Annotated in this window: 97 protein-coding genes, 7 tRNA genes, 3 rRNA genes and 1 riboswitch (2 of these 108 only partly in view); of the genes, 58 read left to right on the forward strand and 49 right to left on the reverse strand. The window is 61.9% G+C overall.

Annotated features, from left to right (window positions below; all coding sequences use genetic code 11):
- The 7 genes from fabG to GYH29_RS05605 form a co-directional block, all read left to right on the forward strand.
- Window positions 1-497, forward strand: the 3' portion of a protein-coding gene (gene fabG, locus GYH29_RS05575; protein ID WP_019103321.1) for a 3-oxoacyl-ACP reductase FabG. Its footprint begins 241 nt before the window's first position; 497 of the gene's 738 nt are visible here — the last part of the coding sequence; its start codon lies off the left edge, out of view; the stop codon is at window positions 495-497.
- A gap of 106 nt (window positions 498-603) precedes the next feature.
- Window positions 604-843 carry an acyl carrier protein gene (acpP, locus tag GYH29_RS05580; RefSeq protein ID WP_019103041.1) on the forward strand — a complete coding sequence of 80 codons (240 nt, stop codon included), beginning with the start codon at window positions 604-606 and terminating at the stop codon, window positions 841-843.
- A 177-nt stretch (window positions 844-1,020) separates the two neighbouring features.
- Window positions 1,021-2,262, forward strand: coding sequence for a beta-ketoacyl-ACP synthase II (fabF, locus tag GYH29_RS05585; RefSeq protein ID WP_039756356.1), 1,242 nt, complete (start codon window positions 1,021-1,023; stop codon window positions 2,260-2,262).
- Between the two features lie 127 nt (window positions 2,263-2,389).
- Window positions 2,390-3,682 (forward strand): aminodeoxychorismate synthase component I, encoded by a 1,293-nt coding sequence (locus GYH29_RS05590; protein WP_161523336.1) that lies wholly within the window; start codon window positions 2,390-2,392, stop codon window positions 3,680-3,682.
- Window positions 3,682-4,494, forward strand: a complete 813-nt coding sequence (gene pabC, locus GYH29_RS05595) for an aminodeoxychorismate lyase (protein ID WP_161523337.1) — start codon at window positions 3,682-3,684, stop codon at window positions 4,492-4,494. The genes GYH29_RS05590 and pabC overlap by 1 nt, the downstream gene beginning before the upstream one ends.
- A 199-nt stretch (window positions 4,495-4,693) precedes the next feature.
- Window positions 4,694-5,878 (forward strand): dicarboxylate/amino acid:cation symporter, encoded by a 1,185-nt coding sequence (locus GYH29_RS05600; protein ID WP_161523338.1) that lies wholly within the window; start codon window positions 4,694-4,696, stop codon window positions 5,876-5,878.
- 259 nt (window positions 5,879-6,137) lie between these two features.
- Window positions 6,138-7,010 (forward strand): EAL domain-containing protein, encoded by an 873-nt coding sequence (locus tag GYH29_RS05605; RefSeq protein WP_161523339.1) that lies wholly within the window; start codon window positions 6,138-6,140, stop codon window positions 7,008-7,010.
- A 270-nt stretch (window positions 7,011-7,280) separates the two neighbouring features.
- On the opposite strand, the gene GYH29_RS05610 is transcribed toward GYH29_RS05605, so the two are convergent.
- Window positions 7,281-7,550, reverse strand: a complete 270-nt coding sequence (locus GYH29_RS05610) for a DUF4936 family protein (protein WP_019103882.1) — start codon at window positions 7,548-7,550, stop codon at window positions 7,281-7,283.
- A 70-nt stretch (window positions 7,551-7,620) separates the two neighbouring features.
- On the opposite strand from GYH29_RS05610, the gene GYH29_RS05615 reads away from it, so the two are divergent.
- Together GYH29_RS05615 and GYH29_RS05620 are read left to right on the forward strand one after the other, a co-directional pair.
- Window positions 7,621-8,550, forward strand: a complete 930-nt coding sequence (locus GYH29_RS05615) for a prephenate dehydrogenase (RefSeq protein ID WP_231138232.1) — start codon at window positions 7,621-7,623, stop codon at window positions 8,548-8,550.
- Window positions 8,551-8,552: 2 nt separating this feature from the next.
- Entirely contained in the window at window positions 8,553-9,302 is a 750-nt protein-coding gene (locus GYH29_RS05620) for an SDR family oxidoreductase (RefSeq protein WP_161523340.1), read from the forward strand.
- On the opposite strand, the gene GYH29_RS05625 is transcribed toward GYH29_RS05620, so the two are convergent.
- Complete coding sequence (locus GYH29_RS05625) at window positions 9,286-10,188, reverse strand: LysR family transcriptional regulator (RefSeq protein ID WP_019103885.1); 903 nt, start codon at window positions 10,186-10,188, stop codon at window positions 9,286-9,288. The genes GYH29_RS05620 and GYH29_RS05625 overlap by 17 nt on opposite strands.
- Window positions 10,189-10,409: 221 nt before the next feature.
- On the opposite strand from GYH29_RS05625, the gene GYH29_RS05630 reads away from it, so the two are divergent.
- Window positions 10,410-11,552 (forward strand): MFS transporter, encoded by a 1,143-nt coding sequence (locus GYH29_RS05630; protein ID WP_232060520.1) that lies wholly within the window; start codon window positions 10,410-10,412, stop codon window positions 11,550-11,552.
- 64 nt (window positions 11,553-11,616) lie between these two features.
- On the opposite strand, the gene mnmA is transcribed toward GYH29_RS05630, so the two are convergent.
- The 3 genes from mnmA to GYH29_RS05645 are packed head-to-tail and all read right to left on the reverse strand — an operon-like array spanning window position 11,617 to window position 13,722.
- Complete coding sequence (gene mnmA, locus GYH29_RS05635) at window positions 11,617-12,693, reverse strand: tRNA 2-thiouridine(34) synthase MnmA (protein WP_043591825.1); 1,077 nt, start codon at window positions 12,691-12,693, stop codon at window positions 11,617-11,619.
- A complete protein-coding gene (locus tag GYH29_RS05640; protein ID WP_232060522.1) occupies window positions 12,690-13,238 on the reverse strand; it encodes a hypothetical protein in 549 nt (182 codons plus the stop codon). Before GYH29_RS05640 ends, mnmA begins: the two co-directional genes overlap by 4 nt.
- Before the next feature lie 31 nt (window positions 13,239-13,269).
- The gene (locus GYH29_RS05645) at window positions 13,270-13,722 is read right to left on the reverse strand and encodes an NUDIX hydrolase (RefSeq protein WP_161523341.1); all 453 of its coding nucleotides are present in this window, start codon (window positions 13,720-13,722) and stop codon (window positions 13,270-13,272) included.
- A 107-nt stretch (window positions 13,723-13,829) separates the two neighbouring features.
- Between GYH29_RS05645 and GYH29_RS25130 the strand changes: the two genes are divergently transcribed.
- The gene (locus tag GYH29_RS25130) at window positions 13,830-14,030 is read left to right on the forward strand and encodes a bacterioferritin-associated ferredoxin (protein ID WP_019103980.1); all 201 of its coding nucleotides are present in this window, start codon (window positions 13,830-13,832) and stop codon (window positions 14,028-14,030) included.
- Window positions 14,031-14,194: 164 nt separating this feature from the next.
- Complete coding sequence (gene bfr / locus GYH29_RS05655; protein ID WP_019103979.1) at window positions 14,195-14,668, forward strand: bacterioferritin; 474 nt, start codon at window positions 14,195-14,197, stop codon at window positions 14,666-14,668.
- An 80-nt stretch (window positions 14,669-14,748) separates the two neighbouring features.
- Here bfr and GYH29_RS05660 read toward each other — a convergent pair whose 3' ends face one another.
- Window positions 14,749-16,353, reverse strand: a complete 1,605-nt coding sequence (locus GYH29_RS05660; protein WP_161523342.1) for a YdgA family protein — start codon at window positions 16,351-16,353, stop codon at window positions 14,749-14,751.
- 222 nt (window positions 16,354-16,575) lie between these two features.
- Here GYH29_RS05660 and GYH29_RS05665 point away from each other — a divergent pair, with 222 nt between their 5' ends.
- The 6 genes from GYH29_RS05665 to GYH29_RS05690 all read left to right on the forward strand — a co-directional run bounded on the left by GYH29_RS05665 (window position 16,576) and on the right by GYH29_RS05690 (window position 23,400).
- Window positions 16,576-17,757, forward strand: coding sequence for a DesA family fatty acid desaturase (locus GYH29_RS05665; RefSeq protein WP_019103977.1), 1,182 nt, complete (start codon window positions 16,576-16,578; stop codon window positions 17,755-17,757).
- A 186-nt stretch (window positions 17,758-17,943) separates the two neighbouring features.
- Window positions 17,944-18,780, forward strand: coding sequence for a class I SAM-dependent methyltransferase (locus GYH29_RS05670; RefSeq protein ID WP_043592034.1), 837 nt, complete (start codon window positions 17,944-17,946; stop codon window positions 18,778-18,780).
- Between the two features lie 80 nt (window positions 18,781-18,860).
- Window positions 18,861-20,237: a pyridoxal-phosphate dependent enzyme gene (locus GYH29_RS05675; protein WP_043591822.1), complete on the forward strand. Its 1,377-nt coding sequence runs from the start codon at window positions 18,861-18,863 to the stop codon at window positions 20,235-20,237.
- A 56-nt stretch (window positions 20,238-20,293) separates the two neighbouring features.
- The gene (locus GYH29_RS05680; RefSeq protein WP_161523343.1) at window positions 20,294-21,439 is read left to right on the forward strand and encodes a trans-sulfuration enzyme family protein; all 1,146 of its coding nucleotides are present in this window, start codon (window positions 20,294-20,296) and stop codon (window positions 21,437-21,439) included.
- A 57-nt stretch (window positions 21,440-21,496) separates the two neighbouring features.
- Window positions 21,497-21,844 (forward strand): RidA family protein, encoded by a 348-nt coding sequence (locus tag GYH29_RS05685; RefSeq protein ID WP_161523344.1) that lies wholly within the window; start codon window positions 21,497-21,499, stop codon window positions 21,842-21,844.
- Window positions 21,845-22,185: 341 nt separating this feature from the next.
- The gene (locus GYH29_RS05690) at window positions 22,186-23,400 is read left to right on the forward strand and encodes a M23 family metallopeptidase (protein WP_161523345.1); all 1,215 of its coding nucleotides are present in this window, start codon (window positions 22,186-22,188) and stop codon (window positions 23,398-23,400) included.
- Window positions 23,401-23,404: 4 nt separating this feature from the next.
- Here GYH29_RS05690 and miaA read toward each other — a convergent pair whose 3' ends face one another.
- The 4 genes from miaA to GYH29_RS05710 all read right to left on the reverse strand — a co-directional run bounded on the left by miaA (window position 23,405) and on the right by GYH29_RS05710 (window position 28,057).
- Window positions 23,405-24,382, reverse strand: coding sequence for a tRNA (adenosine(37)-N6)-dimethylallyltransferase MiaA (miaA, locus tag GYH29_RS05695; protein ID WP_161523346.1), 978 nt, complete (start codon window positions 24,380-24,382; stop codon window positions 23,405-23,407).
- 168 nt (window positions 24,383-24,550) lie between these two features.
- Entirely contained in the window at window positions 24,551-24,811 is a 261-nt protein-coding gene (locus tag GYH29_RS05700; RefSeq protein WP_019103463.1) for a CBU_0592 family membrane protein, read from the reverse strand.
- 22 nt (window positions 24,812-24,833) lie between these two features.
- The gene (betA, locus tag GYH29_RS05705) at window positions 24,834-26,537 is read right to left on the reverse strand and encodes a choline dehydrogenase (protein WP_161523347.1); all 1,704 of its coding nucleotides are present in this window, start codon (window positions 26,535-26,537) and stop codon (window positions 24,834-24,836) included.
- A 50-nt stretch (window positions 26,538-26,587) separates the two neighbouring features.
- Window positions 26,588-28,057, reverse strand: a complete 1,470-nt coding sequence (locus GYH29_RS05710; protein WP_161523348.1) for an aldehyde dehydrogenase family protein — start codon at window positions 28,055-28,057, stop codon at window positions 26,588-26,590.
- A gap of 326 nt (window positions 28,058-28,383) precedes the next feature.
- Here GYH29_RS05710 and GYH29_RS05715 point away from each other — a divergent pair, with 326 nt between their 5' ends.
- The 3 genes from GYH29_RS05715 (at window position 28,384) to GYH29_RS05725 (ending at window position 31,747) form a co-directional block, all read left to right on the forward strand.
- Window positions 28,384-30,192 (forward strand): PAS domain-containing protein, encoded by a 1,809-nt coding sequence (locus GYH29_RS05715; protein WP_161523349.1) that lies wholly within the window; start codon window positions 28,384-28,386, stop codon window positions 30,190-30,192.
- A 239-nt stretch (window positions 30,193-30,431) separates the two neighbouring features.
- Window positions 30,432-31,475: a DMT family transporter gene (locus GYH29_RS05720; RefSeq protein WP_161523350.1), complete on the forward strand. Its 1,044-nt coding sequence runs from the start codon at window positions 30,432-30,434 to the stop codon at window positions 31,473-31,475.
- A complete protein-coding gene (locus GYH29_RS05725) occupies window positions 31,472-31,747 on the forward strand; it encodes a hypothetical protein (protein WP_161523351.1) in 276 nt (91 codons plus the stop codon). The genes GYH29_RS05720 and GYH29_RS05725 overlap by 4 nt, the downstream gene beginning before the upstream one ends.
- Before the next feature lie 547 nt (window positions 31,748-32,294).
- On the opposite strand, the gene sbcB is transcribed toward GYH29_RS05725, so the two are convergent.
- The 3 genes from sbcB to GYH29_RS05740 form a co-directional block, all read right to left on the reverse strand.
- Window positions 32,295-33,710: an exodeoxyribonuclease I gene (sbcB, locus tag GYH29_RS05730; RefSeq protein ID WP_114153017.1), complete on the reverse strand. Its 1,416-nt coding sequence runs from the start codon at window positions 33,708-33,710 to the stop codon at window positions 32,295-32,297.
- Between the two features lie 88 nt (window positions 33,711-33,798).
- Window positions 33,799-34,587, reverse strand: coding sequence for an enoyl-CoA hydratase-related protein (locus GYH29_RS05735; RefSeq protein ID WP_161523352.1), 789 nt, complete (start codon window positions 34,585-34,587; stop codon window positions 33,799-33,801).
- A 30-nt stretch (window positions 34,588-34,617) separates the two neighbouring features.
- Window positions 34,618-35,406 (reverse strand): alpha/beta fold hydrolase, encoded by a 789-nt coding sequence (locus GYH29_RS05740; RefSeq protein WP_043635791.1) that lies wholly within the window; start codon window positions 35,404-35,406, stop codon window positions 34,618-34,620.
- Window positions 35,407-36,065: 659 nt separating this feature from the next.
- Between GYH29_RS05740 and GYH29_RS05745 the strand changes: the two genes are divergently transcribed.
- Window positions 36,066-37,244 (forward strand): ABC transporter ATP-binding protein, encoded by a 1,179-nt coding sequence (locus GYH29_RS05745; RefSeq protein WP_161523353.1) that lies wholly within the window; start codon window positions 36,066-36,068, stop codon window positions 37,242-37,244.
- A 133-nt stretch (window positions 37,245-37,377) separates the two neighbouring features.
- A complete protein-coding gene (locus GYH29_RS05750) occupies window positions 37,378-38,667 on the forward strand; it encodes an NAD(P)/FAD-dependent oxidoreductase (RefSeq protein ID WP_019104138.1) in 1,290 nt (429 codons plus the stop codon).
- A gap of 55 nt (window positions 38,668-38,722) precedes the next feature.
- Here the strand turns inward: GYH29_RS05750 and GYH29_RS05755 are convergent, their stop codons facing one another.
- Window positions 38,723-38,974 carry a hypothetical protein gene (locus GYH29_RS05755; protein ID WP_019104139.1) on the reverse strand — a complete coding sequence of 84 codons (252 nt, stop codon included), beginning with the start codon at window positions 38,972-38,974 and terminating at the stop codon, window positions 38,723-38,725.
- 94 nt (window positions 38,975-39,068) lie between these two features.
- Between GYH29_RS05755 and GYH29_RS05760 the strand changes: the two genes are divergently transcribed.
- From GYH29_RS05760 to GYH29_RS05770, 3 genes are all read left to right on the forward strand, one after another.
- The gene (locus GYH29_RS05760; RefSeq protein ID WP_198001642.1) at window positions 39,069-39,461 is read left to right on the forward strand and encodes a DUF1289 domain-containing protein; all 393 of its coding nucleotides are present in this window, start codon (window positions 39,069-39,071) and stop codon (window positions 39,459-39,461) included.
- 8 nt (window positions 39,462-39,469) lie between these two features.
- Window positions 39,470-40,069 carry a methyltransferase domain-containing protein gene (locus GYH29_RS05765; protein ID WP_161523355.1) on the forward strand — a complete coding sequence of 200 codons (600 nt, stop codon included), beginning with the start codon at window positions 39,470-39,472 and terminating at the stop codon, window positions 40,067-40,069.
- 199 nt (window positions 40,070-40,268) lie between these two features.
- A complete protein-coding gene (locus GYH29_RS05770) occupies window positions 40,269-42,089 on the forward strand; it encodes a methyl-accepting chemotaxis protein (protein ID WP_118266741.1) in 1,821 nt (606 codons plus the stop codon).
- A 65-nt stretch (window positions 42,090-42,154) separates the two neighbouring features.
- On the opposite strand, the gene GYH29_RS05775 is transcribed toward GYH29_RS05770, so the two are convergent.
- From GYH29_RS05775 to GYH29_RS05800, 6 genes are all read right to left on the reverse strand, one after another.
- The gene (locus GYH29_RS05775; protein WP_019104143.1) at window positions 42,155-42,724 is read right to left on the reverse strand and encodes a TMEM165/GDT1 family protein; all 570 of its coding nucleotides are present in this window, start codon (window positions 42,722-42,724) and stop codon (window positions 42,155-42,157) included.
- Window position 42,725: 1 nt separating this feature from the next.
- A riboswitch (yybP-ykoY riboswitch) is annotated at window positions 42,726-42,908 on the reverse strand.
- 98 nt (window positions 42,909-43,006) lie between these two features.
- Window positions 43,007-43,465: a large conductance mechanosensitive channel protein MscL gene (mscL, locus tag GYH29_RS05780; RefSeq protein WP_019104144.1), complete on the reverse strand. Its 459-nt coding sequence runs from the start codon at window positions 43,463-43,465 to the stop codon at window positions 43,007-43,009.
- A 73-nt stretch (window positions 43,466-43,538) separates the two neighbouring features.
- Window positions 43,539-44,387: a DMT family transporter gene (locus tag GYH29_RS05785; RefSeq protein WP_019104145.1), complete on the reverse strand. Its 849-nt coding sequence runs from the start codon at window positions 44,385-44,387 to the stop codon at window positions 43,539-43,541.
- Window positions 44,388-44,476: 89 nt separating this feature from the next.
- Window positions 44,477-44,552 (reverse strand) — tRNA-Asn (locus GYH29_RS05790).
- A gap of 27 nt (window positions 44,553-44,579) precedes the next feature.
- Window positions 44,580-44,655, reverse strand: a tRNA-Asn gene (locus GYH29_RS05795).
- A gap of 34 nt (window positions 44,656-44,689) precedes the next feature.
- Window positions 44,690-44,765 (reverse strand) — tRNA-Asn (locus GYH29_RS05800).
- A 195-nt stretch (window positions 44,766-44,960) separates the two neighbouring features.
- On the opposite strand from GYH29_RS05800, the gene ygfZ reads away from it, so the two are divergent.
- From ygfZ to rrf, 6 genes are all read left to right on the forward strand, one after another.
- Window positions 44,961-45,998 carry a CAF17-like 4Fe-4S cluster assembly/insertion protein YgfZ gene (ygfZ, locus tag GYH29_RS05805; RefSeq protein ID WP_019103434.1) on the forward strand — a complete coding sequence of 346 codons (1,038 nt, stop codon included), beginning with the start codon at window positions 44,961-44,963 and terminating at the stop codon, window positions 45,996-45,998.
- Between the two features lie 102 nt (window positions 45,999-46,100).
- A complete protein-coding gene (locus GYH29_RS05810) occupies window positions 46,101-46,406 on the forward strand; it encodes an H-NS histone family protein (protein WP_019103433.1) in 306 nt (101 codons plus the stop codon).
- A 166-nt stretch (window positions 46,407-46,572) separates the two neighbouring features.
- The gene (locus GYH29_RS05815; RefSeq protein WP_043591801.1) at window positions 46,573-48,279 is read left to right on the forward strand and encodes a hypothetical protein; all 1,707 of its coding nucleotides are present in this window, start codon (window positions 46,573-46,575) and stop codon (window positions 48,277-48,279) included.
- Between the two features lie 385 nt (window positions 48,280-48,664).
- Window positions 48,665-50,200: ribosomal RNA gene (locus tag GYH29_RS05820) — 16S ribosomal RNA — on the forward strand.
- Between the two features lie 302 nt (window positions 50,201-50,502).
- Window positions 50,503-53,391, forward strand: a 23S ribosomal RNA gene (locus GYH29_RS05825).
- 126 nt (window positions 53,392-53,517) lie between these two features.
- Window positions 53,518-53,632, forward strand: a 5S ribosomal RNA gene (gene rrf / locus GYH29_RS05830).
- The 16S, 23S and 5S rRNA genes sit together here, the layout of an rRNA operon.
- Window positions 53,633-53,782: 150 nt before the next feature.
- On the opposite strand, the gene GYH29_RS05835 is transcribed toward rrf, so the two are convergent.
- Window positions 53,783-54,100 carry a hypothetical protein gene (locus GYH29_RS05835; protein WP_019103283.1) on the reverse strand — a complete coding sequence of 106 codons (318 nt, stop codon included), beginning with the start codon at window positions 54,098-54,100 and terminating at the stop codon, window positions 53,783-53,785.
- Window positions 54,101-54,367: 267 nt separating this feature from the next.
- On the opposite strand from GYH29_RS05835, the gene GYH29_RS05840 reads away from it, so the two are divergent.
- Window positions 54,368-55,621 (forward strand): MFS transporter, encoded by a 1,254-nt coding sequence (locus GYH29_RS05840; protein ID WP_161523356.1) that lies wholly within the window; start codon window positions 54,368-54,370, stop codon window positions 55,619-55,621.
- A gap of 98 nt (window positions 55,622-55,719) precedes the next feature.
- Complete coding sequence (locus GYH29_RS05845) at window positions 55,720-57,117, forward strand: NarK family nitrate/nitrite MFS transporter (protein ID WP_019103281.1); 1,398 nt, start codon at window positions 55,720-55,722, stop codon at window positions 57,115-57,117.
- A gap of 131 nt (window positions 57,118-57,248) precedes the next feature.
- Here GYH29_RS05845 and GYH29_RS05850 read toward each other — a convergent pair whose 3' ends face one another.
- Window positions 57,249-58,181, reverse strand: coding sequence for a PAS domain-containing protein (locus GYH29_RS05850; RefSeq protein ID WP_019103280.1), 933 nt, complete (start codon window positions 58,179-58,181; stop codon window positions 57,249-57,251).
- A gap of 604 nt (window positions 58,182-58,785) precedes the next feature.
- Here GYH29_RS05850 and GYH29_RS05855 point away from each other — a divergent pair.
- Both GYH29_RS05855 and GYH29_RS05860 read left to right on the forward strand, forming a co-directional pair.
- The gene (locus GYH29_RS05855) at window positions 58,786-60,114 is read left to right on the forward strand and encodes a sodium-dependent transporter (protein WP_019103279.1); all 1,329 of its coding nucleotides are present in this window, start codon (window positions 58,786-58,788) and stop codon (window positions 60,112-60,114) included.
- Window positions 60,115-60,301: 187 nt separating this feature from the next.
- A complete protein-coding gene (locus tag GYH29_RS05860; protein ID WP_019103278.1) occupies window positions 60,302-62,146 on the forward strand; it encodes a methyl-accepting chemotaxis protein in 1,845 nt (614 codons plus the stop codon).
- Here the strand turns inward: GYH29_RS05860 and GYH29_RS05865 are convergent.
- The 4 genes from GYH29_RS05865 to GYH29_RS05880 form a co-directional block, all read right to left on the reverse strand.
- Window positions 62,143-63,147 carry an ABC transporter ATP-binding protein gene (locus GYH29_RS05865; RefSeq protein WP_019103277.1) on the reverse strand — a complete coding sequence of 335 codons (1,005 nt, stop codon included), beginning with the start codon at window positions 63,145-63,147 and terminating at the stop codon, window positions 62,143-62,145. The two genes, GYH29_RS05860 and GYH29_RS05865, sit on opposite strands and share 4 nt — an antisense overlap.
- Before the next feature lie 14 nt (window positions 63,148-63,161).
- The gene (locus tag GYH29_RS05870; protein WP_043594608.1) at window positions 63,162-63,980 is read right to left on the reverse strand and encodes an ABC transporter permease; all 819 of its coding nucleotides are present in this window, start codon (window positions 63,978-63,980) and stop codon (window positions 63,162-63,164) included.
- A complete protein-coding gene (locus tag GYH29_RS05875) occupies window positions 63,977-64,888 on the reverse strand; it encodes an ABC transporter permease (protein WP_043594606.1) in 912 nt (303 codons plus the stop codon). Before GYH29_RS05875 ends, GYH29_RS05870 begins: the two co-directional genes overlap by 4 nt.
- A 67-nt stretch (window positions 64,889-64,955) precedes the next feature.
- Window positions 64,956-66,050, reverse strand: a complete 1,095-nt coding sequence (locus GYH29_RS05880) for an ABC transporter substrate-binding protein (RefSeq protein WP_043594616.1) — start codon at window positions 66,048-66,050, stop codon at window positions 64,956-64,958.
- Between the two features lie 209 nt (window positions 66,051-66,259).
- Between GYH29_RS05880 and GYH29_RS05885 the strand changes: the two genes are divergently transcribed.
- Window positions 66,260-66,994: a UTRA domain-containing protein gene (locus GYH29_RS05885; RefSeq protein ID WP_043594604.1), complete on the forward strand. Its 735-nt coding sequence runs from the start codon at window positions 66,260-66,262 to the stop codon at window positions 66,992-66,994.
- A gap of 40 nt (window positions 66,995-67,034) precedes the next feature.
- The gene (locus tag GYH29_RS05890) at window positions 67,035-68,033 is read left to right on the forward strand and encodes an asparaginase (protein ID WP_118268161.1); all 999 of its coding nucleotides are present in this window, start codon (window positions 67,035-67,037) and stop codon (window positions 68,031-68,033) included.
- A 206-nt stretch (window positions 68,034-68,239) separates the two neighbouring features.
- Here GYH29_RS05890 and GYH29_RS24545 read toward each other — a convergent pair whose 3' ends face one another.
- The gene (locus GYH29_RS24545; protein ID WP_162533437.1) at window positions 68,240-68,632 is read right to left on the reverse strand and encodes a hypothetical protein; all 393 of its coding nucleotides are present in this window, start codon (window positions 68,630-68,632) and stop codon (window positions 68,240-68,242) included.
- On the opposite strand from GYH29_RS24545, the gene GYH29_RS05895 reads away from it, so the two are divergent.
- From GYH29_RS05895 to GYH29_RS05930, 8 genes are all read left to right on the forward strand, one after another.
- A complete protein-coding gene (locus GYH29_RS05895) occupies window positions 68,523-69,086 on the forward strand; it encodes an AAA family ATPase (protein ID WP_019101810.1) in 564 nt (187 codons plus the stop codon). The two genes, GYH29_RS24545 and GYH29_RS05895, sit on opposite strands and share 110 nt — an antisense overlap.
- 200 nt (window positions 69,087-69,286) lie before the next feature.
- Window positions 69,287-69,502, forward strand: a complete 216-nt coding sequence (locus tag GYH29_RS05900) for an RNA-binding S4 domain-containing protein (protein WP_043594600.1) — start codon at window positions 69,287-69,289, stop codon at window positions 69,500-69,502.
- Window positions 69,499-69,687 carry an oxidoreductase-like domain-containing protein gene (locus GYH29_RS05905; RefSeq protein WP_019101808.1) on the forward strand — a complete coding sequence of 63 codons (189 nt, stop codon included), beginning with the start codon at window positions 69,499-69,501 and terminating at the stop codon, window positions 69,685-69,687. Before GYH29_RS05900 ends, GYH29_RS05905 begins: the two co-directional genes overlap by 4 nt.
- Window positions 69,688-69,689: 2 nt before the next feature.
- Complete coding sequence (locus GYH29_RS05910) at window positions 69,690-70,553, forward strand: 3',5'-nucleoside bisphosphate phosphatase (RefSeq protein WP_043594597.1); 864 nt, start codon at window positions 69,690-69,692, stop codon at window positions 70,551-70,553.
- Complete coding sequence (locus GYH29_RS05915) at window positions 70,550-71,116, forward strand: dihydrofolate reductase family protein (RefSeq protein WP_043594594.1); 567 nt, start codon at window positions 70,550-70,552, stop codon at window positions 71,114-71,116. Before GYH29_RS05910 ends, GYH29_RS05915 begins: the two co-directional genes overlap by 4 nt.
- 12 nt (window positions 71,117-71,128) lie before the next feature.
- Complete coding sequence (locus GYH29_RS05920) at window positions 71,129-71,749, forward strand: L-threonylcarbamoyladenylate synthase (protein ID WP_019101806.1); 621 nt, start codon at window positions 71,129-71,131, stop codon at window positions 71,747-71,749.
- A 47-nt stretch (window positions 71,750-71,796) separates the two neighbouring features.
- Complete coding sequence (locus GYH29_RS05925) at window positions 71,797-72,435, forward strand: site-2 protease family protein (RefSeq protein WP_019101805.1); 639 nt, start codon at window positions 71,797-71,799, stop codon at window positions 72,433-72,435.
- Window positions 72,436-72,517: 82 nt separating this feature from the next.
- Window positions 72,518-73,714 carry a tryptophan--tRNA ligase gene (locus GYH29_RS05930; RefSeq protein ID WP_043594592.1) on the forward strand — a complete coding sequence of 399 codons (1,197 nt, stop codon included), beginning with the start codon at window positions 72,518-72,520 and terminating at the stop codon, window positions 73,712-73,714.
- A gap of 668 nt (window positions 73,715-74,382) precedes the next feature.
- On the opposite strand, the gene GYH29_RS05935 is transcribed toward GYH29_RS05930, so the two are convergent.
- From GYH29_RS05935 to GYH29_RS05945, 3 genes are all read right to left on the reverse strand, one after another.
- Window positions 74,383-74,850, reverse strand: coding sequence for a YbaK/EbsC family protein (locus GYH29_RS05935; RefSeq protein WP_043594590.1), 468 nt, complete (start codon window positions 74,848-74,850; stop codon window positions 74,383-74,385).
- A gap of 72 nt (window positions 74,851-74,922) precedes the next feature.
- Window positions 74,923-76,050: a methyl-accepting chemotaxis protein gene (locus GYH29_RS05940; protein ID WP_161523357.1), complete on the reverse strand. Its 1,128-nt coding sequence runs from the start codon at window positions 76,048-76,050 to the stop codon at window positions 74,923-74,925.
- A gap of 268 nt (window positions 76,051-76,318) precedes the next feature.
- Window positions 76,319-76,807 (reverse strand): winged helix-turn-helix transcriptional regulator, encoded by a 489-nt coding sequence (locus GYH29_RS05945; protein ID WP_019100787.1) that lies wholly within the window; start codon window positions 76,805-76,807, stop codon window positions 76,319-76,321.
- Window positions 76,808-76,943: 136 nt separating this feature from the next.
- Here GYH29_RS05945 and GYH29_RS05950 point away from each other — a divergent pair, with 136 nt between their 5' ends.
- The 4 genes from GYH29_RS05950 (at window position 76,944) to GYH29_RS05965 (ending at window position 86,436) form a co-directional block, all read left to right on the forward strand.
- Window positions 76,944-78,251, forward strand: coding sequence for a D-amino acid dehydrogenase (locus tag GYH29_RS05950; RefSeq protein WP_043641071.1), 1,308 nt, complete (start codon window positions 76,944-76,946; stop codon window positions 78,249-78,251).
- A 2-nt stretch (window positions 78,252-78,253) separates the two neighbouring features.
- Window positions 78,254-79,321 (forward strand): alanine racemase, encoded by a 1,068-nt coding sequence (alr, locus tag GYH29_RS05955; protein WP_114155213.1) that lies wholly within the window; start codon window positions 78,254-78,256, stop codon window positions 79,319-79,321.
- Window positions 79,322-79,613: 292 nt separating this feature from the next.
- The gene (locus GYH29_RS05960) at window positions 79,614-81,254 is read left to right on the forward strand and encodes a ShlB/FhaC/HecB family hemolysin secretion/activation protein (RefSeq protein ID WP_019101775.1); all 1,641 of its coding nucleotides are present in this window, start codon (window positions 79,614-79,616) and stop codon (window positions 81,252-81,254) included.
- 244 nt (window positions 81,255-81,498) lie between these two features.
- Window positions 81,499-86,436 (forward strand): hemagglutinin repeat-containing protein, encoded by a 4,938-nt coding sequence (locus GYH29_RS05965; protein WP_161523358.1) that lies wholly within the window; start codon window positions 81,499-81,501, stop codon window positions 86,434-86,436.
- A 200-nt stretch (window positions 86,437-86,636) separates the two neighbouring features.
- On the opposite strand, the gene GYH29_RS05970 is transcribed toward GYH29_RS05965, so the two are convergent.
- The 7 genes from GYH29_RS05970 to GYH29_RS06000 all read right to left on the reverse strand — a co-directional run bounded on the left by GYH29_RS05970 (window position 86,637) and on the right by GYH29_RS06000 (window position 89,931).
- Complete coding sequence (locus tag GYH29_RS05970) at window positions 86,637-87,497, reverse strand: pirin family protein (RefSeq protein ID WP_019101777.1); 861 nt, start codon at window positions 87,495-87,497, stop codon at window positions 86,637-86,639.
- 212 nt (window positions 87,498-87,709) lie between these two features.
- Window positions 87,710-88,558 carry a pirin family protein gene (locus GYH29_RS05975; protein WP_143330297.1) on the reverse strand — a complete coding sequence of 283 codons (849 nt, stop codon included), beginning with the start codon at window positions 88,556-88,558 and terminating at the stop codon, window positions 87,710-87,712.
- Window positions 88,559-88,692: 134 nt separating this feature from the next.
- Window positions 88,693-89,376, reverse strand: a complete 684-nt coding sequence (locus GYH29_RS05980) for a GntR family transcriptional regulator (RefSeq protein ID WP_019100232.1) — start codon at window positions 89,374-89,376, stop codon at window positions 88,693-88,695.
- A 144-nt stretch (window positions 89,377-89,520) separates the two neighbouring features.
- Window positions 89,521-89,596: transfer RNA gene (locus GYH29_RS05985), tRNA-His, on the reverse strand.
- 48 nt (window positions 89,597-89,644) lie between these two features.
- Window positions 89,645-89,720 (reverse strand) — tRNA-His (locus GYH29_RS05990).
- A gap of 35 nt (window positions 89,721-89,755) precedes the next feature.
- Window positions 89,756-89,832 (reverse strand) — tRNA-Arg (locus GYH29_RS05995).
- Between the two features lie 22 nt (window positions 89,833-89,854).
- Window positions 89,855-89,931: transfer RNA gene (locus GYH29_RS06000), tRNA-Pro, on the reverse strand.
- Window positions 89,932-90,159: 228 nt separating this feature from the next.
- Between GYH29_RS06000 and folD the strand changes: the two genes are divergently transcribed.
- The 3 genes from folD (at window position 90,160) to GYH29_RS06015 (ending at window position 92,629) form a co-directional block, all read left to right on the forward strand.
- Window positions 90,160-91,011 carry a bifunctional methylenetetrahydrofolate dehydrogenase/methenyltetrahydrofolate cyclohydrolase FolD gene (gene folD / locus GYH29_RS06005; RefSeq protein WP_081576171.1) on the forward strand — a complete coding sequence of 284 codons (852 nt, stop codon included), beginning with the start codon at window positions 90,160-90,162 and terminating at the stop codon, window positions 91,009-91,011.
- Window positions 91,012-91,175: 164 nt separating this feature from the next.
- On the forward strand, window positions 91,176-92,039 hold the full coding sequence (purU, locus tag GYH29_RS06010) for a formyltetrahydrofolate deformylase (RefSeq protein ID WP_019100234.1): 864 nt from the start codon (window positions 91,176-91,178) through the stop codon (window positions 92,037-92,039).
- 8 nt (window positions 92,040-92,047) lie between these two features.
- The gene (locus tag GYH29_RS06015) at window positions 92,048-92,629 is read left to right on the forward strand and encodes a hypothetical protein (RefSeq protein WP_019100235.1); all 582 of its coding nucleotides are present in this window, start codon (window positions 92,048-92,050) and stop codon (window positions 92,627-92,629) included.
- Window positions 92,630-92,714: 85 nt separating this feature from the next.
- On the opposite strand, the gene GYH29_RS06020 is transcribed toward GYH29_RS06015, so the two are convergent.
- The 3 genes from GYH29_RS06020 to GYH29_RS06030 all read right to left on the reverse strand — a co-directional run bounded on the left by GYH29_RS06020 (window position 92,715) and on the right by GYH29_RS06030 (window position 94,976).
- Window positions 92,715-93,185 carry an NUDIX hydrolase gene (locus GYH29_RS06020; RefSeq protein WP_048410464.1) on the reverse strand — a complete coding sequence of 157 codons (471 nt, stop codon included), beginning with the start codon at window positions 93,183-93,185 and terminating at the stop codon, window positions 92,715-92,717.
- A gap of 273 nt (window positions 93,186-93,458) precedes the next feature.
- Window positions 93,459-94,280 carry an undecaprenyl-diphosphate phosphatase gene (locus GYH29_RS06025; RefSeq protein ID WP_019100237.1) on the reverse strand — a complete coding sequence of 274 codons (822 nt, stop codon included), beginning with the start codon at window positions 94,278-94,280 and terminating at the stop codon, window positions 93,459-93,461.
- A 78-nt stretch (window positions 94,281-94,358) separates the two neighbouring features.
- Complete coding sequence (locus GYH29_RS06030) at window positions 94,359-94,976, reverse strand: UPF0149 family protein (RefSeq protein ID WP_019100238.1); 618 nt, start codon at window positions 94,974-94,976, stop codon at window positions 94,359-94,361.
- A gap of 152 nt (window positions 94,977-95,128) precedes the next feature.
- Between GYH29_RS06030 and cysS the strand changes: the two genes are divergently transcribed.
- The 4 genes from cysS to GYH29_RS06050 all read left to right on the forward strand — a co-directional run bounded on the left by cysS (window position 95,129) and on the right by GYH29_RS06050 (window position 99,718).
- Complete coding sequence (gene cysS / locus GYH29_RS06035; protein WP_161523359.1) at window positions 95,129-96,502, forward strand: cysteine--tRNA ligase; 1,374 nt, start codon at window positions 95,129-95,131, stop codon at window positions 96,500-96,502.
- Between the two features lie 122 nt (window positions 96,503-96,624).
- On the forward strand, window positions 96,625-96,840 hold the full coding sequence (gene rpmE, locus GYH29_RS06040) for a 50S ribosomal protein L31 (RefSeq protein WP_043593861.1): 216 nt from the start codon (window positions 96,625-96,627) through the stop codon (window positions 96,838-96,840).
- A gap of 282 nt (window positions 96,841-97,122) precedes the next feature.
- Window positions 97,123-98,049, forward strand: a complete 927-nt coding sequence (locus tag GYH29_RS06045; RefSeq protein WP_161523360.1) for a hypothetical protein — start codon at window positions 97,123-97,125, stop codon at window positions 98,047-98,049.
- Between the two features lie 19 nt (window positions 98,050-98,068).
- Entirely contained in the window at window positions 98,069-99,718 is a 1,650-nt protein-coding gene (locus tag GYH29_RS06050) for an ArnT family glycosyltransferase (RefSeq protein ID WP_019100486.1), read from the forward strand.
- Window positions 99,719-99,778: 60 nt separating this feature from the next.
- Here the strand turns inward: GYH29_RS06050 and GYH29_RS06055 are convergent, their stop codons facing one another.
- From GYH29_RS06055 to GYH29_RS06085, 7 genes are all read right to left on the reverse strand, one after another.
- Window positions 99,779-101,737, reverse strand: a complete 1,959-nt coding sequence (locus GYH29_RS06055) for an acetoacetate--CoA ligase (RefSeq protein WP_161523361.1) — start codon at window positions 101,735-101,737, stop codon at window positions 99,779-99,781.
- Between the two features lie 53 nt (window positions 101,738-101,790).
- Window positions 101,791-102,693: a hydroxymethylglutaryl-CoA lyase gene (locus tag GYH29_RS06060; RefSeq protein WP_019100484.1), complete on the reverse strand. Its 903-nt coding sequence runs from the start codon at window positions 102,691-102,693 to the stop codon at window positions 101,791-101,793.
- A gap of 21 nt (window positions 102,694-102,714) precedes the next feature.
- A complete protein-coding gene (locus GYH29_RS06065) occupies window positions 102,715-103,227 on the reverse strand; it encodes a GyrI-like domain-containing protein (protein ID WP_019100483.1) in 513 nt (170 codons plus the stop codon).
- A 5-nt stretch (window positions 103,228-103,232) separates the two neighbouring features.
- Window positions 103,233-105,200: an acetyl/propionyl/methylcrotonyl-CoA carboxylase subunit alpha gene (locus GYH29_RS06070; RefSeq protein WP_161523362.1), complete on the reverse strand. Its 1,968-nt coding sequence runs from the start codon at window positions 105,198-105,200 to the stop codon at window positions 103,233-103,235.
- A gap of 26 nt (window positions 105,201-105,226) precedes the next feature.
- Complete coding sequence (locus GYH29_RS06075; protein WP_161523363.1) at window positions 105,227-106,012, reverse strand: enoyl-CoA hydratase/isomerase family protein; 786 nt, start codon at window positions 106,010-106,012, stop codon at window positions 105,227-105,229.
- 18 nt (window positions 106,013-106,030) lie between these two features.
- Window positions 106,031-107,629 carry a carboxyl transferase domain-containing protein gene (locus tag GYH29_RS06080; protein WP_043593844.1) on the reverse strand — a complete coding sequence of 533 codons (1,599 nt, stop codon included), beginning with the start codon at window positions 107,627-107,629 and terminating at the stop codon, window positions 106,031-106,033.
- Between the two features lie 132 nt (window positions 107,630-107,761).
- Window positions 107,762-108,931, reverse strand: a complete 1,170-nt coding sequence (locus tag GYH29_RS06085) for an isovaleryl-CoA dehydrogenase (protein WP_107731916.1) — start codon at window positions 108,929-108,931, stop codon at window positions 107,762-107,764.
- Window positions 108,932-109,072: 141 nt separating this feature from the next.
- On the opposite strand from GYH29_RS06085, the gene GYH29_RS06090 reads away from it, so the two are divergent.
- Window positions 109,073-109,522 (forward strand): YaiI/YqxD family protein, encoded by a 450-nt coding sequence (locus GYH29_RS06090; RefSeq protein WP_043593836.1) that lies wholly within the window; start codon window positions 109,073-109,075, stop codon window positions 109,520-109,522.
- Window positions 109,523-110,082: 560 nt separating this feature from the next.
- On the opposite strand, the gene GYH29_RS06095 is transcribed toward GYH29_RS06090, so the two are convergent.
- Together GYH29_RS06095 and GYH29_RS06100 are read right to left on the reverse strand one after the other, a co-directional pair.
- The gene (locus GYH29_RS06095) at window positions 110,083-110,559 is read right to left on the reverse strand and encodes a hypothetical protein (protein ID WP_161523364.1); all 477 of its coding nucleotides are present in this window, start codon (window positions 110,557-110,559) and stop codon (window positions 110,083-110,085) included.
- Between the two features lie 954 nt (window positions 110,560-111,513).
- Window positions 111,514-112,401: the 3' portion of an L-lactate MFS transporter gene (locus GYH29_RS06100; RefSeq protein WP_019103479.1), read on the reverse strand. It continues 330 nt past the right edge of the window; only the last 888 of its 1,218 coding nucleotides appear in the window; the start codon falls outside the window, past its right edge; it ends in the stop codon at window positions 111,514-111,516.

A 112,401-nucleotide genomic window follows, 5' to 3' on the forward strand; every position in this document is an offset into this window, starting at 1 on the left:
TCGCGATCCTGGTCAATAATGCCGGCATCACTCGCGACGGCTTGCTGATGCGGATGAAGGACGAGGACTGGGACGACATCATGGACACCAATTTGAAATCGGTGTTCAAGGCGTCCAAGGCTGTGCTGCGGGGCATGATGAAGGCGCGCTTCGGCCGCATCATCAATATCGCCTCGGTAGTGGGCGTGTCCGGCAATCCGGGCCAGACCAACTATTCGGCGGCCAAGGCCGGCATCATCGGCTTCACCAAGTCGATGGCGCGCGAAGTGGGCAGCCGCAACATCACCGTCAATTGCGTGGCGCCCGGCTTCATTGATACCGACATGACTCGCGCGCTGCCGGAAGCGCAACGCGCGGCGCTGGTCGAGCAGATTGCCCTGGGCCGCCTGGGCGACGCCAAGGATATCGCCGACGCCACCGCGTTTTTGGCGTCGGATCGCGCTGGCTATATCACCGGCCAGACGCTGCATGTCAACGGCGGCATGTTGATGCCGTGAACGAGCTTGCGGCCCACCTGGAGATTTAGGTAGGCTGCTCTAATTTTTTTTTGTAGAATACCGGGGTTTTGTTATCCCGAATCAGAAAGGTCAAGGGTTTAAACAAATGGAAAACATCGAAGCGCGCGTTAAGAAGATCGTTGCCGAGCAACTGGGCGTGAACGAAGCCGAAGTGAAAATCGAATCTTCGTTCGTGGACGATCTGGGCGCCGACTCCCTCGACACCGTTGAGCTGGTAATGGCTCTGGAAGAAGAGTTCGAGTGCGAAATTCCGGATGAAGAGGCCGAGAAGATCACCACCGTTCAGCAAGCCGTCGACTACGTCACTGCTCACTTGAACAAGTAATTCCTTCCCTTTCGAGGGGTATTAGGACCTCTGCCCGGAGCCTTCTGGTCTCTTCGCAGAGGTCTTTTGCCAAGAGGATGCCAAACGCGCGTTTGATCCCTGCCAAACCGTAGGGCATCGTAATGCGTGGACGGTCTCGTCGGGAGACTGCCCTCCCATCTCTCACGGAGATTCTTCGTGTCAAAACGCAGAGTTGTAGTAACCGGCCTGGGCCATGTGTCCCCGGTCGGCAACGACGTCGCCACCGGTTGGGCCAATTTGCTGGCCGGCCACAGCGGCATCGCCAAGATTACCCGTTTCGACGCCAGCGACATGGCTTGCCAGATCGCGGGCGAAGTGAAGGGCTTTGAGATCAGCGACTATATCTCGCCGAAGGAAGCCCGCCGCAACGACCTGTTCATCCATTACGGCATCGCCGCGGCCTTGCAGGCGGTGGCGGACGCTGGGCTGGATGATATTCCGGGCCTGGACAAGACCCGGGTCGGGGTCAACATCGGCTCCGGCATCGGCGGCTTGCCGCTGATCGAGGAAACCGGCGTGGCCTTGCAGGAAGGCGGCCCGCGCAAGATCGGCCCGTTCTTCATTCCGGGCTCGCTGATCAATTTGATCGCCGGCCAGGTATCCATCCTGAAAGGCTATCAGGGTCCGACCTACGGCATCGTGTCCGCTTGCACCACCGGCGCGCATTGCATCGGCGACGCGGCGCGGATGATCCAGTACGGTGACGCAGACGTCATGGTGGCCGGCGGCGCCGAAGGCGCGGTTTCCCGCCTGGGCATCGGCGGTTTCGCCGCGATGAAGGCCTTGTCCACGCGCAACGACGACCCGGCCACGGCTTCCCGTCCCTGGGACAAGGGCCGGGACGGCTTCGTCATGGGCGAGGGCGCCGGCGTGCTGGTGCTGGAAGACTATGAGCACGCGGTCAAACGCGGCGCCAAGATCTACGCCGAGTTGATCGGCTTCGGCATGAGTTCGGACGCCCACCACATCACGGCGCCCAGCGCCGAGGGGCCCGCGCGCGGCATAAGCAACGCGCTGCGCGACGCCGGCATCAACGCCGACCAAGTGCAGTACGTGAACGCTCACGGCACGTCCACGCCTTTGGGCGACGCCAATGAAACCACGGCGCTCAAACTGGCCTTTGGCGACCACGCCAAGAAGCTGGTGGTCAACTCCACCAAGTCGATGACCGGCCACTTGCTGGGCGGCGCTGGCGGCGTGGAGGCGATCTACACCATTTTGGCGGTGCACAACCAGGTTTCGCCGCCCACCATCAACCTGCACGATCAGGATGTGGAGGCCGGCTGCGATCTGGACTACGTGGCCAATACCGCTCGCGAGATGAAGATCGACATCGGCATCTCCAACTCCTTCGGTTTTGGCGGCACCAACGGCACGCTGGTGTTCAAGCGCGTCTGATCGTAGTCTTGTCGATTGACAGCCCGAACCGCTGCGCTACACTCGCAGCGGTTTTTCTTTGTTTTCACGCCGTCCGGGTCAAAGCGGGCGGCAAGCTGCGCCGGGCTGCCGGCCCGGGACTTTCTCGATGTTCACTCAGAAACTGGATTTTGCGCCGGACCTGCTGGCGATGCATGCGGCGGATCCGCAAACCTTTCCCTACTTGATGATGTCCTCCGGTGACACCGGCTGGGATCTTTTGTTGCTGGAAGACGGGCGCGAGCTGTTTTACGCGGGCGAAGGCGGCGATTTCCTGCGCCGCTTGGCGGAGTTCAAGCCGCAAGAGGTCGATAACCGCCACCAACTGCCTTTTGTCGGCGGGCATTTTCTTTACCTGGGCTACGATCTGCTGTCCGAGTTCGAGCCCAGCGTGCCCGAAGCGTTGCCGGACAGCTTCCCGCTGGCGGCGTTGGCGCGCACCCCGGCCGCGGTGCTGGTGGATCGCCGCGAGGGCTGCGGCTGGATCGTGGCGGAAAGCGCCGAACTGTGGCAGCGGGCGTTGAGCCTGGCCCAAGCTGCGCCGGTGTTCGCGCCGCGTCCGGTGGCCCTGCGGGGTTTGGAGGAAGATCCGCCGCAGTGGTACACCGACGCGGTCGTCCGTCTCAAGCGCTACATCTACGAAGGCGATGTGTTCCAGGTGAATATTTCGCGCGGCTGGCGCGCCGAGCTGGAAGCCGGCGTGGCCGCCGTCGATCTGTTCTCCGCTCTGCGCCGCGCCAACCCGGCGCCGTTTTCGGCCTTGGCGGACTTTGGCGACGCGCAGATCGTCAGCTCTTCGCCGGAGAGACTGGTGCGGGTGAGCGAGGGATGGGCGGAAACGCGGCCGATCGCCGGCACCCATCCGCGCTCGAAGGACCCGGTGGAAGACGCCGCCTTGAAGCAACGGTTGATTTCCAGCGTCAAGGAGAGGGCGGAGCATGTGATGCTGATCGATCTGGAGCGCAATGATCTGGGGCGTATTTGCCTGCCCGGCAGCGTTGAGGTCAACGAATTGATGGCCGTGGCAAGCTACGCTTATGTCCATCACATCGAATCCAATGTTCGAGGCCGCCTGCGTTCCGGCGTGGGTCCGGCTGACACGCTGCGTGCGTTGTTTCCCGGCGGCACCATCACCGGCTGCCCCAAGGTGCGCACCATGCAAATTATTCGCGAACTGGAAAACAGCGCTAGGCGCGCCTATACCGGCAGCCTTGGCTACCTCAACCGCGACGGCAGCATGGACTTGAACATCCTGATCCGCACTTTCATGCAAGAGGGCGCCTCGCTGCGTTTTCGCGCCGGCGGCGGCATCGTCGCCGATTCCGACCCCGAGCGCGAACTGCAGGAAACCCGCCACAAGGCGCGCGGCCTGCTGCGGGCGCTGGGCGTGGAGCAGGCCTGATGGCGATGCTGATCAACGGCCGCGCCGACGAGGGGGTCGCTGCTGCGGATCGCGGCCTGGCCTACGGCGACGGCGTGTTTCGGACGCTGGAGCTGAGAGAGGGCAAGCCCAGGTTGTGGGCGTGGCAATACGCGCGTTTGTGCGACGACGCGCGCAGGCTGCGTCTGCCCCCGCCGGAGGAGAGCTTGCTGCTGGCGGAATTGGCCGCGGCGGGAGACGGCCTGCCGCGCGCTGCGGCCAAGATTATGCTGACCCGCGGCGCAGGCGCGCGTGGTTATGCGATGCCGGAGGCCCCGTCCTGCACTCGCATCGTCAGCGCCGCGGCCTGGAACGGCTATCCGCCGGAGCGATCTGAACAGGGCGTGACGGCGCGCTGGTGCGAAACCCGCTTGGCCTTGCAGCCGGCTTTGGCCGGCATCAAGCACCTAAACCGGCTGGAGAACGTGCTGGCGCGTTCTGAGTGGCAAGATCCCGCCGTCGCCGAGGGCCTGATGCTGGACATGGAGGGTTGGGTGGTCGAGGGCACGATGAGCAATGTCTACGTGCTGGAAGGCGAAGCGATCGTCACGCCGAGGCTGGACCGTTGCGGTGTGAACGGAGCGGTGCGGGATTGGTTGACCGCGTATTGTTTGGATATCGGACGCTCTTTTACTGAAACGCGACTTTCCACGTCGCGCTTGATTGACGCCGATGCGGTGTTTCTCTCCAATAGCCTGATGGGTATCTGGCAGATTACCCGCTTGGGCGAGCGCAGCTGGACACCTCATCCGCTGCTGAGCGCCCTGCAACACAGCCTGTCGCTTCAAGCCTGAAGGTTGAAGCCTGGCGCCGGGAGGGCAGTTCCCGGCGTTGTCGGCAGGCCTGCCCAGACCGCGTCTGCTTTCTTGTCCAAGCCGCCCTTGCCGGGCGGATTCCATTCTTCCGACTGGCGCGCCGTGTCCGGACCAGGCATGGCGGCAAGCGCATGCGCGGATCGCGAACAACATTAAGACCAAGCTCAGAGAGGTTGCCGTGAAATTGATCCTTAAACTACTGGCCGGCATGGCGGTTGGCCTGGCGCTGGGGCTATGGGCCCCGGATGGGCCGCTGGCCTTGCTGATGACTTTCAAAGCCCTGTTCGGGCAGTTCATCGGCTTTATGATTCCGCTGATTATCGTGTTTTACATCATGAGCGGCATCGCCGCGTTGGAGTCCAACTCCGGCAAGATGCTGGGCTGGACCGTGGGGCTGGCCTATTGCTCCACTATTCTGTCCGGTTTGGCGGCCTTCGCCGTCTCCTCCGGCGTGCTGCCGTCGCTGATCGCTCAGGGCGTGCACGCCACCGATAAGCCGGCGGCGATCAAGGCCTTGTTCACGTTGGAGATCAAGCCGCTGTTCGACGTGATGACCGCCTTGATGCTGGCTTTCGTGTTTGGCCTGGGCATCGCCGTCACCCGCGCGCAGCGCCTCAAGGAAGTGGTGGATCAAGGCAAGGACATCGTCGAACTGGTGTTGGCAAAAGTGCTGATTCCGTTGTTGCCTGCCTATATCGCCTGCGTTTTCGCGGAGATGGCGGCCGACGGCTCCGTGTTCTCCACGTTGAAGACCTTTGGCGTGGTACTGGTGCTGGCCATCGCCATGCATTGGATCTGGCTGACCCTGCTGTACACCGTGACGGGCCTCGCCAGCGGCCGCAACCCTTGGTCTTTGATCCGCAATATGCTGCCGGCCTACCTGACCGCATTGGGTACCATGTCGTCGGCGGCGACGATTCCGGTGGCGCTGCGCTCGGCCAAGCAGATGAAAGTCTCCGGCCCGGTGGCGGATTTCGTGATGCCGCTGTGCGCCACGATCCACCTGTGCGGTTCCACCATCACGCTGGTGACTTGCGCCACCGCGGTGATGTTGATGACGGCCGGCCTGGATGTGCCTAGCTGGGATGTGATGTTCCCCTTCATCCTGCTCTTGGGTGTGACCATGGTGGCGGCGCCGGGCGCGCCGGGCGGCGCGGTGATGTCGGCGCTGGGCATCCTGGCCAGCATGTTGCATTTCCCCGAGGCCAGCCTGGCCCTGATGATTGCGCTCTATTTGGCGCAGGATAGTTTCGGCACCGCCTGCAACGTCACTGGCGACGGCGTGATCGCGTTGTGGCTGGACCGCATCATGGGAAAGCCGGCGGAGGAGACGGAAGCCAAGCCGGCTTCGCAGCAAGCCTGAATTCGACTCATAGATTTATGCGGACTATACAACGAGCATTTAATTATTTTTAGAGATAAAGAGAGCCATGTATATTGAGCCGGTCTTTCTGGCGCAGTAGAGCGCTGGCGGCTTTCGGCGGCGCTGTCGCCTGAAAGCCGGCCTTTTTCTGTTTGCCGGTTCAATGGAACCGCATGCAGGTTTCTCTCGTATCCTGTTTGGGCCGAACGATGTTCGGCCTTTTTCTTGTTTGTTTTCTTGGCGCATGCCGGGAGGCGCGATGTCGGCGATGGCGGAGTGTGAGGCGGCGGTTTGGGACCTGGGCGCGCCGCGCGCGCAGGCGGCGTTGCCGCGCTTGAATCAGATGCTGGCGCGGCATGGCTTCGAGGAGGAGCCCTTGTCCTGGCGTGATGAGCGCGTGCGCGGACAGCACGAGGACTGGCGCTTTCGCAGCGTCTTCCAGCCGGTGTTCCGTTTGCAGGACGGCGAGCCGAAGTTGTGGTCGGTGGAGGCGCTGGCGCGGGTGTCGGACCGTTTTGGCGGCCAATTGATTCCCACGGTGCTGTTCGCCGCGGAAACCACGCCGCGCCGCACCGTGTATGTGGACCGACAGCTGCGCTGTCTGCATCTGCTCAATTTCTTGTTGCAAGCGCCGCCGCCGGGCCTGGTGCTGTCGCTAAACGTCAATGCCCAGCACTTGGTGAATGTCAGCGAGGCGCATGGGCAGTTTTTCGCCGAGGTCTTGCAACTGCTGGGCGTGCAGCCTAGCCATGTGTGCCTGGAGATTGTCGAGGATGCGGTCAGCGATCCGGTGCGGCTGCATGGCGCGGTGCAACGCTACCGCGATCTGGGCTTCCTGATTTCTCTGGACGACTTTGGCCAGGGCGCGTCCAATCTGGAACGGGTGTGGCTGCTGGAGCCTGATTACGTCAAGTTGGACAAGGTGCTGATGCGGCGGGCTTTGATGCGGCCGGCGTTGCGAGACAAATTGGCCGAGTTGGTGGCCATCCTGAAGCTGCACGGGGCCAAGGTGGTGGGCGAGGGCATAGAAAGCGAGATGCAACTGGACATCGCCCGCGCCGCCGGTTGCGACTTTGTCCAGGGATTTCACTTGGCGCGGCCGGCAGATACCCTGAGCTGGCCGATTTCTTAGAACCTGTTCACGATCTGCTGCGCTGCGGCGATACGGCGTTAAAAACAAGCTCAAAATGCTCATGTACCACGTGTACATTCCGCTTTTTCGCTCGTTTTCGCCTTGCCTCGCTCTTGCCCGCGAGATCGTGAACAGGCTCTTAGAACCAGTTCAAAGTCTGCTGTGCTTCGGCGATATCGCCTTGAAAACGGCTGACACGGTGCATGTGCATTTCGAAGGGATACTCACCGTGTCACGCTCCACAACGCGCAGCGGATCGTGAACAGCTCCTTAATCCAGCGGCTGAAACCACTCCTCATGGCGGCTTAAGGCCGCAAGTCCGCATTCGGCGCTGACCTCCTGCCAGATGCGGCGGAAAGCGTCCGCGTCGGCTATCTCCTCATAAACTTCCATCCAGGTGCCGGCGTCGTCGCGTCGACGCAGTAGGCGGCCGGCGACGCCAGCGCGGGCCAGGACGCCGGCTTGCAGCGCCCGCAGCCGCGCAAGCAGGGGCGCGTTGTCCGTGTCGACCTTGAAATAGCAATAAAAACTGTAGCTCATCGGGTGTCCTATGCAGGGCGCGCGCTTGATGCGTCGCAACGGAGTGGTTGTCAGCCAACACTAGGCAGGTATGATAGCCGTTCTAGGTTCCAAGGCGATGGATAGAGGAGAAGCGGTGCAGCAAGGGATGGATACCCTGGTGGTGGTGGGCGTGGGCCTGATTGGCGGTTCGTTCGCCCTGTCGCTGAAGCGCGCCGGGATGGCGCGGCATGTGATCGGCGTCGGCCGCACCCGGGAAAACCTGGAGCGAGCGCTGGAACTGGGCGTGGTGGACGAAATCAGCCAGGATTTGGCCGAGGTGGCCGGGCGTGCCGATCTGGTGTTGCTGGCCTCGCCGGTGGGGCAGATGGGCGCGCTGATGGCGGCGATGGCGCCGCGGCTGCGTCCAGAGACGGTCGTTACCGACGCCGGCAGCACCAAGGGCGACGTGGTGGAGTTGTACCGCCGACATTTGCCGGACCAGTTGGCGCATTGCGTGCCGGCGCATCCTATTGCCGGCTCCGATCTATCCGGGGCCGCCGCCGCGCAGTACGGCTTGTACGAAAACCGCAAAGTCGTGCTGACGCCGTTGCCGGAGACCCTGCCTTCCGTCGCCGAGCGAGTGGCGGCGCTATGGCGCGCCTGCGGCGCGGAAATCCACTGCATGACGGCGCAGGAGCACGACGCGGTGTTCGCCACCGTCAGCCACCTGCCGCACTTGCTGGCCTTCGCCTATGTCGACATGGTGGCGGGCAAGGCCGATGCCGAGCGCTGCTTTGATTTCGCCGCCACTGGTTTTCGCGATTTCACCCGCATTGCCGGCAGCCATCCGGAAATGTGGACCGACATCAGCCTGGCCAACCGAGACGCCTTGCTTGAGGAACTCGACCGCTACCGCGCCGGTTTGGACCAATTGCGTCAAATGCTGGCGGCGGGGGACGGAGAGCGCTTGGCGGAGCGTTTCGGCGCGGCGCGCGGCGCGCGCACGCGCTGGCATCAGCAATTCATGCGCAAGGGGTGAAGATGGGCGTCAAAGTGGTGTTGATTACCGGCGCTTCGCGCGGCATAGGCGCGGCGACCGCGCGTCTGGCGGCAGTGGAGGGCTGGCGCGTTGCAGTCAATTACCGCCTTGACCAAACCGGAGCGGAGGCGGTTGTGGCCGAGCTGCGGCAAGCGGGCGCGGACGCCGAAGCGTTTTGCGCAGATGTCTCGCTCGAGGCGGACATCGTGGGCTTGTTCAACGCGGTGGCGGCGCATTTTGGCCGCCTGGACGCGCTGGTCAACAATGCCGGCGTCACCGCGCCGATTGGCCGGCTGGAGGATTACTCGGCGCAACGGGTGGAGCAAGTCTTTCGCAGCAATGTGTTGGGTCCCGTTCTCTGTTGTCGCGAGGCGGTGCGCCGGATGTCCACCCGCCATGGCGGCGTTGGCGGCGCCATCGTCAACGTCTCTTCCGCCGCGTCGCGGCTGGGCTCGGCCGGAGAGTATGTCGATTACGCCGCCAGCAAGGGGGCCATCGATACCCTGACCCTGGGCCTGGCGGGGGAGGTGGCCGCCGAAGGCATTCGCGTCAACGCCGTGCGGCCGGGGCTGATCCATACCGGCATTCATGCCGCCAGCGGCGAGCCCGGCCGGGTGGAGCGCCTGGCCGGCAGCGTGCCGATGGGGCGTGGCGGCGCGGTCGAGGAGGTGGCCGCCGCCATTGTCTGGCTGTTGTCCGACGCCAGCTCTTTCTGTACAGGCAGCTTGCTGGACGTCAGCGGCGGTCGTTGAGCCAGCGCTCGCGCATCAAATTGAGAAACTGGGCCACCAGCGGCGAATCTTCGTCCAGACGGGTGGCCAAGCCCATCGCCAGATAAGCGCCCTCGTCCAACAGCGGCACGTAGCACACGCCGGGGAGCCGCACGCATTCCAACGGAGAGGGCAGGATGGCGATGCCGAGTCCGGCGGCCACCAGGCCGATTTGGGTGATCGCCTCGCCCGCCTCCTGTCGCGGCCGCCAGTCCATGCCTTGGCGGCGCGCCAGTTCGCGCAGCACCGTATTCAAGCCGGTGCCGGCCTCCTGGGGATAGCCGATCAGGCTCTCCCCGCGCAATTGCTCGAGCCGCAGCGCCGGCAGGCCCGCCAGCGGATGATCGGCGCTGATCACCACCCGCAAAGCGTCCCGCTGCAATTCCACCATCGCGATGTCCGCCATGGGTTCCAGACCGTTGAAGCGCACGAAGCCGATGTCCAGTCGCCGTTGTTGCAAGGCTTGGTATTGGTCTGTGGTGAACATCTCGCGCAGTTTGAGCCGCACTTCCGGAAAGCGCTGGCGATAATCGTGCAAGCCGGTGTGAAGGATGGGGGACAGCGGCAAAGAGGAGGTGAAGCCTATGCTCAACTCTCCGATTTCGCCGCGCGCGGCGCGCCGGGCTTCCATCGCGGCCAGTTCCGCGTCGGCCAGAATGCGCTGGGCGCGGCCCAGGAATTGGCGGCCGGCCTCGGTCAGCTCCACCTTGCGCTGGTGGCGGCGCAGCAGCCGCACGCCCAGTTCGGATTCCAGGGCCTGAATCTGCTGGCTGAGCGGAGGCTGGCCAATGTGCAGGCGCTGGGCCGCGCGGGTGAAGTGGAGCTCCTCGGCAACCGCAACGAAGTAGCGTAGATGGCGTAGTTCCATGATTGATATTTTAAAAGTATCAAATGATGTTTAAATATATATTGGACTGCGCTTTCGGCCAAGACTAAGCTCAAAGCCATATTTCGCATTGAAAGCTTTTCATGTCCGCCGATTCGTCATCTCCCTGCCTTCGCGCCGCCGCGCCGCCGCCGTCCGAACCCTGCCTTCCCCCGGTCAAATTGCATGCAGGCACCTCAGAGTTTCGCGCCACTGCGCGAGCCATGTTTGTCGGCGGCTATTGCACCTTCGCCATGCTTTACGGCGCGCAGCCGCTGATGCCGATGTTCGCTCAGGATTTTGTCCTGTCGCCGGCCGCCTCCAGCGGCGTGGTGTCGCTGGCCACCGGCAGTCTGGCCCTGAGCCTGATTCCCGCCGGCCTGCTGGCGGATCGCCTGGGCCGGCGCCCCTTGATGAACGCGGCGCTGGCGCTGGGCGCGCTGCTGATGTTGCTGTCGGCGCTGGCGGACAGCTTCCAGCATCTGCTGTGGCTGCGCGCGGCGTTCGGGGTGGCTCTGGCCGGCTTGCCTGCGGTGGCGATGACCTATTTGAGCGAAGAGGTGGACGCCAAGTCACTGGGCCACTCTATGGGCCTGTATATCGCCGGCAACGCGCTGGGCGGGATGAGCGGCCGTTTCATCGCTTCCTTGCTGGCCGATCATCTAGGCTGGCGCTGGGCGATGCTGGCACTGGCCTTGCTTGGCGTGGCCGGCGCCTGGTTGTTCTGGCGCAACCTGCCGCCGTCGCGCCATTTCCAACCGCGCCGGCACGATCTGGACCGCATGTGGCGGGAAGCCAAGGGCCTGTTCCGCGACCCCGGGCTGCCCTGCTTGTTCGTCAGCGCCTTTTTGTTGTCCGGTTGTTTCGTCAGCTTGTACAACTATTTGGGTTTTCGTCTGCTGGCCGCGCCGTTCAATATGAGCCAGAGCTTGTTGGGGCTGGTGTTTTCGCTGTATATCGTCGGCGTCTGGTCATCGGCCTGGGTTGGCAAGTTGTCGGACCGCCTGGGCCGGCGCAATGTGTTGTGGCTGATGGTGCTGTCCATGTTGCTGGGGCTGGGCTTGACCCTGAGCGACCGCGTGACGCTGCTGGTGGCCGGCATCGCCTTGTTCACCTTTGGCTTTTTCGCCGGTCACTCGGTGGCCAGCAGTTGGGTGGGGTTGCGGGCGCGGCAGGGGCGGGCGCTGGCTTCGGCCATTTATCTGAGCGCCTACTATCTGGGCTCCAGCCTGGTGGGGTCTTTGTCCGGTTTGATGTGGGGGCGGGGTGGTTGGCAAGGTGTTGCCGCGGTGCTGGCGGCCAGCCTGACGGCGATGCTGGCGATCAGCCTGGGGCTGCGGCGGCTGCAGCCCTTGCCTCAAGCTTGATGATGAAAACGGAAAAACCCCGCGGCGATGATTCGGCGCGGGGTTTTTTGGACATGCGGGAGGCTTACTGGATGATGCCGCCGCCCAAGCAGACGTCGCCGTCGTACAGCACCGCGGACTGGCCGGGGGTGACCGCCCATTGCTTGTCGCGGAAGGTCAACGTGGCCTGGCCGTCGACGATGGCGGATAGATTGCAGTTGGCGTCGGCCATGCGGTAGCGGTTCTTGGCGGCGTATTCGCCTGCCGCCGGCGGCGCCGGCAGCGTCCAGCTCAGGTCAGCCATCGCCAAGGCGGGCTTCAGCAGCAGCGGGTGGTCATGGCCTTGCACCACGATCAGCTTGTTGCCGGGAATGTCCTTGCCGGCGACGAACCATGGTTCACCGGTGCCGTCGCGCGCGCCGCCTATGTTCAGCCCCTTGCGCTGGCCCAGGGTGTAATACATCAGACCGATGTGCTCGCCCACCACCTTGCCGTCCGGCAGGATCATCTCGCCGGGCTTGGTGGGCAGATAGCGTTGCAGGAACTCGCGGAACGGCCGCTCGCCGATGAAGCAGATGCCGGTGGAGTCCTTCTTGGCCGCGGTGGGCAGGCCGGCTTCCTCGGCCAGCTTGCGCACCTCGGTCTTGCGGATGTCGCCTAGCGGGAAAATGGCCTTGGCCAGCTGATGTTGCTGCAGCCGGTACAGGAAGTAGCTCTGATCCTTGGTGTGGTCCACCGCCTTCATCAGGTAGTGGGTGCCGTCCTGTTCCAGCTTGCGCGCGTAGTGGCCGGTGGCGATGCAGTCGGCGCCCAGTTCCATCGCGTAGTCGAGGAAGGCCTTGAACTTGATTTCGGCGTTGCACAGCACGTCGGGATTGGGCGTGCGGCCGGCGGAGTACTCCTTCAAGAAGTAGGAGAACACGCGGTCCTTGTACTCCTTGGCGAAGTTGACGATTTCCATGTCGATGCCGACGATGTCGGCCACGCTCATCGCGTCCAGCGCGTCCTGTTTGATCGAGCAGTACTCGTCGTCGTTGTCGTCTTCCCAGTTCTGCATGAAGACGCCGATCACCTCGTGCCCCTGCTGCTTCAGCAGCGAGGCGGTCACCGAGGAGTCCACGCCGCCGGACATGCCGACGACAATTCTTTTCTTACCCGTCACGGGGAATATCCTTCCATCCAAATATCGAGGGCAAGCACCACCGGGGCTTGCCCAAAGTCCTTGAACCAGCTGTCCACCGCCCAGTTCTGGCCGGAGAGCATGTCGCGCAGCACCGCGGTGTAATGCAGGTCGAGCAGGCGCGGCGCGCGCCAGGCCGGTTTGCCCACCGTGTGGTATTGCAGCCAGCCGTGATCCTGCAGATAGGTGAGGAAGGTGGTGACGTTGCTGCTGTGGTCCACGCAGTCCATGCGGCCTTCGGCGGGCCCGTCGCGGAAATTGCCGCCCTTGTCCTGCCAGATCGGCAGCGTGCGCGCGGCGATGTGGTAAAGCGCGGTGACGGCGTCGCTGACGGCGGAACGTTCGGTTTCCGGGCTGTCGGCGGCGGACAGGCGGGCGGCCAGCCAGGCGTCGGCCTCGGCGGAGATGTCTACGTAGGCATGTCTGGAACAGCCGTAATGGTAGCAGATATTGATGGCGCTGGCTTGCGCGGCCCATGGGAAGGCGGCCAGCAGAGCCAATAGGAAAGACAATGATCTCAAGGACATGCCGGCTCCGGGCGGTGGGCTGAGGCGGCCGCTAACGGCCCAGATGGTGGATCAGCGACAAGGGGTGGCGCTTGCCGGCGCGGTAGTCGTCCAGGCATTGTTGCACCACTGGGCTGCGATGCTGGCCGCGCAGCGCGACGATGTCCTCGTGGCTCAGCCATTGCGCGGACAGGATGCCGTCGTCCAGCCGCGGATAGTCCTCGCGGCGCAAGGGGTGGCCGTAGAAGGCGAAGCGCAGATAGGTGATGTCGCTGTTGGGACGGTCCACCAGGTAAATGCCCACCAGGCCCAAGGGCCGGAAGTGCCAGCCGGTTTCCTCCAGCACTTCGCGCTTCACCGCGTCTTCCAGCGTTTCGCCGTATTCCAGATGGCCGGCGGGCTGGTTGAAGCAGATGCCGTCGCTGGTCAGCTCCTCCACCATCAGGTAGCGCCCGTCCAGCTCAATGACTGCCGCAACTGTCGCATTTGGTTTCCACTGCGTCATGGTCTGCGCTTTCTTGTTGACAATGATTCTTGTTTGAATCTATATTCTTGATAACGATTCTCGATTACTTTAACTCAATCACGAGTTAATTCACCACCGGAACTGCCATGTACGTTTGCCTCTGCCACGCCGTAACTGACAAGCAAATCCGCGAAGCGGTGCACAACGGCGCGACCCGCATGTGCGATCTGAGCCGCGAGCTTGGGGTGGCGACCGATTGCGGCAAATGCGCCTGCATGGCTAACCAACTTCGCAAGGAGGCTGTCCACGCGCTTGGTCCGGCTTCGACCGCGCGCAGCGCCGCTTAATTCCTGACCCCCGCCTGTTGCTTAGTCTCGGCCAAGGCCGGGCGAACTGCAAATCCCCCACGCACCGCATCAAGCGGGGCGTAGTCCCTTATTTTGGCTTTGACAACTTGAGACTGGCGCGCGCTATGTCATAATGGAAGAATCATTTCTTCCCGGAGAGCGCGATGCAAGGCGATAAAAAAGTTATCAAGTATCTGAACCAGATCCTCAAGAACGAACTGACCGCGATCAACCAGTACTTTTTGCATGCCCGCATGTACAAGAACTGGGGTTTGAAGAAACTGAACGAGCACGAATACCACGAGTCCATCGATGAGATGAAGCATGCCGACGCGTTGATCGAGCGCGTGCTGTTTCTGGAAGGTTTGCCGAATCTGCAGGATCTGGGCAAGTTGCATATCGGCGAGAATCCGAAGGAAATGCTGGAATGCGACTTGAAGCTGGAAATGGACGCGCTGCCGGTGTTGCGCGAAGCCATTGCCTACTGTGAAAGCGCCAAGGACTATGTGACCCGCGACTTGCTGGAAGACATTCTGGAGAGCGAGGAAGAGCATGTGGACTGGCTGGAGACGCAGCTGGGCTTGATTGAAAGCGTGGGACTGCAGAACTACCTGCAAAGCCAGATGCACGACGATTAAACGCGGCCAGGTTTCGACCGGGTCGGGAAAGAAAAAGGGCTGTCGTAAGACAGCCCTTTTTGCATATGGCGTCCGCCGCCTTATTTCTTTTTGTCCGTATTCTTGTCGGTGCTGGGCTGGGAGGCGTCACGTGGGGGTTCCACCTCGGCTTCCTCCCAAGGCAGGGCCACTTTCTTTTTATTGATGGTCAGCACGCCGCCGCCGTAATTGAGTTCGGTGTTGAGCTGGCCTTTGTCCTCCACGAGGTACTGTTCGCTCTTCCACTGCGCCAACTGGCTGTCCAGCAGGTTCTTGGCCAGGTCTTCCACTTCCTTCATATTGGGCTGGTCTTCGGCGCTCTGGTCGACGGTGAACAGGGTGCGCGCCTGGGCGATCACTAGGTCTTCCAGCGTCTGGCGCGGCAGGCTGAGCTTGGCGTCCACTTCGAAGCGCCTGATGAACTGCGCGGCGTCGTTGAGATCGGCCGGCTGCAGGCCCTTGACGCCCAGGCTGCCTTCCAGCTTGGCTTCGCCGTTGGGCATTTTCAGGTAGAACTCGTTGATCACCAGTTTGGGGTCGTTCTGCAGCAGCGGAATCCCGTTCTTCTTGATGGTGTCGATGTATTGCTTGCGCAGCAGCGCCGGGTCCACGCCTTCGAAGGGGATCTGACCGATGGCCTGGTCCAGCTTGACCAGCGTCGGGCCGTGCAGATGGTTGGCCGAAATGTCCAGGCGCATCGGACCGTAGCGGTGGTCGTTGAAGTTGAACTCGGCAAAGTTCAACTTGCCGCGGGTGTTGACGTAGTCGTCCTGCTCGCTGGTGACGATCTGGTAGCGGAAATCCTTCAGAGTCACCGCGGACGGCTTGAATTCGCCGGAGGGGTTGATGAATTCGCCGACGCGCACGCGGGTCATCAGATAGACCAGCTCATTGAGCTTGATGCTGTAGGGCACGCTTTCGCGCGAGTTGAGCCGGACATTGCCCACGGTCAGCTCGCTGGTGCCCAGCTTGACGCCGGTGCTGCCCGGGCGGATGTCGGAAACGTAGCGCACGCCGTCGAAGGCGACGGTTCCCTTGCTGGCGGCTTCCAGCAGGAAGCCGGGCGACAGCGCCTCGGTCTTGTATTCCTTGTAGCCGTTGGCGTAGTCGAGCTTCAGGTCAAAGCCCTTCCATTTCATCTTCACGCCGGACAGCGCTTCCTCATAGTCGAAGGCCGGAACCTTGACGTCCAGTTCGCCGCCGCCGCCGAAGCCCAGACGGTTGAAGATGGTGATGGGTTCCTTGTCGCCGAAGAAGCTGGCCAGCGTCTTGCGGGTGGAGTCGCTCATCGCGAACTCCGTGCGCACCAGCGCACGGCCGGGCCGGAAGTCGAAATCGCCGATGCCGGGAAGGGGGCCGTGCTTGACGTGGTTGGTGAACTTGATGGTGGCGTTCAACAAGGGCTTCACATTGTCGGGCAGCATGTTTTCATACGGGCCGGACAAGTGGCGGTTGAACACCAGTTCTGTGGTTTCCGTGGAGGAGAACCAACCGCGTTGGTAGCTGTGGGATTTGACTTTGAACAGCGGCAGGTCGGCCAGCATCTTGTGCTGTTCCTGCAAGGTCTGCTCCGCCTTGACGCCGGCCCACAGGGTTGCGCCTCCATACAGAACGAACAGGCCACCGAGGGTGGCGCCGGCAATGATCAGACGACGATTTGGCAACACTAGCGCTTTTTCTTAACTAGGATGGAATGAGACCCTATGGTACACCATCGTCCGCCGCTTGCGTTACTGCCGGCGAGTGAACCCAAGGGTGCTGGCGGGGTCCAAACTCGCGTTTGCGGCGGATGGATAATCGGCGAAAACGCAAAACGGTCTGACATTGGCGGACCGCTTGTATAGAATAGAGTCTTTCTTCTAGTTTGATTTACGAGGCGCGATTAGTACATGAATTGGATAAACGGCGTGCTTGACCTCCCCTGGTGGGGCTATATCGTGGTCGCTTTGGCGCTGACCCACGTCACCATCGCAGCGGTCACCATCTTTCTGCATCGTCACCAAGCGCACCGCGCGCTCGATTTGCACCCCATTCCCAGTCACTTCTTCCGCTTCTGGTTGTGGCTGACCACCGGCATGGTCACCAAACAGTGGGCCGCCATCCATCGCAAGCATCACGCCAAGTGCGAGACTGCGGATGACCCGCACAGCCCGCAGGTCTTGGGCATCAAGAAGGTATTGTGGGAGGGCGCGGAACTGTACCGCGGCGCCTGCAAGGATCAGGCCATCATGGACAAGTTCGGCCACGGCACCCCGGACGATTGGCTGGAACGCAATGTCTACACTCGTCACAGCGCCAAGGGCATCGTGCTGATGCTGCTGATCAATCTGGTGTTGTTCGGGCCTATTGGGCTGACGATCTGGGCGGTGCAGATGATCTGGATCCCGTTCTGGGCGGCCGGCGTCATCAACGGCATTGGCCACTTCTGGGGCTACCGCAACTTCGAGAACGAGGACGCGTCCACCAATATCTTCCCCTGGGGCATTCTGGTGGGCGGCGAAGAGCTGCACAACAACCACCATACCTTCGGCACCTCGGCCAAGCTGTCGTATAAATGGTACGAGTTCGACATCGGCTGGATGTATATCCGCATTCTGGAAATCCTGGGTCTGGCCAAGGTGCGCAAAGTGGCGCCGCGCTTGGCCGAGGACGCTTCGCGTCCGCAATTGGATCTTGAACATTTGCAGGCCATCATTTCCAACCGCTACGCCATCGCTTCCCGTTACGCGCGTGAGTTGAAGGAGGTGTATCGCAGCGAGTTGGACAAGATCAATCTGCCGGACTTTTCCGGCAGCAAGCTGAGCCGCAAGATGAAAGTGTGGTTGAAGCAGGACGCCAAGGACACGCCGGAAACCGAGCGCATGCAGTTGGCCGCTTTGATGGAACACAGCCAGGTGCTGGCCACGGTGTATTCGATGCGTCAGGAGCTGACCCGCTTGTGGGAGCGCTCCACGCTGAGCCGCGAACAGCTGCTCAAGGAGCTGCAGGACTGGTGCACCCGCGCCGAGGCTTCGGGCATCGCCGCCTTGCAGCGTTTCTCGATAAGCTTGCGGCAGGCCGCAATGGTTTAAGCCGGTTTGATTCGATAAAAACCCGCAGCGTGCTGCGGGTTTTTTTGCGTCCGCGCGGGTTGGCAACTATGCTTTTTGCATGCCAATTAGATTTGTTTTTTATATAAAAATGAGAAATAAAATTTATATTTGTAATAATATTTGGAAATATAATGGGCCATCTTGATGCAACTATGCGAGATGGACATGGCTACACTGCAACTGACCGACGGGGCGAGCGAGCTGCCCTATATTCATGGTTTTTCCGCTACCGAGCAGGCGCGTTTGGTGCGCCAGGCGCGCTTCTCAGAATCCGTCGTGTACCGGGACATCGATTTCTCCGGCGTCGGCCAATTGCTGGAAGTAGGGTGCGGCGTCGGTGCGCAGACCGAGATTCTGCTGCGGCGCTATCCTGATCTGGAGGTGACCGGCGTCGACTTCAGCCAGCGTCAGTTGGCTGTGGCCCGCCAGCGTCTGCAAGGCAGCCCATGGCAGGACCGTGCTCGGCTGCTGCATATGGATGCCGAGGATTTGGACTTCCAGCCGGCCAGCTTCGACGCCGCCTTCCTGTGCTGGGTGCTGGAGCATGTATTGTCGCCGGAGCGGGTGTTGGCCGAGGTGCGTAGAGTCTTGAAGCCTGGCGCTCGGCTCTACGCCACCGAGGCGATGAACGCCTCTTTCTTCCTGTCGCCTTATTCCTCCCATCTGCAGCAATACTGGCTGGCTTTCAATGATCATCAACTGGCGGTAGGAGGGGATCCCTTCGTTGGCGCCAAGCTGGGCAATATGCTGCTGCGGCTGGGTTTCCGCCATGTCGAAACCCAGGTCAAGACCTGGCATCTGGACAGCCGCGACCCGCACCGCCGACAGCAAGTGCTGGACTATTGGACTGAGCTGTTGTTGTCGGCCGCGGATCAACTGATCGAGGCCGGACGAGTGGACGCCGCGCTGGTGGCGGCGATGACGCGGGAACTGCGCCAATTGCGCAGCAATCCGGAACTGGTGTTTTTCTATAGTTTTCTGCAAGCCACCGCCGTGGTGTGAAGCGGCGGTTTTTTTTACTCTCTATATAACTACAAGTTTTTAAAAATAATATTTATATGCGGTAGCTAGGAGATTTCAATATGCAAGACCAATCCGTTTTGTCCTTGATCGGCAATACGCCGCTGGTAAAGGTGGCGCATCTGGACACCGGCCTGTGCGAGCTGTATTTGAAACTGGAAAGCCACAATCCGGGCGGTTCGATCAAGGACCGGGTGGCGTTGTCGATGATTGCCGCGGCCGAGCGCGAAGGCAAGCTGAAACCGGGCGGAACCATTGTCGAGGCCACCGCCGGCAACACCGGTTTGGGGTTGGCGCTGGTGGCTTCGCAAAAAGGCTATCGGCTGGTGCTGGTGGTGCCGGACAAGATGAGCCGAGAGAAGATTCTGCATCTGCAGGCCTTGGGCGCGGAAGTGGTGCTGACCCGGTCCGACGTGGGCAAGGGGCATCCGGAGTATTACCAGGACTTGGCCGCGCGTATCGCCAAGGAAACGCCGGACGCTTATTACATCGACCAGTTCAACAACCCGGCCAATCCGCTGGCGCATGAAACCGGCACCGGTCCGGAGATCTGGGAACAGATGCGCCACGAGCTGGACGCGGTGGTGGTGGGCGTGGGCTCCAGCGGCACGCTGACTGGCCTGACGCGCTTTTTCAGCCGCGAGGCGCCGCAGGTGGAACTGGTGCTGGCGGATCCGGTGGGCTCGGTATTGGCCGACCATGTTGAAACCGGGCGGCACGGCGAGGCCGGCAGCTGGCTGATCGAAGGGATAGGCGAGGACTTCATCCCGCCGCAAACCGATTTCAGCCTGGTCAAGCGCGCTTATCGCATCAGCGATCAGGAAAGCTTCGACAGCGCCCGCCTTTTGCTGAGCCAGGAGGGCATTCTGGCCGGATCCTCGTCCGGAGCGCTGCTGGCGGCGGCCTTGCGTTATTGCCGCGCCCAAACCGAGCCCAAGCGGGTGGTGACGCTGGTGTGCGACAGCGGCAACAAGTATCTGTCCAAGATGTACAACGACGATTGGCTGGTGGACAACGGCTTGGTGGAGCTGCCGCGGCTGGGCGATCTGACCGACTTGATCGTGCGCCGCCATGCCGACGGCAGCACCGTTTCCTGCCACCCGGACGAGCCCTTGAACGTGGTGTATCAACGCATGCGCCTGCACGATGTGTCGCAGTTGCCGGTGCTGGCCGACGACAAGGTGGTCGGCATTCTGGACGAGTGGGATTTGCTGCTGTCAGTGCACGGCGAGCCGGAAAACTTCCGTCAGAACGTGCGCAGCGCGATGACCAGCGAGGTGCGCACCCTGTCGCCGCGGGCTTCTTTGCAGGATCTGCTGCATATTTTCAACGACGGCCACGTTGCCTTGATGGTGGACGGCGAGCGCTATCTGGGCCTGATCACTCAGGCCGACCTGCTGGCTTTCTGGCGCCGTCAGCCGCGCTCGCGCTCCGTTTAGTCCTAATTAAGCGCCGGTCCGAACGGGACCGGCCATCCGTATTGAAAGTAAACGCCATGACCGATTTCAACACTTTATCCATCACCGCCGGACTGCATCAGGACGCCTTCGGCGCGGTGATTCCGCCCATCTACGCCACCTCCACTTACCGGCAGTACGCGCCGGGCGAACACAGCGGCTACGAGTATTCACGTTCGCAGAACCCGACGCGCGAAGCCTTGGAGCGCGCTTTGGCGGAGCTGGAAGACGGCGTGCGCGGCTACGCCTTTCCCTCCGGCCTGGCGGCCATCGCCACGGTGCTGGAGCTGCTGCCGGCGGGCAGCCACCTGATCGCGGTCAACGATCTGTACGGCGGTACTTATCGGTTGTTCGAGCAGGTGCGCAAGCAAAGCGCTCAGCTGGAGATTAGCTATGTGGCGTCGGAGGACTTAGAGGCCTTGCAGGCGGCGATCCGACCGAACACCCGCATGATTTGGGTGGAAACCCCGTCCAATCCGCTGAACCAGCTGGTGGATTTGGCGGCGGTGGCCGAGTTGGGACGGCGGCACGGGCTGATCACGGTGGCGGATAACACCTTCGCCTCGCCGGTGGTGCAACGGCCGCTGGCTTTCGGTTTCGACATCGTCGTCCATTCCGCCACTAAATATCTGAACGGTCACTCCGACGTGATCGCCGGCGCGGCGGTGGTGAGCCGGCGGCGGCCTGAGCTGGCCGAGCGGCTGGCTTTCCTGCACAACGCCGTCGGCGCGGTGCTGGACCCGTTCGCCAGTTTCTTGGTGTTGCGCGGCTTGCGCACGCTGGCCTTGCGGGTGGAGCGCCACAACAGCAACGCGCTGGCGGTGGCGCGCTGGCTGGAAGCCCAGCCGCAGGTGGAGCGGGTATTGTATCCGGGCCTGGCCAGCCATCCGCAACATGAGCTGGCGCGCAGGCAGATGCAGGGTTTCGGCGGCGTGGTGTCTTTCTATTTGAAAGGCGACGCCGAAGAAACGCGGCGGGTGCTGGCGCGTTTGAAGTTGTTCACGCTGGCGGAAAGCCTGGGCGGAGTGGAGAGCCTGGTGTGCCTGCCGGCGGCGATGACGCATGCGTCGATTCCGCTTGAACGTCGGCGCGAGCTGGGCATTGCCGATAATCTGATCCGCTTGTCGGTGGGCATCGAGGGCGAGGCGGCGCTGATCGAGGACTTGCGCCAGGCATGGCAATAGCCGGCGCGGCCGGGTTAGAATCTTCGTCTTGTTCCGACTCACTCAAGGGGAATCCGCATGAGCATTTATCGTCACAAGCAGGGCGCGCGTCTGGCAGAAGCCGTGGTCACCAACGGCCTGATCTTCCTGGCTGGTCAGGTGCCGGAAAACACCGAAGCCGACGCCAAGGCGCAAACCGAGAACGTGCTGAAGCAGATCGACGCGCTGCTGAAGGAACTGGATTCAGACAAGAGCAAGATTGTTGACGTCACCATCTTCCTGGCCAATCTCGCCGACTACGACGCGATGAACGCCGCCTGGGACGCCTGGGTGCCGGCTGGAAGCGTGCCTGCGCGCGCCACGGTGGAAGCCAAGCTGGCCAATCCGGCCTGGAAAGTGGAAATCAAGCTGGTGGCCGCACGCTAAGAACGTGTTTACGATCTCGCGAGCTAAGGCGAGACAAGGCGAAAGCGGCTGACAAAGCGGAATGTACGCGCGTTAGATGAGCATTTCGAGGCCGATTTCATGACCCTTTCTATCCATCCCGCCGACGCGCAGCAGATCGTAAACAGGTTCTAAGAGGCCCTTGCCGCCGCCACCGCCCACGTCATGCGACGTGGGCTTTTTTATTGATTTTTGTAGGCTGTCTGCTGGGCCAAAGGCCAGCAGGAAATAAGAACGGGTCTTTCTATAACCCTATGGTTCGCGGCGTAATGTCATTGGCATTGCGTCGCTTTGGTTTTTCCCAACCAGGAATGGAGCCCAAAATGAAACAAGCAGCTCTAATGATGGCGGTATTGGCAAGCTTGGCCGGCGGCGCGCAGGCGGAATCGAAGCAGCCGGACCCCTTATTGCGCCAGGCGGCGGTCAAGGCCTTGCAGCCCATGTTGCCGCTGGCCAAGGGGGAGATGCTGGACATGCTGGTGGAGGTCAACCGCGACAGCGCCGATGGCGGCTGGGTGCTGGGATCGGTGACCCAGCCGCTGCCGACGATGACCACGATCGCGGCGATGGATCATGTGCCGGTGTCCAGGCTGTTCCTGGCGCGCCGCGACGCGCAGGGCTGGACGCTGGAACTGGAAGGCAGCCCGGGCTTCGCCGCGATGCTGAGCCTGGCGCCGGCCGATTGGCTCAACGCGGACGAGCGCCGCGCCTGGGGCAGCCAGTCGGCCAGGCCGGGCTTGCCGTTCGCGCCCAACGCCACCGGTCTGGGCCTGCCGTGGCGGCAGGGCGCGGCCTGGCGCATGACCGGCGGCCCGCACGGCTATAGCGGGGAAAGCCAGCCTTACGATTCCATCGACTTCGCCGGCGGCGACGGCAGGGTGTTGGCGCCGCAGGCCGGGGTGATCTACAAGAGCTGCGTGCGCGGCGGCAGCGGCTTAGTCAAGCTGGTGCACGACAACGGCTTCTCGTCCACTTACTACCATATGATCAATCTGAACACGCTGGCGGACGGGACGCGGGTCAATCCGGGCGCTTATCTGGGCACCATCGGCAATGGCCTGCCTTGCGGCGGCAGCACCACCGGCCCGCATGTGCATTTTTCCTTGTTGTATCAGGGCCGGGCCGAGCCGGTGAACGGTAAGCTGTTCGGCGGCTGGCAGTTCTTCGCCGGCAACCGCGCTTACCAAGGGTACGCTTTGCGCAACGGGACGCGGGTCAATGTAGGCGGCCTGCTGAACAACTACGGCGGCGGCGCGCCCGCGGGCGCCAGTGGAGTGGCGACGCCGGCGCAGGGCGAGGGGAGGGTGAATCTGCGTAGTGCGCCTAGCCTGAGCGCCGGCGTCACCGGCACGGTCAATCGTGGAGAGAGCGTCGCTTTGCAGTGCCATGTGCGCGCCGAAGCGGTGGAGGGCGTATGGGGCCGCACCGATGTGTGGAACCGCACCCGCGGAGGCGATTGGATCAGCGACGGCTTCCTCGACACAGGAAGCAACGGACCGGTGGTGCCGCTGTGCGCGTCGGCCAGCCGGCCCTGGTGAGCAATTAATACACGCCGTTGAAACGCAGGCCGGCGGGCATGGGCTCGCCGGCCTGGAAGGCGGCGACGGCGGCGCCCAGCTCTTCGGCCAAGTCGGCCCGCTGGGCGTTGACCGGCACAAGGTCCAGGCTGCGCATCCAGGTCAGCTGGCGCTTGGCCAACTGGCGGGTGGCGGCGACGCCCTTGTCGATGAAGGTTTGCTCATCGCCGGCGCCGTCCAGATATTCCCAGGCCTGGCGATAGCCGACGCAACGCATCGACGGCAGCTCCAGCGTCAGCGCCGGATAATCGGCGCGCAGGCGCCGCACTTCGGCCAGGAAATCTTGTTCCAGCATCAGTTCGAAGCGTTGTGCGATACGTTGGTGCAGCCAGCCGCGTTCCGCAGGCACCAGACCCAGCGACAGCAGGCGGAAATCCGCCGCGGCTTCCTTGCCGCGAGCCAGCAAGCGTGACATCGGCTCGCCGCTGAGCAGGCAGACTTCCAGCGCGCGGTGGATGCGTTGCGAATCATTGGGGTTGAGGCGGGCGGCGGTGTCCGGGTCCAGCTGCGCCAGCCGCGCGTGCATCGCCGGCCAGCCGGCTTGCGCGGCGTCGGCGTCCAATTGCGCGCGCAGCGCGGCGTCGGCGCGCGGCAGGTCGGATAAGCCTTCCAGCAAGGCCTTGTAGTAAAGCATGGTGCCGCCCACCAGCAAGGGCAGCCGCCCGCGGGCGTTGATCTCGCGGATCAGCCGGTTGGCGTCGGAGTGGAACTGAGCGGCGGAATAGCTTTGCAGCGGGCTGATGATGTCGATCAGGTGATGCGGGCATTGCGCCATTTCCGCCGCGCTGGGCTTGGCGGTACCGATGTCCATGTCGCGATAGACCAGCGCGGAGTCCACGCTGATGATCTCCACCGGAAAATGTCGAGCCAATTCCAGCGCCAAGCCGGTTTTTCCGGAGGCGGTGGGGCCCATCAGCAGGATGGCGTGCGGGATGTCGTTCATGAGCGGGTCTTGCGGTTCAATCGGCGAATTGTCGCATAAGTGGATCATGGGCGGACAGCGCCGCCCATGATCCAGAACCGGTTAGCGATCTGTTTTTTCGCTCGTTTTCGCCTTGTCTCGCCCTAGCTCGCGAGATCGTAAACACGTTCTTAGAGCCTGTTCACGTTCTCAAGAGCCGGATTCGGGCGCCGGCAGCGCCCGGCGGCGGCTGGCGCGCCACCAGCCGCCCAGGGTGATGAGGAACCACATGCACTGGTTGACGAAGGACGCCAGGTTGAAGTGGTTGGACAGCGATACCAGGATACAGACCGGACCCAGCAGATTCAGGACGAAATAGCGAAGATCCGATGTGCGCAAGCCGAATAGCTGGCTGCCCAGGTAAGCGCCCAGATAGCTGATGACGCCGATCAGGCCGATGAGGTCGTACATGGCGAAGCTCCTGGGAAAACGGCTATAGGGGAAGCGCTTGCGCATCGTCCGTCGCGGAGGCTTGCTTGCGGGCGGCCTGGTAGAACGGCGCGTTCGAGCGCGGCAACGGCGGCAGTTGGCGGATCTGATCGGCGATCTTCTCCGCCATCATGATAGTGGGCGCGTTCAGATTGCCGGTAACGATGCGCGGCATGATGGACGCGTCCACCACGCGCAGGCCGGACAAGCCGTGCACGCGACCTTGATGGTCGACCACCGCCGTCGGGTCGTCGGCGCTGCCCATCTTGCAGGTGCCGGACGGATGCAGCGCGGTTTCGGCGTGGGTTTTGACGAAGTGATCGATTTCGTTGTCGCTGCTTACTCGCGCGCCGGGTTGGATTTCCCGGCCTCGGAAGGCGGAAAGCGCGCGTTGGCCGATGATCTCGCGCGTGAGCCGCACCGCGGCGCGGAACTCCCGCCAGTCGGTGTCGTGGGCCATGTAATTGAATTGAAGTTGAGGAGGGTCGCGGGGGTCGCGGCTGGCCAGTTTGACGTGGCCGACGCTGGGCGAGCGCATTGAGCCGACGTGGCATTGGAAACCGTGCATCTTGACAGCGTGGCTGCCGTCGTAATTCACCGCCAGCGGCAAGAAATGGTATTGCAGATTGGGGAAGGCGAAGCCCTCGTCGCTGCGGATGAAGCCGCCGGCTTCGAAGTGATTGCTTGCGCCCAGGCCGCTGCCGTTCAGATACCACTGGGCGCCGATGCGAGCCTTGTTCCACCAGCTCAACGACGGGTACAGCGACACCGGCTTCAGGCATTCATACTGAAGATACATTTCCAGGTGGTCCTGCAAGTTGGCGCCGACCCCGGGCAGGTGGGCGACCACGGCGATGTCGTGGCGGCCGAGCTCGGCGGCGTCGCCGACGCCGGAGCGCAGCAGTAGCTGCGGCGAGGCGATCGCGCCGTTGCAGACGATGACTTCGCGCAAGGCGCGCGCGCGTTGGCTGCGTTCGCCCTGCAGATATTGCACGCCGACGGCGCGCGCGCCGTCGAACAAGACGCGGTCCGCCAGCGCACGGGTTTTCACCGAAAGGTTGGCGCGGTCGCGGGCGGCGTCCAGATAGGCCAGAGACACGCTGCAGCGCCGTCCCTGTGTGGTGGTGGTGCGGTCCATCGGGCCGAAGCCCTCCTGGCGGTAACCGTTGAGATCGTCGGTGCGGCGGTAGCCGGCTTGCTCGCCGGCCTCGATGAAGGCTTCGAACAGAGGGCTGATACCGGCCTTGGGCGTGGTCACGTGAAGCGGCCCATCGCCGCCGTGATAGTCGTTGGTGCCCTTGTCGTAGGTTTCCGCCTTGCGGAAATAAGGCAGGCAATCGGCGTAGCTCCAGTCGCCAAGACCCGGCAGCTCGGCCCAGCCCTGATAATCCAGCGCATTGCCGCGGATATAGACCATGCCGTTGATCAGAGAGGAGCCGCCCAGCCCCTTGCCGCGCGCCTGGGTCATGCGTCGTCCGCCCATATGCGGCTCTGGTTCGGTCATATAGGCCCAGTTATAGGTGGTGCCTTGCAAGGGATAAGCCAGCGCCGCCGGCATTTGGGTACGCCAGTCCAGCCGCCAATCCGGGCCGCCCGCCTCCAGCAATAGCACGCTGACGTCGCTGTCCTCGCTCAGCCGCGCCGCCAGCACGCCGCCGGCGGAGCCGGCGCCGACGATGATGTAGTCGTATTCCTGAGTGGTGCTCATCTTGATTCTCCTCGGACGTGAACGAAGGCGGGGGCCGGGCGATGGGAGGTTCAAGCGCCGAACCACCCCATGGGCTTGGGCGCCAGATTGATGTAGCTGTGCTTCAGCTCGGTGTATTCGTCCAGGCCGATGCGCGAAAGCTCGCGGCCTATGCCGCTGGATTTGAAGCCGCCCCACGGCGCTTCCGGGAAGTAGGGGTGGTAGTCGTTGACCCAAACCGTGCCGAAGCGCAGCGCGCGGCTCATGCGGTTGGCGCGCGCCAGGTCTTGGGTCCACACCGCCGCCGCCAGGCCGTAAGGGGTGTCGTTGGCCAGCCGCAGCGCCTTGGCTTCGTCGCGAAAGCGCTCCACGGTGATGACCGGGCCGAAGATCTCTTCCTTGGCGATGTGCATGTCCGCGTGGACGTCGACCAGTAGCGTGGGTTGCAGCCAGTAGCCCTTGCTGTAGCGCTCGCCTTCCGGGCGGCCGCCGCCGTAGACCAAACGGGCGCCTTCTTTCACTCCTGCGGCGATCAGACTCAGGATTTTGTCGTGCTGTTGGGCCGACTGCACTGGTCCCATTTGTGTGTCCGGCTGCTGGCCGGGGCCGACGACGATGCGCGGAAGCCGTTCCGCCAGCCGCTTCACGAAGTCGTCGTGAATCTCGTCTTGCAGCAGCAGCCGCGAACCGGCCGAGCAGACCTGGCCGGCGTGAAAGAAGGCGGCGTTCAGCGCGTAGTCGACGGCGGCGTCCAGATCGGCGTCGGCGCAGACGATGTTGGGGTTCTTGCCGCCCAGCTCCAGGGCGATGCGTTTGAAGTTGCCGCTGGCGGCGCGCATGATGCTGGCCCCCGCCTGGGCGCCGCCGGTGAAGGACAGCAGGTCGACATCGGCATGCTCCGCCAATTCAGCCCCTACCTCGGAACTGCCGCTGACCAGGTTGAACACGCCGGGAGGCAAGTCCAGCTCTGTCAGCAACTGAGTGAAGCGCCAGCTGCTGAGCGGGGTCAGGCTGCTGGGCTTGAGCACCACGCAATTGCCGGCGCCCAGGGCCGGCGCGATCTTCCAGGCCGCTTGCAGCAAAGGGTAGTTCCAGGGAGTGATCAGGCCGCAGACGCCCACCGGCTCGTGCAAGCTTCGGCTGATCACGTGCTCAGGAGCGGAATTGACCTGGCCGCTTTCGGTGGCCACCAGGCCAGCGAAATAACGGAAGGTGGCGGCGATGTCGCCCATGTCGGTGCGGCTCTCGCTTAAGGTCTTGCCGGTGTTCAGTGTCTCCAAGGCGGCGAGGCTTTCGCTCTCGCGTTCCACCCGTTGGGCGATGTCCAGCAGCAGACGGCTGCGTTGTCGCTGAGTGCTGGAGCGCCAGGGGCCGTGATCGAAAGCCGCGCGCGCTGCGGCGATGGCGGCTCGGGTGTCGGCGAGGCCGCCGTCCGCGGCGGCGGCGATCACGCTTTCATCGCAGGGGTTGAGAATCGGACGGGTTTGCCTATTGGCGGCGTCGCGCCATTGGCCATCGATGAAGAGCTGGGTTGAGATCATGGCAGCCTCGCACAGATTGTAAAATTAACTATTGGTAAATTAATTTACCTTTAGTTTAATTGTAGTGTCGATTAGCCATGGACTGCAATCTAGATCCGGCTATGGTGGCGATGGCTTGATTTGCTTTGGCTATATCGCTCGCGTTCCCGCCAGGGCGGAGGCCCGCTGAGGTTTGGCTGCGCCGGGTTATTTTGTCCGCTTCGGGATTTTTCCAGCCTGGGTTAACATGACGGGTCGACAGCCGCAGGCTGTGGCGCGCGCGCATCGCCGCGTCCCGTTCGCATTCAATTACCCAGGAGGCGCGGCCCGCCGCCGCTACCAGTTCCGTGTCGTCAAATCAACTCAGTCAAGCCCTTGTTCCCGCCGGGGATGAAACCTTCGCCGTTCGTCTGAAGGACGTGCTGGGGCGCAAGCGCGTCATGCTCAAACAAGTGGCGGAAGCCCTGGGCGTGTCGTCCGCGGCCGTCCACAAATGGACGCGCGGCGGGGAAATCGAATACCGCAAGCTGCGGGTGTTGGCGGACTTTCTAGGCGTGAACTGGATCTGGCTGCGCTACGGCGAGCAAGCGGTGCTGGATCTGGCCACGGCGGCGACCACGGACGCGCAATTGACGGAGATCCGCCGCAAGCATCTGGCAGAGATCATGGAAAGCGAAGCGCGGATGAAGTTTGCGCAGGAGGTGTCCGGCATTGTCACCTGGGAGTGGAACATCCTTAGCGATGCGGTGGCCTATTCCGCCAACGCGGAACAGCTGTTCGGCCGGCCCGTTCGCGCGTTGACGGATTTCTGGCTGGCGCTGGACCCGGCAGACGCGCCGGCGCTGCGCGCCAAACTGGAGACATGTTTAAGTTCCGGTCTTGCTTACGAGGCGGAGTTTCGCGTGCGCTGGCCAACGGGCGAAACGCGCTGGATCGCCTCGCGCGCCACTTGCGTGCCGGACGCGGACCGCCGGCCGGTCAAGATGATAGGCGTCAGCTTCGACATCACCCAGCGTTGCCTGGCCGAGCAGGCGCTGCGCCAGAACCAGGCCATTCTGGACAAGGCGCAGTCCATTGCTCATCTGGGAAGCTGGTTTTGGGACGTGCGCAACGACGACTGTATCTGGTCGGACGAGGCCTACCGGATTTTCGGCTGGCAACCGCAGGCCTTCAAAGTAACGATGGAGCGCTACTTCGCCGCGATGGCGCCGGAGGACAGGGGGCGCATTGATCAGGCCATCCGACGGGCGATAGACGAGCGCCAACCCTATTGCGTGGAGTACAGCATCTTGCTGCCTGACGGCCGTCGCCGACATATCCACGAAGAGGGCGAGGTCTTGTACGGGGAAGGGCGGGCGGAGGCGATGATAGGCGCTACCCAAGACGTGACCGACACCCGACAGGCCGCGCTGGCCTACAGCGAGAGCGAGGAGCGCTTTCGGGAGATTTTCGAACAGGCGGCGCTGGGGTTGGCGCATCTGGGTCTGGACGGACGTTGGCTCAAGGTGAACCGGCGCCTGGCCGAGATGGCCGGTTATCCGCCGCAGGAGATGGAGGGGATGAGCTTTCAGCAACTGACCCATCCCGAGGATCTGGAAGACAATCTATTGAGGTTGGATAGGCTGCTGAGCGGGGAAGTGGCCAGTTTTTCGCTGGAGAAGCGTTTGCTGCGCAAACAGGGCGGCCATGTCTGGGTGAATGTCAGCGTCTCGCTGAGCCGTCATCCCGTGAGCGGCGAGCCATGGCATTTGATTGCCGTAGTGGAGGAAGCGGCCGAGCGCCGCGCCGCCCGCCGCGCGCTGGAGGAGGCCCGGCTCCGTAGCGAGCTGGCGCTGCAGTCCATAGCCATGGCTAGCTGGGAGTGGGACCTTGCCGCCGGGCGCTTGCGCTTGTCGCCGCAGGCCGCGCGGCTGTTGTTCGGCGAAGCCTTGGAGGAGGCCCCCGAACAGCGTTTTCTGGATGGCTTGCGCATCGTGTCGAGGCAGGGCTGGTTGGACAGCCTGGAAGGGATATTCAATATGTCCAGCCGCGCGCAGCTGGATGTGCTATGGCATGCCGAGGGCGGCAAAACCTTGCCGCTGGTGTTGTCCTTGGCTGTGGAGCGGGGAAGCGACGGCGCGGTGGATCGCTTGATTGGAGCCCTGGGGCCGCGCTGATTCCTGCGGTTTGCCAAGGAGGATACGGAGCCCGCCGCTTGTCGGCGGGCTTTTTTGCGCCCGCTTTGCGGTCACATATTGGCGACGGCATTTTGATTTACTGTTGGTAAAAAAATTAACTTATGGTAATTTTTGTGCCTCGTCTGGCAAGGCAGATGGATAGAGTCTTGTTGCGTTTCAACCCAGAGTAGGCGCCGCAGGGTGTGTGGGCGGCGTCCGATAACCGGAGCTGACGCGCTATGAACAGCATCCACAGACAGCAGTATCTCCGCCGCCGGACCCGCTGGGGCTATGGCTGGGCGCTTTGTGCGGCGGTGTTGTGGGGCGCATGGTATGTGCCGGGCGCCGCAGTGTGGCACGAGGCGCCGCTGGCCGGGCTGGCGCAAGGGCGTCCCGAGCCGTTTTTGATGGCGGCCGCGGTGTTGACGGCTTTTCACGCTTGCCTGGTGGCGGCGTTTCAATTGTTATGGCTGGCGGCCTTGGGCAAGCTGGCCGACTTCTTTCGCACGCTATGGCGTTTCGGCGGCATTTCCAAGTGGTATTTCCTGGCGGCGGTATTGGGCGGTTTGATGGCCAATTTCGGCTCCTACCTGGCGATGGGCTATGTGGGCGCGGTGTTCGCCGCAGTGGCTGGCCTGTTGTACCCGGTGGTGGGCGCGGCGGTGGCGCGCCTGTGGTATCACGAGCGGATAGGCCGCCGCGCGGCACTGGGCATCGCGGTGATCGTGCTGGGAGGGGCGGCGATTTACGCGCCGGGCCTGTCAGGCGACCTGGCCGGAGAGGGCGCCGCGCGCTGGCTGGGCTATCTGGGCGGCGCGCTGGCCGCGCTGGGCTGGGGGCTGGAGGGCGCCATCGTTGGACGAGCGATGGATGTGACCGATCCCGATTGCGGGGTGGCGATCCGTTATCTGGCAGAGGCGCTGTATTGGGTGTTGCTGATTTTGCCGGCGTTGGCCTGGTTGACCCCTTTGCCGGTGTATTCGCTGGCCGGCGAGCTATGGTCGTGGCGGCCTATGCTCTATTTGGCGGTGGGCGGTCTCAGTTTCGCTTTCTGCGCGGTGGCCTGGTACAAATCCTTTCCCTTGATCGGTGTTGGGCGCGGCCAGGCAATCGGCGCTTTCTACGCGCTGTTCGCGACGCTGTTCACCGCGGCGTTTACCTTGAACTTTCCCGAGTGGCATTTTCTGATTGGCCTGGCCTTGGTGATTCTGGGCGGCTTCGTCATGGTGTCGGACAGTGAGCGCCATCCGGGCGCGGTGCGCAATGTGGAGGAGGGGGCATGAAGGTGCATATCAAAGGTTTCATTCTGCAAACCCTGGCCGGGCAACCGGGTTTGTGGGATGTGGAGCTGGCCCGGCGCATCTGCAGGGAGTACCACAAACCGGATGATGCTTATTGTTTGGGCATGGTACGGGCCTGCCTGGCGGATTTGAGCGCCAGCGGCCTGGTGGTGGCGCTGTGCGAGCGCTGGCAAGAAGAGGGGGCGCGTCTGCTGTTCAACTATCGCGTCAGCGATTTTGGGCTGGAGCGCATGCGCCAGACCGGTTTGGCTTGAGAACCTGTTAGCTACCGCGCGGGTAACGGCGAGACAAGGAGTGAATGGCTAAGAGTCTGTTCATAATCTGCCGCGCTTCGTGAAGCGCTGCGCGGTGAGCGCAAGCTCAAAATGCACTCGACCATTCCGCTTTTCGCTCGTTTTCGCCTTGTCTCGCTCTGGCTCGCGAGACTTTGAACGGGTTCTGAGACGGCGGCATGGCGATGAGGCACCAGCCTTTCGAAGGCGCTGCAACGTCGTATCTTCACGGCGTGACAGATTTATGAACAGGCTTTAAAGGGAGATATATGTCTGGTTATTGGGGCTATGAAGGCGCATCGACCTTGGCGATGATCGTGATCGTGGGTTTGAGCCTGGCGGCTTTGTTCGTCGCCAGGCGTTATGTGCGGACGCTGTAGTCTTGGAGCCTGTTCTAAAGTCTGCTGCGCTTCGTGAAGCGTCGCACGGTGAGTACAAGCTCAAAATGCTCATGTACCCCTCGACCATTCCGCTTTTTCGCTTGTTTTCGCCTTGTCTTGCTTTTGCTCGCGAGACTGTGATTGGGTTCTTACAGCTGCGCGGCGTAGGCCTCCAACTGTGCCAGCACGCTTTGCGCCTGTTCGTTTAGCTCGCCGGCGCGGGCCTCCGCCAGTTCTTGACGGAATTGCTGAAAATCACGACCGGGGCCGCCGTTAAGCTTGGCTTGGCGCCATGTCTGCCAGCGCTGTTGCTCCTCGCCGGACAGGGAACGCGGGAAGTTGCGCGCGCGGTAACGGAACAAGAGTTCGGCCAGTTGCGGGTCCTCGAAGAAAGCCATTTCACCGGCGAGCTGGTCGGCCGACATGCGGCGCAGCTTGGTCAGCACTTTGCGGTCGTTATTTGAAACGAATCCGCCGTAGAGGTTCTCGTCGACGTCGCGGGGCTCGCCTGACTCGCGCTTATAGACTTTTCTCCAGACCGGGGTCAGGTCCGGCAAGGCGCCGGCGTAGTCCGCGTGCCGCTGGACTTGCTCCATGTCCAGGCCCCAATGCGCGGCGCGTTCCGGGCTCAGCACCTTGAGATTGGCGACCACGAAGGGCGATTTATTGATATGCACGGTTTTGAGCGGCAGGCGCTGCACGCCTTCGGGCAGGTCTTCGCTGCGGGTGTACAAGCGTTCGCGGATGGCGTCCGGCCCCAGGCCTTGCAGTTCGCGGGGGTCGTGGGACAAGTCCCAGACGATGACCTCGTTAGCATTGTAAGGGTGAGCCGCCAGCGGCCAGACCACGGCCATATTGCCGCGCTCCGCGCCGTACATGCCGGAAACGTGCAGCACGGGCCTGGGGGCGTGAAGGCTGAGCTGAACCTTGACCGCGTCTTTTTTGCGCAGCGACAGGTAGAAGTCGAACAGCTTGGGCTGATGCTGTTTGATCAGGCGCGCCAGCGCAATGGTGGCGCGCACATCGGAGAGCGCATCGTGGGCGGCTTCGTGGGCCAGGCCGTTGGCGGCGCTTAGATGTTCCAGTTTGAAGCTGGGACGTCCGTCTTCGTGTTGCGGCCATTGAATGCCGTCCGGGCGCAGCGCGAAGGTGGCGCGCACCAGGTCCAGCAGATCCCAGCGGCCGCATTGGTTCTGCCATTCGCGCGCGTAGGGGTCCATCAGATTGCGCCAGAACAGAAAGCGGGTGACTTCGTCGTCGAAGCGGATTGAGTTGTAACCAACTCCAATCGTGCCCGGCGTCGCCAGTTCGCGTTCGATCACGCCGGCGAATTCGTGCTCGGCCACGCCATGCTGCAAGCACCACTGCGGGGTGATGCCGGTCAGCAGGCAGGCCACCGGAGACGGCAGGTAATCGGGCGCCGGCCGGGCGTAGAGCATGACCGGTTCGCCGATTTCATTGAGATCGGCGTCGGTGCGGATGCCGGCGAACTGCGACGGGCGGTCCTGGCGGGGCACGGCGCCGAAGGTTTCGTAATCGTGCCAAAAGAAGCTGTGATTGGACATGGCGGCAACAATGCGGTGAAGTTGGCCGCATTGTCGCATCCATAGGGGCGGCGGGGCCAGCCGCGCCGTTCTCGTGCGTCCGCGGCGCTCAATCCATCCATGAGGGTTTGCGTGTTTCCAGCATGGCCTGGATGCCTTCGCGGCCCTCTTCGCTCAGGCGGACGGAGACTATGCGCTGGATGCAGATTTCCATGCTGTCTTCCCCCACGTCCAGGCCCGCGATGTCGGCCAGCAAGCGTTTGGCTTCCAGCATGGCCGCCGGGCCGTTGATCAGCAGATGGTTGATCAGGAAGTCCACCGCCATGTCCAGCTCATCACTTTCCACCACTTGGTGCACCAGTCCCAGGCGCTTGGCCTTGCCGGCGTTGAAGCGCTCCGCGGTCATGAAGTAACGGCGCGTTGATCTCTCTCCGATGGCGCGGACCATATAGGGCGCCACCAGCGCGGGGATGACCCCCAGTTTGACTTCGGAAAAGCTGAACAGCGCTTCCGAGCTGGCGATGGACACGTCGCAGCAGGCGACCAGCCCTGCGCCCAGGCCGAAGGCGGATCCCTGAATTTTGGCGATGGTGGGCTTGGGCAAGGTGTCCAGCGTGCGCAGCAGCTTGGCCAGAAGGCGGGCGTGGCGTTCCAGCTCTTCGCGTCCGAAACCGGCCATCCGCCGCATCCAGTCGATATCGTGTCCGGCGGAAAAGCTGATGCCGCTGCCGGTCAATACCACGGCGCGCACGCTCGGGTCTTCGGCCAGGGTTTCCAGCATCGCGGTCAGCAGGCCGACGGTGTTGTCGTCCAGCGCGTTCAGCAGCTCGGCGCGGTTGAGGGTGATGGTGGCGATTCCCTTTGGATCAACGGCAAGCAAAACGGACTCGACGGTCATTCGGTTCTCCTTGTTCTGACGATGGGCGTTTTAGCTGTGGCCAAAACGGATAATGCTGCGGACAAAGGCGTCCGCGGCCTCGATATGCAATACATGGCCGGCGCCCGGCAGGATTTCCAGCTGCGCGGCGGGCAGGCGTTCGCGCAGCAATTCGGCCTGATACAAGGGCGTCAGGCGGTCTTCGTCGCCAACCAGTATATGGCAGGGCATGGCCAGCTCGTGCAGCCAGGTCCGCGCGTCGTGCTCGGTGACGCCGGCGATCAGCCGGATCACCGCATCCCAGTCCACCATGCCGGCAATCAACTTCATATCGTCCAGCATGGCGGCGTTGCTGGCGAGAAAACGGCTGGAAAACAGCCAGGGGACGCTGACCGCGTAGCGCAAGTCCAGCCCGCCGCTTTGATTGGCCGCGATCCAGCTGTCGCTGATGTGATTGTTGACGCTGTCGGCCCAAGCCAGCGTGGCGGCCAACAGCAGGCGCGACACGCGGTTGGGATGACGGTGCGCGAAGTGCTGCGCCACCATGCCGCCGTAAGACAAGCCGGTGAGATAGACCTCGGCAATGCCCAAATGATTCAACAGACCGGCGGCGAGGTCGGCTTGTTCGCCGAGCGGATATTTGTCGCCGCCGGGGTGGTCGCTTTGGCCCTGGCCGAGAAAATCGAAGCGCAACAGCTGGAAATGCGGCTCCAATTGAGGCTGGAGCAGAGCCCAGGCTGCGGTGGACATGGTGATGCCATTGAATAGCACCAGCACTTGGGCGCCCTGCCCGCTGAGTTCGTAATAGACATTGTGTCCTGAGATTTCGGCATAGGGCATGGCGTTTTTCCTTTGGTCAGGCGTTGGGCGACGTCAACATGCATGCTTCATTCTAGAGCGAGCCGGCGCTTGCGGGGCAATTTGCTGGCGGCGCGGGCTCAGGAAGACGGGCCGGCGCAACGCCGGCATTTACGCTGGCGGTTCCCAAGCGTTGGATAAGGGTAAAGTGTTTGACGAATTAAACAATAACGATCATGCCGCGTTTGCCGGCCATCTTGATCGCGCCCGCCGGATTGGCGGGCCTTGCTGATCTGTCCGGGTGAGGCGCGCGCGCCACAGCGGAGATAATTTTTCGAGAGTGTTTGCACTAGATGTTGTCAAATTTATTAAACGTGGCATAGGCTTCTGTTCAAGACTAAAACGACAAAGGCGCTTGCTGTCGTCGCGGCCGTCCGGCCGCGGCAGCTCTCGGCGCCGCACAGAGGAGACATCATGTTGGCAACGGACACGGCGGTGGCGGCATGGCCACGCGCCCTCGCGGCGGGGCCGCCGGCCGGCGCGGAAAGCCGGACGGACTCTTGACCCCATGCGCGCCGGCCCCGGCCGGCGCGATCATCAAGCAAGGCATTCGATTGCCGCCCGCCGCCTCGAAACGAGGGCCGCGCGGCGGACGCAGCAGGCCCGCGCCGCTGCGGAACTGCAATAGAGGGAACGACTCAATGACGCAAGCTGTTGCCGCCAAACCGGCCCAAGCCGCTTTTTCCGCCTACAACGCCCAAGCCGCCGAGGCGCAGACCGACGCAGACAAGGCTTATCTGCGCATTGCCGGCGTGCTGAAAAAGTTCGGCGATCATGTCGCGGTGGATCATGTCGATCTGGATATCCGCAGAAATGAAATTTTCGCCTTGCTCGGCAGCTCCGGCTGCGGCAAGTCCACGCTGTTGCGCATGTTGGCGGGGATGGAGACGCCGACTTCGGGCCGCATCATCCTCGACGGGGAAGACATGCAGGGCCTGCAGCCGTACGAGCGGCCGGTGAACATGATGTTCCAGAGCTACGCGTTGTTTCCGCATATGACGGTGGAGCAGAACGTGGCCTTTGGTTTGAAGCAGGATAAGGTGTCCCGGGACGAGATCGCCGAGCGGGTGGGCAAGATGCTGGACCTGGTGCAGATGCGCAAGTACGCCAACCGCAAGCCGCATCAGTTGTCGGGCGGTCAGCAGCAACGCGTGGCGCTGGCGCGCAGCCTGGTCAAGCGCCCCAAGCTGCTGCTGCTGGATGAGCCCTTGGGCGCTCTGGACAAAAAACTCCGCCAACAGACCCAATTGGAACTGGTCAACACCATCGAACAGGTGGGGGTGACCTGCATCATGGTGACTCATGATCAGGAAGAGGCGATGACCATGGCCAGCCGCATCGGCATCATGAGCGAGGGCTCCTTGTTGCAAGTGGGCACGCCGTCTGAAATTTACGATTACCCCAACTGTCGCTTCACCGCGGAGTTCATTGGCGAGAGTAATATTTTCGAGGGCGCGGTGGTGGTGGACGAGCCGGACCTGGTGGAAATCCGCTCGCCGGAGCTGGGCGGGGACATCCGCATCGATCACGGGATTACCGGCCCCAAGGGCATGCGTGTTTGGGCCAGCATTCGCCCGGAAGATGTGCGGCTGGACATCAAACCGCTGCCGGCGGGGCCTAATCTCGCAGCCGGCGTGGTGGAGGACATCGCTTATCTGGGCAGTTATTCCATCTATCACGTGAAACTGGCCAGCGGCAAGGTCGTCAAATCGGTGGTGCCGTCTTCGCGCTGGTATGACGCGGGCGAAACCGCGCCAACCTGGGGCGACGCGGTGTTCGTCAGCTGGCGGCAGGATGTTCCTGTGGTTTTGACCCGGTAAGAACTGCCCGCAAGCGGATGCCCGCGGCCGGGCATCCGCTTTTTTCATCTTCCATCGCGAAAGGAAAGGCTTTGACGCGTTTGTCCATCCCTTGATCCTGCCGCCGCATCATTTGTCTTCATGAGAGGTTTCCATGCTTCGTTTTGCCCATCAAGCCCATGCGCCATCCTATTACGCCGCCACCGCTCGGCCTTGGGAGCCCGGGGCGGCGTTGCAAGGTGCGGTCGACTGCGATGTCTGTGTGGTGGGCGGCGGGCTGGCGGGTTTGTCGGCGGCGTTGAATCTGCGGGAGCGAGGATTTTCCGTCGTCTTGTTGGAAGGCGCGCAGATAGGCTTTGGCGCTTCTGGGCGCAACGGCGGACAGGTGATTGCCGGGTTCGCCTGCGGCATTGACACGTTGCGCGCGCAGCTGGGCGACAGCCTGGCAAAGCAGATGTGGAATATGTCGGTGGAGGCGGTGGAGATCATTGAGCAGCGGGTGAGCCAGCACCGCATCGACTGCGATTGGCGACGCGGCTATGTCAGCGTGGCGGTCAAGCCGCGGCATATGCAGGAATTGGAGGACTGGCAGCGAGAGGCGGCGCAGACCTATGACTACAGCGGCATGCAGCTGTGGGATAAGGCCGAACTCAGAAGGCGGCTAGCCAGCGAGCGCTATCAGGGAGGCCTTTACGATCCGCGCTCGGGTCATCTGCATCCCTTGAACTATGCGCTGGGGCTGGCTCGAGCCGCGCGCGAGGCGGGCGTCGCCATTTACGAGCAAAGCCCGGCATTGCGCCTGACCCGCGACGCGCGGCCGCAAGTGGCGACTGAGCAGGGCGTGGTCAATTGCACCCAGGTGGTGTTGGCTTGCAACTCCTATATTGGCGCGCTGGTGCCGGAATTGGAGCGGCGGATCATGCCGGCCGGCACCTATGTAATTGCCACCGAACCCTTGGGCAAGGAGCGGGCCGAGGCTCTGATCGCCAACGACATGGCGGTGTGCGACACCAATTTCGTGCTGGATTACTATCGCTTGTCCTCCGACCACCGTTTGTTGTTCGGCGGGAAGGTCAGCTATTCCGGACGCGAGCCGACCAATCTAGCCGCAGGCATGCGCAGCGACATGTTGCGGGTGTTCCCGCAACTGGCAGACGTCAAGATCGACTACGCTTGGGGCGGATTCTGCGATATCACGGCAAACCGTGCCCCTGATTTTGGACGCTTGGACGGTAATATCTATTACCTTCAGGGTTTTTCCGGACACGGTGTCAACATCACCGGTTTGGCCGGCAAGGTGGTGGCGGAGGCGGTGGCCGGCGACGCTTCGCGTTTCGACCTGTTCGCCAAGATTCGTCATAATCACTTTCCCGGCGGCCGCTGGTTGCGCACGCCGGCCTTGGTGCTGGGCATGGCTTATTTCCGGATGCGGGATTATTTATGAACCGGCGCTGACGCGTTGCGGATCATGGGCAGCCTTCGCGCTGCCTTTTTGCTTTTCAGGAGGGGTCCAGATAATCGTAGCCGCCCCAATCCAGCGCGTAGGCGGTATGGTTGTCCGCGGTGCGGATGGGTTTGAGCAAGCCGTTTTGCTCCATGTAGACTAGATGCTCGTGAACGTCGTCCGCGCTGTATTCGCCGCCGGATTCGCGAGAGAGCGCTAGAAACAGTTTGTGTTCGTCCAGGTACTGGATGTGCATGGTCTGCAGCAGGCGCAGCGTGCGGAAAATCAAGGTTTCGTTGCGGGTCATGACAGCGGATATTTTATTTTTATGACTATTCATTTATCTGACACTTTAGTTTGGTGCGTCAAGAAATATGACATTATTGTTTCAAGGGGCGGGTATGACGACAGAACGGCCTGACTCGCCTTGCATCGCTGTGTGTTCCACCGCGGTGGGCGACGATATCTGCCGCGGCTGCGCGCGCAGCTTTGATGAAATCTCGAATTGGTGTTTTATGGACGCGGAGGAGCGGGAACGGGTCTGGTTGCAACTGCCGCTGCGCCAGCGAGGGTTGAAGATCGCCGCGGTCTTCACTTGCCTGCCGGAGCTTCACCAAGTTGAGGACGGCGAGTGGATGAGCGTGCCTTGCCTGTCCTTATGGTTCCGCATGGATGGAGACTGCCTGTTTTGGCGAGAGAGGGACGGTGCGGTTTGCCAGCGGGATTGCGCCGGCTGGAGCCCGGCGCAGGTTGCCGCCTTCCTGAGAGAGCAGGCAGGGGCTGAGCATCACTAGGAGGAGAGATGGCGCAGGATAGTTCTTTGACCGAGTTTTGGGATGTGCGTTATCGCGATGGCGTGACCCCTTGGGAGGGTGCGCAAACCAGTCCGGAGGCCTTGGCGTTTTTTCAGCGTCAGCCGGCCAGCCGAATCCTGCTTCCAGGCTGCGGCAGCGCCGGAGATTTACCCTTGTTGCTGGACTGCGGCCATCAGGTGTTGGCCATCGATTTCAGCGAGCAGGCCGTGGCGATCGCGCGCGCGCAATGGCCGCAGGCGGCCGCTCATATCCAGCAGGCGGATTTTTTCGCCGTCGAGCACGAGCCGCCTTTCGACGCGGTGTTTGAGCGTGCCTTTCTCTGCGCGCTGCCGCCCCGCCTGCATACACGCTATGCGGAGCACATGGCTCGTTTGCTGCGCTCCGGCGGCACGCTGGCGGGCGTGTTCTTCATCGCGGACACCTCGCGCGGCCCGCCGTTCGGCCTGAGCATGTCGGCCTTAAGCGCTTTGCTGGAGCCGGCTTTCGCGTTGGAGAGCTGTCAGCCGCAGGAGGACGGCGTGCCGGTATTTGGCGGTCAGGAGTTCTGGATGGTGTGGAGAAGGCAACACGGAAGCGAAGATTTGTAATACATTGGCATTGCCTATTTGATGATAATCAATAGTCCGCCAACTATTCCAAAAACAAGGCCGCCATCGCTTAGGATGGCTGACTGAAGTCAATAAACAACAATAATTCTAGATAACAGCGGCAATCAGGTCCAAAGCGCCGGATGGCGCGGGGCCTGAATCAGGCGCTGAACAGGATTGCGGAGCAAGAGGAGAAGTCATGCAGTGGTTCTGGCGCGTGTATACCCTGGTGGAAAAGACTTTCTGGGATACGTTGACCAAGAAATTGTGCAGTTTCTTTTTTATCAGCCTGTTTCAGTTGGGCATGGTGGCTTATGTTTATTATGTTCTGGAAGACATTCGGAGCCTGCTGAAAGGGCAAGTCGCTTCGCCCCAAGTGTTGGCGGGCATCGAGTCCAGCATAGACGGAGCCCTGTTTTGGACGATGGCGCTGTGGATGATCAGCTTCGTCTTCATTGCCTTTATGGTCTGGTATCTTCGTTTTTTGATTGTCCGGCCTCTAAAAATGATTATCCGGATTTTCAATGAAATAGGCGCCGGCGAGGGCGATCTGTCCAGAGACATTCCCACCATCACCCATGACGAAATCCGCGAACTGTCGCTGTCGTATAACCGTTTTCTGCTGAAAATGCGCGAAATCATTAGCAATGTGCGGTTGATGACGGTGCGGATCGCGATGGATTCGGCGCGCACCCGAAAGAATGTGGTTGAGTCGCTGGAGGGGGCGCGCAAACAGGATCAGTTGGCGACGCAAGTCCGGGCCGCCAGTGATCAGAGCACCGAGGGCGTGGGCCAGGTCACAGAGCAGACCCAGGCGATTTCATCCACCACCCTGGCCAACCTGGACGTGGCGCGGGAGTCCTACGCCGAGCTCAAGTCCGTGGCTGAGAGCATTTACGGCATTAATCAGAAGGTGGGCCATTTCAACCACACTGTGGATGATTTGAGCCAGCGCTCGTCCAGCATCAAGACCATTGTGGATCTGATCAAGGATGTGTCGGATCAGACCAATTTGTTGGCTTTGAACGCGGCGATCGAAGCGGCGCGGGCCGGCGAGAGCGGACGCGGTTTCGCCGTGGTGGCCGATGAAGTGCGCAAGCTGGCGGAGCGAGTCAAAAAAGCGACGGACGAGATTTCGCATAATATCGACGATATGCTGGGGCTGGTGTCGGAAACCCAGGTGGAAACCGCCCAGATCACCGAGGACACCAAGTCTGCTCGCGAAATCGTCTCCAAGGCGTCGGAGCATTTCAGCAAGATGATGGGAGACTTTGAAACAACGGCGAATAGTCTCAGTCAGATCGCCGCCACCATGTCGGAGTTCGTCGCTTCTAATGGACAGGTCAATCTTCATGTGGCGGAAATTCACGAGCTAGGTCATCAGGTGACGGACCGCCTGAACCATACGGAAGAGTCGGCCACCAAGCTGTCCGGGGCTGCGGAGCAGGTGCAGCAGTTAGTGGCGCGCTTCATTTTGGGCGAGGGCGAGTTCGACCAGATCATGCAGACGGCCAGGGGGGCGCGGGATGAGTTGCAAGCCATCATGACCGCGCAGCTGGCCGCGGGCGTACCGCTGTTCGATCAAAACTACCAGCCCATCGCTGGCGCCAAGCCTGCCAAGTTCCGCACGCAGTACGACGCCAAACTGGAAAAGCTGATGCAGCCAGTGTACGACCGCGCCGCCAAGTCCGTGCCAGGCGGTGTGTTCTGTCTGGCGGTGGATACCAATGGCTACGCGCCGACTCACAATAGTTGGTATAGCCAGCCCTTGAGCGGGGATCCGGCCAAGGACTTGATCAATAGCCGAGACAAGCGCAAGTTTGCCGACGTCGCCGGCCTGCGGGCGGCTCGCAGCACACAATCCTTCCTGTTGCAGACGTACACCCGCGATACTGGAGAAGTGTTGTCGGAGGTGGTGCTGCCCATCATGCTGTCAGGCAAGCATTGGGGCGGCTTCCGACTGGGCTTCAACCCGGAGGAACTGCTGGAATCGCTTGGACGCGGAGCCGGCCGGAACTGATATGTTGCCGGGTGGAAGCAAAACAAAACGGAGGCCGCGGCCTCCGTTTTGTTTTGAGCTGTGCTTCAAATTTGCAGGGGGGTCAGTAGAGTGACGACGCCCAGGCCGGCAAACAGCAGCGCGGCAATAGTGTGCACCATTTTTTGCGGCAACTTCTTCGCGGCCACCTCGCCCAAGAGCACCGCGGGCACATTCGCTAGCATCATGCCCAAAGTGGTGCCGGCCACCACCAGCAGCAAGGCGTCGGGAAAGCGCGCGGACAAGGCGACGGTGGCCAACTGTGTCTTATCGCCCATTTCCGCGATAAAGAAAGCGATACAGGTGGTGCCGAAAACGCCAAACCGCTCTAGGAGCCGGCTATCTTCATCCAGCTTGTCCGGAATCAGCATCCAGCCCGCCATGGCGAGAAAGGAAAGGCCCAGCCCCCAACGCATGAGATCCGGGCCAATTTTGCTCATTAGCCAGTGACCCACCGCTGCGGCGGCGAAATGATTGAGCAAAGTGGCGACGAAGATGCCGAAAACGATGGGAACCGGCTTGCGGTAGCGGCCGGCCAGCATCAGTGCGAGCAATTGAGTTTTGTCGCCGATTTCAGCCAGGGCGACGATTCCGGTGGAAATGAGAAAGGCTTCCATGAAGACTCCGGGGGCTGCGCATACGCCATGACAAGCCCGCGCCGCAGCCCCGCATTGCGCAGACATGTCATGGGTCTTGCCAAACGGAAGTTTTCGTCGCATGCACCATGGCCGTGACGGCCAAGCTTGTTGATGCATGCCGGCGCTGAAAACCGCGCCGAGGCTACTCCCCCAGATCTAGCTGATTCTAAATCAGTTGGCGTAGCGGGGCAATCGGCGGGCTTGGAACCTGTTTACGATCTGCTGCGTATCGCTAAAGCGCAGCAGACATTGAACAGGCTCTTAGAGTTGAGATGTGCACTGAGGGCAGCGAGAAGCCTTTTCCGGAATATTGGATGCGCAGAATGGGCACTCTTTGGTGGCGGGAGCCGGCGCGGCGGCGGCAGGCTCTTCGCGCTTCAGTCGATTGATGGCCTTGACCAGCATGAAAATAGCGAAGGCCACTATGGTGAAGCTGACCATGGCGTTGATGAATAAGCCGATATTCAGTGTGACGGCGCCAGCTTGCTTGGCCGCGGCCACCGACACATAAGGTCCAAGCTGCTTGCTGCCTTCTTTTAGTACGAAGAACATATTGGAGAAATCAACATTGCCTACCAGCAAGCCGATGGGGGGCATGATCACATCGTCAACCAGCGATTTGACGATGGCGCCGAAGGCACCGCCGATAACCACGCCGACCGCCAGGTCGATGACATTGCCTTTCATGGCAAATTCTTTGAATTCTTTGATAATGGACATGGTTAACCTCTGTTTAAATAGCGTTAACGATTATAGAGTATTCAATTGGCTGCACTCCACCTCAAGTGCATTTTCAAGCAAGCGAACGTGGACGAACAGGCAGGCTGCCAAGCAGGGCGCCGCCAAGAATCAGCACGATGGCGGTTATTGCAATAGCGTTCAATTGCCCTTGTCCGGTGCCTATCAGCAGCAGGGTGGACAGCAAGGGCGTGGCATAGGACAAGGAGCCTATCTGTCTGGGGTCCCCCTCCTTTAGCGCGCGGTCCCATAGGAAGAAGGCGCCGCCCATCGGGCCGATGCCCAGCAGGATCAAGGCCAGCCATTGACCAGCGCTGGGGGCGACGTTGGGTTCGAACAGGAAGTGGCATAGTAGGGAAAGTAAGCCGGACAGCAGGCAGAACCCGCCGACCGCGCTATTGGGGAAGCTGGGCAGCCTGCGCGTCAGCAGGCTAAAAGTCGACCACACAACGGCGGCGCCGATGGCCAGCAGATAACCGACAAGATAGTTGCTGGACAAGGCGAGCTTGCCTCCGCTGACAATCAGCGCCGCTCCACTGAAACCCAGCGCGCCGGCCAGAATGTGACGGCCGTGCAGTATGGTGCCGGGAACCAGGATGGGCGAGAGTATCACAATCAACAGGGGCCATAGATAATTCAGCAGATTGGCTTCCATGGCCGGCGCGTGCCGAAATGCGAAGAACAGCAAGAAATGGTAGCCGAACAAGCCATAGATTCCGACCAGTAAGGTGCGCGGCGGCACTTTCCAGTCGCGGCAATGGCGGATACTGAGCAGGCTGCCGATCAACAGGCAGACGCCAACCACAAAAAATGGGGGAAGCGAGCGGGTTTGGGTGCCAAGCGTGGCCAGCGAAGCCCATAGCAAGATAGCGCCGCCGGCAAAAGCAATCGGTCTGGAAATCATTATTATTCCAATGGGGAAGGTGGGCCGATTGTAAAACGGAAGCAGAAATGGAAAAAGCCACAATCCGGCGATTGTGGCTTTTGGAAACTTGGCTCCCCGAGCAGGGCTCGAACCTGCGACCTGCGGATTAACAGTCCGTCGCTCTACCAACTGAGCTATCAGGGATCATCATTCAGTGATGCTGTCTTGTTTTGGCTCCCCGAGCAGGGCTCGAACCTGCGACCTGCGGATTAACAGTCCGTCGCTCTACCAACTGAGCTATCAGGGAATGGAAAACAAGCAATTCTCAAACAGGGCCGTAATGGCTCCCCGAGCAGGGCTCGAACCTGCGACCTGCGGATTAACAGTCCGTCGCTCTACCAACTGAGCTATCAGGGATTTGAGTGAGGGCGAACTATAGCTTCAGCCTGTCGGGCTGTCAACACTTGCGCGGTTGAAAATCGCTTGGGCCCGCCAAGCGGGGCGAAGGAGGGGCGTGCGCCGGCAATTCATCGCTGGCGAAGGGGGGCTGCGGCGCGTTAAAATTTCGTTTGTTGACCATGCGGGAATAGCCGCGTTTTTGAGGTGGGTTAAATGAATCTGGACGGGAAGCTCACGCTGGATGCGCGCGCGCAGCGGGCGAATAAAGATGCGGTGGAAATGAATGTTCATCTGCGGCAGTTGGACTCATTGCGCGCCGGTGTCGCAATATCGATTTTGGATAAGCACAAAATCATCCAGGTGGCGGGAGAGGATGCAGAGGCCTTTTTACAAGGGCAACTCTCTAGCGATGTGCGTGAGTTGTCGGATGAAAACCGCGCTCAGTACAGCAGTTACTCTACGGCCAAAGGAAGGATGCTGGCCAGTTTTCTGGTTTGGCGTTGCGATGAAACTTATTACCTGGCGGTATCTGCGGATTTGGCCGATTACGTGGCCAAGCGCTTGAGCATGTTTGTGCTGCGCTCCAAGGTGAAGGTATCGATTGCGGATAACCTGACCTTGATAGGCCTTGCGGGCAAGGCGGCCTTGGCGGCGCTGACGATCGAGTCCGCATTGGCGTCAACACCAGGGCCGCGAGAGATGGTGCGGGTTGAGCCGGGCCTGTTGATAGGCTTGCCTGGGACAGGCTGGGTGCTGGTTGTGGACGAGGCAGGCGCAGAGTGGGTGGGGGAAAAGCTGACGGACGACGCCAGCCTGATTTCTTCCGGTGTTTGGGAATGGCGGGATATTGACGCGGGTATTCCTTGGGTCCATCTGGCGACTCAGGAGCAATTTGTGCCGCAGATGGCGAATATGGAGTTGATTGGAGGGGTGAGCTTTAAGAAAGGCTGCTACCCGGGGCAGGAAATCGTCGCCAGATCGCAGTATTTGGGAAAATTGAAGCGTCGTTTGTTCAAGGTAGCATTTAAACAGCCGCTTGCCATCGGCGCTAAACTCTATAGCCCATCTGTAGCGGGTCAGTCGATTGGCATGTTGTCGGCGGTTTGCCAAGTGGCTCCGGAACAATATGAAGGTTTGGCCGTTGTTCAATTTCAAGCTTGGGAAGAGGGTATTTATGCTGACGAGGCCTATACAATAAGGCTTCTGCAACTGGACCTGCCCTATTCCTTGAATGAGGGGCTTGAGAATTAATTGATAATTTCTGTTTTGTTTCCTTGACTTGAGTAGAAAGGCTTGGCTACATTATCATCTGTAATGCACCACTACTCTTACAATATATTTGGGAACATGCTAATGGAACTGTCGAAATTGGATTTTACCCAGCTGGTGGCTCTGCGCGCCGATGTCGAAGCTGAAATCAAGCGCCGCGAAAGCGAAGAAAAGTCCAAAGCCAAGAAACAAATCATTGAGCTTGCTCGCGCTTACGGCCTGAGCGTGGAAGAAGTGCTGGGCAAAACCGGCGGCGTGCGCAAGCCGGTGGAAGCCAAGTACCGTCACCCGGTTAGCCCGGAACTGACTTGGACCGGGCGCGGCCGCAAGCCGGTGTGGGTACAAGAGTGGATCTCCAGCGGCAAAGCGCTGGAAGCACTGGCTATCTAAGCAAACTGCGGGTTTGCAATGAATTTCAAAAGCGCCTGTCATGGGCGCTTTTTCTTTGTCTGACGGCCAGCGGTCCGGCTTGAGGCTTGCTATAAATGGATGTAGCGTTCAAGCTGTTTCGTATAGTGATTGAAATGTGCTGACATTGTCTTGAGAGTGGGCGGCTATGCTGGATTTTTTTTCAAGAGGGGCTAAAGGTCGCTCCGACCCATTGGCTAGCGCGGAAGCGGCCAGGGAGTTTGTGGCGGCTTTGAAGAAGGAGCACGGTGCGGCCGCGCATGAGCGCGTGGTGGCATTGCTGTCGCCATTGGAGTTGGATTGGCACAATATTTCAGTGGATCGCGTCGAAGCGCTGCTGGCTCTCAACCAAGAGACGGAGTCGCTGCATGAAAACCTCTGCGCGCAATACTTGCTGAATACGCGCATGCCCAAAGCGCTGGAAGCGCAGCTGAGAAGCCAGATACTGGCCTACGGAAAATGTTTTATCGACAGCTATCAGCATGTGCTGACGGTCGACGCCGACTCGGTCGAAGGCGCCAAGGTGCTGACCCTGTTGCCCATCGTGTTGTCGCGAATGATGTTCTACCTTGGCGAACATGCGCGCTGGCACTGGATCCGGAGCTTTAATCCGGAGGAGGCTTTTTGGCTGGGGGTGAACCAACTCTATTGGTTTGCAGAGCATCATGGTTGCGATTCCGTGCCGGTGTTTTTATTCGGCGATGGCCAGCCGGCCACCACGGTTCAGGATCAATTTCTCATCTTGCACATGCTCGCCGTATTGACCGGGGGCAATCTCAGCGCCAGACAGTTGCACTTTGCCTATCAACTGCTGCAGGTGCTGAGTAACCGTATGTCTTTGACACGAGCATGCGCGGAATATTCGAGTTTTGTGGTTTCTTTAAAAGGACCCCATCCCGCGACGAGGGCGACAGGCGGTTTGGTGGACGAGGCGGCCCGCTACTGGGGGACGACGGACTTGGTTGAGATCCTGCACGGCTGGAGTATCGTGCTAGATGCCGGCAGAGTGCCGCCCGAAATCAAAAGGATGATGGAGCCTGGCATTGATGCCAATACTCTGCGTGCTTTGATGCGTGAGTGGTCTCCCCAGCAAATGCGTTTCGAGAGGGCTGAACGGGTGCCTGTCTCCGGGCAGAGCATAGAAGTGGCGTATCGCCTACCGGTGCTGCACCGTTTGATTCGGGGGGTAGACGAGGCCAAGCAAACAGGCGCGCTAGAAGATGGCAACTTCGATGACGCAGCCAATATACGTATTTATGGCTTCGTGACCACGAGGAAGCGGGACAAGGGGGTACCCATGCCAGGGCTGGCCTCGGGCGGGGAGGGGGGTTCTCAGCCGGCCAAAGAGGAGTTTTCGCGTTGGGAGGTAGACAATGTCAGCCAAACCGGGCTTGGCGTCACCCTTGGTGCGATGGGAAATGAATGGGTGGGGTTGGGTGCGCTGATCGGTTTTCGCGAGAAATCGGTGGACGGTTGGAGTCTCGGCGTAGTGCGCCGGGTGAAGCGGAACTCGACGGATCAGATCTATCTGGGGGTTGAAACCCTGAGTCGAAGACCTGTGGCGGCTTCATTGCGACCAACCGATGTGAGATTGATTGATCCGACGCTGCCTCCTGAGCAGGTTTGGCTGGCAGGTCATATCGCCTTGTTCGTCCCTTGCCAGCGTTCTGGCAAGGTGGTCAATGCTTTGCTGCTACCACTCTCTCTATATGTATTGGGCAAAGAGTTCTACATGACGGCCAAGGGCAAGCATTTTCAGCTTTCCCTGGGCAAGGTAATGGATAAAGGCAGTGATTGGTGTCTGAGCGAGGTGGAGTTGGTCCAGGCTTTGGAAAGGCTGCCGGTTTTGCCGTGACTTCCATCCTTTAGGATGGAGTCGAACACGGGTCGAAGCTAAGCTTTGGCCCGTTTTTTATGGATAGTCGGGTCATGGGGTAGGAGTTGGTAAATACCCTTTATGGATATTCGTTGCCGCATCAAGGGTTTGCCCGGCCTGGCCCGCTTTTGTTGAGGTTTTTGTCGCAAAAGGTGTTGACGGGTGTGGGGGCGTGACGTATAGTTCGCCTCCTCAGCAGACAACGCAGCGACGGAAACGAAACGCAGCAATCTGCACCGATCTTTAACAGAACGAATAACCGATAGGTGTAAGTGCTCGGTCGATGACCAAACACTTGCACTGCAAGACGAGAAATGTCTCGATGTTTCTTTGATCTTGCGTGCCAGAAAATTTGCTTGGAATTGAACTGAAGAGTTTGATCCTGGCTCAGATTGAACGCTGGCGGCATGCTTTACACATGCAAGTCGAACGGTAACAGGGTGCTTGCACCGCTGACGAGTGGCGAACGGGTGAGTAATGCATCGGAATGTACCGTGTAATGGGGGATAGCTCGGCGAAAGCCGGATTAATACCGCATACGCCCTGAGGGGGAAAGTGGGGGACCGTAAGGCCTCACGTTATACGAGCAGCCGATGTCTGATTAGCTAGTTGGTGGGGTAAAGGCTCACCAAGGCTTCGATCAGTAGCGGGTCTGAGAGGATGATCCGCCACACTGGGACTGAGACACGGCCCAGACTCCTACGGGAGGCAGCAGTGGGGAATTTTGGACAATGGGCGCAAGCCTGATCCAGCCATGCCGCGTGTCTGAAGAAGGCCTTCGGGTTGTAAAGGACTTTTGTCCGGGAGCAAATCCCAGTGGTTAATACCTACTGGGGCTGAGAGTACCGGAAGAATAAGCACCGGCTAACTACGTGCCAGCAGCCGCGGTAATACGTAGGGTGCAAGCGTTAATCGGAATTACTGGGCGTAAAGCGTGCGCAGGCGGTTGTGCAAGTCTGATGTGAAAGCCCCGGGCTTAACCTGGGAACGGCATTGGAGACTGCACGACTAGAGTGCGTCAGAGGGGGGTAGAATTCCGCGTGTAGCAGTGAAATGCGTAGAGATGCGGAGGAATACCGATGGCGAAGGCAGCCCCCTGGGATGACACTGACGCTCATGCACGAAAGCGTGGGGAGCAAACAGGATTAGATACCCTGGTAGTCCACGCCCTAAACGATGTCAACTAGCTGTTGGGGGTTTGAATCCTTGGTAGCGAAGCTAACGCGAGAAGTTGACCGCCTGGGGAGTACGGCCGCAAGGTTAAAACTCAAAGGAATTGACGGGGACCCGCACAAGCGGTGGATGATGTGGATTAATTCGATGCAACGCGAAAAACCTTACCTGGTCTTGACATGTAACGAACGCCGCAGAGATGTGGTGGTGCCCGAAAGGGAGCGTTAACACAGGTGCTGCATGGCTGTCGTCAGCTCGTGTCGTGAGATGTTGGGTTAAGTCCCGCAACGAGCGCAACCCTTGCCATTAGTTGCCATCATTAAGTTGGGCACTCTAATGGGACTGCCGGTGACAAACCGGAGGAAGGTGGGGATGACGTCAAGTCCTCATGGCCCTTATGACCAGGGCTTCACACGTCATACAATGGTCGGTACAGAGGGTCGCGAAGCCGCGAGGTGGAGCCAATCTCATAAAACCGATCGTAGTCCGGATCGCACTCTGCAACTCGAGTGCGTGAAGTCGGAATCGCTAGTAATCGCAGATCAGCATGCTGCGGTGAATACGTTCCCGGGTCTTGTACACACCGCCCGTCACACCATGGGAGTGAGTTTCACCAGAAGTGGGTAGGCTAACCGTAAGGAGGCCGCTTACCACGGTGGGATTCATGACTGGGGTGAAGTCGTAACAAGGTAGCCGTAGGGGAACCTGCGGCTGGATCACCTCCTTTCTAGAGAAGGTTGTTGATCGAGTACTTACAGCCTATCGGTTATTCGCGAGTTTGAGTGTCGCGATCAGAGTGCTTAATGAGTACTGTGATCGCGTTGTTTAAACGCACTGATCTTTAACAAACTGAAGAAGCCGAATATATAAAGACGGCGAGAAGGACGATGGAGTTAACTCTTCATTGGCTGGATCGTCATCTTGGGTATTTGATTGTATCTAGGCTACGTCGCCATATCAAAAGGGGCGGTGTAGTCGTCGCACAAACACAACTTGTTGTTTTAGTGATCCAGGTTACTGAAATGATAGGGTCAAGCGACTAAGTGCATCTGGTGGATGCCTTGGCGATCATAGGCGAAGAAGGACGTGTAAGCCTGCGAAAAGCGCGGGGGAGCTGGCAATAGAGCTTTGATCCCGCGATGTCCGAATGGGGAAACCCCTCCGCAAGGAGATCCCGTGCTGAATACATAGGCACGAGGAGGCGAACGCAGCGAACTGAAACATCTAAGTAGCTGCAGGAAAAGAAATCAACCGAGATTCCGTTAGTAGTGGCGAGCGAACGCGGAAGAGCCTGTACGTGTTATGGATTGTGTTAGTGGAAGGTTCATGGAAAGGACCGCCATAGTGGGTGATAGCCCCGTACACGAAAACACATTCCAAGGACTAGGCGTACGATAAGTAGGGCGGGACACGAGAAATCCTGTCTGAAGATGGGGGGACCATCCTCCAAGGCTAAATACTCATGATCGACCGATAGTGAACCAGTACCGTGAGGGAAAGGCGAAAAGAACCCCGGGAGGGGAGTGAAATAGAACCTGAAACCGGATGCATACAAACAGTGGGAGCGGACTTGTTCCGTGACTGCGTACCTTTTGTATAATGGGTCAGCGACTTACGTTCAGTAGCGAGCTTAACCGAATAGGGGAGGCGTAGGGAAACCGAGTCCGAATAGGGCGTTTTAGTTGCTGGGCGTAGACCCGAAACCGAGTGATCTATCCATGGCCAGGATGAAGGTGCGGTAACACGCACTGGAGGTCCGAACCCACTAGTGTTGCAAAACTAGGGGATGAGCTGTGGATAGGGGTGAAAGGCTAAACAAACTCGGAGATAGCTGGTTCTCCCCGAAAACTATTTAGGTAGTGCCTCATGTATCACTTCCGGGGGTAAAGCACTGTTATGGCTAGGGGGTCATTGCGATTTACCAAACCATGGCAAACTCTGAATACCGGAAAGTGCGAGCATGGGAGACAGACGGTGGGTGCTAACGTCCATCGTCAAGAGGGAAACAACCCAGACCGCCAGCTAAGGTCCCAAATGATCAGTTAAGTGGTAAACGAAGTGGGAAGGCCTAGACAGCCAGGATGTTGGCTTAGAAGCAGCCATCATTTAAAGAAAGCGTAATAGCTCACTGGTCGAGTCGTCCTGCGCGGAAGATGTAACGGGGCTCAAACTGATAACCGAAGCTGCGGATTTGCACGTAAGTGCAGATGGTAGGGGAGCGTTCTGTAGGTCTGAGAAGGTGTCTCGTAAGGGATGCTGGAGATATCAGAAGTGCGAATGCTGACATGAGTAGCGATAAAGCGGGTGAAAAGCCCGCTCGCCGAAAGCCCAAGGTTTCCTACGCAACGTTCATCGGCGTAGGGTGAGTCGGCCCCTAAGGCGAGGCTGAAAAGCGTAGTCGATGGGAAACGGGTTAAAATTCCCGTACTTTTATGCAGTGCGATGTGGGGACGGAGAAGGTTAGGTCATCAGACTGTTGGAATAGTCTGTTTAAGCCGGTAGGCTGGGGAGGTAGGCAAATCCGCCTTCCCTTAAGGCCGAGACGTGATGACGAGGGTCTACGGACCTGAAGTGACTGATACCACGCTTCCAGGAAAAGCCACTAAGCTTCAGCTGCATAAGAACCGTACCGCAAACCGACACAGGTGGGCAGGATGAGAATTCTAAGGCGCTTGAGAGAACTCAGGAGAAGGAACTCGGCAAATTGATACCGTAACTTCGGGAGAAGGTATGCCTCTTAGAGTGAATCCCCCGCGGGAGGAGCTTTGAGAGGTCGCAGAGAATCGGTGGCTGCGACTGTTTAACAAAAACACAGCACTGTGCCAACACGAAAGTGGACGTATACGGTGTGACGCCTGCCCGGTGCTGGAAGGTTAAGTGATGGGGTGCAAGCTCTTGATCGAAGCCCCAGTAAACGGCGGCCGTAACTATAACGGTCCTAAGGTAGCGAAATTCCTTGTCGGGTAAGTTCCGACCCGCACGAATGGCGTAACGATGGCCACACTGTCTCCTCCTGAGACTCAGCGAAGTTGAAGTGTTTGTGAAGATGCAATCTCCCCGCTGCTAGACGGAAAGACCCCGTGAACCTTTACTGTAGCTTTGCATTGGACTTTGAACAGACTTGTGTAGGATAGGTGGGAGGCTATGAAGTGGGAACGCTAGTTCTCATGGAGCCGTCCTTGAAATACCACCCTGGTGTGTTTGAGGTTCTAACCTTGGTCCGTGATCCGGATTGGGGACAGTGCATGGTAGGCAGTTTGACTGGGGCGGTCTCCTCCCAAAGTGTAACGGAGGAGTTCGAAGGTTACCTAGGTACGGTCGGAAATCGTGCTGATAGTGCAATGGCAAAAGGTAGCTTAACTGCGAGACCGACAAGTCGAGCAGGTGCGAAAGCAGGACATAGTGATCCGGTGGTTCTGAATGGAAGGGCCATCGCTCAACGGATAAAAGGTACTCCGGGGATAACAGGCTGATACCGCCCAAGAGTTCACATCGACGGCGGTGTTTGGCACCTCGATGTCGGCTCATCACATCCTGGGGCTGTAGCCGGTCCCAAGGGTATGGCTGTTCGCCATTTAAAGTGGTACGTGAGCTGGGTTCAAAACGTCGTGAGACAGTTTGGTCCCTATCTGCAGTGGGCGTTGGAAGTTTGACGGGGGCTGCTCCTAGTACGAGAGGACCGGAGTGGACGCACCTCTGGTGTACCGGTTGTGACGCCAGTCGCATTGCCGGGTAGCTAAGTGCGGAAGAGATAACCGCTGAAAGCATCTAAGCGGGAAACTCGCCTGAAGATGAGACTTCCCTGAGGGCTTGACCCTCCTGAAGAGTCGTTCGAGACCAGGACGTTGATAGGTCGGGTGTGGAAGCGCTGTGAGGCGTTAAGCTAACCGATACTAATTGCTCGTGAGGCTTGATCCTATCATTTGAGTGTCTTGGGTAACCGAGAGACGATGAGATAGTGGTTGTGCGACACAATTGAATACCGAATATATGTGGGTTGATGAAACATCAACTCAGGCTTCTTCTAGTTTGTACCAGTTTATGTCTGGTGGCCATAGCGAGGTGGTCCCACGCCTTCCCATCCCGAACAGGACCGTGAAACGCCTTAGCGCCGATGATAGTGTGGCATTCGCCATGTGAAAGTAGGACACCGCCAGACGCCCGATTGCGAAGCCCAGCTCATACGAGCTGGGCTTTTGCGTTGGAGCGGCTGAGACGGCGCTACAACAAGCCTCCCGTTGGGAGGCTTTCGTGCGTCTGAGGCGCGCTGGAGACAGAATAAGCAAAACGGCAGTGCCGTTTTGTTTACTTATTTTTTGGGCTTGACGGGTTTGACCGCTGCGGGTTTTTCGGTTGGGCTTTCCGGTTTTTTCACCTGTTTATCCGGTGCGATCTCGGTCAGCAACTGCTCCAGCAGTTTGCTGCGAGAGGCGATGTGATGATCGAAGCGCCAGTCTTTCAGTAGATCAATGGCGACGTCGAAATAACGCATGTCGATATCGTAGAGCAGGCTTAGATCGAAAGAGCGGCCCATTTCCAATGCGGTCGCCAGTTCCTTGAGCACTTGCATTTGCTGCGGGTCGTGTCCTTCTTCGATGAAACGGCGTATTTTTTTGGCGGCATTCATGGGGGAAGCTCCCTTGTTGGCAATGTGCCTATCTTAGCCAATGTCGTCGGGGCTGTAACTTGCATTGGCGCAAAGCCGGACCGTCTCGCCGCTTTCCCCCTCTACTGTGTTGTTCCTTTCTCGAATACCACCCAAAAGAACTATTTCGATTAGATCGTTTTTCCTTGCCCTTGCCCACGTCTGGCGAATGGGTTTTCCTTCGCGCCGGCAGTATGGTGTGAATATGGAATTGGACTGGCCGGCCGTCTGGCCACTGAGGGAGAAACGATGACATCCGAGGCATATAAGCAGTATTCGGTGCTGGTCGTCAGCACTTTTGCTTTCACCGTCTGTTTCATGGTTTGGATGATGATGGGCGTGGTGGGCATTCCAGTGAAGCAGCAACTGGGGCTGAACGAGACCGAGTTCGGCATTCTGGTGGCGATGCCTGTGTTGTCCGGCTCGCTGGTGCGGGTGCCGTTGGGAATTTGGACCGATCGTTATGGCGGCCGCATTGTTTTGTTCTGTCTGATGCTGAGCACGGTGCTGCCGATTTATCTGATGGAGTACGCCTCCCAATACTGGCATTTCCTGCTGATCGGTCTGTTCATCGGCTTGGCCGGCGGCAGTTTTTCGGTGGGTACGCCCTATGTGGCGCGCTGGTTCGACGCGCGGCATCAGGGGGGGGCGATGGGGGTGTTCGGGGCGGGCAACTCAGGCGCGGCGGTGAACAAATTCGTGGCGCCGGCCTTGATTGCGTTGGGCAGCTGGACGCTGGTGCCCCAGGTTTACGCCGGGGTGATGCTGGCCACGGCGCTGCTGTTCTGGTTTTGCAGCCATCACAATCCGGCGCATTTGAGCGGCGGCGGCCAGCGTTTCATCGATCAACTGAGGGTGATGCGCGACCCGAGGGTGTGGCGCTACTCGCAGTATTACTCGGTGGTGTTTGGCGGCTATGTGGGCTTGTCCTTGTGGCTGACCAAGTATTTTGTCGGCGAGTACGGCTTTGATATGAAAACCGCCGCTTTTCTCGCCGCCTGTTTTTCCTTGCCCGGCGGCGTATTGCGCGCGATCGGCGGCTGGATGTCGGACCGCTTCGGCGCGTATCGCACCACGTGGTGGGTGATGTGGGTGCTATGGGTTTGCTTCTTCATTCTGTCTTATCCGCAAACCGAGATGGTGGTGGCCACCGTCAAGGGGCCTTGGAGCTTGCATATCGGTCTGAACTCGGTGTTGTTCACTGCGATTTTGTTCATCGCCGGCGTGGCGATGGCCGTGGGTAAAGCATCGGTGTTCAAATTCATCGCTAACGATTTTCCAGACAACATCGGCGCGGTATCCGGCGTGGTGGGGCTGGCCGGCGGCTTGGCCGGTTTCGTGTTGCCGATTCTGTTCGGCGCGCTGGTGGACCTGGCCGGGGTGCATTCCAGCTGCTTCATGCTGCTGTACGGCGCGGTCTGCGTCAGCCTGGTCTGGATGCATTACTCGTTCAAGCCGGTGGCCGAGCAGCGTTTGCGCCTGGCGGCTGCCGCCAGCCGTTGAGTTTGAGTTGCATGGCGGCGCGTTTAAGCGCCGCCGTTAAAAGATTGTCAAATAGCGCCGGCCCGGCCATGACTCGGGCCGACGGGGAGGGTTGAGTCATGTCTTATGTCATCAAACGGTGGGAGCCAGAGAGCGCCGAGTTCTGGCAACAGGAAGGCCAGAGCATTGCGCGGCGCAATTTGTGGATTTCGATTCCGTGTCTGACGCTGGCTTTCGTCATTTCGGTATTGTGGAGCGTGGTAACGCTGAACCTGCCGAACGCGGGCTTTAATTACACCAAGGATCAGCTGTTTTTGCTGACGGCCTTGCCCGCGCTGTCCGGCGCGACCTTGCGCATTTTTTACTCCTTCATGCCGTCCATCGTCGGCGGGCGTAAATGGACGACCTTATCCACCGCCTCGCTGTTGATCCCGGCTGTATGGCTGGGCTTTGCGGTGCAGGATCCGACGACGTCTTATCCTGTGATGCTGGCGATCGCCTTGCTGTGCGGGCTGGGCAGCGGTAATTTCGCCAGTTCTATGGCTAATATCGCTTACTTTTTCCCCAAGGCGCAGAAGGGCGCGGCCAATGGTTTGAACGCCGGTTTCGGCAACCTCGGGGTGTCCTTGGCCCAGTTTGTGATTCCGCTGGTAGTGACTGGCGGCATGTTCGGCGCCTTTGGCGGCGATGCGCAGCATTATGTCAAGGACGGGGTGGAGAAGAGTCTGTGGCTGCAGAACGCCGGTTTCGTCTGGGTGCCCTTCATCGTCTTGGCGACGGCGGCTGCTTGGTTCGGCATGAACGATTTGGCTGACGCCAAGGCTTCGTTCACCGAGCAGGCGGTGATTTTCCGCCGTAAGCATAATTGGCTGATGTGTTGGCTGTACATTGGCACTTTCGGCAGCTTTATCGGTTTTGCCGGCGCCTTCGCTCTGTTGACCAAAACCCAGTTTCCTGAGGTGCCGGTGGCCAAGTTCGCTTTTATCGGCCCCTTGCTCGGCGCTCTGGTGCGTCCTATCGGCGGTGTGATTTCCGACAAGCTCGGCGGCGCGCGGGTGACGCTGTGGGTGTTCGCGGTGATGGCCTTGGCTGTGGCGGGTGTGTTGCATTTTCTACCGGCGCATGACGCGGCCGGTCAATTGAACGGCGGTAGCTTTGCCGGTTTCTTCTCCATGTTCCTGCTGCTGTTCACCATGGCCGGCGTGGGCAATGGTTCGACTTACCGGATGATTCCGACCATCTTCACTACGGGGCGGCTGCGTGCTGCGGCTGGCCGAGGCGAAGAGGCGCGCAAGCAGGCCGAGGCGGATGGGGTTAAGGAATCGGCCGCGGCGGGCGGTTTCATCAGCGCTATCGGCGCCTATGGCGGCTATTTCATTCCGCAAAGCTTTGGTGCGTCAATGAAGGCGACCGGCGGGGCGGAGCCGGCACTGCTGTGCTTCATCGTTTTTTATATTAGCTGCATGGTCTTGTGCTGGTGGTTCTATGCGCGCAAGAACGCTGAAGTGAGTTGCTGACAAGCCAAGGCAGTAAGCGAAACCGGCGGGGCGTCAAAACGATGTCTCGCCGGTTTGTCGTTTATCGGGTGGATGGGGATGGAGGCCGCTTGGTTTGCATTTGGGGGCGGGAACTTGGCCTTGCGGGATGCTCAGGGGAGTTTGACGATGTAGTTGGGGCCGCCTTCCCGCGCTTTCTGAAGGGCTTCGTTCAACCGGTCCAGCATGGGCTTGGGGGTGTTTTCACTGCCGCGTAGAGCGCTTAGCCCGACGCAGGCCGCCGCTTTGCGTTCTTCTCCCTGATACACGAAACTCAGCTGGCGCAGCGATTTGATGAGCCGGCGCGCCAGTTCGTTGGCTCCGCTGACCCCGGTATTGGGCAGCAGAATGATGAAGGCGTCATCTTCGCGCTGGGCAACGAGGTCGCTGTCTCGCGTGCTTTGAAGGCACAGGCTGCCTGCGAGGCGCAGCAAGTGGCGATGAGCCGAACCTTCATCAAGCTCCGGCATCGGTTCCGGCACGTTCATCAAACTGAGGATCAAGCCGGAGACGGCGCCGCCGTAGCGACGCGCGCGGCCGGTTTCGGCGTGGGCGGCGGACAGCAGACGGTGCATGCCGGCCACGCCGGTTAGTTTGTCGTCGTCGGTCAGTTTTTCTTCCGCGCGCAGGCTTTTCATCAGGCTGATCGAGCGCTCCACCAAATTGCGCTCAAAATCCAGCAACTGACTCATTACCTTGGTTTCCGTGCGGTCGCTGAAGCTGTAGATCAGCATGAGCGCGCCTTCCAGCTCCACTTCGCGCAGCGACATCTGAACCTCGAAGCAGCGCCCGCCGCTTGCTTGCAAGGTCAGCGAACGGTTGTAGATCATGCTGGTGCGGCGCAGTTCGCCGGCCAGCAGTTCGCCGTCGGCGGGGTCGGGCAGGAAGCGGGAGAAGGGTTGGCCGATCAGGTCGCCGTGCGGGGTGGCCAGCAGAATGGCGGCTAGCTGATTGGCGCTGACGATCTGGCCATCGGCGGGAAGCGCGATGATCAAGGCGCCTTGTACAGTGTCGATCAGCGATTGAAAGGCTTGCAGTATCGCCATAGGGCTCTCCGTAAGTCGCGTGAGGCCGGCGAGTTCGCTCCTGGCGTGGCCAGGCGCGTAGCAGTGAGGCCGCTGGTCTTAAATGCGGCTGACAAAAATGCCGGGCGCCGCCTTGCTTCGGCTCACCGTCTTGTCCGCGGCGCGCCTTGCCTTGGGCGTGAGGCTGATTTTTGTCCGCCGCTCTAAGTGTATTCCCTGAGTACAGATATTTCATGCTCAACTTGTTGGCTGGGACTTGGCTTGCTTATCTTTGCCGGGAAATGACCGCGCTTATCCTGGAAATCAGAATTAATTGCCTGCGTACGCTGGAAATTGCCATCAATCATGGTAAATTCGTGTTTGTACGCAAAATACACTAGCGAGAACCGTAGTCCGTCGCCACCCCTGACGCGGCTTTCGGTCCGCCCACACGGCGGTTTTCTCTCCCTTGCCCGGCTTGCCGGGTCCCTTCCGTTCGCTCCCGGGCTTCATGATCTGGCCTGGCGCGGGCTGCGCCTCGTCGGCGCAAAACAGCACCTTTGCCGCTGCGGCGATCGCGTTTGGGCGCGGGCGTCGATTTCGGCGATTCAAAAACAAATATTCGGACAAAGAAGCAGACTGCATTATGGCAAGATCACAATGGGGCTCGCGCCTCGGTTTCATCCTCGCCGCCGCCGGCTCGGCCATCGGGCTGGGGGCAATCTGGAAATTTCCCTATGTCGCCGCAACCAATGGCGGGGGCGCCTTCTTGTTTATTTACCTCGGCATCTGCCTGACGCTGGGCCTGGCGCTGATGCTGGCCGAAATGGCGTTGGGGCGCGCGTCCAAGGCTGGAGCCGTAGGCGCCTTCCGGCAGCTGGCCGGCGGCGGCTGGCCCATCATCGGCTATATGAGCGTTTTGGTGTGTTTCCTGATTCTGTCTTTCTATAGCGTGGTGGGTGGCTGGACCATCGCCTACATCGTCAAGGCGCTGGGGGGCGGCATTATGACGTCGGACGCCAAAACCCTGGGCGCCATTTTCAACGGCTTCATCAGCGACCCGCTGGAACCTATCGCCTACCATGCCGGCTTCGCCTTGTTGACTGTATGGGTGGTGGCCGGCGGTGTGCAGAAGGGCATCGAAAACCTGTCGAAGTTTTTGATGCCGGCCTTGTTTGTGTTGATGTTGGTGTTGATCGTCCGCGGCCTGACGCTGCCCGGCGCTTGGGACGGCGTGAAGTATTTCGTGGCCCCGGACTTTTCCAAGGTCAGCAGCGCCATGCTGGTGGACGCGCTTGGCCTGGCTTTCTTCTCGCTGTCGCTGGGCCTCGGCATCATGATCACCTACGGCTCTTATGTGAGCAAGGAATCTAATCTGCTGGGGTCTGCGTTGTGGGTGATCCTACTGACGGTGGCGACGTGCTTCCTCGCGGGTCTGATGGTGCTGCCGGCGGTTTTCGCTTTCGGTTTCGATCCGTCCGCTGGTCCGGGCCTGACCTTCATCACCATGCCGGCGGTGTTCGCCCATCTGCCGTTGGGCCAGCTGTTCGCGGTGATGTTCTTCTGCCTGCTGCTGCTGGCGGCGCTGACCTCCTCGGTGTCCCTGCTGGAGGTGGTGACCAGTTTCGCGATGGACGAGTTCGGCCTCAAGCGTGGCCAGGCGGCCTGGGTAATGACGCTGGGGATCTTCCTGCTGGGCATTCCGGCGTCCTTGTCCCTGGGGGTGTGGAGCGAATACCAGTTGTTCGGCATGGGCTTCTTCGATCTGCTGGACTACCTGACCTCCAAGCTGCTGATGCCGCTGGGTGAACTGCTGCTGGCCTTATTCGTTGGCTGGAAGGCTTGGCCGGTGGTGCGCCGCGAGCTGGCCGGCGACGGCGCCGGCCGCCGCATGCGGTTGATGCGCGGCTTCTGCATGGCGATGGCGCCGGCTTTGATCGGCTGGATCATGGTGGCCAGCCTGCGCGCGGCCTGATCGTCGTTTCCCCATAGCCCGCCGTCTTCCGCGGCGGGTTTTTCTTTGCACGCAGCTTGGTCCGCACGCTCGCCATGCCGGTGTTCTTGCCTTGCCCTGCCATTGCCTATAGTTAGAGCGGTTAGACCGCCGCGAAGGGACTTGCGCCCGGCGGTTTTTGATCCATGGCTTGTATACAGGATACCCGATGCACTTCCGTCTGAAACTGGTGCACAAGCTGGCCTTGCTGATTGCTCCGCTGGTGTTGCTCTTGTTGTGCGGGGCCTTGTGGTTTGCCTTTGCGCAATGGCGGACGGTCCAGGCTTTACAGCGGGATCAGGCACTGGCGGATAATGTGCAGAAAGTGGGGGAGCTGATTCACGCGCTGCAGATCGAGCGTGGGCTGAGCAACCGTTATCTGAACGAGCATAAGCCGATGCCGGCCGCCCTGCCGAGGCAAAAAGCGCTGGCCGACGCCTTGCTGGTCAGCTTGCGTCAGCAACCTGCCGACGAACTGTCGCGCAAGGCAGGCTTGTTTTTCTCCCAGCAGTTGCCAACAGTGGAGATGCTCTCTACTCTGCGCCGCGATGTGGCGCAGCGCCACATTTCGCCATTGCCGGCGTTTGAGCGTTACACCGAAGTCATCGAGCGGCTCTCCAAGGTCATCACGCTGTTCTACTCGCAAAGCGAGGACGTGCGCGCATTGGTGCAACAGTGGTCCGCCTTGCATTGCCAGACGGAGTACACCGGCCGCGCGCGCGGCTTGATCGGCGGGGTGTTGGCGGTGGGCAGTTTCAATATCAACGAATTCCGCCTGGTCAGCGGTATGGTGTCGCAGGAGGCGCTATGCCGCAGCCTGTACCGGCAGAGCGAGGGCGACGAGCGCTTGCTGGACCGGGCGCTGAACGCTAGCGGCGCGTACGAATCGCTGCGCGACGCGGTGCTGGCGCGTGGTCCGGGCGCGATGCAGAGCTTGTCGAGCGAGGAATGGTTCGAGGTGGCCAGCCGGCGCATAGACGCGCTGCAGGAAGTGCAGAACGCGGTGTTGGTCCGGATTCGAGACGCACTGGCGGCGCAGCAGTCCGCTGCGCGTTGGCAAAGCTGGCTGGCCTTGGCGGTATTGGCCGGGGTGCTGTTGCCCATCGCAGCCGCATTGCTGCTGGCGCGCAGCATTCTGCGGACCTTGGGCGCGGAGCCGGATGAAGTGGCGCACGGCATGCGCGAGCTGGCTGGCGGCCAGCTGGACTTCCGCCTGCGGCTGGCCTCGTCGGACGAGGACAGCCTGGCCGCGCACATCCGCCAGATGGGGAGAAAGCTGAGCGGGGTGATCGGTCAAGTGCAGCAGGACGCGGACGCGGTGGCCAACGCCGCGCTGCAATTGAACAGCGCCTCGCAGGGTTTGTCCGACAGCGCCTGCCGCACTTCCTCCGACATCGAGCAGACCAGCCACGCGGTGGACGAGATCGCCGGCCAGATGTTCGCGATGGCCCGCGACGCCAGCCTCAGCGGCGACGTGGCCAGCGAAGCCGCGCGCCAGGCGGAGGAGGGCAGGCGGGTCGTTGGCGAAACCATTGAGGCGATGCATGTGATCGCCCAGCGTACCGACATCATCGACGACATCGCTTATCAGACCAATTTGCTGGCGCTCAACGCCGCCATCGAAGCTGCGCGCGCCGGCGAGTTGGGCAAGGGCTTCGCCGTCGTGGCTGATGAAGTGCGCAAGCTGGCGAAGCGTAGCCAAGCTGCGGCCAAGGAAATCGGTCAAGTGGCGGCGGGCAGCGTGCGGCTGGCGGAGGAGGCGGGCAAAAGCCTGAGCGCCATCGTCGAGTCCAGCCAGCAAACCCGGCAACTGGTGCGGGACATTTCCAAGGAGGCTGTGGCCCAGGCGCAGCATGTGGGCGGTATCAATCAGGTGATGCAGGGCCTGAGCCAACTGTCTCAGGGCAACGCTGCCGCCAGCGAGCAATTGTCGGCGGCGGCGCAGGAAGTGTCGCAACGCGCCGGCAGCCTGCGTCGGCAGATGGCTTATTTCCGCCGCCCACACGACGGCTAGCGCACTTCGCGCATGTCGTCGCGCTGGATGCGCAGCCGCACCGGCGCGCCGTCGGCCAGCAAGTCCGCCGGATTGCGGTTCAGCCGGTCTACCTGCAGCAGCGCGCCGGCGCTTTCCACCTGATAGCGGACGATGTTACCCAGCAGCTGGCGTTGCTTCACCACTGCTGGTAAGCTGTCCGTTTCCGCGCTGTCGCCGGGCAACAGTTGAATGGACTCCGGGCGGATCGCCAGATGGCCCTGGATTTCCAGGCCGAACAGCGCCCGGCTGTCGCCGACGGACAGTAGATTGTAATTGCCCATGAAGCGGGCGACGAACTCGGTGGCCGGCTGGGTGTAGATGGTTTCGGCCGCGCCCTCCTGTTCCACTTTCCCCTGGTTCATCACGAAGATGCGGTCGGACAGGGTCAGGGCTTCCTCTTGGTCGTGGGTCACGAAAATAGTGGTTAGCCCCAGCCGGCGCTGAATGTCGCGGATCTGCTCGCGCAGATTCTTGCGGATGCGCGCATCCAATGCCGACAGCGGCTCGTCCAACAGCAGAATGCGCGGTTCCACCACCAGCGCGCGCGCCAAGGCCACCCGCTGGCGTTGGCCGCCGGAGAGCTGATGCGGATAGTGGTTCTCCTTGCCGGACAGCTCCACCAGCGCCAGCGCCTCCGCTACCTTGCTGCGGATGTCTGCGGCGGCGCGCTTCTGCATCTTCAGGCCGAAGGCGATGTTCTCGCCAGCGCTCATATTGGGAAATAGCGCATAGCTTTGAAACACCATGCCGATGCCGCGTTTTTGCGGCGCGCAGGCCGTGATGTCCTCGCCTTGCAGGCGGATGGCGCCGCCGCTGGGCGTTTCGAAGCCGGCGATCATCCGCAGCACCGTGGTCTTGCCGCAGCCGGACGGACCCAGGAAAGTGACGAACTCGCCGGCCTCCACCCTCATATTGAAGTCGTGCACCACCGTGTGCTGGCCGTAGCGTTTGTGCAGATTTTGGATATCCAGGTATGCCATTGTGGGGTTCTTTCTTATTCCGAGGCCGCGGCATCGCGCAGCGCGCGACGGTGACGGCCGGCCACCTGTAGCAGGCCCATGGCCGCCCAAGTGATCAAAAAGGCGATGATGGCCAGCGCTGCCGGCTCGTAAGCACGGTTGGCGCCGATCAATTGCAGATAAGGGCCGAAGGCCGGCCGCGCCAGCAAGCTGGCCATAGTGAACTCGCCGATGACGATGGCGAAGGTCAGAAACGCGCCGGACAACAGCGCGGACTGGATATTGGGGAAGATCACCCGCAGCAGAATCACTCGCCAGCCGCCGCCCAGGCTTTGCGCCGCCTCGGCCAGAGATCGCACATCGATGGCGGACAGGCCGGCGTCGATGGAGCGGTATAGATAGGGCAGGGCCAGCGTCACGTAGCTGCAGACCAGCAATAGATCCGTGCCGCGCTCGCTGCCGGTCAAGGGCAGCCAGGCATCGCTGCCGAACAGGCGCAGATAGCCGAACACGATGACGATGGCCGGAATCACCAGCGGCAACAGGGTGATGAACTCCACCAGCGGCCGCAGCCGCGGTAGCCGGAGTTGGATCCAGAACGCGGTGGGCGCCACCAGCAGGATGCCGGTGACGATGGTGAATAGGGCCATCAGCGCGGAATAGGCGAAGCTTTGCTGAAAGCCCGGATCCTGCAGCACCAGTTTGTAGGCTTCCAGGCTGTAACCCTCGCGCAGCATCTTCAGGCTGAATTCGAAGGTGGCCAACAGCGGCAGAAGGAAGTACAGGCCGCCGGCGACGACGGCGATCCAGGCGCTCAGACGCGACGATGGTTTGTGGGCTGGCTGGTGTTTCATGCCCGGCTCCTTTCCGCGCGGCCGCGCAGCCAGATATAGGCGGCGTTGGACAGGCCGGTGACCACGATCATGCCCAGCGCCAGCGCGTAGCCCAGGTTCTGATCGTGCAGCACGTCGCCGCGGATTTGCGCGTACAGCAGGATGGTGACGATGTTGAGCGAACTGCCGGTCAGCGCGTAGGCGGTGGCCACTGCGCCGAAGGCGTTGGCGAACAGCAGCAGCGCCGCGCCCAGGATGCTGGGCCACAGCACCGGCAACGCGATGCGGCTCCAGTAAGCAAAAGCGGAGCCGCCCAGGCTGTCGCAGGCTTCGCGCCATTCGGTTTTGAGGCCGTCGATGGCCGGGCTGACGATCAGCACCATCAGCGGAATCTGGAAGTAGAGATAAGTCAGCGTCAAGCCGCTGAAGCTGAGAATGCTGAAACCGCCAGCGTAGAGGTCGAAATCCAGGTAGCGGCGCAGCAGCACCGTCACCAGGCCCATGCGGCCCAGCGTGGCCAGGAAGGCGAAGGCCAGCGGCACGCCGGCGAAGTTGGACGCCACGCCGGAGAAGGTGGCCAGCGTCGGGCGGATCCAGCCCGGCAGCCGGCCGCGGATTACCGCGAGGGCCAGCAGCAGGCCGAAGACCGCGCCCAAGAGCGCAGAGGCGGCGCTGATCTGCAGGCTGATCTTGTAGGCGTCGAGAATCGCCGGTTCGAACAGCCGGGCGATATTGTTCAGCGTGAAATGGCCGTCGGCGTCCTGGAAAGCGCCCAATAGCAAGCGGGCGGTGGGCAGCAGCAGGAACAGCAGCGCAAAGAGGAAGAACGGCACCACGCCCAGCCAGGACAGCGAGACAAAGCCGCCGCCGGCGCGGCGCGGCGACGCTGGGCCGGCACGGCCGGCGAGGGAGTTGGAAGATGCGGACATGAGGGCGTGTTTCCAAAGAGAGCCCGCGCGCGGCGGAAGCGCCGCGCGCCAATCAGGGCGAAACGGCTTACTTGACGTTGCTGCCCACCACGCTGTCCCACTGCTTGGTGATCACCGCCTTGTACGCCTCTTGTTGTTCCAGCGTGGGGAACAAGGCTTTCTTATAGGCCGCGGCGTCCGGCATCCGGCTCAGCAAGTCCTGCGGGATTTTCTTGCGGGCGGCCAGATCGTTGAAGCGGGTGGGGTGGCAATAACCCTTGAGCCAAGCCAGTTGGCCTTCGTCGGAGAACAGGTATTCCTGCCACAGCTTGGCCGCGTTGGGGTGCGGCGCGTAGGCGCTGATGCCCTGGGCGTAAACGCCGGCCACCACGCCGCTCTTGGGCACCACCACCTCCACCTTGGGGTTGCCCTTCAGGGTGTCGCGGTCGGCCAGGGCGTTGTAGTCCCAGCGGATCACGATGGGCGTGCTGCCCTGGGCCAACGACGCGGCCTTGCCGATCACCGGCACGAAGTTGCCGCTCTTGTTCAATTGCGCGAAGAATTTGAGGCCGGCGTCGGCGGCCTTGGCCACATTGCCCTTGGACTGGGATAGGCCGGCGGCGAACACGCCTTGGATCGCCTGGTTGGCGGCGCGAGGGTCGCCGGCCAGCGCCACCGCGTTCTTGTATTCCGGCTTCAGCAGGTCGCTCCAGTCGGTCGGCGTTTTGGCGACTAGATCCTTGTTCACCTCGAAGGCCAGCACGCCGTAGTAATCGCCGTACCAATAGCCGTCTTTGTCCTTGACGCTGTCCGGAATGGTTTTCCAGTTGGACACTTTGTAGGGTTGAAGCAGGCCGGCGGCCTTGGCTTGCGGTCCGAAGGACAGGCCCACGTCGATCACGTCCGGCGCCTGCGGGCCCTTATTGCTCTTGTTGGCCTTGATCGCTTCCAGTTCGTCGGCGGAGCCGGCGTCCGGATTCAGTTCGTTCACCTTGATGCCGTACTTGGCCTTGAAGCCGGCGATCACGCCGCCGTAGCCGCACCAGTCATGGGGCAGAGCGATTACGTTCAGCTCGCCTTCCTTCTTGGCGGCCTGGATCAGCGCGTTCAGGTTATCGGCGAAAGCGGTGTTGGCCAGCAGGGCCAGAGCGCCCAGCACGGCGCAGCGCAACGGTTTGTTCATGGCATCCATCCCTTTGGACTAGGTCAAATAAAAGCGATGCTGATGGTATTCCGCGGAGATGACATTCCAGTTTACGTAGCATGGCAATTTGATTGCAGATTGGTGACGAATCAGAGCAGTGGCGGCCAGCGGCGCTTGCGCCAGTTAATTTCCTTGTCATTTTTTGTTGGTAAAAAGCCGGCGGAGACCTGATCGTTGGACTAGTCCTGATGCCTGAACCGAAACCGCTTTCCCAGGCCGCGCGCATCCGCGCCGCCTTATTGCAGCAAATCGAGGGCGGCTTGCTGCAGCCCGGCGGCCGCCTACCGTCGGAGCGCGCGCTGGCCGAGCTGTTCGCAACCACTCGCATCACCTTGAAGGAGGCGCTGGCGGTGTTGGAGGCCGAAGGGCGGGTGTATCGCGAAGAAAGGCGAGGTTGGTTTGTCGCCTTTCCGCGGCTGGAGTACGCGCCGCTCTACGGCAACCACTTCCAACGCATGGCCGACGCGCAGCAACGGACGGCGGAAACTCGGCTTTTAAGCGTGGAGACCGTGCTGGCTTCGCCCGAGCTGTGCCGGGCGTTGGAGGTGCCGCCCTTGAGCTCTTTGTGGAAGATCTGCCGTCAGCGCAGCCTGGACGGGCGAGTGGCGCTATACGTGGAGCACTTTCTACGGCCGGAGCGTTTTCCGGACATCCAGGGCCAGGACCTGAGCCAATCGTTGACCGGGCTGTATCGCCGTCGTTACGGCATCGAATACGCCGCCGCGGCTTTCGACATTCTGCCGGCGGCGGCCCAGGGGCGCGTGGCCCACGCGCTGATGCTGGCCGAGGGCGGCCCCATTTTGCTGGTTCGCCGTGTCAATCGCGATGCCGCCGGCGCTACTCTGGATTGCGATTACGAGTACTGGAGGCACGACGCGGTGCGTCTGCGCGTGGACAGTCCTGCCGCGGAGGCGGCGAATTGAGCTACCATCGCGGCATTGGACACTGTTTGCAGGAGACCACATGAGCCGCGTTTTAGTGTTGTATACCGGTGGCACCATCGGAATGACCGAAACCCCGGACGGCCTGGCGCCGTCGCCGGGCCTGTTGCCCGGGCTGTTGGAACGCTTTCGCCGTCCCGGCCTAGATTTCGACGTAGTCGAATTCGACGAGTTGATCGATTCCTCCGCCATCGAGCCGCGTCACTGGAACCGCATCATCGCCGCGTTGGCCGAGCGTTACGGCGACTACGACGGCTTCGTCGTCATCCACGGCACCGACACCATGGCCTATACCGCAGGCGTGCTGGCCTTCGCCCTGCGCGGCCTGGCCAAGCCGGTGGTGCTGACCGGCGCGCAGCTGCCTTTGCTGCATCCTCGCTCCGACGGCTGGAACAATGTGGCCGACGCGCTGGAAGCGGCCTGCCAGCCAGCGCTGCATGAAGTCGCCATCGCCTTCGACCGCCTGCTGCTGCGCGGCAGCCGCGCGCGCAAGCTGGACGTTGAGCATTTCGCCGGCTTCGGCTCGCCCAATGCGGAGCCGCTGGCCCGCTTCGCCATCCATCCTCATTGGAACAAGGCTGTCTGGTTGCCGGGGCAGGGAGAATTTCAGCCGAAGGCGCTGCGCGAGGATCTGAGCATCGCCTGCCTGTTCCTGAGTCCGGGCCAGGGCGCGGCGCTGGCCGGCCGCCTGATGGCGGACCCTGCCTTGGACGCCGCGGTGCTGATGAGCTACGGCAGCGGCAACGCGCCGGCAGATCCGGCGCTATTGAATGGCGTGAAGGCCTTGACCGCGCGGGGCGGCGCGGTGCTCAACATCACGCAGGCGCCGAGGGGGGCGGTGGAAGTGGGCGCTTACGCCGCCAGTCAGCCGCTGGCGCGCGCCGGCGCGGTGGCGGGGGCGGACCTGACGCCGGAGGCGGCGCTTGCCAAGTTGCACGTGTTGCTGTCCGCCGGTCTTAGTGGCCCGCAACTAGCTGCGCAACTGGCCAGGCCCCTGCGTGGCGAGATGAGCGCGCATTAAAACGCCGTTCACTACTCGGGCTGCTCATTTTTTGAGCGGCCTTTTTTTGTGTCGGTTTTTCAGGGCCTTGTCGCGCTTGTCCACAGCTCGCCCACATGGCTTTGCACCTTGGGTGTGGGCAAGCGGCAGGGCGACCGACGGCGGCCAGCTATGGCCGGAGCTGGTGTTTTCTTACCGCTATGTCATGAGGGGGCGTGCTGTTTTGCCTAAAAAATGAGCGGCCGAAAATGCGCTTGGCGGAACAAGGACTTGGCTGTCTTATCCACAATTGTCCCACATGGCTTTTCACGCTGGATGTGAGTAATCCCGTGATTTGCCTGTTTTTTGATCAATGCGGACAAATCCATTTCGCGGCAAGGGCTTAGCTTCCTTGTCCACAGTTGGCGCACAGGGCTGTCCCCTCTGCTTGTTGAGAACAGCTGCCCGGCTGTTGATAGCGCGGCAAGCGGCGTATAATTGACCGCTTTTCCGTATTTTGAAAGCAGCGGTATGTTCAAGGGCGCGACACGGCCGTTGAAGATCGCCATTGTTGGGCCGGAGTCTTGCGGCAAGACCACGTTGGCGCGCGCGCTGGCGGCCGCGTTGAATGCATCGGGCATTGCCGCCGCCTGGGCGCCGGAATACGCGCGCGACTATTTCGCCACGCGTCCGTATCGTTCCACGCCGGAGATTATTGAGGAAGTGGCGCGAGGACAGTTGGCGGCGGAACAGGCATTGGCCGCCGACGTCCAAGTCTTGTTGTGCGACACCACCGCATTGAATTGCAAGATCTGGAGCGAGGTGGCGCATGGGCGCTGCAGCCCGGGCTTGTTGGAGCTGTACCGGCCTGGCGATTACGCCTTGACTCTGCTGGCCGAGCCGGACATTCCTTGGGAGCCGGATCCGCTGCGCAGCCACCCGACTCAACGCGACTGGTTGTTCGGGCTCTACCGGCAGGCGCTGGAAGAGGCGGGCATTGACGCCACCAGGGTGAGCGGCGCGCACGAACAGCGCATGGCCCAGGCGCTAGCCGCGCTGGCCGCGATTTGGCCGGGTGAATTGCCTAAATTTTGACCGGCAAGAAGAAAGCGCTGGAAATTCAGCAAATTGCCGCAATTATCCACAACAGGCCCACAAGCTTGTCCTGCCATGGCGTGGATAGATGTCGGCAATAGATTAAAAAATAAGCGACAGTAAAAAGGCGTGAAAAATGAAGGCGCTGCGGTTCTTGTCCACAGCCCGCTCACAGCCCTGTCCCAATCGAGTGTGCAAAAATGAATGAAACCTTTGAATTGAGCGGCGAATACATCGCCTTGTGCGACCTGCTGAAAATCTGCAATGTTTGCGATTCCGGCGGCGCCGCCAAACATTTCATCGCCGAAGGCAATGTGCGGGTGGACGGTCAGGTGGAACTGCGCAAGACCTGCAAGATCCGCGCGGGTCAGCAGGTGAGCGGCGAGGGCTTTTCCATCCGCGTCGCGGCGCCATGAACGACGACGACTTCGACCCGCCGCCGGAGGCGCCAGAGCCCCCGCCGGATGACGCTTGCTGCGGCAGCGGCTGCGACCCGTGCATCTGGGACAGTTATAACGCGCTGATGACGGAATACCGCGCCAAACTGGCAGCCTGGGAACTGCGCGAAGCCGCGCGCCAGGCCGCCGCCAACGGACAATGAGCATGGCCAGCATCGATCTGCATTTCCATTCCCACGCTTCCGACGGCGCTTTGCCGCCGGAGCAGGTGATCGCGCGCGCCGCAGAGCGCGAAGCCACGCTAGTGGCGCTGACGGACCACGACTGCACCCACGGCTTGGCCGCGGCGCGGGCCGAGGCGGCGCGGCGGGGCCTGGCCTTCCTCAACGGCGTCGAGGTTTCGGTCACCTGGGGCAAGCACACCGTGCACATCGTCGGTCTGGGCATTGATCCGGAACAGGAGACGCTGGCCGCCGGCCTGCAATCCATCCGCGACGGCCGCGTCAACCGCGCGCGGCAGATGTCGGATGAACTGATCAAGGTGGGCATACAAGGCGCGTTCGAAGGCGCGATGGCGCTGTGCGACAACCCGGAAATGATAGGCCGCACCCATTTTGCCCGCTTCCTGGTCAATAGCGGGCAGGTCAAGGACGTGCGCACCGTGTTCCGTAAATTCCTGACCCCGGGCAAGCCCGGCTACGTGGCGCACGAATGGGCCAGCCTGGAGGACGCGGTGGGCTGGATCCGCGCCGGCGGCGGCGAGGCGGTGATCGCCCACCCTGGCCGCTACGATATGGGCCGTACCTTGATCGAGCGGCTGATCAACGACTTCAAGTTGGCCGGCGGCCGCGGCATCGAAGTGGCCAGCGGCAGCCATAGCCTGGACGATATGCACAAGTTCGCCTTGTTGGCGGCCCGTCACGAGCTGTACTCCAGCGCCGGCAGCGATTTCCACGCGCCTGGCGAGGGCGGCCGCGACGTCGGCCGCACCGACGACCTGCCGCCGATCTGCAAACCCATTTGGGACGCGCTGGCCGCGCGCATCATTCACCCGGAGACCCTCGCATGAGCTTGAGCACCAGCGCCTATCTCGCTACCAGCCTAGATGGTTTCATAGCGCGCGCAGACGGCGCGCTGGACTGGTTGGAGCAAGTGGCCTGTGAAGACGAGGACTACGGCTACGCCGACTTCATGGCGACAGTGGACGTATTGCTGATGGGAAGCGCCACCTTCCGCAAAGTACTGTCGTTTCCCGAGTGGCCCTATGTCGGCCTGCGCGTGGTCGTGGCCAGCCGTAGCCTGCAGCCGGCCGATATACCGGCGGCGCTGCGCTCGCAGGTGGAATTAAGCGCCGCGGCACCCCCACGCCTGCTGGCGGATCTACGGACTTCTGGCGCACGCCATGTCTATGTGGACGGTGGCCGGCTGGTGTCCGCTTTCCTGCGCGCCGGTCTGTTGGACCGGCTGATTCTCAACCGAGTGCCGGCGCTGTTGGGGGCCGGTATCCCGTTATTCAGCGGCCTGGATGGCGACATCAGGCTGCAACACCAGAGCACGCGGGCTTATGCCAGCGGCCTGTTGCAAAGCAGCTATTTGATCAATCGCGCGGCGGAAGCCGCAGAGCAGCTCTGAGGCGAACGCGCCATGGCACAGTTTTTCATGATCCACCCGGATAACCCGCAAGCACGGCTGGTGCGCGAAGCGGTGAAGATCCTGCGCGAGGGCGGGGTGGTGGTTTATCCCACCGACTCCTGTTACGCGCTGGGCTGTATGTTGGGCGACAAGCCCGCGATGGAACGCATTCTGGATATCCGCCAGCTGGACCTGCGCCATCATCTGACCCTGGTCTGCCACAATCTGTCCGAACTGGCCAATTACGCCAAGGTGGACAACAGCCAGTTCCGCATGCTGAAAGCCGCCACTCCCGGCAGCTATACCTTCATTCTGCAAGCCACTCGCGAAGTGCCGCGTCGCACCCTGCACCCCAAGCGCTCCACCATTGGGCTGCGTGTGCCGGATCACAAAGTGGCGCTGGCCTTGCTGGAGGAGCTGGGCGAGCCGATTTTGTCCTGTACCCTGATGCTGCCCGGCGACGGGGAGCCGTTGACCGACCCGTATGAAATCCGCGAGCGGCTGGAGCACGCGGTGGATGCGGTGATAGACGGCGGCTGGTGCGGCACCGAGCCCACTACCGTGATCGATATGACCGAGGGCGTGGAACTGCTGCGCCGCGGCAAGGGTGATCCGGCGCTGTTCGGTCTATAAGCGCCGCCTTTGCCTCACTACACTGTTTTCAACCCACAAGAGACATCATGGGCGATATTAATCTGATCCAGAAAATCACAATTTACGCGCTGCCGGTGTTGTTCGCCATCACGCTGCACGAGGCCGCCCACGCCTATGCCGCGCGCCGTTTCGGCGACAGCACCGCCTATATGATGGGGCGGATGACGCTGAATCCGCTCAAGCATATCGACCCGATCGGCACCGTGCTGCTGCCCTTGCTGTCCGTGACGCTGGGTGGCTTCATCTTCGGCTGGGCCAAGCCGGTGCCGGTCAACTTCGGCGCTTTGCGCAAGCCGCGCGAACATGGCCGGCTGGTGGCCGCCGCCGGGCCCGCCGCCAACCTGCTGATGACCCTGCTGTGGGTGTTGTTGTTCAAGCTGGCCATCGGCATGGATACCAGCTATAGCGAACCGCTGGCGCTGATGAGTCAGGCCGGCATTGGCATCAATATCTCGCTGATGCTGCTCAACCTGCTGCCCATCTTGCCGCTGGACGGCGGCCGCATCGTGGAAAGCTTTCTGCCTCCAGGCATGGCCTGGAAGTACTCCAAGCTGGAGCCTTACGGCATGTGGGTGCTGCTGGCCTTGATCGCCACCGGCCTGCTGACCACCATTTTGCGGCCGTTCTACGGTTTGATGTACGGGCTGGTGCGCGCCTTGATTTAAAGCGCCCGGTTCACACTAATCCTGACGCGCCGGAATTCGTTTCCGGCGCTGTTGCGCTTATTACCCGAAACGGAATTCATATATGTTCGCCAACCGCATTCTTTCCGGCATGCGCCCCACCGGCAGCCTGCACCTTGGTCATTACCACGGCGTGATCAAGAACTGGGTGCAGCTGCAAAGCACCCACGATTGCTACTTCATGGTGGCGGACTGGCACGCGCTGACGACCAATTACGACGACGTCTCCATCATCGGCAAGAGCGTGTGGGACATGGTGATAGATTGGCTGGCCGCCGGCGTGGACCCGGAGCAGGCTACTGTTTTCATCCAGTCCAAAGTGCCGCAGCACGCGGAACTGCACCTGGCGCTGTCCATGGTGACCCCGCTGTCCTGGCTGGAGCGCGTGCCCACCTACAAGGACCAGATCGAAAAACTGTCCACCAAGGACCTGGGCACCTACGGCTTTCTCGGCTACCCGTTGCTGCAGGCTGCCGACATCCTGATCTACAAGGCCGGCCTGGTGCCGGTGGGCGAAGACCAGGTGCCGCACATCGAACTGACCCGCGAAGTGGCGCGCCGCTTCAACAACCTGTTTGGCCGCGAGCCCAACTTCGAAGAGTTGGCCCGCGCCGCGGTGAAGAAGATAGGCAAGGGCGGCAAGGAGTTCGACCGCCTGCGCACCGCCTATCTGCAAGACGGCAATGCCGAGGCGCTGGCCGGCGCGCGCGAGATCCTGGCCGCCAGCCAGAACCTGGGCGCTGCCGATCGCGAGCGGCTGTTCGGCTGGCTGGAGAACAAGGGCAAGAGCATTCTGGCCGAATGCGAGGCGATGCTGACCGAGGCGTCCAAGATGCCGGGTCTGGACGGCCAGAAGATGTCCAAGTCCTACGGCAACACCATCACCATGCGCGAAGACCCGGCCACCGTTACCAAAAAAGTGCGGGCGATGCCGACCGATCCGGCCCGCGTGCGCCGCACCGATCCGGGCAGCCCGGACAAATGCCCGGTATGGCAGCTGCACCAGGTGTACAGCGACGCCGATACCCGCGAATGGGTGAAGCAGGGCTGTACCAGCGCCGGCATTGGTTGCCTGGACTGCAAGCAACCGGTGATAGACGGCGTACTCCGCGAACAGCAGCCGATGTTTGAACGCGCTGAGAAGTATTTGAGCAACCCCAAGCTAGTCAAGGAAGTGGTGGCCGCCGGCAACGCCAAGGCCGAGCAAGTGGCGCGCGCCACCATGCAGGACGTCAAGGAAGCGATGGGGCTGGGCTACTGAGCGCCTTCGTCTGGATGGATGCGAAACGCCCGGCTTGCCGGGCGTTTTTCTTGGCATGGCGGACGCCGGCGGCGCGGACCACGCTGTCTTGACTTATCCATCCGCCTCGCCAACAATCCCCGCGTGCCGTCGCAATCTCGGCACAAGTGGGTTTGACAGCTCCAAACTTATCGGCAGACTGCCGCCACCGCGCGGCATTGTCTGTGTCGGCGCACGCGTACATGGCAGGCGCTGGCAGGGAGCTCCTCGTGGGCTACCGGTTCCGATATGCCGGTCTGTCAACCCTGTCAGGCGCCTGCCGCTCCCGTTTGACAGCGGGAAGCAGGCTTAACCCATATCGGAGACCTCATCATGATTGATTCGAATCGCGTTCCGCGAACCTTGTTTTCCCTTGACCCTGACAGTCTGAAAGCCGGCTACCGCCGCGCCTAAGCGCTGACTCCTGGCTGCGCCTGCCCGGCCTGTATGTCGCCGCGCCGCATGGCAAGACGGTGGCGGTGCCTTGGTTGGGATGCGCGGGCGTCTCAATAGCGCGCTGGCCTGGCGTGGCAGGCGGCGGGGATTCCGCCGCGGGAAAGCTTGAGCCGTCGTTTGGCGACAAACGGCGGCTTTTTGCATCGGTTCGGCAGCACGGCTTAGGACGATGCACAGCGGAGCGTAACTGCTTCCTAGACAAAAGCCTGACACACATCCACCCAGTCGGCCTGGGTGATGTGGTGCAGCTGCTGCGGCGACAAGCGCACCGCACTGTGGACGGCGCCGGCGGCCGGCAGCACTTCGTCGTAGGCCTGCAAGGATACGTCCAGATAGATGGGCAGCTCGGTGGCGAGGCCGAACGGGCAGACGCCGCCCACCGGATGGCCGGTGATGGCCTCCACCTCGTCCGGCGGCAGCATCTTGCCCTTGCCGAAGGCGTCCTTGAATTTGCGGTTGTCGATGCGGGCGTCGCCGCGGGCGACCAGGATCACATCGCGGCCGTCGTTCAGGCGGAAGGCCAGCGTCTTGGCGATGCGGCCGGGCTCCACGTCGTGGGCGGCGGCGGCCTCCGCCACGGTGGCGGTGCTGACTTCCAGCTCTATGATGGGGATGTCCAGCTGACGGGCGGCGAAAAACGCCTGGACGGACGCTAAGCTCATGGTGGCCTCAAAGCGAAAGGGTGGAGCGTTTAATTATTCCGCCCCATCCTTCGCTTGTGAAGCGTTTTTACTTCAGTTTTGCCGGGTGATGTCGCTCAGCTTATCGGCAATATCCTGCGAGGTGGCAGCCTGTTCTTCCGAGGCGTTGGCGATTTCCACCACGAAATTGCGCATGGTGTTGATCTCGCCAACGATGGTGTGTAGTGCGGCTTCGGCCCGTTGGAAGTCGCTTTCGGTTGTTTGCACCTGGTCGCGCCCCAGTTCAATGGCGCGGACGTTTTGCTGCACTTCTCCCTGGATCGCACGGATCATGTCTCCGATTTCCTGGGTGGCCTTGGTGGTGCGCTCGGCCAGTTTGCGCACTTCATCCGCCACCACGGCGAAGCCGCGTCCCATCTCGCCGGCTCGCGCCGCCTCGATCGCCGCGTTCAAGGCCAAGAGATTGGTCTGATCCGCAATGTCTTTGATCACGTTGACGATCTGGCCGATGGTTTCCGAGCGTTTGCCCAGCGACATCAGGCTGTCGGCGGTTTGGCGAACCATATTGCCCACTTGCTGCATGCTCTGGCTGGTGTCGTTGACGATGGCCACGCTTTTTTTGGCCTCGCCCAGCATGAGGTCCGCGGATTCGGAAGCCGATGACGTCTGCACCGCGACGTTTTCTATCGTGGCGCTCATCGCTTGCATATTATCGGAGAGCTCGTTGACGCGCGCCTCCAGGAATTCGCGGCGCTGGTTGCCATGGTCCTGCAATTCTTGGGCGCGGATTTCGGCGGACACGTCCTGGAAGCTGGCCATGAAGCAGAGCAGTTGGTCGGGATGGGCAGAGTCCCAGATTGGGAATACCTTGGTCTTGAACATCACCTCGCCCACCGGAATCATCGCGATGTGCTGGTCTATCTTGCGGCTGGCCAGGTCGGCCAGGATGCGGCGGTTGTGCTCCGGATTTTGGTGGAACTGATGAATGCTGTGGCCATGAGCGTGATTGACGTCGACCCCGGCTCGGAATTTCTGGTTCATCATTTCCCGGTGTCGGCCCAGGATGTCGCGCGCGGTCTTGTTCATGTAGAAGATCACGTTGTCGCGGCTGGTGTCGCACAGCATGATCAGATTATCGGCGTGGTCCAGCACGCTTTCCAACTGGCGCACCTGCCGCGCCGTGTCCGCGGTTTTGTCCACCGCTTTCATGAAGCCGAACATCCTCATCTCCCGCCTGCAAACCTGTTGGAAGGCTGCTGCGCGTTCGCGATACGACGTAGAAAACCGCTTCAGAATGCAGATGTACCCCAGGTACGTTCCGCTTCTTCAGCCGTTTTCGTCTCGTCTCGTTCTAGCCCGCGAGCCTTCGAGCAGGTTCTACGTGTTTTTACTCAAGAAACCGCTGCTTGTGGTTTGGCTTAGATGGGAGGGGAATGCAAGACTTTTTTGATTTAAATCAAATGCAAGTCTTGGATTTTAAACGGCTTATTTATTCTCCCAGAGGCAGTAGCAGGGTCTCCTTGACCTCTTCCATCACCACGTAGCTTTTGGACTCCTTGGCAGACGGCAGTTGTAGCAGGATGTCGCCCAGCAGCTTGCGGTACATCGACATGTCCGGAATGCGCGCTTTGATCAGGTAGTCGAATTCGCCGGACACCAGGTGGCATTCCAGAATTTCCGGGATACGCATGATTTCGCGACGGAAGGCGTCGAAAATATTGCCGGATTTGGCCTCCAGTTTGATCTCCACGAAGACCAACAGCGCCGCGCCCATCGCATGCGGATTGAGGCGGGCGTAATAGCCTTCGATGATGCCGTCGCGTTCCATTCGACGAACTCGTTCGGTGCACGGCGTGGTGGAAAGTCCCACCTTTTCAGAGAGTTCCGTCATCGAGATGCGGCCGTTTTTCTGCAGCAGGCGCAGGATTTTCAGATCGGTTTTATCCAGTGCCTTATCGCCGCTTGCGCTTTTCTTCATGTTTTCACTGTGTATATAAAATTTTGCAGTTTAAAAATCTGTAGTCTGACGATACTTTGGTGAAAAAACCCAGTGTTTCATTAATATACTACGCAAAATCACTATAGACATGTAGTGCTGCAAACGGAGAGAGAAAATGAAGGTGATCGTGCTGGGCGGCGGTGTGTTGGGCGTGTCCACGGCTTGGTATCTGGCCAAGGCGGGCTGCGAGGTGACGGTGCTGGAGCGTCAGGAGGGCGTGGCGCTGGAAACCAGTTTTGGCAACGCCGGCCAGATTTCCCCCGGATACTCCACGCCCTGGGCCGCGCCGGGCATTCCGCTGAAGGCGGCCAAGTGGCTGTTCCAGCGCCATGCGCCGTTGGCGGTGAAGCCGGACGGCAGCTTGTATCAGCTGCAATGGATCGCCAAGATGCTGGCCAATTGCAATGAAGACGCTTACGCGGTCAACAAGAGCCGGATGATGCGTCTGGCCGAATACAGCCGCGACAAAATGAAAGAGCTGCGCGCAGAAACCGGGATCGGCTACGAAGCGCGCCAGGGCGGCACGCTGCAGCTGTTCCGCAGCCAGGCTCAAGTGGACGGCGTCAGCAAGGATATCGCCGTGCTCAAGGAGTGCGGCGTGGACTTCAAAGTATTGGACCGGGACGGCTGCGCGGAGGTGGAACCGGCGCTGGCCAGCGTCAAGCACAAGCTGACGGGCGGCCTGCAACTGCCCAATGACGAAACCGGCGACTGCAATCTGTTCACCGCGCGCCTGGCCGAGATGGCGCGCGCCAAGGGCGTGGAATTCCGCTTCGGCGTGACTGTGGACGGCATTGAGAGCGACGGCAAGCGCATTACCGGCATCCGTGTCGGCGACGATTTGCTGACCGCGGATCACTACGTGGTGGCGATGGGCAGCTTCTCCCGCGACATGGTCAAATCGCTGGGCATCGACATTCCGGTCTACCCGGTCAAGGGCTATTCGCTGACGGTGCCGATCACCAACCCGGCCGGCGCGCCGGTGTCCACGGTGCTGGACGAAACCTACAAGGTGGCGATCACCCGCTTCGATGATCGCATCCGCGTCGGCGGCATGGCCGAGCTGTCCGGCTACGATTTGTCGCTGAACCCGCGCCGTCGCGAAACGCTGGAAATGGTAGTGGGCGATTTGTACCCGAATGGCGGCGACATCCCGGCCGCCAGCTTCTGGACCGGCCTGCGTCCGATGACGCCGGACGGCACTCCCATCGTGGGAGGCACTCGCTTCGCCAATCTGTCGCTGAACACCGGCCACGGCACCCTGGGTTGGACCATGGGGGCCGGCTCCGGCAAGGTGCTGGCCGACATTATCACCGGCGCCAAGCCGGAGATCAGCCTGGACGGCCTGTCCATGCAGCGCTACGCCAAACAGGGCGAAACCCTGGTGGTGCCGGCGGCTCGTCCGGCCGTGGCGGGCGCTTGAGCATGCGGCCGCTGATCGCCGCCATTCGCACCCAATACCTGCGCGACAACTACCTGCTGGCCAAGCGTCAGCATGGCGGGCGGGTATTGGCGGTGCTGAAGGCCAATGGCTACGGCCACGACGCGGCGCGTTGCGCCCAGGCGCTGGCCGATGTCGCCGACGGTTTCGCCGTCGCCTGTCTGGAGGAAGCGTTGCAACTGCGCGCCGCCGGCGTGAGCGCGCCCATTCTGCTGTTGGAGGGCGTGTTCGAGGCGGCCGAGCTGGCAGAGGTCGAGCGCCACCGGCTGTGGCTGGTGGTGCAGAGCGAAGAGCAACTGCGCATGTTGGAAGAAGCGCAGCCGGCCGCGCCGTTCCGAGTCTGGCTAATGCTGGACAGCGGCATGCATCGCGAGGGCTTCCTGCCGCAGCATTACCGCGCGGCCTGGGAACGGCTGCAGGCCAGCGGCAAGGCGGAGAGCATCGTCAAGATGACCCATTTCGCCCGCGCCGACGAGCCGACGGTGCCGATGACGCTGGCGCAAATCGAAACCTTCGACGCCGCCACCGCGGGCTTGCCGGGGGAGGAGAGCGTGGCCAATTCCGCCGGCATCCTGTGCCATCCGCGGTCGCGTCGCGACTGGGGGCGCGCCGGCATCCTGCTCTACGGCGCCAGCCCTTTGCCGGCGGGTTTTCCGCAAGGCGATGCGCTGAAACCGGTGATGCGGCTGAGCAGCCGGATCTTCGGCGTGCGCGAACTGGCCGCCGGCGAGCCTATCGGCTACGGCAACAACTTTGTCACCGATCGGCCTACTCGGGTGGGCCTGATCGCCGGGGGCTACGCCGACGGTTATCCGCGGCTGGCGTCCAGCGGCAGCCCGGTGGCGGTGGACGGCCGCCGTTCGCGCATCATCGGCAGAGTGTCAATGGACATGATCACCGTGGATTTGAGCGACTTGCCCGCCGCGGGCATTGGCAGCGAGGTGGAGTTGTGGGGGGATACGGTATCGGTCAACGAGGTGGCCGCCGCCGCCGGCAGCATTGCCTATGAATTGCTGTGCAATATCAAGCGCGCCCACTTTGTGTTCGAATAAGTTTTTTCTGATCTTCTGAAAGATATTTCATAATCAAACGACTAAGAGGAAAGCCCGGCCACTGGCCGGGTTTTTTTATTTATATTGCATTTTGTGTTGCGCTGATGCCGCAAGGCTGGCATCAAGGCTGGGTAATAGTGTCATTATTTGATAATTATTCTCATTAGTCTGGACGCGTCATGGAATTTCTGTTTTCCTTTATTTAAAAATAGTTACGAATCCGATGATGATTAAATATAAAAACCCATCTCCAGCCCAGTTCTGGCGGATGGCGGGGATCGTTTGTTGGGGCATGACGGCGCAGGCCGCGGAAGTGCCCGGCATGTCTGGCAGCATGCATCAGCAAATGGAAAACGATTCGCGGCGCCTGTTGCAGGACAACAGCCGCCGCTTCGACGCCATCATCCAGCAACATCGGCTGCGGCAAATGCAGCCGGACAGCAATATGATGCGGCGGCCGCAAGCCGCGGACATGAGCGAGCTGGATTGCCTGCGCGTCAAGGGCGTGCGTCTGGCCGGCATCAAGCTGCTGAGCCGTAAGGAAGTGGCTTCTCTGGGCGAACTGGCCAGCGATTGCCTGAACAACGAGGAGCTGAACCGCTATAGCCGCGCCTTGACCCAGCTCTATCTGAAGAAGGGCTATATCGCCGCGCGCGTGGCGGCCGAAGGGCCGGACGAGCAGGGCGTGCTGACCTTGCGCGTGCATGAAGGCAGGGTGGAGAAAATCGTCAGCGACGATAGTCGCAGCAACCCGGCCACCTTGTTTCCCGGCGTGGTCGGCCGGCCGCTGAACATCCACGACGCCGACCAGGGGCTGGACCAGGCCAACCGGCTGCCGTCCAGCAAGGCGACGCTGGATATCTTGCCCGGCGAAACCGTCGGCGGTTCCATCCTCAGTTTGCGCAACAACAAGGATGCGCCCTGGCGCTTGAGCTTCAACGCCGACAACACTGGCCGCGACAGCACGGGCCGGGTTCAGGCTGGCCTGGGTCTGTCCTGGGACAGCCCGCTGGGTTTGTCCGACTTCGTCAGCGTGTCGGCGCAGCGCACCAGCAACGACAACGCGGTGCGGCATAGCCGCAGCGAATCGCTGTTTTACTCTCTGCCCTATGGCTATTGGACTTTCAGCGCCTTCGCCAGCCGCGCAGATTATCTGAACCCGCTGCAATTGCAGTACAGCGCGGTGAATTTGTCCGGCCGCACCGCGCAGAGCGGCCTGCGAGTGGACCGGGTACTGAGCCGAAGCCAGGACCAGACCACCTCGCTGATGGCGCAACTGACGCACAAGCGGGTGCGCAATTACTTTCTCGACAGCGAGATCGAGATCACCAGCCCCACGCTGAGCGTGGCCGAGCTGGGTTTGTCTCGCTTGCAATTACTCAGCGGCGGCGTGTTGATCGCCGACGCCGGCGTGCAGCGCGGCACGCGCTGGCTGGGCGCCAGCGCGTCGGACCCGCGTGCGCCGGACGGCCCCAATCCGCAGTTCACCAAGTGGAAGGCTTCGCTGAATTGGTTTCAAAGCCTGGGTCTGCCCGGCGGGCCTTATCAGCTCAACAGCGCGCTAACGGGGCAGACCAGCCGTGACTATCTGCCCGGCGTCGAGCAGATGGATGTGTCCGACGCCAGTGCGGTGCGCGGTTTCCGCCGCAATACCCTGGCCGGAGAAACCGGCTGGTCTTGGCGCAACACCTTGTCGCGTCGTTTCGAGGCGGCCGGCGTCGGCGTGACGCCGCGGATTGGTCTGGACGGAGGCCGGGTGCTGCCGCATCGCTCGGTTCAGCAGTGGCAAAGCATTGCCGGGGCCAGCCTGGGTCTGGCCTTCAGCTATCGCAAGGCCAGTCTGGATCTGGAATACAGCCGGCCCTTGTACAAGCCCGCGGGTTGGCAGCAGGAAGGCCATCAGCTGTTCGCCAGGTTTGCATTGTCCTGGTGATGCTTTTGGTATTTATTTTTCGACATGGAAATTTTTTGAAAGAATTTAACCGCGAAAGCGACTAAGCGATATTGGCAGTATTTCATTTGAATTGATTTAAAAAGAGACGTAGATTCGAAATCAAACGCATGTTTCATTGGATGGGCCCGGCTGGCAGGCCGGCTCAGCCCGCGGAACATGGGTTGTCTGGAAAGACGGTTTTGGACCGAATCTGCTTGTTCTCTGAATGAACGGGACTCAAATCATGAAGAAAAAAATAAATTTCGGCTTATCGGTAACGGGGAAAGTCGCCGCGGCGCTGACACTGGCGTTTTGGGCGGTGGAGGCCGCGATGGCGGCCGGCATCGTCGCCGGGGGCAACGGCGCGCAGCCGCAAGTGAGCAACGCTGCCAACGGCGCGGCGGTGGTCAATATCGTGGCGCCCAGCGCCGCGGGTCTGTCGCATAACCAGTACCAGGATTTCAACGTCGGCAAACCGGGCGCGGTGTTCAACAACTCCGCCGTTGGCGGGCAGTCGCAATTGGCCGGCCAGCTGGGCGCCAACGCGCTGCTGGGCGGACGCGAAGCCAGCGTGATCTTGAACGAGGTGATCAGCCGTAATCCGTCCTTGCTGTTGGGCAAGCAGGAAGTGTTCGGCAAGGCCGCCGACTATGTGCTGGCCAACCCCAACGGCATCACGTGCAGCGGCTGCGGTTTTATCAACACCCCGCGCGCATCTCTGCTGGTGGGCAACGCCAATATCGAGAACGGGGCCATCGCCTCCCTGCAGGCGGCGATGAACGGCAACGCGCTCACCGTTAACGGCGCCGGTCTGAGCGGCGTCAATGTGTTGGATTTGATCGCGCCGCGCATTGATGTGCGCGGCAATGTGGCCGCGCGCGAGCAGCTTAATGTCCGCGCCGGCTTCAACTTGGTGGATTACCAAGGCAAGGACGCCAAGGTGCTGCGCAGCGACAAGGCGCCTGAGGGCGTGGGCTCGCTGGATAGTGTGTTTCTGGGGGCGATGCAGGCCGGCCGCATCAACATCATCAGCACCGCGGACGGCGCGGGCGTCAATGTGGGCGGTAGCCTGAACGGCGCGCAAGAAGTGTCGGTGGAGGCGCGCCAGGGCAAACTGGCGCTGGAAGGCGCGCAGATCCGCGCCAGCGAAGGCAAGGTGGCTTTGGCCGCGCGGCAAATAGACAGCCGTGGGCGGGCGGAAACCTCCACCGCTCAAGACAGCGGCCACGACGAGAGCTGGTTCATCTGGAAAACCGGCGAGACCAATACCGCCAGCAATAGCAGCGACACCCGCATCAAGCGCAGCGTCATCAGCGCGCGCGACGATGTGACACTTAGCGCCGGCGACGCGGCGACCTTGGCCGCCACCGACATCAGCGGCCGCAATGTGGCGCTTAGCGGCAAGGATCTGACGCTGGATAGCCAAGTAGCGGAAAGCGCGTCCAGCAGCAGCAATCACGCCTGGAAAAATTCTTGGGCGTACAACCGCGACCAGAGTGAAACCAGTCAGCGTCAGGAAGGCGTGCGCATTCGCGCCGAGCAGGATGCCACGCTGATCGCGGCGGCGCCGGCGGCGGACAATCAGGCGGCGGACGGCGCGCAGCCGCGCGGCCAGATCGCCATTCGCGGCGGCAGCGTCAGCGCTGGCCAGGACATCCGTTTGCAGGCCGACGGCGGCGTGAAGCTGAGCGGGGTGACGGAAACCGACACCCGTAGCGACCGGGGCAACCGCAAGAACGACGGCGCCAGCCTGGAAACAGGTTCCTGGGACAACGCGTCCACCGAACAGCGTCTGGCGCAAAGCCAGCTGCGCGCCGGGCGTGATCTGGATATCCGCGCCCGCGGCGATATTGACGCCAAGGCGACCAAGCTGGCCGCCGGCCGCGACGCCTCCCTTGACGCGGGCGGCGCGCTCGGCCTGGGCGTGCAGCAGACGACAAACCAGAATAGCCAGCGCAACGACCAGGTTTACTGGGGCGGCATCGGCGGCGGGGGCAACCGCGACAACGGCAAGACCGATACCGTCAACACCGGCAGCGATCTGACCGCTGGCGGCAAGCTGACGCTGCGCGGCGACAGCGTGGCCATTGCCGGCAGCCGCGCCCGCGGCGAGCAGAATGCGGTGGCGGTGAGCCGCAACGGCGACATCAGTATTGATAGCGTGGTCGATCAATCGCAAACCCGTACCGATCAGCGCAGCGGCACCGCTTTCAACATCACCAAGAGCAGCAGCAAGGGCAATGCCAGCCAACAGCAAGCGGTCAACGCCGAGCTGAAGTCCGACACCAATCTGACCATCCAGTCCGCCAAGGACGTGGCGATCAGCGGCAGCCAGGTGCGAGCCGGCGGCGAATTGAACGTAACCGCCAACGGCGACATCAAGGTGGCGGCGTCGCAGACCCGCGACACGGTCGAGAGCAAGGATACCGAGCTGGCCTTGCGCGGCGTTGGCGAGGTCACCGGGGACAAGCAGTACCGCGGCGGCGTGCGCATCGAGCACAGTAGCAGCAGCGTGGACCGCGACGCGACCCAGAACCAGGCGGCGACGCTGTCCGGCGACAAGGTGGCGCTCAACGCCCAGGGCGATCTGACGGTGACCGGCTCCAAGCTGAACGCCGGCGCCGGCGGCGCGGCCCTCAGCGGTCAGAACGTCAGCCTGAACGCGGCGCAGGACACCGTGAAGGAAAGCAAGAGCAGCAGCGTCACCGGCGGCGGCATCTATATCGACGCCGGCCTGGACAAGACCGGCGTGGCGCTGGGCGTGGACCAGAAGAACAGCCGTAGCCAGTCCGAGAGCAGTACCGCCCAGGTCAGCGCCATCAGCTCCAAGGGGGGTGTCAGCATCGTAGCCGGAAACGGCGACGGCGAAATCCGCAATCAGGGCACCCAGGTCAAGGCTGACGGCGACATCAAGCTGGCCGGCGGCCGCATTGACAACCAGGCGGCCAACAGCACCCAGAAAACCACTACCGACAGCAGCCACTGGGGCGTGGAAGTGGGCGTCAACGCCGATTACGGCGGCGTGACCCGTCCGTTGGTGGCGGCTGGTGAAAAAGTAGCCAAGGGCGATGTGATCGGAGCGGCCGGCGCCGCAGGCGATTTGGGCGCGGCCAATCTGGGCGTGGATCTTGGCGTTAAGGCCGGCGTGGGCACTGAGACCCGCCAGTCCAGCACCGCGCAGGCCAGCAGCCTGAATGGCGGCAACATCAAGGTGGACGCCAAGGCCGGGCTCACTGACCAGGGGACCCAGTACCAGGCCGGCAACACGGTAGAGATCAAGGCGGATAGCCATCAGTTCACCGCCGCGGCCAATACCCAGAGCCAGAGCGGCAGCAAGACCGAGGCGGATGTGGGCGTGCGCGTCTACACCACCACCGGCGAGGACGTGAACGTCAAGGCGGCAGGAAGCGGCAGCACGGTGACCAGCGCTTCGTCCAGCTCCACCGCGGTGACCGGCGGCATCCGCGCCGGCAACGGCGTCAAGGTGGAGGTGGACAACAACGCTGCTTATCAGGGCGTAGCCATCGCCGGCGGCAAGGGCGCGGCCAGCGTCAACGCAGGCGGCGACCTGAGCTTCACCCAGGCGAACAACACCAGTAGCAGCGAGCAGCGCACCGTGGGCGGCAAGGCCAACCTGGCCATCACCACCAGCCCGATCGAAGGCGGCGGCAAGAATGTCGGCGGCAGCGGCGGGGTGGCGGTGAACGTGGACAAGCAGCAAGCCAACTCTAGTGTCGCCGTGACCGGCGGCGTGGACGCCGATGCCGGCGTGGCATTGACGGCCGGGGGCAAGCTGGCCCTGCAGGGCGACAAGATCGCCAGCCGCGGCGACGTGGCGCTGAAGGGTGGCAAGGTGGAGTTCAAGGCAGCCGAATCCAGCGCCGACAAATCCGGCAGCGAGTGGGGCTTCGATGTCAAAGCCGGCGGCAGCCAGAGCAACGGTCAAGAGAAGGCAAGCAAGGGCTTCAACGTGGGCGCCGGCGGCAATTACGCCAGCACCGACGAGTCCAGTCGCAGCCAGGCAGGCGGCAGCGTGATCAGCGGCGGCCAAGCCAGCGTAGAAGCCGGCAACGGCGGCGTCCGCCTGAGCGGCACCCAGTTGCAGGGCGACAGCGTCAAACTGGACAGCCAGGGCGATGTCCGCCTGGAGTCGGCGCAGTCCAGCAGCCAGCGCAACAACTGGAGCGTGGCCGGCAATATCGGCGGCGGCAACAAGGCCAGCAGCGATAAGGAAAACGGTCAGATCAAGCCTGACAGCACCAAGAATGTGCATGACGTCAAAGCCGGTCTGGAGGTGAAGGTGGACCAGCAGGACAAGCTGAGCAACGCCAACGCCGCCGTGACCGCCAAGCAGCAAGTGGAGCTGAACGTCGAAGGCAATGCCACCCTGGCCGGCGCCAATGTCAGCGGCAAGACCGTCACCGGCCAGGTGGGCGGCCAACTGGCGTTGGAAAGCCGTCAGGACCGCGACAATAGCGTGAAGGTGGATGTGTCGCTGGGCGCCAACAGCTCCAACGGCAAGGAAGCCAGCCTGGTTGACCAGGCCGCCGACAAAGCCGGCCCGCTGAAGGACAAGGTGAAAGAGAAGGGCACCGAGCTGGTCAACGCCGCGTCCGACAAGGTGAAGGAGAAGTATGAACGCTTCGCCTTCAACAAGGGCCTGAAGGAAGACACCACTAATGCGGTGAGCTTCAACGTCAACAGTGAAACCGTCACCCTGCCCGAGCAGCCGATTTCCGGACCGGCCAAGTCCGGCACGCTGGACACTCTGGCGCGCAAAGGCGGCAATACGCTGAAGGACAAGCTGTTGAATGCCCAGGACAAGGGCACCGAGCTGAAGGCCGATGTGGACGTCAGCGTCAAACGCGACAACTCGGTGGGTACCGTCACCGGTATCGCCGGCGCAGACGGCGTGACGCTGCAAGTGGGCGGAAAGACCCAGCTGACCGGCGCGACCGTTTCGTCCGCCAACGGCAAGGTGGACCTGGGCGAATCCAAAGTGGAAACCACCGATATCGCCACTGAGCGCTACAACGGCGGCGGCGGGGTCAAGCTGAACAGCACGCCGTCCGGCATTCTGAAACAGGCTGTCAGCGACGTGACTTCCGGCAAGGCGCCGCTGATCCGCGCCGAACATCAGAATACGTCGACCGTGGTACAAGGCGGCATTCAGAGCAAGTAAGGCGTTCGATCCAAGCGAAAACCCCCGTCAGGAAACTGGCGGGGGTTTTGTTTTGGGGCTGTTCCCTTAGAACGTGTTTCCGATCTCGCGAGCAAGGGCGAGGCAAGGCGAAAACGGCTGAATGTACACACGGCACATGAGCATTTTGAAGACGTTTTCAATGCCGTATCGCTGAAGCGTAGTAGATCGTAAACAGGTTCTCACAGGGGAATGAACTCCGTCTCCCCCGGCACCATCGGGAAGCGCTGCGCAATCCAGTCCGCGCGCGCCTGAGCCAAACGATCGCGGTTGCTGGACACGAAGTTCCAGTCCAGATAACGCGGGCTGGCCGGCGGCGTGCCGCCTAGCAGCATTACCCGGCTGTCGCTGAGCGCGAGCAGTTCGCCGCCTTGGCCGGTTTGCAGCAGGCCCAACTGATTGGAGCCCAGCGCGGCGCCGTCCACGTCCAACTCTCCGGAGGCGACATAGGCGGCTAGTTCGTCCACGCCTTCCGGCAGCGTCAACCGCGCGCCGGCAGGCATGACGGCGCTGGCGTAGAACACCGGCAGCGGATAGGCGACCGGCGAGAGCCGGCCCCAGCCGGCGCCGATCAGCAGATTCAATTCCACCCCGGCCTGGTTCCAGCGCGGCAAATCCTCGGCCGGATAGTGGGCGAAGGCGGGTTTGCATTCTTCCAGTTCGTCCGGCAGCGCCAGCCACAGCTGCATGCCTTCCACCGCCACGCCTTGTTGGCGGATGTCGGCCGGCACCCGCTCGGAGTGGGTGATGCCGCTGCCGGCGGTCATCAGATTGACCGCGCCGGGCTCGATGCGCTGCACCGTGCCCAGGCTGTCGCGGTGCATCATCGCGCCGGAGAACAGATAGGTGACGGTGGCCAGGCCGATGTGAGGGTGGGGCCGCACATCGCCGGCGCTGCCTTCGGCGGCGAAATGGGCCGGACCCATGTGATCGAGAAATACGAAGGGGCCGACCCGGCGCGCCTGGCGGGTGGGCAACAGGCGGCGCACCGGAAAGCCGATGTCGCGGTCCAGACTGACGATGGTTTGAGTAAGCAGCGGCATGGCGGCTCCAGGCAATGAGTTGCGTTTAGGGGGTGTTCAAGTCTCGCTCGCGAAACTTTGAACGGGTTCTTAGGACGTGTTTACGATCTCGCGAGCTAAGGTGAGACAAGGCGAAAACAGCTGAGGAAGCGGGGTGTACGCATGGTACATGAGCATTTCGAAGTTGTTTTCAACGCCGTATCACCGACGCGCAACAGATCGTAAACAGGTTCTTAGAAACGTCCGTCGCGGAAATCAGCTATGGCTTCTTCCACTTGCTCGCGGGTATTCATCACAAACGGCCCCCACTGGGCGATGGGTTCGCCCAAGGGCTTGCCGGCAATCAGCAACAAGCGGCTGTCGATCTCGGCGCGAACGCTGACGCCGTTGCTGCCGTTGCGATTGTCCAGCACCGCCATCTGTCTTGCCTTGACGCCGCGTTGCTGTGCACCGACGGCGACCTCTCCCTGGTAGACGTAGATGAACGCGTTGTGGCCGGAGGGTATCTCCAGCGCCTCTTCGCCTCCGGCGTCAAGATGCAGATCCAGATAGAGCGGTTCGGTGAGCTCGCGCTCCACCGCGCCGGCCTGGCCGCGCCAACGCCCGGCGATCAGCCGCGCCGCGCCGTCGGTCGGGGCTGTTGGAATCTCGGCGGCGGGAATGTCGCGATACCACGGCGCGCACAGCTTGCGTTCCGCCGGCAGGTTCAGCCACAGCTGGAAGCCATGCATCAGGCCGTCTTCCTGTTCCGGCAGTTCCGAATGGACGATGCCGCGGCCGGCGGTCATCCATTGCACGCCGCCGGGTCCGAGCAGGCCTTCGTTGCCGGCGTTGTCGCGGTGGCGCATGCGGCCCGCCAGCATATAGGTGACGGTTTCGAAGCCCCGGTGCGGATGGCTGGGGAAGCCGGCGATGTAATCGCCGGGATTGTCGGAGCGGAATTCGTCCAGCATCAGGAATGGGTCCAGCCGTCGCTGCAGATCGGCGGTGAGCACGCGAAGCAGGCGCACGCCTGCGCCGTCGGTCACCGCTTGGCCGTCGACCAGGCGCTCCGCTTCCCGGCTGATGAAAGAGTGTTGCATGACCATGTCTCCCTGTGGGGCCGGACTCGCGTCCGGCGGTTGGCATGATCGGATTATTACGCGCCGCCATGGCGCTTGATAGCGCAAAGAATTGCGCGCCAGGTTCAAATAATTTGAAGACGGAGCGGCGGGTTTCAGCTCAAGGCGTTCTGCGGGCTTTGGTTGCGCAGGTAGTCTTCCAGGGCGTGGCCGGCGGACAGAATGTGAAAGCGGATGAATTCCGAGGCTTCATCTGCCTTGCCTTGGCGTGACAGCTCCAGCAGTTTGCTGTGTTCCTCGTGCGCCCGTTCCATGGTGCGGGTGAACAAGATCTGCATCCGGGTGTAGCGGTCGGTTTTATTGTGCAGTTGCTCGATCAGCGCCAGCGTGTTTGGCCGCTTGGCGGCTCGGTACAGCGCAAGGTGGAAGCGAGAGTTCAACTCGCCCCAGTGGCGCACGTCGTTGTTGCGCAGCGCTTGTTCGAATTCGCGCAGGGTTTGCTGGGCCAGATCGTGATCGGCCTTGGTGTGACAGGGGATGGCGGCTTTGAGAACCGAGCCCTCCAGCATCGCGCGGATTTCCAGCAGCTCCAGCACGTCTTCCAGCGACAACTTGGACACCAGTGCGCCCTTGTGGTCGATGATCTGGATCAGGCCTTCGGCTTCCAGCTGGCGCAGCGCCTCGCGCACCGGCACCCGGCTGACGCCGTATTCATTGGACAGCGCCTCTTGGCGCAGTTGTTGGCCATCGGCGAATTCCCCGGAGAGAATGCGCTGGCGCAAGGATTCGGTTACGGCACTGGTGAGCGTCTGGCGCTTGATCGGCTGCATGGTGGTCATGGTGGTGGGTGTCGTCGTCAGTCAAGCGGTGTCATGCAAATGTATTCGATTATACGGAGCTTGAACTGTCAGACAAGGCCCAAAACTGACCTTATGAGTCGCAAAAATGAAAAAACCCGGCGTTTGGCCGGGTTTTTTAAGATTTGGGGTGGATGATGGGGCTCGAACCCACGACAACAGGAATCACAATCCTGGACTCTACCAACTGAGCTACATCCACCGCCGAAAGCGGTGAGCCGACGCCATGAGGCGGCAACTTGAAATAGGGTGGGGTGGATGATGGGGCTCGAACCCACGACAACAGGAATCACAATCCTGGACTCTACCAACTGAGCTACATCCACCACTGAAAAACGACTGCATTGTACCACAACTACTTTGGCGCGCCCGACAGGACTCGAACCTGTAACCCCCGGCTTAGAAGGCCGGTGCTCTATCCGGTTGAGCTACGGGCGCTCAGGTCGGGTTTTGCCTCGTCTGGTCGGGGCGGCGGGATTCGAACTCGCGACCCCCTGATCCCAAATCAGGTGCGCTACCAGGCTGCGCTACGCCCCGACGACAGAGACCGCAACTATACGGATGGCGATTTAGGCTGTCAACACCTGTTTGCAATTAAATTGCGGCCGTTCTGGGGCGCAATATTGGCCGCGTGGCGGAGGAGGTGGCAGTTCCCTTTATTTATCTTGATGTTAAGTAAGTTTTGTTGCGCAGCGGCATTTCGGAAGCGGCCGAAAAATGCGAGAATATGCGCCTTCTTTTTCAGCTTCTTTATGGAACCGGCCCATGGCAGCACAACTGATTGACGGCAAAGCGGTAGCGGAAAAACTGATCGCCCTGGTGGGCGAGGGCGTGCAGGCGCGCCTGGCCGCGGGCAAGCGCGCCCCGGCGCTGGCGGTGATTCTGGTGGGCGAGGACCCGGCGTCCGCGGTGTACGTGGGCAGCAAGAAGCGCTCCTGCGAGAAAGCCGGCATCCGTTCCTTGGCCTACGACTTGCCGGCCGGCACCAGCCAACAGGAACTGCTGGATATCATTGATCGCTTGAACGCCGACGCGGATGTCGACGGTATTCTGGTGCAGCTGCCGCTGCCCAAGCAGATTGATCCGCAGGCGGTGATCGAGCGCATCGATCCTAAAAAGGATGTTGACGGCTTCCATCCCTACAATATGGGCCGGCTGGCGATCAAGATGCCCTTGCTGCGGCCGTGCACTCCTCGCGGCGTGATGACGCTGCTGGAAGAGTACGGCATTGATCCCAAGGGCAAGAAGGCGGTGATCGTCGGCGCCTCCAATATCGTTGGCCGTCCCCAAGCCTTGGAAATGCTGCTGGCGCGCGCCACGGTGACAGTGTGTCACAGTGCCACCGCCGATCTGGCCGCTGAAGTGGCCGCGGCCGACATCGTTGTGGCGGCGGTGGGCATTCCTAACTTCGTCAAGGGCGAATGGATCAAGCCGGGCGCGGTGGTGATCGACGTGGGCATCAACCGGCTGGACAGCGGCAAACTGTGCGGCGACGTGGAATTCTCCTCGGCGGCCGAACGCGCCGGCTTCATCACCCCGGTGCCGGGCGGCGTGGGGCCGATGACGGTGGCCACCTTGCTGCAAAACACCTTGGATTCCGCCAATATGCATGCTTGAACGGCGCGTTCGTTCAGCCGAAAACGCCGTCGCCGCAGCCGTGGCGGCGGCGTTTTTGTTTTATCGGCGTGCTTGATGGCAAATGCTTGCAAACAAAGCGAGACGATGGCGGCCCGGCTATCGTAAAATCGACGGTTTTAGTTCGCAGTAAGCAGAATCCGATCATGAGTCAAGACAAGCAGTCGGCCACGCTGTTGATCAGCGCGCCGGACAAGAAGGGCCTAGTGGCGGCGATCGCCAATTTCCTGATGACCTACAACGCCAACATCATGCACGCGGACCAGCATCAGGACACCAGCGAAAACCTGTTCCTGATGCGGGTGCAGTGGGATGTGAACGGTTTCACCCTGCCGATGGAGAATTTCGCCGCCGCCTTCCAGCCGATTGCCGACGAGCACGCGATGAACTGGAAAGTGTCGCTGTCCACCCGCAAGCCGCGGATGGCCATCTTCGTGTCGCAGTACGAGCACTGTCTGGTGGACCTGATGCACCGCTGGCGCATCGGCGAACTGGACTGCGAGATTCCGCTGGTGATTTCCAACCACGAAACCTGCCGCAGGCTGGTGGAGTTCAACGGCATCCCCTTCCATGTGATCAAGGTCACCAAGGACAACAAGGCCGAGGCCGAGGCCGAGCAGTTCCGCTTGCTGGAAGAGGCCGGCGTGGACTTCATCGTGCTGGCTCGTTATATGCAGATTCTGTCGCACAAGTTCGTCGAGCGGTATCCGGACCGGGTGATCAACATCCATCACAGTTTCCTGCCCGCCTTCGACGGAGCCAAGCCCTACCACCGCGCTTTTGCGCGCGGGGTCAAGCTGATCGGCGCCACCAGCCACTATGTGACCGAGGATCTGGACGAAGGCCCGATCATTGAGCAGGAAGTCACCCGCATTTCTCATCGCGACGAAGTGGACGATTTGATCCAAAAAGGCCGCGATTTGGAGAAAGTGGTGCTGTCGCGCGCCGTGCGCTGGCATATGGACAACCGCGTGCTGTCCTATAACAACAAGACGGTAGTCTTTGACTGAGAGCGGACATGCGCCTGCTGATTGACGATGTGGTGGATTTGCTTCGCTTCCGGGTCAAGCCCCTGGGCGAGTATCAGTATCCGCGCTGGCAGACCCTGCTGTTTCTGATTGCGCTGGGCCTTGTGGCCAGCGCGGACACTGCCGAACTGGGCAACAACCTGACCGGGCGCATGCTGTTCATGGTGTTGTTCACCTTGGCGGAAACCCTGTGTTTCGCCAGCTTCATCGGTTTATGGCTGCGTTTTGCCAAATGGGACGGTCATGGCTCGCTGTTCGGCCTGGTGGCGGTGGCCAGCGGTCTGCAGTTCATCGAGCCGCTGACCAGCTGGTTGCCGGACGACGCGGCGCTGGCGGTCAACGCGGTGTTGTCCATCTTCGGCATCTTGGTGCTGGTCAACGCGCTGGCCGTGGTGTCCGGAATTCACCGGCTGCGGGTGGCGCTGGGCGTATTGTTGTTCGCGCCGGTGGCCATGGTGCTGCTGGCCGGGGCTTTGTCGCTGGGTTCCGCGGCGGGCTGGGTGGATTTGCCCGCCGGCGTGGCCGACGCCGCGCGCGGAGGGGAGGGCTCGGCGCCGACAACCGGCATTTGAGCCTGAACCACGGTTTGGAAAAGCAACAGGACATGCCTTGGCATGTCCTGTTTTGCATGGCGAGCGCGACGGCGCCCAGGCGGGCTCAATCCACTTTGGCGATGTAGCGGGCCAGCCCCAGCAACGCGCGCAGCGCGTCGCCCTTGGCGGTGACCTCGCCGCGCAGCCGCGCGTAGCGTCGCAGGATGGCGCGGCCTTCTATGAACAAATCCATATCGGTGTCCGGCGACGATACCAGCGCGATGCGTTCGATCTCTCCCTGCGGGCGCGGCTGGCCCTGCGCAATACAGAGGTAAACCTTGTGCGCGTTGAACGGGGTGATGTGATCGAACAGGTATAGCATGGAGTTGATGCGCAAGCCGGTTTCTTCCCGCACTTCGCGGATCAGCGCCTGGGAGCGCAGTTCGCCGCGGGCGGCCTTGCCGCCAGGAAGATTGTACCGGCCGCCTCTGGCCGCAGTGACCAGCACGCCATCGGGTAGTTCGATAATGGCGGTTGCGCGCCTGGCCAGGTCCGCGGGCAGGCGCTCGTTTCTTTTTTCTTCCAAAACACTCATTCTTCAAAAAATTAGTTAGGGCCACTGTCGAGAGCGGCCCTGGATATTATTTCTCCGATTCTAAAGCACTAGACCGATCAGTCCAATAAGCTGTGCTCAAAATTTGTTCAAATATATGATTGGAATCCTGTTTGTTGCAATGGTATGCGTATTGAGAAACGGGCTTGAGGTATTTGGAGGATGTTTACGATCTCGCAAGCCAAGGGGAGGCAAGGCGCACTGGCCGAGCCCCCTTTGGGTATCGCCACTGTCCAACAGATCGTAAGCGGGTTCTTAAATCAGCTTGATCAGCAGGCCGCCCAGCCCCACCAGCAGGCAGTAGTAGCCAAATGGCCGCAAGGATTCGATCTCGCTTTTCTTGAAATAGCGCATCAAAAAAGCCGTGCTGGCGTAAGCGCAGGCGCCGGACAGCAGGCCACAAGACAGTAGCAGCCCTGCCGAAGCTTGGCTATGCGCCAGCTTGGGCACTTCCAGCACGCCGGCGGCGGCGATGATGGGGGTGGCCAGCAGAAAAGAGAAGCGCGCGGACGAGGCGTAATCCAGGCCGTGAGCAAGGCCGGCCACCAGGGTGGCGCCCGAGCGAGAGAAGCCGGGCAATAGGGCCAGCGCCTGGCCGGCGCCGATCTTGATCGCGTCCGGCAGGCTTAGTCTTTCCAGATCCAGATGGGCTTGCCTTCGTTTCAGGTGGTCGCCCCACAGCAGGAGCAGGCCGTTCAGGCTGAGGAAGATCAGCACCGCGGTGGCGCTGGCGAACAGCGCGCGCAGTTGCTTCTCCAGCAGCAGGCCCAGCAGGCCGGCCGGAACGGTGCCGGCGATCAATAGCCACAGCAGCCGGGCTTCCGGATTGTCTGCCTTGCCGCGGGCCTTGAGAAAGCCGCTGATCAATTGCAGCCAATCGCGGCGGAAATACAGCAGCAGCGCGGCGGCGGTGCCCAGGTGCAGCACTACCATGAAGGGCAGGAAGTCCGGGCTCGTCCGGTTGATGGACCAGTGCAGCCAGTCCGGGATCAGCGCGCCGTGCCCCAGGCTGCTGACGGGAAAGAGTTCGCTAACGCCTTGGATGACGGCGAACAGCAGGGCTTCGATGGGATTCATGACGGGTCCTGTGGCGGTGGTAGGACGGCTTGCGCCGGCCTGCTTATCAACGCCGCCGCCACGGCCCGGTTGACCGGCTCAGCTCCGTTGCCGGCGCTCCAGCTCTTGTTCCTCCTCTTCCAGCCGGCGGCGGATGGCGGCGAAGAAGCGGTGAATGCCATGTACGGATTCTGACAGTGCGGATAGGCACTGCTCGCGTTGCGTCGGCGTCAGCGCGGGAACTTGCACTTCCGGGTCCGGATTGCGCTCGAAAGCCAGGGTCAGGATGGGCTCCAACAGCGGCGCCTGTTCCGGATCGTCGAACAGCAGGCCCCAGTCCTCGTTCAGCAACTGCATGCCTTCGGAGAAGCCTTCGGCCCAGTCGTTGCCGCGCAGCTCGCCGGCGGCGTCCGGCTCCAGCCAGGGCTGGAAGGCGCCGTCTTCGCGCAGCGAGGCGGAGATGTCCAGCCAATGTCCCATCAACAGTTTGGCGAACTGTTCCAGCGCCTTGTCGCTGGGGAAGGCGGAATCGTCGTCGAAGGCTTCGCCGATGATGATGGGCAGGCATTCGGTAGGCTTGATCTGTTCCGGGCCGCTGAGCAGGGCGGCGAAAAAGCCGTCCAGGCGTTCCAGGTTCATGCCTTGCTGCGGCAGGAAGCGGTTCAGGGTGGCGGCCAGGCGTTGGTAGTCGGCGTCGGAAAGCGGGGTATGGCTCATGGCGGACCAGGGCTAGGGGAAAAAAGCCCATTATCCGCCATCTGGCGGCCAAGCGCATCGCCGGCCGCCAGTCGCGACACAATCGCGATGCGGAGGACTTGACGGCTCTGTTACAATTGTTCTTTTTGACCCAACCTCTAATAGGTTCCATCATGTTGACCGTGTATAACACCCTGACCCGCCAGAAAGAAGAGTTCAAACCCATCGAGCCCGGCAAGGTGTGTATGTACGTGTGCGGCATGACGGTCTACGACCTCTGTCATATCGGCCACGCGCGCATGCTGACGGCCTTCGACGTGATCTACCGCTGGTTCGTCGCCTCCGGCTACGACGCCACCTATGTGCGCAACATCACCGATATCGAGGACAAAATCATCAAGCGCGCCGCGGAGCGCGGCATTCTGCCGCAGCAACTGGTGGAAGAGACCATCGCCGACATGCGCCAGGACGCCGCGGCGTTGGGCCTGTTGTCGCCGACGTTCGAGCCGCGCGCCACCCAGCACGTGCCGGGCATGGTGGCCCTGATCGAAAGACTGATCGCCAACGGCAAGGCCTACGCCGCCGACAACGGCGATGTGTATTACGCGGTGCGCGAGTTCGAGGGCTACGGCAAGTTGTCCGGCCGCACCCTGGACAAGCTGCGCGCCGGCGAGCGGGTGGAAGTGGATCCGCACAAGCGCGACCCGCTGGACTTTGTGCTGTGGAAGGCCGCCAAGCCGGGCGAGCCGTCCTGGGACAGCCCGTGGGGTCCGGGGCGTCCGGGCTGGCATATCGAGTGCTCGGTAATGAGCTGTCATCACCTGGGCGAGCATTTCGACATCCACGGCGGCGGCGAGGATCTGCAGTTCCCGCACCATGAGAACGAAATCGCCCAGTCCGAGGGCGCGCACGGTCACCAGTACGTCAACTACTGGCTGCACAACGGCTTCATCAACGTCGACGGCGAGAAAATGTCCAAATCGCTGGGCAACTTCTTCACCATCCGTGACGTGCTGGGCCATTTCGACGGCGAGGTGATCCGCTTCTTCATCGTGCGCAGCCATTACCGCAGCCCGGTGAACTACACCGACAGCATCCTCGTCGATGCCAAGCACGGCCTGACCCGGCTCTACACCGCCTTGCGCGGCTTGGAGCTGCCGGCCGCCGCAGGCATAGACTGGAAGGACCCGTTCGCAGCGCGCTTCCAGGCGGCGATGAACGACGACTTCAATTCTTCGGAAGCGGTGGCGCTGCTGTTCGAACTGGCCGGCGAAGTCAATAAGAGCCGCGACCCGCGGCAGGCGCGGCTGCTGAAGGACTTGGGCGGCGTGCTGGGCCTGCTGCAGCGCGACCCGGAGGAGTTTCTCAAGGGCGGCGTCGGCGACGACGAGCTGTCGGCCGAAGCCGTGGAAGCGCTGATCCAGGCGCGCAAGGACGCGCGAGCCAGCAAGAACTGGGCGGAGTCCGACCGCATCCGCGACGAGCTGACCGCCAAGGGTATCGTGCTGGAGGATGGGGCCCAGGGCACTATCTGGCGTCGCGCCTGAGTCGTTGCCGCCGCCGTTGACAGTAGATTTTGCACTTGTCAAGCGGCGGCAAAGCGCGGATAATCGATAGTTTCGCAAGCAGTACAGGCAAATCCCCTGTACCCGATTTGAAAGGAAGACAGATGAAAACCGATATTCACCCGACTTACAAAGACCTGACCGTTACCTGCTCCTGCGGTAGCCAGTTCGTGACCAAGTCCACCATGTCCAAGGACGCGTTCGGCATTGAAGTTTGCTCCAACTGCCACCCGTTCTACACCGGCAAGCAAAAGATCGTCGACACCGCCGGTCGCGTTGACAAGTTCAACCAAAAGTTCGGCGGCTTCTTCAAGCGCTAAGCGCCGAGAACACGTTGGACACCCAGAAAAAGGCAGCTCAGGCTGCCTTTTTTCTATCAGAGTCTGTTGGCGATCTAGCGAGCAAGAGCGAGACAAGGCGAAAACGACTGAGAAAGCGGAATGTACACACGGTACATGAGCATTTCGAAGGTATTTTCAACGCCGTATCGCCGACGCGCAACAAATTGTAAACAGGCACTATGATTCCGGCGCGCCGGCGGCGGCAGGGCCTGGCAGATCCCGGCCGGCGGCGCGCGCATCCACATCTGCAAGGTTGAGGCCATGGCGATCCACATCGTTTACCTGTCCCACGGCGGCAAGAAATACTACGACCAGACCCGCTTTTCCGTGTTGAGCCTGTTGCATCTGCTGCTGAAGCAGCAGCGGCAGGACGTGAAGATCATGGTGTACACCGACGCGCCGGACAGCGTGCCCGCGCACCCGCTGGTCCGCACGGAGACCTTGAGCCGGGCGCAATTGCAAGCTTATCGGGGCCAGTTCGACTACGTGCACCGTATCAAGCTGGAAGTGATGCTCAAGGCGGCGCGTGAACTGGGCACCGCCGTGCTGTACGTGGATTGCGATACCCGCTGGCTGCGCGTGCCGGACGAGTTGTTCGCCCGGCTGGAAGAGGGGAAGGCCAGCTGCATGCACGTCAACGAAGGCGTGTTTGGTCCCGGCTTCTTCCCGGACTATCTCGCCGCGGTGGACAAGCACGGCGCCGAGCTGCGCAAGATGGGGGTGGCCGACGTCCGGGGTCTGGCGATGTGGAACGCCGGCGTGGTCGGCGCTTCCGCCGACATGGTGCCCTTCTTCGAAACTGCCTTGCGCGTCAATGACTTCCTGCTGCCGCGTGTGGAAGCGCGCAACTGGACCGAGCAGTTGGCCTGGTCGCTGGTGGCCTGCGACGGCCGCGAGCCGCTGGCGCTGGGGGATGCGCTGCACCATTACTGGAACTACAGTTACGAGGCGCCGCTCTACTTGGCGGAGGTGTTCGCCGGCATGGAACCGGAATGGGACGTGGCGCGTCAGGCCGAGTATTGCAGCGAATTCGCCTGGGACGAGTCGCGCTTGAAGACGATACAGGCCGATCCCGAACATAAGCGCCAGCGCCGCCGCAACAAACTGCGCAATTCCATTTCCAAGCGCAAGGTGGATTGGCGCATTCTGATCGCCCGGCTGCGCGGCGCATTGCCGTCGGCCGATTGAAACCGTTTGAACGAGACTCATGCTCACTTATTCGGAACAATCCCAAACTCTGGCCAAGCCCACGGAAAAACCGTGGATCTTGCTGCTGTTGTGTTTCGTCTGGCTGTGGCCGGGCATTATAGGCCACGACCCATGGAAGCCGGACGAACCCTTCGTGCTGGCGGCGGTGCAGGGCATGCTGGACACAGGCAATTGGCTGTTGCCCACGGTGCAAGGCGCGCCCTATCTGGATAGCCCGCCCTTGTACTATTGGGTGGCGGCCATCATGGTCAAGCTGCTGTCTCCCTGGTTGTTGGCGCCGCACGACGCGGCGCGGCTAGCCACACCCTTGTTCATGGCCCTGGCCTTGCTGCTGGCCGGCATGGCCGGCCGCGACCTGATCGGTCGCCGTCACGGCCGCAGCGTGGTGATGGTGCTGATAGGTTGCGTAGGCCTGGTGGAAACCGGCCATCAGCTCACCTCGGTGGTGGCCGGCTTCGCCGGTTTCGCGGCCGCCTTCTACGCCTTGTCCTTAACCCTGAGGTCGCCCGGCATGGCCGGCGCTTTACTGGGCGCGGCCAGCGCGGCGATCTTCCTCAGCGCCAGCCTGATGGAGCTGCTGTTGCTGTGGATGGTGGTGTTGTTGCTGCCGGCCTTCTCCGCCTGGCGCAGCAAGCAGTACGCGATTACCGTGCTGCTGGCGCTGTTGATCGCCGCGCCCACTTCCTTGGTGTGGCCGCTGGCGCTGGCCAAGAGCCATCCGGACGCGTTCAGCCTCTGGTGGAACGACTACTCGCTGGGCCAGCTCAACGGCTTCGGCCGGGTGCAGCTGTTTCACGACTTCGGCTACTACAGCCTGAACGCCCTGTGGTTCGCGTTCCCGGCCTGGCCGCTGGCCGGCTGGACCCTGTACCGCAACCGGGAAAGGCTGGATCAGGCGCGCTTGCAACTGCCGCTGATGTTCTTCGCCGTGGTGCTGATTCTGCTGACCTTGTCCAGCCGGCCCAATATGACCTACGCGATGCCGCTGCTGCTGCCGCTGTCCTTGCTGGCGGCGGTGGAGCTGGACAACCTCAAGCGCGGCGCGGCGGCCTTCCTCAACTGGTTCGGCCTGATGACCTTCGGCTTCTTCGCACTGCTGGTGTGGTCGGGCTGGGCGGCGATGAACTTTGGCTGGCCGCGGGGCCTGGCCGGGCGCGCCCAGTACTTCAGCCCGTATTACCAAGCCCATGTCTCCAGCTTGGCTGCGGTGTGCGCGGTGATCGCCACCCTGGTGTGGCTGTGGGCGTTGACGCGCAAACATTTGCGCGGCCGTCAGGCCATCAGCAACTGGGCGGCGGGCCTGACTCTGCTGTGGGGCCTGGGCATGACCTTGTGGCTGCCGTGGTTCGACGCCGCCAAGAGTTACCGGCCGGTGGTGGAGCGGATGATGAAGGCGCTGCCGGCCAACGCCGCCTGCGTGGCGACCGAGAGCCGCAACCAGCTGGCGCTGATCAGCTGGCGCTATTACGCCGGCCTGGATCTGGTGTCCTATCCGGCGGGCAACGCCTCGCCTTGCGACTACCAACTGGTGGTGCGCTCTGAGGACGATGGAATTGCCGAGCCGGGCTGGGAGGTGCTGTGGTACGGCTCCCGGCCGCGCGAGCAGAACATGATGTTTGCGCTGTTGCGGCGTATTCATCCGCATTAGCAAGAAAAACCCCCGCATTTATTCATGAATGCGGGGGTTTTTCATTGACTGCGCGCCGGTTCAGCTTTGCAGTTCATCCAGGTTCTCGAACAGCTTCAGCGCTTCCGGGTTGGCCAGCGCGGTGACGTTGCTGACCGGCAGGCCGTGGATCACGTTTTTCACCGCCAGTTCGACGATCTTGCCGCTGATGGTTTTGGGAATGTCGGCGACGGCGATGATCTTGGCCGGCACGTGGCGCGGGCTAGCGCCGGTTTTGATCTGCGTCTTGATCCGCTGCTGCAGGTCTTCGTCCAGCCGCGCGCCGGCGCGCAGACGCACAAACAGCAACACGCGCTCGTCGTCCTGCCATTGCTGGCCGACGGCGATGCTCTCCAGCACCTCGTCGAAAGCCTCCACCTGGCGGTAAATCTCGGCGGTGCCGATGCGCACGCCGCCGGGGTTGAGCACCGCGTCGGAGCGGCCGTAGATGATCATGCCGTCGTGGGCGGTGAGTTCGGCGTAGTCGCCGTGGCACCAGATATTGTCGAAACGGCCGAAATAAGCCTGACGGTATTTGCCGCCGTCGGCGTCGTTCCAGAAGCCCACCGGCATCGACGGGAAGGGGCGGGTGCACACCAGTTCGCCCTTTTCGCCGCGCACCGGGCGCCCGTATTCGTTGTAGATGTCCACCGCCATGCCCAGGCCGCGGCATTGCAGCTCGCCGCGATAGACCGGCAGGCTGGCGCAGCCCAGCGCGAAGCAGGACACGATGTCGGTGCCGCCGGACACCGAGGCCAGATTGATGTCGGCCTTGATGTTGGCGTAAACCCAGTCAAAGCTTTCCGCCACCAGCGGCGAGCCGGTGGAGAACACCGCGCGCAGCGAATCCAGCTTCCATTCTTGCACCGGCACAATGCCGCTCTTGCGCAGGCCGTCTATGTATTTGGCCGAGGTGCCGAAGTGCGTGAAGCGCTGCCGTTCGGCATAGTCCCACAGCGTGCGGCCTTCGCCGACGAAGGGCGAGCCGTCGAACAACATCAGCGCCGCGCCGGAAGCCAGGCCGGACGCCAGCCAGTTCCACATCATCCAGCCGCAGGTGGTGAAGTAGAACAGACGATCGCCGTGGTGCACGTCGCCGTGCAGCTGCTGTTCCTTCAGATGCTGGAGTAGGGTGCCGCCGGCGCCGTGGACGATGCACTTGGGTTTGCCGGTGGTGCCGCTGGAATACAGGATGAACAGCGGGTGCCTGAACGGCAGCCGTTCAAAGTGCAGCGCTTGCGCTTGATACGCGGCGGTGAAATCCGTCAGGGTAATGGCCTTGGGCACATTTTCCGCGAATACCCCGGTTTCGCCCAGATAGGGCACCACGATGATTTGCCGCACCGAGGGCAGCGCCTCCGCCAGCGCCGCCATCTTGGCGCGGATGTCCACCGCCTTGCCGGCGTACCAATAGCCGTCCGGGCAGAACAGCAGCTTGGGCTCGGTCTGGCCGAAGCGTTCCGTCGCGCCGTCCACGCCAAAGTCCGGCGAACAGCTGGTCCACACCGCGCCCAGGCTGTTTGCGGCCAGCATGGCGGCGATGGTTTCCGGCATATTGGGCATGAAGCCCGCCACGCGGTCGCCTGCCTGGATGCCGGCGCCGCGCATGGCTTGCTGCAGCAGCGATACTTGGGCGCGCAGCTCGCGCCAGCTCCAGCGCCGTTGCAGTTTGTCCTCGCCCCAGAACACCAGCGCGTCGCCGTCGTCGTCGCGGCGCAGCAGGTTTTCGGCGTAGCTCAGCCGCGCTTCCGGAAAGAAACGGGCGGCCAGCATATTGTCGCCGTCGCTCAGCGCCGTCGAGCCTTTGTCGCCGATCACGCCGCAGTAATCCCAGACCAACGACCAGAAGCGGGCTGGATCCGCCACGCTGGCGCGCCACAGATCGGCGTAGCCGTTCAGCTTGCGGTCGTAGGACAGTTCGGCCAGCTTGGCGAAGGCGGTCAGGTGGGCGCCGGCCAGGCGGCCGGCGGAGGGGGTCCAAATGGGCGTGTCGGGGGTCATGCTTTCTCCTGATATTTTCTCCGCGCGCCGGCCCATGGACGGGCGGCGGCTTGTTATTGCTCCGGTTTGGCGGCGCGCTTGTCGGCAAAGGCGTAAGCCAGCTTGGAGGCCGGCGGCTTGCCCAGCGCGTCGGCGATGAACCAGGCCGTGTCCACCAGCGCGGCCAGATCGACGCCGGTATCGTGACCCTCGCCGTGCAGCAGGTAAACCACGTCTTCGGTGGCGACGTTGCCGGAAGCTCCCAGAGCATAAGGGCAGCCGCCAAGGCCGGCAACAGAAGAATCGAATGTCATCATTCCCGCGTTCAAACACGCATGAATATTGCTGATCGCCATGCCGTAAGTGTCGTGAAAGTGGCCGGCAAGCTGCGTCATTGGCACAGCCTTGCTCACTGCTTCCAGCATCGCCAGCACGCTGGACGGCGTGCCCACGCCTATGGTGTCGCCCAGCGATATTTCATAACAGCCCATGTCCAGCAGGCGCGCGGCCACTTCCGCCACCTTGGCCGGCGCGATGCGGCCTTCGTAAGGACAGCCGACTACGCAAGATACATAGCCGCGCACCGGCACGCCGGCCGCTTGCGCGCGCGCCATGACCGGGGCGAAGCGTTGCAGGCTTTCGGCGATGCTGGCGTTGATATTGCGTCGGCTAAAGCTTTCGCTGGCGGCGCCGAACACGGCGATTTCACGCGCACCGGCCTCCAAGGCAGCATCCAGCCCTTGTTCATTGGGCACCAGCACCGGGTAGGAGACCGGCCCGGCCAGGTCCAGGCCGGCCATCACCTCGGCGCTGCCGGCCATCTGCGGCACCCATTTGGGCGAGACGAAGGCGCCGGCTTCTATGCTGCGCAGGCCGCTGGCGGCCAGGCGGCGGATCAGCTCCAGCTTGACGGCGGTGGACAGCGCTTGTTTTTCGTTTTGCAGCCCGTCGCGCGGGCCCACTTCCACAATCTTCATATGCGGCACTTCGGCTCTCCGTTAGCGGCGGCGCGGCTGCACCGGGATGTAAATGTCCATCTGGCGCTGCGGCTGGTCCGGCGCGCAGCGGCCGTCGTAGCGCTCGAAGGTGCCCAGCGGCGCCTGTTCCCATTGCTTGGACGCCGGCAGCCACTCTTGCATGATGTAGCGCCAGGCGGCCTGGATCGCCTGGCCGAACTCGGCGTCGCTGCCGGCCGGCTGGGTGGTGAACACCGCGCACTTGGCCGGCGGCGTGCGCCGCTGCTCGCAGCCTGGCGGCAGCGGCAAGGGCTGCGCGCATTCCATCCCTATCATATAGCCGAAGCGGCCCGTGTCCGGGTCGAAGTCGTGGATCAGCCCATATTCGGCGGCGTCGGCGCGGCCCAGCGCCGCCAGCAGCGGCTGGCGCAGCGTGGCCGCGTATTCGCCCCAGAACTCGGGGATCTGGCGCAGGTTGTCGCCGTTCTCCATCCGGGTGGCGATGCTGTAGCCGGCCAGATTCAAGCCGGGGTGATTGATGATGATGGGGTCCATGAGGTTCACTCCGCTTCGAAGTCGACCAGTTCGTCGCCGTCGTTGACCTGCTCGCCGGTGCCGAAATAGAAAGCCTTGACCACGCCGTCCGCCGGCGCGGGGATGGTGTGTTCCATCTTCATCGCCTCCAGGATCAGCAGCGGGTCGCCCTTGTTGAGCTTGACGCCGGTGGCGGCCAATAGGGCGACGATGCGGCCTGGCATCGGCGCTTTCAAATGGGTTTCGCCGTGTACTTCCTCGGCGGCCACCGCCAGCGGGTCCAGCCACTGCGCTTCCAGCCGTTGGCCGGCGGCGAACAGCACCCGTTGCTGGCCGCTGCGGGCGACCACGGCTTCCAGTTGTTTGTCGTCCAGCCGCGCGCGCAGCGTTCCGCCGTCCAGGCGGCCGGCGGCGGAGAATTGGCGGCAGGCGGCGGTGATCTCGAAGCCATCGCCCTGATGGCGCAGCGTCACCGGGTAGTTCTCGCCTGCGATGTGGAACACGAGGCTGCGGCTGAGCGCGCCGTTAAGCCGCCAGCCGGCGCTGGCCGGGTAGGCGCCGGGCGCGGCCAGCGCTTCGGCCAGGGCCAGCAGGGCCAGTTGCTCAGCGTCCGGCGCGGCGGGCGGCGGCAGCAGCGCGTCGTGGTGACGGGCGATCAGGCCGGTGTCCACCTGGCCGCTGGCGAAACTGGCGTGCTGCACGATGCGGCGCAGGAAGGGGATGTTGGTGGTGACGCCGGCCACTTGGTAGTCGGCCAAGGCCGCGTCCAGCCGTTGCAGCGCCTGGCGGCGGTCCTCGCCCCAGACAATCAGCTTGGCGATCATCGGGTCGTAGAAGGGCGAGATGCTGTCGCCGGCGACGACGCCGGTGTCGATGCGCACGACGGCGGATTCCGCCGGCGTGCGCAGGTGATAGAGGGTGCCGGTGGCGGGCAGGAAACCCTTGTCCGGGTCTTCGGCGTAGATGCGCGCCTCGATGGCGTGGCCGTTTATGCGCAGCTGCTCTTGGCTCAAGGGCAGCGGCAGGCCGCTGGCGACTGTCAGTTGCCAGGTCACCAGGTCCTGGCCGGTGATCATCTCGGTGACCGGGTGCTCCACTTGCAGCCGGGTGTTCATTTCCATGAAGAAGAAGCGGCCGGGGCTGCCGTCGGCCAGCACTTCCATGATGAACTCCACGGTGCCGGCGCCGACATAGCCCACCGCGCGCGCGGCGGCGCAGGCGGCCGCGCCCATCGCTTCGCGGGTGGCCGGCGGCAAGTCCGGCGCAGGCGCTTCCTCCAGCACTTTCTGATGGCGGCGCTGCACCGAGCAATCGCGCTCGAACAGATACACGCATTGGCCCTGGCGGTCGGCGAACACCTGGATTTCCACATGGCGGGAGCGCGGCAGGTATTTCTCCACCAGCACCTTGTCGTCGCCGAAGCTGGCGCGCGCTTCGCGCTGGCAGGAGGCCAGCGCCGCTTCGAAGTCCGCGGAAGCTTCCACGATGCGCATGCCCTTGCCGCCGCCGCCGGCGCTGGCCTTGATCAGCACCGGGTAGCCGATGGCGTCGGCCTGGCCGCGCAGGAAGTCCGGTTCCTGACGCTCGCCGTGATAGCCGGGCACCAGCGGCACCTGGGCCTGTTCCATCAGCGCCTTGGCTGCGGATTTGCTGCCCATCGCGGCGATGGCGGAGGCGGGCGGGCCGATGAAGGCGATGCCGGAGGCTTCGCAGGCTGCGGCGAAGTCCTCGTTCTCGGACAGGAAACCGTAGCCGGGATGGATGGCTTGCGCGCCGCTGCGGCGGGCGATGTCCAGGATCAAGTCGCCGCGCAGATAGGAGTCCGCCGCCGGGGCGGGGCCCAGCCGGTAGGCTTCGTCGGCCAGTTTGACGAAGCGGGCGTCGGCGTCGGCGTCGGAATGAACGGCGACGGTGGCGATGCCGAGCGCGCGCGCGGTCTTGATCACCCTGCATGCTATCTCGCCGCGGTTGGCGATCAGTATTTTATTGAACATGGTCCGTCCCTTGTTTCTTGTTCGCGTCATGACCAGTTGGGCGGCCGTTTGTCGAAGAAGGCGGCCAGGCCCTCGCGCGCCTCGGCGCCGGCGCGCACGCTGGCGATCTGGCCGGCGGTGTCCTCCAGCAATTGATCGTCCCAGGGCGAGCCCTCGCGCAGCATGGCCAGCAAGTCCTTGGCTGATGACAGCGCTTGCGGCGCGCCCTGGGCCATCGCCTCGGCGATGTCGGCCACGCGCGCGTCCAGCGCCTCGGCCGGCACCACTTCGTGCACCAGGCCGATGCGCAGCGCGGTGGCGGCGTCTATGCGCTCGGCGGACAGAAAATAACGCCGCGCCTGACGCCAGCCTATCGCGTCGGCCACATAGGGGCCGATGGTGGCCGGCACCAGGCCCAGCCTCACCTCGGTCAGGCCGAACTTGGCGGCCTCGGTGGCGATGGCTACGTCGCAGACCGCGGCCAGGCCGGTGCCGCCGGCCAGCGCCGCGCCGTGGATGCGGGCGATCACCGGCTTCTTACTGCGGTAGATACTCTTGAGCATGGCCGCCAGCCGCTGCGCGTCGGCCAGGTTCTGCTCCTCGCTGTAACCGGCGGCGCGGCGCATCCAGTCCAGGTCCGCGCCGGCGGAAAAGCTCTTGCCGCGGCCGGCCAGCACGATGACGCGGCAGTCCGCCTGCAATTGCAGATGGGTGAAGGCGGCGGTCAGCTCGGCGATCAGGGTTTCGTTCATCGCGTTGTGGATGTCCGGCCGGTTTATCCAGATCGTCGCGGTCTTGCCGCTGTGTTCGATTTCAAGCGTGGTGTAGCTCATCGGTATCGCCTCTCGCCGTCACATCCGGAACACGCCGAAGCGCGTGCTTTCCACCGGGGCGGACAGGGCCGCCTCCAGCGCCAGGCTCAGCACCTCGCGGGTTTGCGCCGGGTCTATCACCCCGTCGTCCCACAGCCGCGCGCTGGCGTAATAGGGGTGGCCCTGGCGCTCGTACTGCTCGCGCACCGGCGCTTTCAGCGCCTCTTCCTGCTCGGCGCCGAAGGCGTCGCCCAGTTGTTCCTTCTTCACCTGGGCCAGCACGCCGGCCGCCTGCTCGCCGCCCATTACCGAGATGCGGCTATTCGGCCACATCCACAGGAAGCGCGGCGAATAGGCGCGGCCGCACATGCCGTAGTTGCCGGCGCCGAAGCTGCCGCCTATCAGCACGGTGAACTTGGGCACGCGGGCGCAGGCCACGGCGGTGACCAGCTTGGCGCCGTCCTTGGCGATGCCGCCGTTCTCGTACTTCTTGCCCACCATGAAGCCGGTGATGTTCTGCAGGAACAGCAGCGGAATGCCGCGCTGGCAGCACAGTTCGACGAAGTGCGCGCCCTTGAGCGCGGATTCGGAAAACAGGATGCCGTTGTTGGCGATGACGCCGACGCGGTAGCCGTTTAGGCGGGCGAAGCCGGTGACCAGGGTGGCGCCGTAGTTCTGCTTGAATTCGTCGAACTCGGAGTCGTCCACCAGCCGGGCGATGATCTCGCGCACGTCGAAGGGTTTTTTCGGGTCCGCCGGAATCACGCCGTAGATTTCCTCGGCCGCGTAGCGCGGCGGGCGCGGCTCGGCGCGGTCCAGCTCGCCCTGTTTGCGCCAGTTGAGGCTGGACACGATGCGGCGGGCGATGGACAGCGCGTGGGCGTCGTTTTGCGCCAGGTGGTCGGCCACGCCGGACACGCGGGCGTGCACGTCGCCGCCGCCCAGCTCCTCCGCCGTCACCACCTCGCCGGTGGCCGCTTTCACCAGCGGCGGGCCGCCCAGGAAGATGGTGCCTTGCTCCTTGACGATGACGGTTTCGTCCGACATCGCCGGCACATAAGCGCCGCCGGCGGTGCAGCTGCCCATCACCACCGCAATTTGCGGAATGCCGGCGGCGGATAGATTGGCCTGGTTGTAGAAGATGCGCCCGAAGTGCTCGCGGTCCGGAAACACCTCGTCCTGCAAGGGCAGGAAGGCGCCGCCGGAATCAACTAGATACACGCAGGGAAGACGGTTGTCGCGCGCGATTTCCTGGGCGCGCAAATGCTTCTTCACCGTCATCGGGTAATAGGTGCCGCCCTTCACCGTGGCGTCGTTGGCGATGATCAGGCAATCCACGCCGGCGATGCGGCCGATGCCGCTGATCAGGCCCGCGCCGGGCGCGTCGTCGTCGTACATGCCGAAGGCGGCCAGCTGGGACAGTTCCAGAAAAGGCGCGCCGGGGTCCAGCAGCAGATCGATGCGTTCGCGCGGCAGCAGCTTGCCGCGGGCGGCGTGCTTGGCGCGCGCCTTGTCGCCGCCGCCCAGCGCGGCCTTGGCCACCTTGTCGCGCAGATCGGCCACCAGCGCGCGCATCTTGTCGGCGTTGGCCTGGAAATCCGCAGCGCGCGGCGAGAGTTTGGATTCGAGGATGGGCATATCGTTTTACCTTGTCATTCGCTATCGACGAGGCGCACTGTCAAGTCTTGCTGGAGTGCGGCCGAGTGCGGCGGGAGAAAAGGCCTGAGGCAAGGCTGCGCAACGAGGCATCAGGCATTTTATCCGCCGCGACTACCGGGTTTCCGCCATCAGCTCGCGCCCAATCAACCAACGCCGAATCTCGCTGGTGCCGGCGCCGATCTCGTACAGCTTGGCGTCGCGCAGCAGGCGGCCAGTGGCGTATTCATTGATGTAGCCGTTGCCGCCCAGGCACTGGATGGCGTCCAGCGCCATCTGGGTGGCGCCTTCCGCCGCGTACAGGATGGCGCCGGCGGCGTCCTTGCGGGTTTGGCGGCCGGTTTCGCCGCGGTCCAGCGCCTGGCCCACCGCGTAGACATAGGCGCGGCTGGCCGACAGCTTGACGTACATGTCCGCTAGCTTGCCCTGCATCAGCTGGAAATCGCCGATGGCCTGGCCAAACTGCTTGCGGTCGTTCAGATAGGGCACCGTGATGTCCATGCAGGCCTGCATGATGCCCAGCGGGCCGGCGGCCAGCACCGCGCGCTCGTAGTCCAGGCCGCTCATCAACACCTTGACGCCGTTGCCTTCGCCACCCAGCACATTGGCGTCCGGCACGAAACAGTTGTCGAAGAACATGGGGTAGGTGTTGGAGCCGCGCATGCCCAGCTTGTCCAGCTTGCTGCCGTGGCTGAGGCCGGCGAAGCCGCGCTCCACGATGAAGGCGGTAATGCCCTTGGCGCCGGCGTTGACGTCGGTTTTGGCGTAGACCACCATCACGTCCGCGTCGCCGCCGTTGGTGATCCACATCTTGCTGCCGTTGAGCAGGTAGCCGCCGTCGGCCTTGTCCGCCTTCAGCTTCATGCTGACCACGTCGGAGCCGGCGTTGGGCTCGGACATCGCCAGCGCGCCGACATGCTCGCCGGACACCAGCTTGGGCAGCAGCCGGCGTTTTTGTTCGTCGTTGCCGTTCTTGTGGATCTGGTTGACGCAGAGATTGGAGTGCGCGCCGTAGGACAGGCCCACCGAGGCGGAGGCGCGGCTGATTTCTTCCATGGCGATCATATGGGCCAGATAGCCCATCTGGGTGCCGCCGTACTGCTCGTCCACCGTCATGCCCAGCAGGCCCAGGTCGCCGAACTTGCGCCACAGGTCGGCCGGGAACAGGTTGTCTCGGTCGATGTCGGCGGCGCGCGGGGCGATTTCGCTTTGGGCGAAGTCGCGCGCGGTTTCGCGCAACATATCGTAGGTATCGCCAAAGGCGAAGCGCAGGCTGCTGTACATGGTTTCTCTCCTCTGATGGGCGCGCGTGATTCGCGTGATATGCTCTATCATTACTTACGTTTACGTAAGCGTCAACATGGTGACGACGGAAACCGGCGTGAAACCGTTATCATGGTCGGGTTTGCATGCAGAGAACAGACAATGACGATATGGGTGGACGCGGATGCTTGTCCCAAGGTGATCCGCGAAACATTGTGCCGGGCGGCGCAGCGCACCGGTGTGGAGCTGGTGTTTGTCGCCAATCAGCTATTGACGGTGCCGAAAGCGCCCAACATCCGCGCCTTGCAGGTTCCTAAGGGTTTTGATGTGGCGGACAACGAGATTGTCCGCCGCATCGCGGCGAACGATCTCTTGATCACCGGCGACATTCCCTTGGCGTCCGAGGCCTTGGGCAAGGGCGCTCAGGCGCTGAATTGGCGCGGCGATGTGTATTCGCCGGACACCATCGCCGCGCAGCTGACGATGCGGGATTTCATGGACACGTTGCGCGCCAGCGGCGTGCAGACCGAAGGCCCGCCGCCTTTGAGCCAGGCGGACCGCCAGGCTTTCGCCCGGCAGTTGGATATCTGGCTGGCCAAGCGGCGGGGCTGAGGCGAGCTTGGCGTTCCGTTTCTTGGGCAGCTTTACAAACGTATTTGCGATGTTGAATCCGCTGCGCGGATGATGATTTAGGACCGGTTCCGCCCGGCAAACGGAAAGGGAGATTTGCGCGGCCAAATCTCCCTTTACCCTAAAGGCCGCCCTGCAAGCCTGGCCTGCGGCTTCCCGCCGGGCCCCGTCAGGCCCGAGGCGCGGCTGAACTCGCAGCGCGCTAACGTCGCGCTGCTCGAACAGGCAGCCGCTTAAGACCTCGGGCCTGCCACCCGACGGCAGGCTTGAAGGGAGTTGGGGCGCATCGAATATGCGGTCTCCTCCGTGTCTAACAATGCCGAACCCATGGTTAAAAAATCGTGAACACAGCCTTAGAACCTGTTTACGATCTGCTGCGCGTCGGTGATACGGCGTTGAAAACCCCTTCGAAATGCTCATGTACCGTGTGTACACTCCGCTTTCTCAGCTGTTTTCGCCTTGTCTCACCTTAGCTCGCAAGATCGTAAACAGGTTCTTAGCGCCTCTTCTTCCGCCGTGGCTTCCTCTGCAAGGTGTCCAGCTCATCCAGGCTCCGAATAGAGCTGTTGCACCGCCTCCACATGCTTCGGCAAGTCTATCTGTTGCACCCCCAAATTCAGCAGTATCTCCAGATAGTTGAAGAAGCTTTTGCACATGCTGCGGCGGTGGCCGCGTTGACTGAAATCCATGTCGTTAGTGATGCGGAACAACAGCCCACGCGCCGAGTGTTGGCGGTTGAGCTTCAGCAACTGCGCCAGATGGGCGGCGTATTGGCGGCCCAAGGCGCAGGCTTCGAACTCATCCTTAGGCTCGGCCGGTTGCCAGTAATGTGGATAGGTACGGCCTTTGATGCGGCGGACGAAGGGCAGGCTGAGGTCTTTGGCTTCGCTACCGACGAAACGGTAACGCGAACGCGGCCCTAGCGGCGGGAGTGGAGAAGCGTCCTGATGGACGTCTTGAGTTTCAGTAGCGGACGAAGTGAGTTCGATGCCTAGCACCGGACGGACAAGCTTTACCATTTGCAACCTCCTGAGCAGAAGGGCCCGGCCGCAAAGCGGCAGGGCGGGCACATGACAAGAGTTAGTCTACCGGTGGATTCCTACTAAAACCGGCGCGCCCGTGAGGGCGCCACTTGCCACGGCCCGCCCGAATAGGCAAAGCAATGGCAACGGCTGCACTGTGGAAACAGCACATCCGCGGTAGGAATCCAAGTCGGGAGACTAAGCCCGAGCGCCGCGATTGCTGCGGCGCGGGGGCTATTGTTGGGGAGGAGCGGGAGGGCGTCAAGCCGACGAAGCCCTGCAAAGAAAATCACCGCCGAAATCAAGTGCTGCGCAGCCTATATCGGACGGACAAGCTTCTACCATTTGTAAGCTCTTGAGCAGAAGGGCCATGCCGCAAAGAGGCAGGGCGGGCACATGACAAGAGTTAGCCTACCGGTGATATGTCGTACAAAGCCGGCGCGCCCGCGAGGGCGCCACTTGCCACGGCCCGCCCGAATAGGTAAAGCAATGGCAACAGATGCGCTGTGGAAACAGCGCATCTGTTGCAGTGATTCGTATTGGGGAGACTAAACCCGAGCGCCGCGATTACTGCGACGCGGGGGCTATTGTTTGGGGAGGCGGGAAAGGGCGTCAAGCCGGCGAAGTCTAGCAAAGAAAAGGACCGCCGAAATCAAGCTCTGCGTAGCCTAATATCGGACGGACAAGCTCTACCATTTGTATGCTCTTGAGCAGAGGGGCCATGCCGCAAAGAGGCAGGGCGGGCACATGACAAGGTTAGTCTCACCGGCTTTCAGCCCAGCGCGCCCAAGGGCACCCTTGCCACGGCCCGCCCAGATTCAGGCAACACCATAACAAGTCGGATACGAAAAAGCCGCAAAACGCGGCGTGTCCGCTGAAAGTGCAACGGGAGGCTAACCCCCCAACAACAACGCCCCCAAAACGGGGGCGTTGCGGCGAGCGGCGCGGGAATCAGGCTTTGCCCAGATGCGGCTCGGCTTCGAACTCCGCTTCCTTGCTGCTGCCCGGCTGACGTATGGTCAGCGAGAATAGCAGCGCGACGATCAACAGCGCCAGGATCAGGTGGAAGGTGGCCAGGAAGCCGCCGAACAGCGAAGCGACGATGGAGCCGACGATGCTGCCGATGCCGAAGCCCAGATAGATCACGCCGTAGTTCTTGGTCAGATTGTTGAGGCCGAAGAAATCGCTGACCAGCGACGGGTAGACGGTGATGGTGCCGCCGAAGCTGAAGGCGACGCAGGCGATGGCCAGGAAGAACAGGGTGGCGTTCAGGGGCACGAACAGCAGGGTCAGCATGCCGGCCAGCGCAGCAATCTGAGCGATGGTGATCACCCGGATGCGCGGCATCTTGTCGGAGAGAATGCCCAGCACCAGGCGGCCGGACAGATTGGCCACCGCGATCACCGCCACGGCGTTGGCGGCGGTCAGCGCCGGCAGGTGCACATAGCTTTCGCCAATGTCCTTGGCCACGCCGATCACGTACAGGCCGCTCATGCACACGGTCAGGAACATCAGCGCCAGCATCCAGTACTGCGGTTGGCGCATCGCCTCGGCCAGGGTGTAGTCATGGCTGGCGTTCTGCTGCGCGGCGGCTTGTTGCTGCGGCGCGTCGCGCATCAGCAGGCTGCCGGCCACCACCATGGCCATGGCGATCAGGCCCCACAGCTCAAAGGTGGTTTCCAGGCTGAAGCGGGCCAGCAGCGCCAGATTGATGTATTTGAAGCCCAGGCTGCCCAGACCGTAAGCGCCGATGGCGCAGGCGGATACCAGGCCCTTGCGCTCCGGAAACCATTTGACGCAGTTGGACAGCGTCAGCAGGTAGCCGGCGCCGTCGGCCAG

The organism is Chromobacterium haemolyticum (assembly GCF_009936155.1).
In the GTDB taxonomy this organism is placed as follows: domain Bacteria; phylum Pseudomonadota; class Gammaproteobacteria; order Burkholderiales; family Chromobacteriaceae; genus Chromobacterium; species Chromobacterium haemolyticum.

Excerpts from the sequence above, each read along its gene's own strand:
- GYH29_RS05895 (WP_019101810.1), top strand. The coding sequence starts at position 68,523 with ATGTTCAAGGGCGCGACACGGCCGTTGAAGATCGCCATTGTTGGGCCG.
- GYH29_RS05905 (WP_019101808.1), top strand. The coding sequence starts at position 69,499 with ATGAACGACGACGACTTCGACCCGCCGCCGGAGGCGCCAGAGCCCCCG.
- GYH29_RS05875 (WP_043594606.1), bottom strand. The coding sequence starts at position 64,888 with ATGTCCGCATCTTCCAACTCCCTCGCCGGCCGTGCCGGCCCAGCGTCG.
- GYH29_RS05750 (WP_019104138.1), top strand. The coding sequence starts at position 37,378 with ATGCTTCGTTTTGCCCATCAAGCCCATGCGCCATCCTATTACGCCGCC.
- pabC (WP_161523337.1), top strand. The coding sequence starts at position 3,682 with ATGGCGATGCTGATCAACGGCCGCGCCGACGAGGGGGTCGCTGCTGCG.
- GYH29_RS25130 (WP_019103980.1), top strand. The coding sequence starts at position 13,830 with ATGTACGTTTGCCTCTGCCACGCCGTAACTGACAAGCAAATCCGCGAA.
- GYH29_RS05760 (WP_198001642.1), top strand. The coding sequence starts at position 39,069 with ATGACGACAGAACGGCCTGACTCGCCTTGCATCGCTGTGTGTTCCACC.
- GYH29_RS05855 (WP_019103279.1), top strand. The coding sequence starts at position 58,786 with ATGGCAAGATCACAATGGGGCTCGCGCCTCGGTTTCATCCTCGCCGCC.
- GYH29_RS05615 (WP_231138232.1), top strand. The coding sequence starts at position 7,621 with ATGATAGCCGTTCTAGGTTCCAAGGCGATGGATAGAGGAGAAGCGGTG.
- cysS (WP_161523359.1), top strand. The coding sequence starts at position 95,129 with ATGTTGACCGTGTATAACACCCTGACCCGCCAGAAAGAAGAGTTCAAA.
- GYH29_RS06080 (WP_043593844.1), bottom strand. The coding sequence starts at position 107,629 with ATGCCCATCCTCGAATCCAAACTCTCGCCGCGCGCTGCGGATTTCCAG.
- GYH29_RS05640 (WP_232060522.1), bottom strand. The coding sequence starts at position 13,238 with ATGTCCTTGAGATCATTGTCTTTCCTATTGGCTCTGCTGGCCGCCTTC.
- GYH29_RS05590 (WP_161523336.1), top strand. The coding sequence starts at position 2,390 with ATGTTCACTCAGAAACTGGATTTTGCGCCGGACCTGCTGGCGATGCAT.
- GYH29_RS05850 (WP_019103280.1), bottom strand. The coding sequence starts at position 58,181 with ATGGCGATACTGCAAGCCTTTCAATCGCTGATCGACACTGTACAAGGC.
- GYH29_RS05950 (WP_043641071.1), top strand. The coding sequence starts at position 76,944 with ATGAAGGTGATCGTGCTGGGCGGCGGTGTGTTGGGCGTGTCCACGGCT.
- GYH29_RS05745 (WP_161523353.1), top strand. The coding sequence starts at position 36,066 with ATGACGCAAGCTGTTGCCGCCAAACCGGCCCAAGCCGCTTTTTCCGCC.
- GYH29_RS05630 (WP_232060520.1), top strand. The coding sequence starts at position 10,410 with ATGTTTGTCGGCGGCTATTGCACCTTCGCCATGCTTTACGGCGCGCAG.
- GYH29_RS05835 (WP_019103283.1), bottom strand. The coding sequence starts at position 54,100 with ATGAATGCCGCCAAAAAAATACGCCGTTTCATCGAAGAAGGACACGAC.
- GYH29_RS05960 (WP_019101775.1), top strand. The coding sequence starts at position 79,614 with ATGACGGCGCAGGCCGCGGAAGTGCCCGGCATGTCTGGCAGCATGCAT.
- GYH29_RS06070 (WP_161523362.1), bottom strand. The coding sequence starts at position 105,200 with ATGTTCAATAAAATACTGATCGCCAACCGCGGCGAGATAGCATGCAGG.
- folD (WP_081576171.1), top strand. The coding sequence starts at position 90,160 with ATGGCAGCACAACTGATTGACGGCAAAGCGGTAGCGGAAAAACTGATC.
- GYH29_RS05840 (WP_161523356.1), top strand. The coding sequence starts at position 54,368 with ATGACATCCGAGGCATATAAGCAGTATTCGGTGCTGGTCGTCAGCACT.
- GYH29_RS05665 (WP_019103977.1), top strand. The coding sequence starts at position 16,576 with ATGAATTGGATAAACGGCGTGCTTGACCTCCCCTGGTGGGGCTATATC.
- GYH29_RS05810 (WP_019103433.1), top strand. The coding sequence starts at position 46,101 with ATGGAACTGTCGAAATTGGATTTTACCCAGCTGGTGGCTCTGCGCGCC.
- GYH29_RS05890 (WP_118268161.1), top strand. The coding sequence starts at position 67,035 with ATGAGCCGCGTTTTAGTGTTGTATACCGGTGGCACCATCGGAATGACC.
- GYH29_RS05700 (WP_019103463.1), bottom strand. The coding sequence starts at position 24,811 with ATGTACGACCTCATCGGCCTGATCGGCGTCATCAGCTATCTGGGCGCT.
- GYH29_RS05625 (WP_019103885.1), bottom strand. The coding sequence starts at position 10,188 with ATGGAACTACGCCATCTACGCTACTTCGTTGCGGTTGCCGAGGAGCTC.
- GYH29_RS05845 (WP_019103281.1), top strand. The coding sequence starts at position 55,720 with ATGTCTTATGTCATCAAACGGTGGGAGCCAGAGAGCGCCGAGTTCTGG.
- GYH29_RS06075 (WP_161523363.1), bottom strand. The coding sequence starts at position 106,012 with ATGAGCTACACCACGCTTGAAATCGAACACAGCGGCAAGACCGCGACG.
- GYH29_RS05900 (WP_043594600.1), top strand. The coding sequence starts at position 69,287 with ATGAATGAAACCTTTGAATTGAGCGGCGAATACATCGCCTTGTGCGAC.
- GYH29_RS05690 (WP_161523345.1), top strand. The coding sequence starts at position 22,186 with ATGAAACAAGCAGCTCTAATGATGGCGGTATTGGCAAGCTTGGCCGGC.
- GYH29_RS05765 (WP_161523355.1), top strand. The coding sequence starts at position 39,470 with ATGGCGCAGGATAGTTCTTTGACCGAGTTTTGGGATGTGCGTTATCGC.
- GYH29_RS05925 (WP_019101805.1), top strand. The coding sequence starts at position 71,797 with ATGGGCGATATTAATCTGATCCAGAAAATCACAATTTACGCGCTGCCG.
- GYH29_RS05920 (WP_019101806.1), top strand. The coding sequence starts at position 71,129 with ATGGCACAGTTTTTCATGATCCACCCGGATAACCCGCAAGCACGGCTG.
- GYH29_RS06030 (WP_019100238.1), bottom strand. The coding sequence starts at position 94,976 with ATGAGCCATACCCCGCTTTCCGACGCCGACTACCAACGCCTGGCCGCC.
- rpmE (WP_043593861.1), top strand. The coding sequence starts at position 96,625 with ATGAAAACCGATATTCACCCGACTTACAAAGACCTGACCGTTACCTGC.
- GYH29_RS05775 (WP_019104143.1), bottom strand. The coding sequence starts at position 42,724 with ATGGAAGCCTTTCTCATTTCCACCGGAATCGTCGCCCTGGCTGAAATC.
- GYH29_RS06055 (WP_161523361.1), bottom strand. The coding sequence starts at position 101,737 with ATGACCCCCGACACGCCCATTTGGACCCCCTCCGCCGGCCGCCTGGCC.
- ygfZ (WP_019103434.1), top strand. The coding sequence starts at position 44,961 with ATGAATCTGGACGGGAAGCTCACGCTGGATGCGCGCGCGCAGCGGGCG.
- GYH29_RS05685 (WP_161523344.1), top strand. The coding sequence starts at position 21,497 with ATGAGCATTTATCGTCACAAGCAGGGCGCGCGTCTGGCAGAAGCCGTG.
- GYH29_RS05915 (WP_043594594.1), top strand. The coding sequence starts at position 70,550 with ATGAGCTTGAGCACCAGCGCCTATCTCGCTACCAGCCTAGATGGTTTC.
- GYH29_RS05725 (WP_161523351.1), top strand. The coding sequence starts at position 31,472 with ATGAAGGTGCATATCAAAGGTTTCATTCTGCAAACCCTGGCCGGGCAA.
- GYH29_RS06025 (WP_019100237.1), bottom strand. The coding sequence starts at position 94,280 with ATGAATCCCATCGAAGCCCTGCTGTTCGCCGTCATCCAAGGCGTTAGC.
- GYH29_RS06065 (WP_019100483.1), bottom strand. The coding sequence starts at position 103,227 with ATGGACCCCATCATCATCAATCACCCCGGCTTGAATCTGGCCGGCTAC.
- acpP (WP_019103041.1), top strand. The coding sequence starts at position 604 with ATGGAAAACATCGAAGCGCGCGTTAAGAAGATCGTTGCCGAGCAACTG.
- GYH29_RS06045 (WP_161523360.1), top strand. The coding sequence starts at position 97,123 with ATGGCGATCCACATCGTTTACCTGTCCCACGGCGGCAAGAAATACTAC.
- GYH29_RS05860 (WP_019103278.1), top strand. The coding sequence starts at position 60,302 with ATGCACTTCCGTCTGAAACTGGTGCACAAGCTGGCCTTGCTGATTGCT.
- GYH29_RS05880 (WP_043594616.1), bottom strand. The coding sequence starts at position 66,050 with ATGAACAAACCGTTGCGCTGCGCCGTGCTGGGCGCTCTGGCCCTGCTG.
- GYH29_RS06090 (WP_043593836.1), top strand. The coding sequence starts at position 109,073 with ATGACGATATGGGTGGACGCGGATGCTTGTCCCAAGGTGATCCGCGAA.
- GYH29_RS05755 (WP_019104139.1), bottom strand. The coding sequence starts at position 38,974 with ATGACCCGCAACGAAACCTTGATTTTCCGCACGCTGCGCCTGCTGCAG.
- bfr (WP_019103979.1), top strand. The coding sequence starts at position 14,195 with ATGCAAGGCGATAAAAAAGTTATCAAGTATCTGAACCAGATCCTCAAG.
- GYH29_RS05865 (WP_019103277.1), bottom strand. The coding sequence starts at position 63,147 with ATGGCATACCTGGATATCCAAAATCTGCACAAACGCTACGGCCAGCAC.
- GYH29_RS05740 (WP_043635791.1), bottom strand. The coding sequence starts at position 35,406 with ATGCCCTATGCCGAAATCTCAGGACACAATGTCTATTACGAACTCAGC.
- GYH29_RS05620 (WP_161523340.1), top strand. The coding sequence starts at position 8,553 with ATGGGCGTCAAAGTGGTGTTGATTACCGGCGCTTCGCGCGGCATAGGC.
- GYH29_RS06060 (WP_019100484.1), bottom strand. The coding sequence starts at position 102,693 with ATGAAGATTGTGGAAGTGGGCCCGCGCGACGGGCTGCAAAACGAAAAA.
- GYH29_RS05680 (WP_161523343.1), top strand. The coding sequence starts at position 20,294 with ATGACCGATTTCAACACTTTATCCATCACCGCCGGACTGCATCAGGAC.
- GYH29_RS05670 (WP_043592034.1), top strand. The coding sequence starts at position 17,944 with ATGGCTACACTGCAACTGACCGACGGGGCGAGCGAGCTGCCCTATATT.
- GYH29_RS05645 (WP_161523341.1), bottom strand. The coding sequence starts at position 13,722 with ATGACGCAGTGGAAACCAAATGCGACAGTTGCGGCAGTCATTGAGCTG.
- GYH29_RS05945 (WP_019100787.1), bottom strand. The coding sequence starts at position 76,807 with ATGAAGAAAAGCGCAAGCGGCGATAAGGCACTGGATAAAACCGATCTG.
- GYH29_RS05785 (WP_019104145.1), bottom strand. The coding sequence starts at position 44,387 with ATGATTTCCAGACCGATTGCTTTTGCCGGCGGCGCTATCTTGCTATGG.
- GYH29_RS05605 (WP_161523339.1), top strand. The coding sequence starts at position 6,138 with ATGTCGGCGATGGCGGAGTGTGAGGCGGCGGTTTGGGACCTGGGCGCG.
- purU (WP_019100234.1), top strand. The coding sequence starts at position 91,176 with ATGAGTCAAGACAAGCAGTCGGCCACGCTGTTGATCAGCGCGCCGGAC.
- GYH29_RS06050 (WP_019100486.1), top strand. The coding sequence starts at position 98,069 with ATGCTCACTTATTCGGAACAATCCCAAACTCTGGCCAAGCCCACGGAA.
- GYH29_RS05710 (WP_161523348.1), bottom strand. The coding sequence starts at position 28,057 with ATGATCTCAACCCAGCTCTTCATCGATGGCCAATGGCGCGACGCCGCC.
- GYH29_RS06015 (WP_019100235.1), top strand. The coding sequence starts at position 92,048 with ATGCGCCTGCTGATTGACGATGTGGTGGATTTGCTTCGCTTCCGGGTC.
- GYH29_RS05770 (WP_118266741.1), top strand. The coding sequence starts at position 40,269 with ATGCAGTGGTTCTGGCGCGTGTATACCCTGGTGGAAAAGACTTTCTGG.
- betA (WP_161523347.1), bottom strand. The coding sequence starts at position 26,537 with ATGAGCACCACTCAGGAATACGACTACATCATCGTCGGCGCCGGCTCC.
- GYH29_RS05940 (WP_161523357.1), bottom strand. The coding sequence starts at position 76,050 with ATGTTCGGCTTCATGAAAGCGGTGGACAAAACCGCGGACACGGCGCGG.
- GYH29_RS05675 (WP_043591822.1), top strand. The coding sequence starts at position 18,861 with ATGCAAGACCAATCCGTTTTGTCCTTGATCGGCAATACGCCGCTGGTA.
- GYH29_RS05720 (WP_161523350.1), top strand. The coding sequence starts at position 30,432 with ATGAACAGCATCCACAGACAGCAGTATCTCCGCCGCCGGACCCGCTGG.
- sbcB (WP_114153017.1), bottom strand. The coding sequence starts at position 33,710 with ATGTCCAATCACAGCTTCTTTTGGCACGATTACGAAACCTTCGGCGCC.
- GYH29_RS24545 (WP_162533437.1), bottom strand. The coding sequence starts at position 68,632 with ATGCCCGATGCATTCAACGCGGCCGCCAGCGCGCGCGCCAACGTGGTC.
- GYH29_RS05975 (WP_143330297.1), bottom strand. The coding sequence starts at position 88,558 with ATGCAACACTCTTTCATCAGCCGGGAAGCGGAGCGCCTGGTCGACGGC.
- GYH29_RS06085 (WP_107731916.1), bottom strand. The coding sequence starts at position 108,931 with ATGTACAGCAGCCTGCGCTTCGCCTTTGGCGATACCTACGATATGTTG.
- GYH29_RS05935 (WP_043594590.1), bottom strand. The coding sequence starts at position 74,850 with ATGAGCTTAGCGTCCGTCCAGGCGTTTTTCGCCGCCCGTCAGCTGGAC.
- GYH29_RS06020 (WP_048410464.1), bottom strand. The coding sequence starts at position 93,185 with ATGAGTGTTTTGGAAGAAAAAAGAAACGAGCGCCTGCCCGCGGACCTG.
- GYH29_RS05930 (WP_043594592.1), top strand. The coding sequence starts at position 72,518 with ATGTTCGCCAACCGCATTCTTTCCGGCATGCGCCCCACCGGCAGCCTG.
- GYH29_RS05815 (WP_043591801.1), top strand. The coding sequence starts at position 46,573 with ATGCTGGATTTTTTTTCAAGAGGGGCTAAAGGTCGCTCCGACCCATTG.
- GYH29_RS05910 (WP_043594597.1), top strand. The coding sequence starts at position 69,690 with ATGGCCAGCATCGATCTGCATTTCCATTCCCACGCTTCCGACGGCGCT.
- GYH29_RS05735 (WP_161523352.1), bottom strand. The coding sequence starts at position 34,587 with ATGACCGTCGAGTCCGTTTTGCTTGCCGTTGATCCAAAGGGAATCGCC.
- GYH29_RS05970 (WP_019101777.1), bottom strand. The coding sequence starts at position 87,497 with ATGCCGCTGCTTACTCAAACCATCGTCAGTCTGGACCGCGACATCGGC.
- GYH29_RS05980 (WP_019100232.1), bottom strand. The coding sequence starts at position 89,376 with ATGACCACCATGCAGCCGATCAAGCGCCAGACGCTCACCAGTGCCGTA.
- alr (WP_114155213.1), top strand. The coding sequence starts at position 78,254 with ATGCGGCCGCTGATCGCCGCCATTCGCACCCAATACCTGCGCGACAAC.
- GYH29_RS05870 (WP_043594608.1), bottom strand. The coding sequence starts at position 63,980 with ATGAAACACCAGCCAGCCCACAAACCATCGTCGCGTCTGAGCGCCTGG.
- GYH29_RS05965 (WP_161523358.1), top strand. The coding sequence starts at position 81,499 with ATGAAGAAAAAAATAAATTTCGGCTTATCGGTAACGGGGAAAGTCGCC.
- miaA (WP_161523346.1), bottom strand. The coding sequence starts at position 24,382 with ATGAACGACATCCCGCACGCCATCCTGCTGATGGGCCCCACCGCCTCC.
- GYH29_RS05885 (WP_043594604.1), top strand. The coding sequence starts at position 66,260 with ATGCCTGAACCGAAACCGCTTTCCCAGGCCGCGCGCATCCGCGCCGCC.
- GYH29_RS06095 (WP_161523364.1), bottom strand. The coding sequence starts at position 110,559 with ATGGTAAAGCTTGTCCGTCCGGTGCTAGGCATCGAACTCACTTCGTCC.
- mscL (WP_019104144.1), bottom strand. The coding sequence starts at position 43,465 with ATGTCCATTATCAAAGAATTCAAAGAATTTGCCATGAAAGGCAATGTC.
- GYH29_RS05610 (WP_019103882.1), bottom strand. The coding sequence starts at position 7,550 with ATGAGCTACAGTTTTTATTGCTATTTCAAGGTCGACACGGACAACGCG.